At 59.4% G+C, this 110,532-nt stretch carries 110 protein-coding genes, 5 tRNA genes and 1 pseudogene (2 of these 116 cut by a window edge); 53 read left to right on the plus strand and 63 right to left on the minus strand.

Features of this window, described 5'->3' with window-relative positions; translation table 11 throughout:
• Nucleotides 1-785 carry the 3' portion of an RNA polymerase sigma factor RpoS gene (gene rpoS / locus OHJ17_RS05305; protein WP_002915106.1) on the plus strand. It extends 208 nt beyond the left edge of the window, so 785 of the gene's 993 nt are visible here — the last part of the coding sequence; the start codon falls outside the window, past its left edge; its stop codon occupies nt 783-785.
• A 52-nt stretch (nt 786-837) separates the two neighbouring features.
• On the opposite strand, the gene OHJ17_RS05310 is transcribed toward rpoS, so the two are convergent.
• Entirely contained in the window at nt 838-1,215 is a 378-nt protein-coding gene (locus OHJ17_RS05310; RefSeq protein ID WP_004900191.1) for a hypothetical protein, read from the minus strand.
• The gene (locus OHJ17_RS05315; protein ID WP_015958887.1) at nt 1,212-2,414 is read right to left on the minus strand and encodes an MFS transporter; all 1,203 of its coding nucleotides are present in this window, start codon (nt 2,412-2,414) and stop codon (nt 1,212-1,214) included. Before OHJ17_RS05315 ends, OHJ17_RS05310 begins: the two co-directional genes overlap by 4 nt.
• A gap of 108 nt (nt 2,415-2,522) precedes the next feature.
• Between OHJ17_RS05315 and OHJ17_RS05320 the strand changes: the two genes are divergently transcribed.
• Nucleotides 2,523-3,410, plus strand: a complete 888-nt coding sequence (locus tag OHJ17_RS05320; protein ID WP_004181081.1) for a LysR family transcriptional regulator — start codon at nt 2,523-2,525, stop codon at nt 3,408-3,410.
• Nucleotides 3,411-3,418: 8 nt separating this feature from the next.
• Here the strand turns inward: OHJ17_RS05320 and OHJ17_RS05325 are convergent, their stop codons facing one another.
• Nucleotides 3,419-3,826, minus strand: coding sequence for a MarR family winged helix-turn-helix transcriptional regulator (locus tag OHJ17_RS05325; protein WP_002915102.1), 408 nt, complete (start codon nt 3,824-3,826; stop codon nt 3,419-3,421).
• Between the two features lie 173 nt (nt 3,827-3,999).
• Between OHJ17_RS05325 and OHJ17_RS05330 the strand changes: the two genes are divergently transcribed.
• The 4 genes from OHJ17_RS05330 (at nt 4,000) to OHJ17_RS05345 (ending at nt 6,758) form a co-directional block, all read left to right on the plus strand.
• Complete coding sequence (locus tag OHJ17_RS05330) at nt 4,000-4,593, plus strand: non-oxidative hydroxyarylic acid decarboxylases subunit B (RefSeq protein WP_002915099.1); 594 nt, start codon at nt 4,000-4,002, stop codon at nt 4,591-4,593.
• Complete coding sequence (locus OHJ17_RS05335) at nt 4,593-6,020, plus strand: non-oxidative hydroxyarylic acid decarboxylases subunit C (protein ID WP_004151060.1); 1,428 nt, start codon at nt 4,593-4,595, stop codon at nt 6,018-6,020. Before OHJ17_RS05330 ends, OHJ17_RS05335 begins: the two co-directional genes overlap by 1 nt.
• Nucleotides 6,021-6,030: 10 nt before the next feature.
• A complete protein-coding gene (locus OHJ17_RS05340) occupies nt 6,031-6,267 on the plus strand; it encodes a non-oxidative hydroxyarylic acid decarboxylases subunit D (RefSeq protein WP_002915098.1) in 237 nt (78 codons plus the stop codon).
• Nucleotides 6,268-6,605: 338 nt separating this feature from the next.
• Nucleotides 6,606-6,758 (plus strand): Hok/Gef family protein, encoded by a 153-nt coding sequence (locus OHJ17_RS05345; RefSeq protein ID WP_002915097.1) that lies wholly within the window; start codon nt 6,606-6,608, stop codon nt 6,756-6,758.
• 119 nt (nt 6,759-6,877) lie between these two features.
• Here the strand turns inward: OHJ17_RS05345 and mutS are convergent, their stop codons facing one another.
• From mutS to OHJ17_RS05390, 9 genes are all read right to left on the minus strand, one after another.
• Complete coding sequence (gene mutS, locus OHJ17_RS05350; protein WP_004151059.1) at nt 6,878-9,439, minus strand: DNA mismatch repair protein MutS; 2,562 nt, start codon at nt 9,437-9,439, stop codon at nt 6,878-6,880.
• 268 nt (nt 9,440-9,707) lie between these two features.
• On the minus strand, nt 9,708-10,055 hold the full coding sequence (locus OHJ17_RS05355) for a DUF1493 family protein (protein WP_008806210.1): 348 nt from the start codon (nt 10,053-10,055) through the stop codon (nt 9,708-9,710).
• Entirely contained in the window at nt 10,040-10,489 is a 450-nt protein-coding gene (locus OHJ17_RS05360) for an STM2901 family protein (RefSeq protein WP_004188736.1), read from the minus strand. Before OHJ17_RS05360 ends, OHJ17_RS05355 begins: the two co-directional genes overlap by 16 nt.
• Nucleotides 10,490-10,500: 11 nt before the next feature.
• On the minus strand, nt 10,501-10,983 hold the full coding sequence (locus tag OHJ17_RS05365; RefSeq protein WP_015958886.1) for an Hcp family type VI secretion system effector: 483 nt from the start codon (nt 10,981-10,983) through the stop codon (nt 10,501-10,503).
• 278 nt (nt 10,984-11,261) lie between these two features.
• Complete coding sequence (locus tag OHJ17_RS05370) at nt 11,262-12,041, minus strand: heme ABC transporter ATP-binding protein (protein WP_004149516.1); 780 nt, start codon at nt 12,039-12,041, stop codon at nt 11,262-11,264.
• Nucleotides 12,034-13,029, minus strand: coding sequence for a FecCD family ABC transporter permease (locus OHJ17_RS05375; protein ID WP_004174663.1), 996 nt, complete (start codon nt 13,027-13,029; stop codon nt 12,034-12,036). Before OHJ17_RS05375 ends, OHJ17_RS05370 begins: the two co-directional genes overlap by 8 nt.
• Nucleotides 13,029-13,847, minus strand: coding sequence for a heme/hemin ABC transporter substrate-binding protein (locus tag OHJ17_RS05380; protein ID WP_004900130.1), 819 nt, complete (start codon nt 13,845-13,847; stop codon nt 13,029-13,031). Before OHJ17_RS05380 ends, OHJ17_RS05375 begins: the two co-directional genes overlap by 1 nt.
• The gene (locus tag OHJ17_RS05385; RefSeq protein ID WP_004185408.1) at nt 13,844-14,875 is read right to left on the minus strand and encodes a hemin-degrading factor; all 1,032 of its coding nucleotides are present in this window, start codon (nt 14,873-14,875) and stop codon (nt 13,844-13,846) included. The genes OHJ17_RS05380 and OHJ17_RS05385 overlap by 4 nt, the downstream gene beginning before the upstream one ends.
• Before the next feature lie 71 nt (nt 14,876-14,946).
• Nucleotides 14,947-17,310: a TonB-dependent receptor domain-containing protein gene (locus OHJ17_RS05390; RefSeq protein ID WP_004174666.1), complete on the minus strand. Its 2,364-nt coding sequence runs from the start codon at nt 17,308-17,310 to the stop codon at nt 14,947-14,949.
• 215 nt (nt 17,311-17,525) lie between these two features.
• Here OHJ17_RS05390 and OHJ17_RS05395 point away from each other — a divergent pair, with 215 nt between their 5' ends.
• Nucleotides 17,526-17,819, plus strand: coding sequence for an Rdx family protein (locus tag OHJ17_RS05395; RefSeq protein ID WP_004174667.1), 294 nt, complete (start codon nt 17,526-17,528; stop codon nt 17,817-17,819).
• Between the two features lie 39 nt (nt 17,820-17,858).
• On the opposite strand, the gene OHJ17_RS05400 is transcribed toward OHJ17_RS05395, so the two are convergent.
• Nucleotides 17,859-19,568 (minus strand): thiamine pyrophosphate-requiring protein, encoded by a 1,710-nt coding sequence (locus OHJ17_RS05400; protein ID WP_004900126.1) that lies wholly within the window; start codon nt 19,566-19,568, stop codon nt 17,859-17,861.
• A gap of 35 nt (nt 19,569-19,603) precedes the next feature.
• Nucleotides 19,604-20,545 carry an AEC family transporter gene (locus tag OHJ17_RS05405; RefSeq protein ID WP_004900123.1) on the minus strand — a complete coding sequence of 314 codons (942 nt, stop codon included), beginning with the start codon at nt 20,543-20,545 and terminating at the stop codon, nt 19,604-19,606.
• Between the two features lie 184 nt (nt 20,546-20,729).
• On the opposite strand from OHJ17_RS05405, the gene OHJ17_RS05410 reads away from it, so the two are divergent.
• Together OHJ17_RS05410 and OHJ17_RS05415 are read left to right on the plus strand one after the other, a co-directional pair.
• Nucleotides 20,730-21,617, plus strand: a complete 888-nt coding sequence (locus OHJ17_RS05410) for a LysR family transcriptional regulator (protein WP_004181063.1) — start codon at nt 20,730-20,732, stop codon at nt 21,615-21,617.
• A gap of 66 nt (nt 21,618-21,683) precedes the next feature.
• Complete coding sequence (locus OHJ17_RS05415; protein ID WP_114505166.1) at nt 21,684-22,025, plus strand: nitrous oxide-stimulated promoter family protein; 342 nt, start codon at nt 21,684-21,686, stop codon at nt 22,023-22,025.
• A gap of 66 nt (nt 22,026-22,091) precedes the next feature.
• Here the strand turns inward: OHJ17_RS05415 and OHJ17_RS05420 are convergent, their stop codons facing one another.
• The 9 genes from OHJ17_RS05420 to OHJ17_RS05460 all read right to left on the minus strand — a co-directional run bounded on the left by OHJ17_RS05420 (nt 22,092) and on the right by OHJ17_RS05460 (nt 29,667).
• Nucleotides 22,092-22,946 (minus strand): metal ABC transporter permease, encoded by an 855-nt coding sequence (locus OHJ17_RS05420; protein WP_002915035.1) that lies wholly within the window; start codon nt 22,944-22,946, stop codon nt 22,092-22,094.
• On the minus strand, nt 22,940-23,788 hold the full coding sequence (gene sitC, locus OHJ17_RS05425) for an iron/manganese ABC transporter permease subunit SitC (protein WP_004151054.1): 849 nt from the start codon (nt 23,786-23,788) through the stop codon (nt 22,940-22,942). Before sitC ends, OHJ17_RS05420 begins: the two co-directional genes overlap by 7 nt.
• Nucleotides 23,785-24,606, minus strand: a complete 822-nt coding sequence (locus OHJ17_RS05430; RefSeq protein ID WP_002915033.1) for a manganese/iron ABC transporter ATP-binding protein — start codon at nt 24,604-24,606, stop codon at nt 23,785-23,787. The genes sitC and OHJ17_RS05430 overlap by 4 nt, the downstream gene beginning before the upstream one ends.
• Entirely contained in the window at nt 24,603-25,520 is a 918-nt protein-coding gene (locus OHJ17_RS05435) for a metal ABC transporter substrate-binding protein (RefSeq protein WP_002915032.1), read from the minus strand. The genes OHJ17_RS05430 and OHJ17_RS05435 overlap by 4 nt, the downstream gene beginning before the upstream one ends.
• Before the next feature lie 178 nt (nt 25,521-25,698).
• Complete coding sequence (locus OHJ17_RS05440) at nt 25,699-26,661, minus strand: LacI family DNA-binding transcriptional regulator (protein ID WP_002915031.1); 963 nt, start codon at nt 26,659-26,661, stop codon at nt 25,699-25,701.
• A gap of 56 nt (nt 26,662-26,717) precedes the next feature.
• Nucleotides 26,718-27,632: an ROK family protein gene (locus OHJ17_RS05445; protein WP_032433482.1), complete on the minus strand. Its 915-nt coding sequence runs from the start codon at nt 27,630-27,632 to the stop codon at nt 26,718-26,720.
• Nucleotides 27,633-27,682: 50 nt separating this feature from the next.
• Nucleotides 27,683-27,997, minus strand: a complete 315-nt coding sequence (locus OHJ17_RS05450) for a PTS lactose/cellobiose transporter subunit IIA (RefSeq protein WP_002914983.1) — start codon at nt 27,995-27,997, stop codon at nt 27,683-27,685.
• A 23-nt stretch (nt 27,998-28,020) separates the two neighbouring features.
• Entirely contained in the window at nt 28,021-29,343 is a 1,323-nt protein-coding gene (locus OHJ17_RS05455; RefSeq protein WP_004145789.1) for a PTS cellobiose transporter subunit IIC, read from the minus strand.
• Nucleotides 29,344-29,352: 9 nt separating this feature from the next.
• A complete protein-coding gene (locus tag OHJ17_RS05460) occupies nt 29,353-29,667 on the minus strand; it encodes a PTS sugar transporter subunit IIB (RefSeq protein WP_002914979.1) in 315 nt (104 codons plus the stop codon).
• A 177-nt stretch (nt 29,668-29,844) separates the two neighbouring features.
• On the opposite strand from OHJ17_RS05460, the gene OHJ17_RS05465 reads away from it, so the two are divergent.
• The 4 genes from OHJ17_RS05465 to OHJ17_RS05480 all read left to right on the plus strand — a co-directional run bounded on the left by OHJ17_RS05465 (nt 29,845) and on the right by OHJ17_RS05480 (nt 36,372).
• Entirely contained in the window at nt 29,845-31,116 is a 1,272-nt protein-coding gene (locus tag OHJ17_RS05465; protein ID WP_004151052.1) for a PTS sugar transporter subunit IIC, read from the plus strand.
• Nucleotides 31,117-31,378: 262 nt separating this feature from the next.
• Nucleotides 31,379-32,716: a maltoporin gene (locus tag OHJ17_RS05470; protein WP_002914972.1), complete on the plus strand. Its 1,338-nt coding sequence runs from the start codon at nt 31,379-31,381 to the stop codon at nt 32,714-32,716.
• 12 nt (nt 32,717-32,728) lie between these two features.
• Nucleotides 32,729-34,921, plus strand: coding sequence for a CBM35 domain-containing protein (locus tag OHJ17_RS05475; protein WP_032433480.1), 2,193 nt, complete (start codon nt 32,729-32,731; stop codon nt 34,919-34,921).
• A 50-nt stretch (nt 34,922-34,971) separates the two neighbouring features.
• Complete coding sequence (locus OHJ17_RS05480; RefSeq protein ID WP_032425199.1) at nt 34,972-36,372, plus strand: glycoside hydrolase family 1 protein; 1,401 nt, start codon at nt 34,972-34,974, stop codon at nt 36,370-36,372.
• A gap of 53 nt (nt 36,373-36,425) precedes the next feature.
• Here OHJ17_RS05480 and flhA read toward each other — a convergent pair whose 3' ends face one another.
• From flhA to hypA, 6 genes are all read right to left on the minus strand, one after another.
• Nucleotides 36,426-38,498, minus strand: coding sequence for a formate hydrogenlyase transcriptional activator FlhA (gene flhA / locus OHJ17_RS05485; protein ID WP_004185384.1), 2,073 nt, complete (start codon nt 38,496-38,498; stop codon nt 36,426-36,428).
• Between the two features lie 236 nt (nt 38,499-38,734).
• A complete protein-coding gene (hypE, locus tag OHJ17_RS05490) occupies nt 38,735-39,745 on the minus strand; it encodes a hydrogenase expression/formation protein HypE (protein ID WP_029602215.1) in 1,011 nt (336 codons plus the stop codon).
• Nucleotides 39,742-40,863 carry a hydrogenase formation protein HypD gene (hypD, locus tag OHJ17_RS05495; protein WP_004151048.1) on the minus strand — a complete coding sequence of 374 codons (1,122 nt, stop codon included), beginning with the start codon at nt 40,861-40,863 and terminating at the stop codon, nt 39,742-39,744. The genes hypE and hypD overlap by 4 nt, the downstream gene beginning before the upstream one ends.
• On the minus strand, nt 40,863-41,135 hold the full coding sequence (locus OHJ17_RS05500) for a HypC/HybG/HupF family hydrogenase formation chaperone (protein WP_002914934.1): 273 nt from the start codon (nt 41,133-41,135) through the stop codon (nt 40,863-40,865). Before OHJ17_RS05500 ends, hypD begins: the two co-directional genes overlap by 1 nt.
• Complete coding sequence (gene hypB, locus OHJ17_RS05505) at nt 41,126-41,998, minus strand: hydrogenase nickel incorporation protein HypB (RefSeq protein ID WP_004181043.1); 873 nt, start codon at nt 41,996-41,998, stop codon at nt 41,126-41,128. Before hypB ends, OHJ17_RS05500 begins: the two co-directional genes overlap by 10 nt.
• A 3-nt stretch (nt 41,999-42,001) precedes the next feature.
• Nucleotides 42,002-42,346 carry a hydrogenase maturation nickel metallochaperone HypA gene (gene hypA / locus OHJ17_RS05510; RefSeq protein WP_004145778.1) on the minus strand — a complete coding sequence of 115 codons (345 nt, stop codon included), beginning with the start codon at nt 42,344-42,346 and terminating at the stop codon, nt 42,002-42,004.
• 209 nt (nt 42,347-42,555) lie between these two features.
• Between hypA and hycA the strand changes: the two genes are divergently transcribed.
• The 9 genes from hycA (at nt 42,556) to hycI (ending at nt 50,360) form a co-directional block, all read left to right on the plus strand.
• Nucleotides 42,556-43,005 (plus strand): formate hydrogenlyase regulator HycA, encoded by a 450-nt coding sequence (gene hycA / locus OHJ17_RS05515; protein ID WP_002914925.1) that lies wholly within the window; start codon nt 42,556-42,558, stop codon nt 43,003-43,005.
• Nucleotides 43,006-43,087: 82 nt separating this feature from the next.
• Nucleotides 43,088-43,696 (plus strand): 4Fe-4S dicluster domain-containing protein, encoded by a 609-nt coding sequence (locus OHJ17_RS05520; protein ID WP_004151047.1) that lies wholly within the window; start codon nt 43,088-43,090, stop codon nt 43,694-43,696.
• Complete coding sequence (gene hycC / locus OHJ17_RS05525; protein ID WP_021312393.1) at nt 43,693-45,519, plus strand: formate hydrogenlyase subunit 3; 1,827 nt, start codon at nt 43,693-43,695, stop codon at nt 45,517-45,519. Before OHJ17_RS05520 ends, hycC begins: the two co-directional genes overlap by 4 nt.
• A gap of 2 nt (nt 45,520-45,521) precedes the next feature.
• Nucleotides 45,522-46,445 carry a respiratory chain complex I subunit 1 family protein gene (locus OHJ17_RS05530; RefSeq protein ID WP_004149485.1) on the plus strand — a complete coding sequence of 308 codons (924 nt, stop codon included), beginning with the start codon at nt 45,522-45,524 and terminating at the stop codon, nt 46,443-46,445.
• 16 nt (nt 46,446-46,461) lie between these two features.
• The gene (hycE, locus tag OHJ17_RS05535) at nt 46,462-48,171 is read left to right on the plus strand and encodes a formate hydrogenlyase subunit HycE (RefSeq protein WP_004151044.1); all 1,710 of its coding nucleotides are present in this window, start codon (nt 46,462-46,464) and stop codon (nt 48,169-48,171) included.
• Nucleotides 48,172-48,180: 9 nt separating this feature from the next.
• Nucleotides 48,181-48,723, plus strand: a complete 543-nt coding sequence (locus OHJ17_RS05540) for a formate hydrogenlyase complex iron-sulfur subunit (protein WP_032421753.1) — start codon at nt 48,181-48,183, stop codon at nt 48,721-48,723.
• Nucleotides 48,723-49,490, plus strand: a complete 768-nt coding sequence (locus OHJ17_RS05545; RefSeq protein WP_002914891.1) for an NADH-quinone oxidoreductase subunit B family protein — start codon at nt 48,723-48,725, stop codon at nt 49,488-49,490. The genes OHJ17_RS05540 and OHJ17_RS05545 overlap by 1 nt, the downstream gene beginning before the upstream one ends.
• Complete coding sequence (locus OHJ17_RS05550) at nt 49,487-49,897, plus strand: formate hydrogenlyase maturation HycH family protein (RefSeq protein WP_002914887.1); 411 nt, start codon at nt 49,487-49,489, stop codon at nt 49,895-49,897. The genes OHJ17_RS05545 and OHJ17_RS05550 overlap by 4 nt, the downstream gene beginning before the upstream one ends.
• Nucleotides 49,890-50,360, plus strand: coding sequence for a hydrogenase maturation peptidase HycI (hycI, locus tag OHJ17_RS05555; RefSeq protein WP_004174683.1), 471 nt, complete (start codon nt 49,890-49,892; stop codon nt 50,358-50,360). Before OHJ17_RS05550 ends, hycI begins: the two co-directional genes overlap by 8 nt.
• Here the strand turns inward: hycI and OHJ17_RS05560 are convergent.
• The 3 genes from OHJ17_RS05560 to ascF all read right to left on the minus strand — a co-directional run bounded on the left by OHJ17_RS05560 (nt 50,357) and on the right by ascF (nt 53,740).
• Nucleotides 50,357-50,665: a SymE family type I addiction module toxin gene (locus OHJ17_RS05560; protein ID WP_002914883.1), complete on the minus strand. Its 309-nt coding sequence runs from the start codon at nt 50,663-50,665 to the stop codon at nt 50,357-50,359. The two genes, hycI and OHJ17_RS05560, sit on opposite strands and share 4 nt — an antisense overlap.
• A 181-nt stretch (nt 50,666-50,846) precedes the next feature.
• Complete coding sequence (locus OHJ17_RS05565) at nt 50,847-52,271, minus strand: 6-phospho-beta-glucosidase (RefSeq protein WP_004181034.1); 1,425 nt, start codon at nt 52,269-52,271, stop codon at nt 50,847-50,849.
• Nucleotides 52,272-52,297: 26 nt separating this feature from the next.
• On the minus strand, nt 52,298-53,740 hold the full coding sequence (gene ascF, locus OHJ17_RS05570) for a PTS cellobiose/arbutin/salicin transporter subunit IIBC (protein WP_002914879.1): 1,443 nt from the start codon (nt 53,738-53,740) through the stop codon (nt 52,298-52,300).
• Between the two features lie 267 nt (nt 53,741-54,007).
• On the opposite strand from ascF, the gene OHJ17_RS05575 reads away from it, so the two are divergent.
• From OHJ17_RS05575 to OHJ17_RS05590, 4 genes are all read left to right on the plus strand, one after another.
• Nucleotides 54,008-55,021: a LacI family DNA-binding transcriptional regulator gene (locus tag OHJ17_RS05575; protein WP_004174685.1), complete on the plus strand. Its 1,014-nt coding sequence runs from the start codon at nt 54,008-54,010 to the stop codon at nt 55,019-55,021.
• Between the two features lie 136 nt (nt 55,022-55,157).
• The gene (gene hydN / locus OHJ17_RS05580) at nt 55,158-55,685 is read left to right on the plus strand and encodes an electron transport protein HydN (protein WP_002914875.1); all 528 of its coding nucleotides are present in this window, start codon (nt 55,158-55,160) and stop codon (nt 55,683-55,685) included.
• 8 nt (nt 55,686-55,693) lie between these two features.
• The gene (gene hypF, locus OHJ17_RS05585; protein WP_032433475.1) at nt 55,694-57,928 is read left to right on the plus strand and encodes a carbamoyltransferase HypF; all 2,235 of its coding nucleotides are present in this window, start codon (nt 55,694-55,696) and stop codon (nt 57,926-57,928) included.
• Nucleotides 57,925-58,938, plus strand: a complete 1,014-nt coding sequence (locus tag OHJ17_RS05590) for a HoxN/HupN/NixA family nickel/cobalt transporter (protein ID WP_004181028.1) — start codon at nt 57,925-57,927, stop codon at nt 58,936-58,938. The genes hypF and OHJ17_RS05590 overlap by 4 nt, the downstream gene beginning before the upstream one ends.
• Before the next feature lie 96 nt (nt 58,939-59,034).
• On the opposite strand, the gene norW is transcribed toward OHJ17_RS05590, so the two are convergent.
• Nucleotides 59,035-60,168 carry an NADH:flavorubredoxin reductase NorW gene (gene norW / locus OHJ17_RS05595; protein WP_002914823.1) on the minus strand — a complete coding sequence of 378 codons (1,134 nt, stop codon included), beginning with the start codon at nt 60,166-60,168 and terminating at the stop codon, nt 59,035-59,037.
• Complete coding sequence (gene norV, locus OHJ17_RS05600; protein ID WP_004145759.1) at nt 60,165-61,613, minus strand: anaerobic nitric oxide reductase flavorubredoxin; 1,449 nt, start codon at nt 61,611-61,613, stop codon at nt 60,165-60,167. The genes norW and norV overlap by 4 nt, the downstream gene beginning before the upstream one ends.
• 187 nt (nt 61,614-61,800) lie before the next feature.
• On the opposite strand from norV, the gene norR reads away from it, so the two are divergent.
• Nucleotides 61,801-63,351 (plus strand): nitric oxide reductase transcriptional regulator NorR, encoded by a 1,551-nt coding sequence (norR, locus tag OHJ17_RS05605; RefSeq protein ID WP_025862085.1) that lies wholly within the window; start codon nt 61,801-61,803, stop codon nt 63,349-63,351.
• On the opposite strand, the gene gutQ is transcribed toward norR, so the two are convergent.
• The 7 genes from gutQ to OHJ17_RS05640 form a co-directional block, all read right to left on the minus strand.
• Nucleotides 63,314-64,285 (minus strand): arabinose-5-phosphate isomerase GutQ, encoded by a 972-nt coding sequence (gene gutQ, locus OHJ17_RS05610; RefSeq protein ID WP_032433474.1) that lies wholly within the window; start codon nt 64,283-64,285, stop codon nt 63,314-63,316. The two genes, norR and gutQ, sit on opposite strands and share 38 nt — an antisense overlap.
• Nucleotides 64,278-65,051 (minus strand): glucitol operon DNA-binding transcriptional repressor SrlR, encoded by a 774-nt coding sequence (gene srlR, locus OHJ17_RS05615; protein WP_002914817.1) that lies wholly within the window; start codon nt 65,049-65,051, stop codon nt 64,278-64,280. The genes gutQ and srlR overlap by 8 nt, the downstream gene beginning before the upstream one ends.
• 66 nt (nt 65,052-65,117) lie before the next feature.
• Entirely contained in the window at nt 65,118-65,477 is a 360-nt protein-coding gene (gutM, locus tag OHJ17_RS05620; RefSeq protein WP_004145754.1) for a transcriptional regulator GutM, read from the minus strand.
• Between the two features lie 157 nt (nt 65,478-65,634).
• Nucleotides 65,635-66,414 carry a sorbitol-6-phosphate dehydrogenase gene (gene srlD, locus OHJ17_RS05625; RefSeq protein ID WP_002914815.1) on the minus strand — a complete coding sequence of 260 codons (780 nt, stop codon included), beginning with the start codon at nt 66,412-66,414 and terminating at the stop codon, nt 65,635-65,637.
• Between the two features lie 12 nt (nt 66,415-66,426).
• A complete protein-coding gene (gene srlB / locus OHJ17_RS05630; RefSeq protein WP_004174693.1) occupies nt 66,427-66,789 on the minus strand; it encodes a PTS glucitol/sorbitol transporter subunit IIA in 363 nt (120 codons plus the stop codon).
• A gap of 13 nt (nt 66,790-66,802) precedes the next feature.
• Nucleotides 66,803-67,783, minus strand: a complete 981-nt coding sequence (locus tag OHJ17_RS05635) for a PTS glucitol/sorbitol transporter subunit IIB (protein WP_004149462.1) — start codon at nt 67,781-67,783, stop codon at nt 66,803-66,805.
• Nucleotides 67,780-68,343 (minus strand): PTS glucitol/sorbitol transporter subunit IIC, encoded by a 564-nt coding sequence (locus tag OHJ17_RS05640; protein WP_002914812.1) that lies wholly within the window; start codon nt 68,341-68,343, stop codon nt 67,780-67,782. The genes OHJ17_RS05635 and OHJ17_RS05640 overlap by 4 nt, the downstream gene beginning before the upstream one ends.
• 276 nt (nt 68,344-68,619) lie before the next feature.
• Here OHJ17_RS05640 and mltB point away from each other — a divergent pair, with 276 nt between their 5' ends.
• Entirely contained in the window at nt 68,620-69,699 is a 1,080-nt protein-coding gene (gene mltB, locus OHJ17_RS05645; RefSeq protein WP_004174694.1) for a lytic murein transglycosylase B, read from the plus strand.
• Nucleotides 69,700-69,831: 132 nt separating this feature from the next.
• Here mltB and OHJ17_RS26425 read toward each other — a convergent pair.
• Nucleotides 69,832-69,912, minus strand: a pseudogene (locus OHJ17_RS26425) (hypothetical protein); the annotation flags it as partial.
• 277 nt (nt 69,913-70,189) lie between these two features.
• Here OHJ17_RS26425 and OHJ17_RS05650 point away from each other — a divergent pair.
• From OHJ17_RS05650 to OHJ17_RS05740, 19 genes are all read left to right on the plus strand, one after another.
• Nucleotides 70,190-70,900, plus strand: a complete 711-nt coding sequence (locus tag OHJ17_RS05650; protein WP_015958867.1) for a metal ABC transporter ATP-binding protein — start codon at nt 70,190-70,192, stop codon at nt 70,898-70,900.
• Nucleotides 70,897-71,760: a metal ABC transporter permease gene (locus OHJ17_RS05655; protein ID WP_004149458.1), complete on the plus strand. Its 864-nt coding sequence runs from the start codon at nt 70,897-70,899 to the stop codon at nt 71,758-71,760. The genes OHJ17_RS05650 and OHJ17_RS05655 overlap by 4 nt, the downstream gene beginning before the upstream one ends.
• 7 nt (nt 71,761-71,767) lie before the next feature.
• Nucleotides 71,768-72,646 (plus strand): metal ABC transporter substrate-binding protein, encoded by an 879-nt coding sequence (locus OHJ17_RS05660; RefSeq protein WP_023286807.1) that lies wholly within the window; start codon nt 71,768-71,770, stop codon nt 72,644-72,646.
• 139 nt (nt 72,647-72,785) lie between these two features.
• Nucleotides 72,786-73,283, plus strand: a complete 498-nt coding sequence (gene pncC, locus OHJ17_RS05665; RefSeq protein ID WP_002914771.1) for a nicotinamide-nucleotide amidase — start codon at nt 72,786-72,788, stop codon at nt 73,281-73,283.
• A 90-nt stretch (nt 73,284-73,373) separates the two neighbouring features.
• Nucleotides 73,374-74,432, plus strand: a complete 1,059-nt coding sequence (recA, locus tag OHJ17_RS05670; protein ID WP_002914769.1) for a recombinase RecA — start codon at nt 73,374-73,376, stop codon at nt 74,430-74,432.
• Between the two features lie 67 nt (nt 74,433-74,499).
• Nucleotides 74,500-75,000: a recombination regulator RecX gene (gene recX, locus OHJ17_RS05675; RefSeq protein ID WP_002914767.1), complete on the plus strand. Its 501-nt coding sequence runs from the start codon at nt 74,500-74,502 to the stop codon at nt 74,998-75,000.
• A 250-nt stretch (nt 75,001-75,250) separates the two neighbouring features.
• Entirely contained in the window at nt 75,251-77,878 is a 2,628-nt protein-coding gene (alaS, locus tag OHJ17_RS05680) for an alanine--tRNA ligase (RefSeq protein ID WP_004174700.1), read from the plus strand.
• Between the two features lie 363 nt (nt 77,879-78,241).
• Nucleotides 78,242-78,427, plus strand: coding sequence for a carbon storage regulator CsrA (gene csrA, locus OHJ17_RS05685; RefSeq protein ID WP_000906486.1), 186 nt, complete (start codon nt 78,242-78,244; stop codon nt 78,425-78,427).
• Between the two features lie 322 nt (nt 78,428-78,749).
• Nucleotides 78,750-78,842 (plus strand) — tRNA-Ser (locus tag OHJ17_RS05690).
• Between the two features lie 4 nt (nt 78,843-78,846).
• Nucleotides 78,847-78,923 (plus strand) — tRNA-Arg (locus OHJ17_RS05695).
• Between the two features lie 150 nt (nt 78,924-79,073).
• Nucleotides 79,074-79,150: transfer RNA gene (locus tag OHJ17_RS05700), tRNA-Arg, on the plus strand.
• A 61-nt stretch (nt 79,151-79,211) separates the two neighbouring features.
• Nucleotides 79,212-79,288: transfer RNA gene (locus OHJ17_RS05705), tRNA-Arg, on the plus strand.
• Between the two features lie 228 nt (nt 79,289-79,516).
• Nucleotides 79,517-79,593: transfer RNA gene (locus OHJ17_RS05710), tRNA-Arg, on the plus strand.
• A 354-nt stretch (nt 79,594-79,947) separates the two neighbouring features.
• Nucleotides 79,948-80,262: a BON domain-containing protein gene (locus OHJ17_RS05715; protein WP_002914359.1), complete on the plus strand. Its 315-nt coding sequence runs from the start codon at nt 79,948-79,950 to the stop codon at nt 80,260-80,262.
• A gap of 125 nt (nt 80,263-80,387) precedes the next feature.
• Nucleotides 80,388-80,954: a fructose-1-phosphate/6-phosphogluconate phosphatase gene (yqaB, locus tag OHJ17_RS05720; RefSeq protein ID WP_004174701.1), complete on the plus strand. Its 567-nt coding sequence runs from the start codon at nt 80,388-80,390 to the stop codon at nt 80,952-80,954.
• A complete protein-coding gene (locus OHJ17_RS05725; protein WP_002914355.1) occupies nt 80,951-81,379 on the plus strand; it encodes a YqaA family protein in 429 nt (142 codons plus the stop codon). The genes yqaB and OHJ17_RS05725 overlap by 4 nt, the downstream gene beginning before the upstream one ends.
• 66 nt (nt 81,380-81,445) lie before the next feature.
• Nucleotides 81,446-83,002, plus strand: a complete 1,557-nt coding sequence (gshA, locus tag OHJ17_RS05730) for a glutamate--cysteine ligase (protein ID WP_002914353.1) — start codon at nt 81,446-81,448, stop codon at nt 83,000-83,002.
• Nucleotides 83,003-83,158: 156 nt separating this feature from the next.
• Nucleotides 83,159-83,674, plus strand: a complete 516-nt coding sequence (gene luxS / locus OHJ17_RS05735; RefSeq protein ID WP_002914351.1) for an S-ribosylhomocysteine lyase — start codon at nt 83,159-83,161, stop codon at nt 83,672-83,674.
• Nucleotides 83,675-83,726: 52 nt separating this feature from the next.
• Nucleotides 83,727-84,494 (plus strand): AraC family transcriptional regulator, encoded by a 768-nt coding sequence (locus tag OHJ17_RS05740; RefSeq protein WP_004149452.1) that lies wholly within the window; start codon nt 83,727-83,729, stop codon nt 84,492-84,494.
• Here the strand turns inward: OHJ17_RS05740 and leuA are convergent.
• From leuA to OHJ17_RS05810, 14 genes are all read right to left on the minus strand, one after another.
• Nucleotides 84,473-86,149 (minus strand): 2-isopropylmalate synthase, encoded by a 1,677-nt coding sequence (leuA, locus tag OHJ17_RS05745; RefSeq protein WP_004185353.1) that lies wholly within the window; start codon nt 86,147-86,149, stop codon nt 84,473-84,475. The genes OHJ17_RS05740 and leuA overlap by 22 nt on opposite strands.
• Nucleotides 86,150-86,285: 136 nt before the next feature.
• Nucleotides 86,286-87,824, minus strand: a complete 1,539-nt coding sequence (gene emrB / locus OHJ17_RS05750; protein WP_002914342.1) for a multidrug efflux MFS transporter permease subunit EmrB — start codon at nt 87,822-87,824, stop codon at nt 86,286-86,288.
• Between the two features lie 15 nt (nt 87,825-87,839).
• Complete coding sequence (gene emrA / locus OHJ17_RS05755; protein ID WP_002914339.1) at nt 87,840-89,012, minus strand: multidrug efflux MFS transporter periplasmic adaptor subunit EmrA; 1,173 nt, start codon at nt 89,010-89,012, stop codon at nt 87,840-87,842.
• Nucleotides 89,013-89,137: 125 nt separating this feature from the next.
• Nucleotides 89,138-89,668, minus strand: coding sequence for a transcriptional repressor MprA (mprA, locus tag OHJ17_RS05760; RefSeq protein WP_002914337.1), 531 nt, complete (start codon nt 89,666-89,668; stop codon nt 89,138-89,140).
• Nucleotides 89,669-89,758: 90 nt separating this feature from the next.
• Nucleotides 89,759-90,094 (minus strand): L-valine transporter subunit YgaH, encoded by a 336-nt coding sequence (ygaH, locus tag OHJ17_RS05765; RefSeq protein ID WP_032433471.1) that lies wholly within the window; start codon nt 90,092-90,094, stop codon nt 89,759-89,761.
• Entirely contained in the window at nt 90,084-90,830 is a 747-nt protein-coding gene (locus OHJ17_RS05770) for an AzlC family ABC transporter permease (protein WP_002914333.1), read from the minus strand. The genes ygaH and OHJ17_RS05770 overlap by 11 nt, the downstream gene beginning before the upstream one ends.
• 178 nt (nt 90,831-91,008) lie before the next feature.
• On the minus strand, nt 91,009-92,007 hold the full coding sequence (proX, locus tag OHJ17_RS05775; RefSeq protein WP_032433470.1) for a glycine betaine/L-proline ABC transporter substrate-binding protein ProX: 999 nt from the start codon (nt 92,005-92,007) through the stop codon (nt 91,009-91,011).
• 78 nt (nt 92,008-92,085) lie between these two features.
• The gene (gene proW, locus OHJ17_RS05780; protein ID WP_004174727.1) at nt 92,086-93,153 is read right to left on the minus strand and encodes a glycine betaine/L-proline ABC transporter permease ProW; all 1,068 of its coding nucleotides are present in this window, start codon (nt 93,151-93,153) and stop codon (nt 92,086-92,088) included.
• Nucleotides 93,146-94,348, minus strand: coding sequence for a glycine betaine/L-proline ABC transporter ATP-binding protein ProV (gene proV / locus OHJ17_RS05785; RefSeq protein WP_002914328.1), 1,203 nt, complete (start codon nt 94,346-94,348; stop codon nt 93,146-93,148). Before proV ends, proW begins: the two co-directional genes overlap by 8 nt.
• A gap of 356 nt (nt 94,349-94,704) precedes the next feature.
• Nucleotides 94,705-95,667: a class 1b ribonucleoside-diphosphate reductase subunit beta gene (gene nrdF / locus OHJ17_RS05790; protein ID WP_002914327.1), complete on the minus strand. Its 963-nt coding sequence runs from the start codon at nt 95,665-95,667 to the stop codon at nt 94,705-94,707.
• A 10-nt stretch (nt 95,668-95,677) separates the two neighbouring features.
• Nucleotides 95,678-97,819, minus strand: a complete 2,142-nt coding sequence (nrdE, locus tag OHJ17_RS05795; protein ID WP_020803760.1) for a class 1b ribonucleoside-diphosphate reductase subunit alpha — start codon at nt 97,817-97,819, stop codon at nt 95,678-95,680.
• The gene (nrdI, locus tag OHJ17_RS05800; protein WP_002914321.1) at nt 97,792-98,202 is read right to left on the minus strand and encodes a class Ib ribonucleoside-diphosphate reductase assembly flavoprotein NrdI; all 411 of its coding nucleotides are present in this window, start codon (nt 98,200-98,202) and stop codon (nt 97,792-97,794) included. The genes nrdE and nrdI overlap by 28 nt, the downstream gene beginning before the upstream one ends.
• Nucleotides 98,199-98,444 (minus strand): glutaredoxin-like protein NrdH, encoded by a 246-nt coding sequence (nrdH, locus tag OHJ17_RS05805; protein WP_002914320.1) that lies wholly within the window; start codon nt 98,442-98,444, stop codon nt 98,199-98,201. Before nrdH ends, nrdI begins: the two co-directional genes overlap by 4 nt.
• A 182-nt stretch (nt 98,445-98,626) precedes the next feature.
• The gene (locus tag OHJ17_RS05810) at nt 98,627-99,058 is read right to left on the minus strand and encodes a carboxymuconolactone decarboxylase family protein (protein ID WP_025367946.1); all 432 of its coding nucleotides are present in this window, start codon (nt 99,056-99,058) and stop codon (nt 98,627-98,629) included.
• 88 nt (nt 99,059-99,146) lie between these two features.
• Between OHJ17_RS05810 and OHJ17_RS05815 the strand changes: the two genes are divergently transcribed.
• Nucleotides 99,147-100,499: a MocR-like pyridoxine biosynthesis transcription factor PdxR gene (locus OHJ17_RS05815; protein ID WP_021469950.1), complete on the plus strand. Its 1,353-nt coding sequence runs from the start codon at nt 99,147-99,149 to the stop codon at nt 100,497-100,499.
• Between the two features lie 143 nt (nt 100,500-100,642).
• Here OHJ17_RS05815 and OHJ17_RS05820 read toward each other — a convergent pair whose 3' ends face one another.
• Nucleotides 100,643-100,990, minus strand: coding sequence for an ElaB/YgaM/YqjD family protein (locus OHJ17_RS05820; RefSeq protein WP_002914293.1), 348 nt, complete (start codon nt 100,988-100,990; stop codon nt 100,643-100,645).
• Between the two features lie 149 nt (nt 100,991-101,139).
• Between OHJ17_RS05820 and OHJ17_RS05825 the strand changes: the two genes are divergently transcribed.
• On the plus strand, nt 101,140-101,502 hold the full coding sequence (locus OHJ17_RS05825; RefSeq protein WP_002914291.1) for a DUF2002 family protein: 363 nt from the start codon (nt 101,140-101,142) through the stop codon (nt 101,500-101,502).
• Between the two features lie 85 nt (nt 101,503-101,587).
• On the opposite strand, the gene alaE is transcribed toward OHJ17_RS05825, so the two are convergent.
• Nucleotides 101,588-102,037 carry an L-alanine exporter AlaE gene (alaE, locus tag OHJ17_RS05830; protein WP_002914289.1) on the minus strand — a complete coding sequence of 150 codons (450 nt, stop codon included), beginning with the start codon at nt 102,035-102,037 and terminating at the stop codon, nt 101,588-101,590.
• A 728-nt stretch (nt 102,038-102,765) separates the two neighbouring features.
• On the opposite strand from alaE, the gene stpA reads away from it, so the two are divergent.
• Complete coding sequence (gene stpA / locus OHJ17_RS05835; RefSeq protein ID WP_002914287.1) at nt 102,766-103,167, plus strand: DNA-binding protein StpA; 402 nt, start codon at nt 102,766-102,768, stop codon at nt 103,165-103,167.
• 72 nt (nt 103,168-103,239) lie between these two features.
• Here the strand turns inward: stpA and OHJ17_RS05840 are convergent, their stop codons facing one another.
• Nucleotides 103,240-103,419, minus strand: a complete 180-nt coding sequence (locus tag OHJ17_RS05840) for a hypothetical protein (RefSeq protein WP_002914284.1) — start codon at nt 103,417-103,419, stop codon at nt 103,240-103,242.
• Nucleotides 103,420-103,624: 205 nt separating this feature from the next.
• Between OHJ17_RS05840 and lpxO the strand changes: the two genes are divergently transcribed.
• Nucleotides 103,625-104,527 carry a lipid A hydroxylase LpxO gene (lpxO, locus tag OHJ17_RS05845; protein WP_002914281.1) on the plus strand — a complete coding sequence of 301 codons (903 nt, stop codon included), beginning with the start codon at nt 103,625-103,627 and terminating at the stop codon, nt 104,525-104,527.
• On the opposite strand, the gene OHJ17_RS05850 is transcribed toward lpxO, so the two are convergent.
• From OHJ17_RS05850 to OHJ17_RS05860, 3 genes are all read right to left on the minus strand, one after another.
• Complete coding sequence (locus OHJ17_RS05850; protein ID WP_021312375.1) at nt 104,508-105,053, minus strand: rhodanese family protein; 546 nt, start codon at nt 105,051-105,053, stop codon at nt 104,508-104,510. The two genes, lpxO and OHJ17_RS05850, sit on opposite strands and share 20 nt — an antisense overlap.
• Nucleotides 105,054-105,060: 7 nt before the next feature.
• Nucleotides 105,061-105,360, minus strand: coding sequence for an ArsR/SmtB family transcription factor (locus OHJ17_RS05855; protein ID WP_002914277.1), 300 nt, complete (start codon nt 105,358-105,360; stop codon nt 105,061-105,063).
• A gap of 75 nt (nt 105,361-105,435) precedes the next feature.
• Entirely contained in the window at nt 105,436-106,041 is a 606-nt protein-coding gene (locus OHJ17_RS05860) for an FMN-dependent NADH-azoreductase (protein ID WP_032433468.1), read from the minus strand.
• A gap of 103 nt (nt 106,042-106,144) precedes the next feature.
• Between OHJ17_RS05860 and OHJ17_RS05865 the strand changes: the two genes are divergently transcribed.
• Entirely contained in the window at nt 106,145-107,053 is a 909-nt protein-coding gene (locus OHJ17_RS05865; protein WP_032433466.1) for a LysR family transcriptional regulator, read from the plus strand.
• Nucleotides 107,054-107,135: 82 nt separating this feature from the next.
• On the opposite strand, the gene OHJ17_RS05870 is transcribed toward OHJ17_RS05865, so the two are convergent.
• Nucleotides 107,136-108,923 carry a sigma-54-dependent Fis family transcriptional regulator gene (locus tag OHJ17_RS05870; protein ID WP_032433464.1) on the minus strand — a complete coding sequence of 596 codons (1,788 nt, stop codon included), beginning with the start codon at nt 108,921-108,923 and terminating at the stop codon, nt 107,136-107,138.
• A 264-nt stretch (nt 108,924-109,187) separates the two neighbouring features.
• On the opposite strand from OHJ17_RS05870, the gene OHJ17_RS05875 reads away from it, so the two are divergent.
• Nucleotides 109,188-110,532, plus strand: partial view of an acetaldehyde dehydrogenase ExaC gene (locus OHJ17_RS05875; protein ID WP_023328388.1) — the 5' portion only. Its footprint extends 176 nt past the window's final position; the window shows 1,345 of its 1,521 coding nt (coding positions 1-1,345); it begins with the start codon at nt 109,188-109,190; the stop codon falls past the right edge of the window.

The following is a 110,532-nucleotide window of genomic DNA, read 5'->3' on the forward strand; positions in this document are numbered from 1 at the left end:
TGCTGACCGCGGAAGAGGAAGTCTATTTCGCGCGTCGCGCACTGCGTGGTGATGTCGCTTCACGCCGTCGCATGATTGAAAGTAACTTGCGTCTGGTGGTGAAGATTGCCCGTCGTTACAGCAATCGTGGTCTGGCGCTGCTGGATCTGATTGAAGAAGGTAACCTCGGCCTGATCCGCGCCGTTGAGAAGTTTGACCCGGAACGTGGGTTCCGTTTTTCGACCTACGCGACCTGGTGGATCCGCCAGACTATTGAACGGGCGATCATGAACCAAACCCGTACGATCCGTTTGCCGATCCATATTGTTAAAGAGCTGAACGTTTATCTGCGTACCGCGCGCGAGTTGTCCCATAAGCTGGACCACGAGCCTAGCGCGGAAGAGATCGCCGAACAGCTGGACAAACCGGTCGATGACGTCAGCCGTATGCTGCGTCTGAACGAGCGCATCACCTCCGTGGATACTCCGCTGGGTGGCGATTCAGAAAAAGCGCTGCTGGATATTCTGGCCGATGAGAAAGAGAACGGCCCGGAAGACACCACGCAGGACGATGATATGAAGCAAAGTATCGTCAAATGGCTGTTTGAACTGAACGCCAAGCAGCGTGAAGTTCTGGCACGTCGTTTTGGTCTGCTGGGTTATGAAGCTGCCACGCTGGAGGATGTGGGCCGTGAAATTGGCCTGACCCGCGAACGCGTGCGGCAGATCCAGGTGGAAGGTCTGCGTCGCCTGCGGGAAATTCTGCAGGGACAGGGGCTGAATATCGAAGCGCTCTTCCGCGAATAAGACGTTTTCTGTCAAAAAGGCCCCCTCGAAAGTCGGGGCCTTTTTCTTTGGGCTAGCCGAGGCGGGTTTCCTGCAGATGGCGCCAGACGATTTTCCCTTCCGCTTGCTGAAAAATCGCCGTCGACCAGCGAACGTTCTGGCTGCTATCCGCCAGCGTTTGGCTTTCACGATATAGCACTGCGGCGCCGTCGTGCCACTCGCTGATGATTTCCATCTGATCCACTACGATATCTAACCCCGGACGGCTGCCGCCGGCGTGGTGGAAAAAATGGCTCACCGTTGGGTAGTCCATCTTCTCACCGCTCAAGGGGATCATGGTAAAATCGGCGGCAAAACGCTTCATCAGCGCCTCAGCGCTTCCTTCGCCATGGCTTAACCAGCGTTCGATAAGGACATGGGCATCGAGGACTTCCTGCAGATAAGGATTCATGACTTCTCCAGAGTGGTGTGCAGGCGATGGATAATCGCCCGATTATTCAGCCGCAGGCAAAACAGCAGCGGCAACAGGGTAATGACGGCGGCGCTGATAAATACCCCCTGCCAGGCGTAGGCCGGCGGGAATACCCTCAGCAGCAGGGCGAGCAGGGCGCTGCCGGCAAAGAAGCTGAGCTGGCGGTTAAGATTCCATAGCGCGCTGGCGTCAGGCATCTCTTCGGCAGGCGTATGCAGGAAAGCGCTGCTTTGCGCGGTGCTGCTGCATAAGCTGCCTCCGCCGCCCATCAGCGTAAAGGCCAGAATCAACAGCGCCAGCGGGCTGTCCGCATCGATCTTCAGCAGCAGCATGATCCCCATCGCCTGAAGCAGGCAGCCGATGACAACCAGCGGCCGGGGCCCGAAGCGGTTGAAATATCTGCCGGTAAAGGTGATGGCGGCAAACGAGGCCAGCGACCAGGGCACCATCAGGGCACCGATTGCCCCCGGCGCCATCCCGGTGACGCGTTGCAGGTAGTACATCCCCACCACGTTGACGCCAATAAACATCCCCGGCACGCAGAGGTAAATCAGCATCGCGAAGCGCAGCAGGGGATCGGCCAGCAGCGACAGTGGAAGAAAGCGAGTCGGGCGAACCGGACCGTGGGTGTCGTTCAGCCATCGCACCGCCAGCACAAAGGTTAGCAGAGCGACAGGCAGGCTGGCGTAAAAGACCCAGCGCCAACTGAACGCCTCGACTAACAGGCCGCCGATCGCCGGCGAGCAGGCGGGGGCCAGCAGGCCGACCAGCATCACCGCCGCCGACAGCTTCGCGCGCTCATGCGGCTGAAACAGCGGCCACGTCAGCGCCTGGCCGAGGGGGATTAACAGCCCGCCGCCCATCCCCTGCAGCGTCCGCCATAAAATCAGTTCGCTCAGGCTGTTGGCAAGCCCTGCCGCCAGCGCGCCGAGGCTGAACAGCCCCAGCGAGAGTAAAAACAGCCGTTTCGCCCCCCAGCGCTCGCTGAGCCAGGCGCTGAACGGCACAACGACCGTCAGACCGAGAATATAGGCATTACTGACCCACGCCAGTTGCGAGACGGAAACCGCCAGCGCGCGGCTGATTGCCGGAAAGGCGATGCTGGCGATAAACATATTGATCAAATCGAGAAAAAAACCGAACAGAAAAACGGTGGCAACGCGGTGGCGGTAGGTCATGGTTCACTCCCTCAGACAGGCGGCTACTGTAAACCTGCCGCAGTGAGGGATAAACGGGACTAATCGGGATATACTGTCTGAATATTTTTGACAATCATCCGGACGACGATGCTTAATCTTCAGCGCGTGACCATGTTTATCGCCGTGGTAGATGCCGGCAGTTTCACCCTGGCCGCAGCGGCGCTGGGGCAGACCAAGGCGGTGGTCAGCTTTAACGTACGGCAGCTGGAAAATGAGCTGGGGGTGACGCTGCTGCTGCGTTCGACGCGGCGTTTGCGGCTCACTGACGCCGGGGTGCTGTTCTATCAGCGCGGGGTGGCGCTCCTGAACGCGGCGGAAAATCTCCAGGATGAGGTGCGGGCCAGCCATAGCGGCTTAAGCGGGGAGCTACGGATCACCACCACGCCGGAGTATGGCGCGCAGGTTATCATTCCAGCGCTGGCCGCGTTCGCCCGTCGTCATCCGGCGCTGCGGGTGCGCCACGTCTCCTCCTCCCATCATGCCGACCTCATTTCAGAACGATTTGATGTGGCGATACGCCTCGGTACGCTGGCCGATTCCCGCTATCGGGCGACGCGGATAGCCAGTTTCGCGATCCTGCCCGTCGCCTCTCCGGCCTGGCTGGCAAGCCATCCGGTGCAGACGCTGTCCGATCTGGCGCAAGCTGAGTGGATTATTCACGAGCGCCTGCCGACGCCGCTGCGCTGGCAGCTGCGCACGGATCACCAGACAGAGGTGGATTTCGCGATAGCCAGCGCGCCGCGGTTTTCTGCTGATAGCGCTACGGCGCTGATGAGCTTTGCTCTGGCGGGATGCGGCGTCGCCTTGCTGCCCGCATGGCTGGTAGCCAAAAAGGTGGCGCAGCGGGAGCTGGTGCCGCTCCTGCCGGAATACCATTTCCCACAGCAGGGCGTGTATGCCCTTTATCCCGACTCGCAGCATTTGCCGACCCGGGTGCGGGCATTTATTGACTTCCTGCGCGAGAAGGTCGGCTAAGCGCCCGTTCAGGGCGCCATCATTTTGTGCACCAGCCGGGAGAACTGCTCGCGCTCGTCATCGCTCAGACGGCCGAGAAACTCGTCATCGACCTCATTGCCCTGCGGAATGGAACGGTTAAGCAACGCCTCGCCTTCGTCGGTCAGATAGACAAAACGGCGGCGTTTATCGGCCGGATCGTGCTCCCGGCGCACCAGGCCGCGCGCTTCCATTCGGCTGAGCATCTCCGCCAGCGTCGCCTTGGTGCTGACCGCCGCTTCAATCAGCGCCACCTGTTCGATCCCGGGGTGCTCCGCTACCGAGCGCATCACCGCATACTGAGGTTTAGTCAGGTCCGGCAACGCCTGCTGCCAGCGGGCGGTATGCTGTTGAAAAAGCTGGCGCAGCAGGTGGAATGCTTCGTTTCGTAACTCCATGAATACTCCGTAACAAAACTGTCACCTCTATGATAGCCGTTCGTACGCCTTTTTATACCCTTTCTGCGTTTTGATTAAAAATGCGCACGTATACGAACGATCTTGCCAATAAGAGCTGGAGGGGGTAGTTTAAATATAAAGTTCGTACACGAACAAAAGTAATGAGGTCTGGAATGAAACTGATTATTGGGATGACGGGGGCCACCGGGGCACCGCTTGGGGTGGCATTGCTGCAGGCGCTGCGCGATATGCCGGAGGTGGAAACCCATCTGGTGATGTCGAAATGGGCCAAAACCACCATCGAGCTGGAAACGCCCTGGACGGCGCGCGAAGTGGCCGCGCTGGCGGACTTTTCCCACAGCCCGGCAGACCAGGCCGCCACCATCTCATCCGGTTCATTTCGTACCGACGGCATGATCGTTATTCCCTGCAGTATGAAAACGCTTGCAGGCATTCGCGCGGGTTATGCCGAAGGGCTGGTGGGCCGCGCGGCGGACGTGGTGCTCAAAGAGGGGCGCAAGCTGGTGTTGGTCCCGCGGGAAATGCCGCTCAGCACGATCCATCTGGAGAACATGCTGGCGCTGTCCCGCATGGGCGTGGCGATGGTCCCGCCGATGCCAGCTTACTACAACCACCCGGAGACGGTTGACGATATCACCAATCATATCGTCACCCGGGTGCTGGATCAGTTTGGCCTCGACTATCACAAAGCGCGCCGCTGGAACGGCTTGCGCACGGCAGAACAATTTGCACAGGAGATCGAATAATGGCTTTTGATGATTTGCGCAGCTTTTTGCAGGCGCTGGATGACCAGGGACAACTGCTGAAAATCAGTGAAGAGGTGAACGCTGAGCCCGATCTGGCGGCGGCCGCCAATGCGACCGGACGCATCGGCGACGGTGCCCCGGCGCTGTGGTTCGATAATATTCGCGGCTTTAACGACGCTCGCGTGACGATGAACACCATCGGCTCGTGGCAGAACCATGCCATCTCGCTGGGCCTGCCGCCTAACACGCCGGTGAAAAAGCAGATTGATGAGTTCATTCGCCGCTGGGATAACTTCCCGGTGACGCCAGAGCGCCGCGCCAACCCGGCGTGGGCAGAAAATACTGTTGATGGCGATGATATCAACCTGTTCGATATTCTGCCGCTGTTCCGCCTCAACGATGGTGACGGCGGTTTCTACCTCGATAAAGCCTGTGTCGTTTCGCGCGATCCGCTGGATAAAGATAACTTCGGTAAGCAAAACGTCGGTATCTACCGCATGGAAGTGAAAGGCAAGCGCAAGCTCGGCCTGCAGCCGGTACCGATGCACGATATCGCGCTGCATCTGCACAAAGCGGAAGAGCGTGGGGAAGATCTGCCGATCGCCATTACCCTCGGTAACGACCCGATTATTACCCTGATGGGCGCCACGCCGCTGAAATACGATCAGTCTGAATATGAGATGGCTGGCGCGCTGCGCGAGAGCCCGTATCCCATCGCTACCGCGCCGCTGACCGGTTTTGACGTGCCCTGGGGTTCGGAAGTGATCCTCGAAGGGGTCATTGAAGGGCGTAAGCGTGAGATCGAGGGGCCGTTCGGTGAATTTACCGGTCACTACTCCGGCGGTCGTAACATGACGGTAGTGCGTATCGACAAAGTCTCTTATCGCAGCAAACCGATTTTTGAATCGCTCTACCTCGGTATGCCGTGGACCGAGATTGACTATCTGATGGGCCCGGCGACCTGCGTACCGCTGTATCAGCAGCTGAAGGCCGAATTTCCGGAGGTGCAGGCGGTCAACGCCATGTACACCCATGGTCTGCTGGCGATCATCTCCACCAAAAAACGCTACGGCGGTTTTGCCCGCGCGGTGGGCCTGCGGGCGATGACCACTCCCCACGGCCTCGGCTATGTGAAGATGGTGATCATGGTTGATGAAGACGTCGACCCGTTCAACCTGCCGCAGGTGATGTGGGCGCTCTCCTCGAAGGTTAACCCGGCGGGAGACCTGGTGCAGTTGCCGAACATGTCGGTCCTTGAACTTGACCCAGGCTCCAGCCCGGCAGGCATTACCGACAAACTGATTATCGACGCCACCACCCCGGTTGCGCCGGACCTTCGCGGTCACTACAGCCAGCCGGTGCAGGATCTGCCGGAAACCAAAGCCTGGGCTGAAAAACTGACCGCTATGCTGGCCAACCGTAAATAAGGAGAAGAAGATGATTTGTCCACGTTGCGCCGATGAAAAGATTGAAGTCATGGCGACCTCGCCGGTGAAAGGGGTCTGGACCGTGTATCAGTGCCAGCACTGTCTTTACACCTGGCGAGATACCGAGCCGCTGCGCCGCACCAGCCGCGAACACTATCCGGAAGCGTTCCGCATGACGCAGAAAGATATCGATGAGGCGCCGCAGGTGCCGCACGTACCGCCGCTATTGCCGGAAGATAAGCGTTAATGAAAGGGGCCCGCTAAGTCGGGCCTTTTTTATATTTAGTACAATTATGGAAATTATTTTTTCATTAAATTAAAAAATTACGTGAAGGGTTAATATACCGGGATGACTTTGCGAGCCTGCATCCAGATTATTATAAAATTCGTCTGATTAATTCCTTGCAGATAAATTTCACGCCCTGACGAGTGTAGAATTGCGGCGGGTGCTTGAGGCTGTCTGGCCTTGAGCATTACCAGGACCCCAGACAGACGAAAGCCCCAGGAGATATTTCTATCAACTGAGGCTAGCGAATGAACATAGACAATTCAGATGTTAGTCTCTTCTTTGCAGGGAGGCAAGATATGCTGACAAAATATGCCCTTGTGGCAATCATCGTACTCTGTATTACGGTACTGGGATTTACGCTGTTGGTGCACAGCTCACTATGCGAGCTGAGTATTAAAGAGCGTAATATTGAGTTTAAAGCTGTTCTCGCTTACGAATCGAAGAAGTAGCATCCGCGCGGGGGCAACCCCGCGTATGGGTTGTCAGGACGCATCCTCTAGCACCCATTTTTTTGTTTACTAAAACGGCAGCGCTTCACAGCGCTGCCGTTTTTCACCTTAATGGGTGGCTAGACCAGGCTTTTCAGACGGTAGATCCACTCCAGCGCCTGACGCGGGGTCAGGGAGTCCGGATCAAGATTCTCCAGCGCCTCAACCGCAGGCGAGGTCTCTTCCGGGGCGGCGAGTAGCGACATCTGCGTGCCGTCGACCTGGGTCGCCGCCGCGTTGGGCGAGATACTCTCCAGCTCGCGCAGTTTCTGCCGCGCGCGCTTGATCACCTCTTTCGGCACCCCCGCCAGCGCGGCGACCGCCAGGCCATAGCTCTTGCTGGCCGCGCCGTCCTGCACGCTGTGCATAAAGGCGATGGTATCGCCGTGCTCCAGCGCGTCGAGGTGGACGTTGGCGACGCCTTCCATTTTCTCCGGCAGCTGGGTGAGCTCGAAGTAGTGGGTGGCGAACAGCGTCAGCGCCTTGATTTTGTTGGCCAGATTTTCCGCACAGGCCCACGCCAGCGATAGCCCGTCGTAGGTGGACGTGCCGCGGCCAATCTCATCCATCAGCACCAGGCTATGCTCGGTGGCATTGTGCAGGATATTGGCGGTTTCAGTCATCTCCACCATAAAGGTCGAGCGGCCGCTGGCCAGGTCATCCGCCGCGCCGACGCGGGTGAAGATGCGATCGATGGGCCCGATCTCCACCTTCTGCGCCGGGACGTAGCTGCCGATATAGGCCAGTAGCGCAATTAGCGCGGTCTGGCGCATATAGGTACTTTTACCGCCCATGTTCGGCCCGGTAATGATCAGCATCCGCCGCTGCGGCGCCAGCTGCAGCGGGTTAGCGATAAACGGCTCTTTCAGCACCTGCTCGACCACCGGATGGCGGCCTTCGCTAATGCGAATGCCTGGCTTATCGCTAAAGGTCGGGCAGCAGTAGTTCAGGGTTTCCGCGCGTTCCGCCAGGTTGACCAGCACGTCCAGCTCGGCCAGCGCGCTGGCGCTGGTTTGCAGATCGGCGAGATGCGGCAGCAGCAGGTCGAACAGTTCGTCATAAAGCTGTTTTTCCAGCGCCAGCGCTTTGCCCTTGGAGGTCAGCACCTTATCTTCGTATTCCTTCAGCTCAGGAATAATATAGCGTTCGGCGTTTTTCAGCGTCTGGCGGCGCACGTAGTGGATCGGCGCGAGGTGGCTCTGGCCGCGGCTGATCTGGATGTAGTAGCCGTGGACGGCGTTGTAGCCGACTTTCAGGGTATCGAGGCCCAGCCGCTCGCGCTCGCGGATCTCCAGCTTATCGAGATAATCGGTGGCGCCATCGGCCAGCGCCCGCCACTCGTCCAGCTCTTCGCTATAGCCCGGGGCGATGACCCCGCCGTCGCGGACCAACACCGGCGGGGCGTCGATCACCGCACGCTCCAGCAGTTCGCGCAGTTCGGTGAACTCGCCCATTTTCTCGCGCAATTTTTGCACCGGCTGACTGTCAACGTCGGCCAGCAGCTCACGCAGCAGAGGCAGTTGCTGCAGGGCATGACGCATGCGGGCAAGATCGCGCGGCCGCGCGGTACGCAGCGCCAGACGCGCCAGAATACGCTCCAGATCGCCGACCTGGCGCAGCACCGGCTGCAGCTCGGTATAGCGCTCCTGCAGCGCGCCGATGGTCTGCTGGCGCTCCACCAGCACGGCGGTATCGCGGACCGGCATATGCAGCCAGCGCTTGAGCATCCGGCTACCCATCGGCGTCACCGTACAGTCGAGTACCGAGGCCAGGGTGTTGTCGGTGCCGCCGGCCAGATTCTGGGTGATCTCGAGGTTACGGCGGGTGGCGGCATCCATAATGATGCTGTCCTGCTGGCGTTCCATGGTGATGGAGCGGATGTGCGGCAGCGAGGTACGCTGGGTGTCTTTGACATACTGCAGCAGGCAGCCGGCGGCGCACAGGCCGCGCGGGGCGTTTTCGACGCCGAAGCCGACCAGATCGCGGGTGCCGAACTGCAGGTTTAGCTGCTGGCGCGCGGTGTCGATTTCAAATTCCCACAGCGGGCGACGGCGCAGACCGCGGCGGCCCTCGATCAGCGACGATTCGGCAAAATCTTCCGCATACAGCAGTTCCGCCGGGTTGGTGCGTTGCAGCTCTGCCGCCATGGTTTCGCGGTCGGCCGGTTCGCTCAGACGAAAGCGCCCGGAGCTGATATCCAGCGTCGCGTAGCCGAAGCCTTTGCTGTCCTGCCAGATGGCGGCCAGCAGGTTGTCCTGGCGCTCCTGCAGCAGCGCTTCATCGCTAATGGTGCCCGGGGTGACGATACGCACCACTTTACGCTCGACCGGCCCCTTGGTGGTGGCCGGGTCGCCAATCTGCTCGCAAATGGCCACCGACTCGCCCTGATTGACCAGTTTGGCGAGGTAGTTCTCTACGGCGTGGTGGGGGATGCCGGCCATGGGTATCGGTTCGCCCGCGGAGGCGCCGCGCTTGGTCAGCGAGATATCGAGCAGCTGCGAGGCGCGTTTCGCATCGTCATAAAATAGCTCGTAAAAATCCCCCATCCGGTAAAACAGCAGAATGTCAGGATGTTGCGCCTTTAGCTTGAGATACTGCTGCATCATCGGCGTGTGGGCGTCGAGATTGTCAATTGTGCTCATGGGGTGTTATCCAGATCCCTGATTTGAAATGGCTGCGATTTTGTAGTTGTCGTCGTTATCACATGGATGAGACATAATAACGGAGATGGGCAGGTGAGGGAAACCGACGAAAGCACGCGGCGCGATCCGGATTCCAGTTGCAGAGGGGGCGGGGTACCGTCACAGTAATTGAACCGCCGCCACGCGATCGTCTTCATACATTACGTTCGCCGTCGATGTTGTTCTGCCTTCTGGCCGTAGACCTCGTTACGACAACGGCTTGTGGTTGCTAGTCGTAAAGCCATTTACCTGCTTTTGCTGATTCGGCAAACATTTTGATAGTTAAAGGTTTACGCGTTTTTTCTACATCTTCTCGTTTTACTTTAAACCACCGAGTTAGCATTGGAGTATTCTCCCAAGGGAAATAACACGACCATTTAACACTGGAAAGATCAACATTAAATTTTTGTTCAAATTTATTTAAAGCGTCATGCAGATCGTCGCCGGGAGCATCAAATAAGTCATAATCAAGTTCCAATGGGATTTCTTTCCAATTTTTATCTAAACGGGTTGAGATCTCATCTTTAAACAAGTCTAAAACCTGATCTTGAATGCTTTTCATTAAAAGGATGTCCATTGTATACGGTCTTTGGGGCGAGCTATTAGGTTGTATTTTTCCTGAGTTTTTCTTGAAACTTGATAAATTGAGTTTACAAGTCCTATCCAACCTAACCACGGAACATAACGGGCGATAACAGCAGCAAGACTATTCGTTTTTCTCATTCTTACACCAACGGGTGTAGGAACCCTAATACCAAATGGAGTTTTTGCATTTCTCAGAAGCATCCTTCCATATTTAGAAACAACACTTGTTCCTTTTATTGCCTCTCCTGGCTTTGTTCTGGTTTTTAGCCAAGGTTGCCCGGCGAGGATAGCGGCACCAGATTCAATACCAATGCCAAGTTCGTCACAAAATTGTTCAAGAAAAATGACATCAAAAAGTTCACCAGCCGAAAGATTGGATTGTCCGTGATAGAAATAGGTTCCATTTAGTTCTTCTGTCGTATCCATTTGCTCATCTATTATGCTGTTTGTCTTTCATTCCAGGCATCGGTGAAAATTATATTTCCGTCACAATGTTTCCAGGTGATCTTCTCATATCTAAGTTCGACAGATTCAAGATGGTTGTTGTTCTTGTCTTCTGGGGAAGCCATTGTAGGAGATATTGATACGATTCGGACGCCTTCAAGTAGCATATTGAAGTATTCCACTTCTTGACCAGCATCGCTGATTTTATACCATTTGATTTCAGCAGATTTCAGGTTCTGACCAGTAGCTACTGCTTTGTAGAGGTATGGACTGGAATAGTCGAATTCTTTAACGATGATCATTGGTGAGTGCTGACGAGTGCCGGTAGGCTTGCCAGTGGCATGATCAGTGGGAATGGAGAGATTGTGATGAAACCCTTTAAATTCGATGCTGAACTCCCTGTCTGCAACATCACAACCACCTTTGATTAGTGCCCCACCGTCGTCGTATATCCACATATTACCTGGAATAGCCATGCTTCTTCTTCCCTCTATTATCATTAGTAAGAAAACAGTGTATCGAGTTGATTAAGCGCAGTAAATAATCAATGTGTCGTTTTTGGATTAATACGGGAAATATCTTCTCTGTAATGATGGTTTATATTTAAAAATAGCTGTCGTAAATATTTCATTGGGTTATTACGCCATTGGTATAGATTTTAAATATAAATGACCCTCAATAATATAATGCAGGCAATTATTGCCAGAAAGCGTAAGCGCGGCGCGATCCGGATTCCAGTTGCGCCGCGCGGGGATTATGGCGCCAGATAAACCTGGGGGACCGCGTTGTCCGGGTGCTGGACGAGGCGGACATCCGCCCCGTACCAGCGATGGATAACCGGCTGCTGGATCACCTCCTGCGGCGTGCCCTGGGCGACCAGATGTCCCTGGTGGAGCAGCAGGATGCGGTCGGCCCACAGGGCGGCGAGGTTAAGGTCATGCAGCACCACGCAGACGTGCAGTTGCCCGCCGGCGGTGAGCCGTTTGAGCAAACGCAGCAGGTGCTGCTGATAGTAAAGGTCCAGCGCCGAGGTGGGCTCATCGAGAAACAGCCAGCCCTGCGGCGCGCCGTCGCGCCATAGCTGCGCCAGACAGCGGGCCAGCTGTACCCGCTGCTGCTCGCCGCCGGAGAGGCCGGGATAGCGGCGACCGGCAAGGCCATCGCAGCCGGTGACGGCCATCACCGCCGCCAGCACCGCCGGATCCGCCGTCGCGCCCCACGGTGAGCGTCCCATGGCAATGACCGTTTCCACCGTCCAGTCGGCCTGCAGGGCTGTTCGCTGCAGCATGACCGCCCGCCGGCGCGACAGCGCCTCGGGGGACCAGGCCTCCAACGGCTTGCCTGCAAGATGGCGGGTGCCGCTGTCCGGAGTCAGATAGCCGGTCAACAGGCGCAGCAGAGTGGATTTCCCGGCGCCGTTCGGCCCGATAAGCGCCGTCATCTCGCCGCCGCGCAGCGCGACGGAGACGTTGTCGATAATCTGTCGTTTACCAAGGTGAAGTGACAGCCCCTGGGCGCAGTATTCATTAACCATGTCTGGAGTTCTCCCGACGAAAGACCAGCCACAGAAACCAGGGGGCGCCCAGCAGGCTGGTGAGCAGACCGACCGGTATCTCCGCCGGCGCCGCCACGGTGCGGGCCAGGGTGTCGGCCAGCAGAAGCAGGATCGCGCCGGCCAGCAGCGAGCCGGGGATCAGTCCGCGATGGTCCGGTCCCAGCCACAGGCGCATCAGGTGCGGCACCACCAGGCCGATAAAGCCGATGACTCCGCTGATGGCCACCGCGACGGCCACCAGCACCGCGCTGCACAGCAGCAGCCAGCGCTGCAGCGCCTGCACGTTGACCCCAAGATAGTGCGCCTCTTCATCGCCAAGCTGCAGCAGATTGAGGCGGGACGCCATCCACCACACCGCCAGCGCCGCAGGGATAATCAAGGTCGCGGCCACCAGCAGCGTCGGCCATTCGGCCTGGCCCAGACTGCCCATTCCCCACAGCGACAGCTGGCGCAGCTGGGCGTCATTGCTCAGCCAGGACAGGACGCCGACCAGCGCGCCGCACAGCGCGTTGATGGCGATCCCCACCAGCAGCAGGCGCGACAGCGAACCCTCCTCCGCCCGACTGAGGATGAAAATCACCACCATCACCGCCAGGCTGCCAATAAACGCCGCCAGCATCGGCATATACAGAGCGATCAGCCCCGCAGCGGAGAACGGGAGCACCAGCCAGCTGGCCACCGCCAGCGCGGCGCCGCTGCTGATGCCCAGCAGGCCCGGGTCGGCAAGCGGGTTGCGAAACAGCCCCTGCATCACGCAGCCGGAGAGGGCCAGCGCCGCGCCCACCAGCAGGGCCAGCAGCACCCGCGGCAGACGGATGGTCAGCCAGATATGGCGCAGCATGTCATCCCCGGAAGGCAGCAGGTTGACCAGCGGCAAGCGCATGGCGCCGAGGGTGGTGGCAAACAACGTCAGGGAGACCAGCAGCAGCGTCATCAGCAGCAAACGGCGAGCGAGGGCAGGGCGCATCAGGGCAACTGCTCCGCTTTGTTTCGCAGCGCGATTATCGCCTGCGGTGTGCGCGGCCCGAAGCCCAGCAGGGCCATATCGTCGATCGTCAGCAGCTGTTTATGACGCCCCGCCGGGGTCTGCGCCAGGCCGGGCAGTTTCCACAGCCCGGCTTCGCCGCCCATCCCTTTGAGACCATCGGCGGAGATCACCACCAGATCCGCCTGGCTGGCGGCGACCCCTTCCTGCGACATGGCGCGATAGTGGTCGAAGCCCTGCATCGCGTTCTGCAATCCGGCGGCGCGAATGGCGCCATCGGCCGCGGTATGCTGTCCGGCCACCAGGGTATTCATTCCGCCGTGGCTGAGAATAAACAGCACCCGCTTAGCAACCGGCTGCGTTGGAATGGCGGCGATCTGCTGCTGGAGCTGCTGGCGCAGCGCGTCGCCTGCCGCCGTTTTGCCTAACGCTTCGGCAATGACAGCAACTTTGTTATCGATCGCGGACAGACTTTCGCCGCCCGGCACGTTCACCACCTTCACCCCGCTCGCCTGCACTTTGTGTAAGACCAGCGAGGGCTGCGCCTGGGCGCTCGCTAACACCAGCTGCGGGCGTAACGCGAGGATCCCCTCGGCGTTCAGCTGTCGCAGGTAGCCGACGTCCGGCAACTTTTGCGCCGCCGGGGGCCAGCTGCTGGTGCTGTCCCGCGCCACCAGGCTCTCCTCCGCGTGAAGGGCATAAACGATCTCAGTGACATCTCCGCCGAGGGTGACGAACCGCTCAACGGCGGCGTGGCTCAGCAGCGGGAAAGCGATGAAGAGCAGTAACCAGCGCATCATGCGGGCTGCCCTTCACGGGTCAGGCGGTCTACCTGCTGGCGCCATTGCGTCTGCTCGGGATGCCCCTCGCTGCGCTGGCCGTAGAGCTGGGCAATCTGGGTGCCGTCTTTAGCGAACAGTTCGACGCTGGTGACGTGTCCGTCCGAAGTCGGCTTGCGGGTCACCCACACTTCATCGAGGCTCTCTTCGCGCAGATGCAGGGTAAAAGTAGTATTGAAGATATTCAGCCAGCCGCGCATGGGGGCCAGCTTTTCCAGGGCGCCGGTAAAGATCTGCACGCAGCCGCGATTGCCGACGAAAATCATGATTTCATTGCCCTCCTGGCGCACCGTCTCCAGCAGCGACGGCAGCGCATGGCGAGCCACGCGGCAGGCGAGGTCGTCGCTCACCAGACGGAAGGCCTGCTGGCGGGAAAGCTGATATTTACGCAGCAGACCGAAGAACTGGTGAACGTCGGTCATCGCGCGCCAGTCGTTCTCCAGGGCGGCGCCGTCGGCGGTATCGGCATATTTCACCGGCTCCAGCGGGCGCAGGGTCAGCGGTGCCGGCGCCGCCACCCGATATTCCGCGATCAGGGTCTCCCAGGCCGCCATGTCGGTCTGCGTGGTCGCATAGACTTTCAGCAGGGCGTCGCCGTGGTGGTCGAAAAACTGGATGCTCTGACGGCCATTATCGTTCAGATGGAAGGCGCTGGCCCACTGGCTGAGGAACAGACGCAGGTCGAGCGCACGCGGGTTCAGCACCAGCCCGGCGTGGCCGCTGAGGTGCTGGTGCGTGAACTGGCCCACCTGCTCATGCACGGCATACTCGTTGCGGCAGATGCATTTGGTTTCGCCGACGCGCTCCAGGGCGGCAATCAGCGTCCGGGCGTCATCGCTCAGGCGCACGGCATCATGGCCGAGGCGGGCGGCGGTCAGCTCGGCTTCGCTGATCCCCATTTCCGCGGCGATATCGCGGGCATATTTCGCGGTACTGGCCGCTTTGGTGGCCTGGTAGCGCTGCCACAGGTCAGGGTGTGCATTTGGCATAATCATATCCTTCTCGACGATGAATATCCCCGGCCGGCGGGCCGGGGGCAGGTGCGTTATTATTCGGGCAATCAGAAGTCGACGTTGACGCCCAGCTGCCAGGTGCGGCCCGGCATCACCGCCAGCGCTTTATCGTTGGCGTCCTGGTTGGTGCCGGTCTCGATATTGCGGCTGCTCAGGTAATCCCAGTATTTACGATCGGTGAGGTTGTAGACCCCGCCATTGAGGCGCACGTTTTTCGCCACCTGCCAGTACGCGGTCCAGTCCAGCATGCCGTAGCCCGGCACGCGCATATAGTCGCTGCTGGCATCGGTGATGGCGGATCCGCTGTTGCTGTAGCTTTCGCGGTTGGTGGCGGTCGCCTGTTTCCCTTTGACAAAGGTCGCCGTCAGGGCGGTGCCGTAGCGTTTCGCCGGATCGTCCCACGCCACGCCGACGATGGCTTTCATTGGCGCCACGCTGTCGAGGTCGACGTATTTATCGCCGCTGTAGCTGGATTTCGATTTCCCTTCGCTATAGCCGAGGGCGAGGGTGGCGCTCAGGCCGTCCACCTGCTCAAACCAGGTGCCAAAGTTAAATTTAGTGCTAATCTCACCGCCGTAGATATAGGCTTTATCGCGGTTTTCCGCCTGATAAATGGTGTAGATGTTCGACGGCACATTCGTGAACTGGCCCGGATTGTTGGCGCGGGTATAGCGGGTATAGGCGATAAAGTTCTTATAGCTGTTGTAGAACAGCGCCGTGCGCAGGGTGATGCCTTCGGTAACTTCCCCTTTCAGCCCCCACTCGAGATTATCGCTGGTTTCCGTCTTCAGATCGGTATTGCCGATCAGGGCATACTGCTGGCTGCCGGCGTAGCTGGAGCCGAGGTTCCAGGAGCCATACAGCTGGCTGGCGTTGGGGAACTGCGCCCCGCGCTGGTACTGCAGGTAGGTCATCAGGCGCGGGGTGAGGTCGTACTGGAAGGTCAACGACGGCAGAACCTGGGTATCGCTGTTTTTGCCGTACAGATTCGCCACCGACGATTCGCTCAGCACGCTGCTGTTGGCGGCGAGATCGGACAGATTTTCCGGCTTAGTCGATTGATGCACCACGCGCACGCCGGGAATAACGGCGAAGTTGTGGCTGTCGAGATCGAAGTTGATCTTATCCTGGACAAAGCCGCCGAGGGTGTAGCTGCGGCTGTCTGCCTCCGGCTGCATGATCTCGCTGTAAACGCTGGGGATCGGCGACTGGCTGAACGGCCGCTGGGTTTTGCTGGTGCTGGCGTTGAAACCGGCGCTTAGATCGTGGCGGCCCAGGGTTTTCGCCAGCGCAGTCTGCAGGCCCCAGGTGTCGGTATCGTAGTTAGAGTTCACCGTCTGCATTCTGCGGGTGACGCTGTCCGGCATATAAGTCCAGTCATGGGCTTCGGTATGCTGGTAGTAGATTTTTGTGGAGACGCTGTCGAGGTAGTCGTTCATCGGCGTCCAGTCATCCTTCAGGCTCAGGCCCCAGCGCCGGGTCTGGCTGGTCTGGTTGGCGGTGCCGATGGTGCTGTTGCCGCTGGAGTCCCAGGTATCGTAGTGGGTGTGGTTGGTTTTATGGTAATAGTCGAAGGTGCTGGTTAGCTTGTGCTCATCGTTAGGCTGCCAGATCCCGGAGGCCAGAAAAGCATCGGAGTGCCAGTTCGCCGGGTAGGCGTCGACGGTGCCGCTGTTGTTTTCGGTTTCCTGGCCGTCACGGCGGCTATAGACCAAAATCCCGCGCAGGAACTCATCGCCGCCGGCGACGGTCACCCCGTTGTGCCAGCTGCGATCCGCAGAGTCGTAACCGCTGCGGTAGCCGAAGGCACTGGTCTTGCCCGGACGCAGGTAATCATCCGCCGATTTCGGGCGGAAGGAGACATTCCCCCCGATAGCGCTGTTGGCCGTTTCCGTCGAGGTGGCCCCGGACTGGATATCCACGCTGCCGTACATATACGGGTCGATATAATCGCGGCCGATGCCGAAGGTGTTGAGCCCGGCGCGGCCGACGTAGCCGCGGCCAGTGGCGTTGGGTTGCGCGATACCGTCCACGTCGATACCGACGCGGTTGCTCTCCATACCGCGAATGTTGTAGCCGGTGTAACCTCCGCGGTCGAATCCGCTTTTACCGTTGCCGGAGCCGCCGCTGGCCCCGGTGGCGCTAATGAGCGGCTCATAGCGCATGATCGAGCCAAAATCGTTAGCGCCTTTATTCTCCAGCTCCCGGGCGCTGATGCTGTGTTCGCTACCGGCTTTCTGCACCGGCGCGGGGGCGGTGACGGTCATTTGTTCCGAGGTGTCATCCACCGCCTCGCCGCTAACGGCGGAAGTATCTGCTGCGATGGCAGAAGTCTGATAAATTGCTGCAAACAAAGAGGTCACCAGCAGGCGTTTTTTACACCATGCTGCTGACGGAGTCGATTTGTACATAGTCGCCACGCCTTGATCGTTATTAGTATCGGCTCACGCGTTACTTCCAGAGTTGCAGGTTGCTCCGTCTTTTCCGTTGCGGATAGGGTCTTACTCCATTTGTTGATTGCGAATGGTAATGATAGGTATTATCGTTTGCAACAAAATAATCATGTGTTCTTCATTTAAACTGCACTTTGTTTACAATTTGCCCTTTCAGACTTAGCGAGACGACGATGAACTCAAAAGCGGCCATCACCATCACCTACTGTTCCCAGTGCAACTGGATGCTGCGCGCCAGCTGGATGGCGCAGGAGCTGTTACATACCTTCAGCACCGACATCGCCTCGGTGACGCTGGTGCCGGGGACCGGCGGGATCTTCACGATCAATGTCGACGGTCAGCAGATCTGGGAGCGCAAGCAGGATGGCGGTTTTCCGGATGCGGCCGAGCTGAAACGCCGGGTGCGCGATGTCTGCTTCCCGGAGAAGCCGCTGGGCCATGTGGATAAAGGTGACCAGAAGGGGTGACAACCCCCTCCGGACGACAAGCGCCCGGAGGATAAACCGTTAGCGGGCTAACTGCACGTCAACCAGCACGCTTTGTCGGCGGGTGCGTATGAGGGATACCGCTTCTTCCAGCACGCCGGGGAGATCTTCGGCCCGGGAAACTGACAGGGCCGCCGCGCGGCTGGAGGCGGCGATCGCGGCGAAATCCGGCGAGGTGGTAAAGGCGGTGGCCGGAATGGTTTCCGCGCGGGCCGCGTAGCCGTCCGGGTAGAGCGCTTTGGTGCCGCCCGCGACGGCGCCCCACCCGCCGTTATTTCCGACCACGACGAGGACAGGAAGCTTCATTACCTCTGCAATATGGTGGCAGACCGCAGGGTTGGCGAACAGGTACGACCCGTCGCCGACGGCGGCAATAATCAGCTCTTCCCGGCGCGCAAGCTGCAGCCCCAGCGCGATGGGCAGGGCTTCGCCCAGGCCGCCGGCCAGCGCTTCCTGGTAATAGCTCTCGGCTTGGGTCAGTCCGGCAAACTGCGGCAGCGTGGTCAGTTCAGAAACGATCCGGCCGCGGTGTTGATTAGCCAGATGGCCGAGGCAGTAGCTGAGCCAGGGTTTGGTAATGGCCCCGGTCTGGCTGGCATGGAGAAGCGCGTCGCGCTGGTTTTTCTGTTGCTGGATGCGGTTCTGCGTATATGCCGCCCGCTCCGCCACATGCTGCTGGCGGGCGGCCTGCAGCGGGCGCAGCGCCTCTTCCAGCAGGCTGAAGACTTCATCGGTCTCGCCCGCCAGGTTGATGTCCGCGCGATAGCCGCGCACCGGGTAGCGGGAGAAGAGCGGATCGGGGCCCATCTGGATCACGGTGCAGTCCTGGCGACAGTCGCCCTCGGCGATCATCCATGGTGCCTGCGAGTCGACCACCAGAATCACATCGGCGTCAGCGAGCCAGACGCTGGGATCAGCCCCGGCGAGCAGGGGATTATCGGCGCTCAGGGTAACCTCGGTGCCCCAGTATTCCACCAGAGGGATCGCCCATTCGCGCACCAGACTATCGAGGCGCGCAAAGCCTTCCGCCGTTCGGGCGCCGCGCTGGGCGAAGATGACCGGGTGTCTGGCGCAGGCGATTGCCTCGGCTGCGCGGGCGATATCTTCCCGGACTGGCGCATAGCGGACCGGCTGCTGCGAAGGGCCAGCCTGCAGCGCGGCCTCATCGACGGCAAAGGTTTCGCACAGTGGCTCACGCGGTAAGCTCAGGTAGACCGGCCCTTTCGGCAGGGAGCTAGCGATCGCCCAGGCCCGGTCAACATGCTCGCCGATCTGATCGGCCAGCCGCAGTTCAAAATCCCACTTCACGGATTCACGGATCAGCGCCGCCTGGTCGCGCATCTCCTGGCCGTAGCCAATCGGCGTATTGCGGCAGCCGAAGTGGGAATGTTCGCTTATCGGCGTGCGGCCGCCAAAAATCAGCACCGGAATATTGCTGTTCGCCAGATTGATGACGCCGCAGGCGGCGTTGGCTAGCCCGACGTTGGTGTGAACCATCACCGCCTGCACCTTGCCGGTGCCGAGGTAATAGCCATGGGCCATGCCGATGGCGGCGTTTTCATGCGGGCAGATCACTAACTCCGGTACCTTTTGCCCGGTCGCCCGGGCTTTTGCCCAGGCTTCAATGACTGGAGGATAATCGGTGCCCGAGTTGATAAAAATATACGCCACGTCCAGCGCCTGTAGCCGATGCAGTAACAGTTCAGCAGCCGATAATGTGATAGAGGCCATATTCTCTCCGTATTCACGCGGTGTAATCGCGGTAATTAAAAGGTTAAGAAAATAAATCCGCCCATCGTAATGATGGAGGCAATAATACTCAGCGCCATCGTCGAGGCCATTTCCTGCTCGCCGGTTTTATACTGCATAGCAATAATTATCGCGATGGAGCCTACCGGGATAGCCATCGTCAATACGACTTCCTTTATTTGCTCCATGCTGAAGCCCATTTTTAATAAAATGAGATAGCAGGCGCCGGGGACCAGAATATTGCGGGCGATAACGGTGACAATGGTAGCGGTGGTGATAACAATGCTGCGCGTATAGAGCACGATCCCGGCGGCAAACAGCGCCAGCCCGCCAGAGGCTTTGCCCAGCAGACCCAGCGACATCGAGATAGTCTGCGGAATATGGATATCCGCCAGCACGATGATCAGGGCGATCACCGGCGACCAGACCACGGGTTGTTTAATGGCGTTCACCACCCGTGCGCCAAAGGAAATATGCTGGCTCTTATCGCCGGTGGCGACCGACATCAGTATCATCACCAGCGGCAGCTGGAAGACGTTTTGCGTGATGCTGGACACGGTGATCAGCGACGCGCTGACGGTGCCAAATAAAAAGGCCAGCACTGAGGTGCCGATAAACGGGACTGCCGGCGAGCCGATGGCCAGCGCCTGCAGCGTACTGAGGGCGAGGTCGCGTCGAAACAGATAGCGGGCGACCAGTAAGGGAATGACGAAGCTGAGAATCAGCGCCAGGATGATAGCCACGGCGACCGGGCCCATGGTCATGACGATGTGTCGCGGCGTCATCACCATATTGCTGAAAATACTTAGCGGCAATGCGTAGAGCATCACAATTTTATTGATGTCTCCCGCCTGCTGCCAATTAAAGTCTTTTCGTTTACCGCTAATATAGCCGATGATGACGGTAATGATGACCGGTAATATAGCGCCTGAAATTAATAGAATATTGTTCTGTGTCATGGTGATATATTCTCATTATAAATTATCTTCGGTTCAGAAATGTGTTTTGCCGTGGGTGGTGAGATAAATAAATCCTTTTGAAGTATGCGTTCCGGTGATTTTTGAGCGTATTGATAGCGATATTTATTCGCTAAAAAAGGGCGCAGGGGAAATGCAAAAACCGTTTATTCAATGAGTAAATATCATGCCAATGAAATTTAAGCAGATTCAGGCATTTATTACCGTCGCCCGCGAAGGCAATATGACCCTGGCCGCAGAGAAAATGGGGATCACCCAGTCGGGACTGAGCCGACTGCTATTGAGCCTGGAAGCGGACCTGAGCGCATCCTTATTCGAACGACATAAGCACGGCATGGCGTTGAGCGAATATGGCAGCGCCTTTTTACCCTACGCGCTGACGATGCTGAATACCGAACAAAAGGCGCGCGAGGAAATTGAGCTCATCCGCGGCGCCGGGAAAGGCATTCTGCGGATTGGCTGCGTTTCCAGTCTGCTGACCAGCCATTTCATCGATAAGCTGGCGGCTTTCCATCAGCACCATCCCCAGATCCATCTGCGGATCGTCGACCGCATTGACTCCGAGCTGTATAAGCTGTTGCTGATGCACGACATCGATATCGCCCTCTGCGGTCCCTTACCGCATGATGAGAAAATCGTGGTGCGGGGCAAAATTAACTGGCAGGACCGGATCTGCATCGTCGCCAGGCAGCACCACCCGCTGCATCAGGCGGCGGACGTCACCCTGGAGGCGATGCTGGACTATCCGTGGATCATGCCGCCGCCGTCTAGTACGCCAATGAACATCCTGGCGGATATCTTTCGCGCCCGGCAGTTGCCCTGTCCGCAACCGGTTATTGAGTGCGCCTCATCCTCGGCCATTAAGGCCTTTCTGTGCGAGAGCGATCTGTTAACGTCAATGCCGGCCCCGGTTTACCGACACGAAGAAGCGCTTGGCCTGCTGCGCCCGTTTGAGCTCGAGGGCAGCGTTTTTATTCGGGATTTCTATGCCTACAGCCATTTCGGGGTTCTGTCCGGGGCAGCCCTGCAGTTGATTCAGCATCTGAAGCAGTGAGTCTGGTCGGGTATGGATATTAAGGTGTATGATAAATGCATCTTAAAAAAGACGAAAGGCAGGGAGATGGGGAAGCGTATCGAACGGGAAAAAATGACGATTCAGCGGATGATTGCCTTCTACCAGCGGCGCTGTCCCGAGGCGCAGGCCGATAATGCGCACTATCAGGCGCTGAACGCCTACGCTGACAAGCGCCTTGATAAGTGCGTGTTTGGCGAGAACAAACCGGCCTGCAAGCAGTGTCCGGTGCATTGCTACCAGCCGGCGAAGCGCGAGGAGATGAAGCAGATTATGCGCTGGGCCGGGCCGCGGATGCTCTGGCGCCACCCGATCCTCACTATTCGCCATCTGCTGGACGACAGGCGCCCGGTGCCGCCGCTGCCGGAAAAATATCGACCGAAAAAATAGCGGCTTTCCCTGGTCAGCGCTGCGCAGCCGGGCGACAAGTCGTGCTCTTGTAGCCCCGGCAAGGCGTTAGCCGCCACCGGGGATAATTGCTGAAGTTTTCTGTTTCTGACTATCGCGGATCGTGCTTGCGACAAAGGCGACCACAAACAGCGCGGTAAACAGCACCACGATAGTCGGCGCTGGCGCGCTGTCGAGATAAAACGCCAGCCACACCCCTCCCGCCGAGCAGCCGATGGCCACCGCTACCGCCAGCAGCAGGGCGTGGATAAAGCGTCTCACCAGCAGAAGCGCGATCGCCCCGGGGGCAATCAGCAGCGAAATCGACAGAATAATCCCCACCGACTGCAGCGTCGCGACGATGGTCAGGGCGATCATGCACAGCAGGCCGTAGTGCAGCAGTCCGCCGCGCAGGCCGCTGGCTTTAGCCTGCGTTGGATCGAAGGCGTGCAGCAAAAAATCCCGCCATTTGAGACCGATAATCAACGCAATCACCAGCGCGATCGCCGTCGTTTGCCCAATATCGCGGAGGGATATTCCCAGCATATCGCCGAACAGAATATGGTCGAGATGAACATCGGACTGGATCGCTACGTACAGCACCAGTCCGGCGCCAAACATGCCGGAGAAGACAATCCCCATGATGGTATCGCGCTTGAGTCGGCTGTTATCGTCGAGAAAACCGGTCGTCACGGCGCACAGCAGACCGGCGATAAACGCGCCGATGGCGAAGGGGATGCCGATAATGTAGGCCAGCACCACGCCCGGAAAGACCGCGTGGCTCATGGCGTCGCCCATCAGCGCCCAGCCTTTGAGCACCAGAAACACCGACAGCAGCGCGCAGGGAATGGCGACGACGATCGATATCGCTATCGCATTGACCATAAAAGGAAACTGGAACGGGGCCAGGAACAGGTTCAGCATGCGGCCTCCCTGGCGCGGCGGCGGCTGGCCAGCAGGCCGTGCTTCGGCGCGAAGATAAAGGTGATGAGGAACAGCAGCGTTTGCGCGACCACGATAATGCCGCCGGTGGCGCCGTCGAGATAGTAGCTGAGCCAGGCGCCGAAGAAACTGGTCAGGCTGCCGATAGCCACGGCGATGGCCAGCAGGCGCGGGAAGCGATCGGTTAACAGCCACGCGGTGGCCCCGGGAGTGACCACCAGGCAGATGACCAGAAAGGCGCCGACGGTCTGCAGCGCCGCCACGGTGCAGGCGGCCAGCAGGGTAAAGAACAGCAGCTTCAGGCCGCGGGTGTTCAGGCCAATCGAGCGGGCGTGGTGTTCATCAAAGAAGGTCACCATCAGGTCTTTCCACTTCAGCAGCAGAATCGCCATTGAGATAAAGCCGATCGCCGCCAGCTGGATAATATCCTCCGGGGCGATGGCCAGAATATTGCCGAGGATGATGGTCTGGATATTCACCGACGTCGGATTCAGCGACACCATAAACAGCCCGATCCCGAAGAAGGAGGAGAAGATCAGCCCGATAATGGCATCCTCTTTTAGCCGCGAGCGCTGTTGCAAAAACAGCATGCTGCCCGCCGCCAGGCCGCCGGAGAGAAACGCGCCGAGCGCGAAGGGCAGGCCGAGCATATAGGCCCCGGCGACGCCGGGTACAATCGAGTGGGAGAGGGCGTCGCCAATCAGCGACCAGCCTTTGAGCATCAGGTAGCAGGAGAGAAAGGCGCAGACGCCGCCCACCAGCGCCGACACCCACATCGCATTGAGCATATAGTAATAGCCAAACGGCTCCAGCAGCCAGCTCATCGTGGGCCTCCCGCCGCGCGCCGGCTGATAAACGGCCGCTCGTCATCGGTGATAATTTGCGCTTCCGCGCCGGTCAGCGCGACGTGGCGCAGCACGCCGCTGAAAGCCCGCTCCAGATTCTCGGCAGTGAAGGTGGTTTCTGTCGGGCCGCTGGCCAGCACGGTGCCTTTCACCATCACCGTATAATCACAAAATTCACTCACTGACCCGAGGTTATGGGTGGAGACCAGCATGGTACAGCCCTCATCGCGGAGCTCGCGCAGCAGGCTGATGATCCGCGCTTCGGTCTGCACATCGACGCCGGTGAAAGGTTCATCCAGCAGGATCACCTGACCCTGCTGAGCGATGGCGCGGGCCAGAAAGACGCGCTTTTTCTGCCCGCCGGAGAGCTCGCCAATCTGCCGATGGCGGAACTCGCTCATGCCCACGCGGGCCAGCGCGGCATCGACAATCTCGCGATCGCGCGGCTTTGCCCGCCGCAGCCAGCCCATATGGCCGTAGCGGCCCATCATCACCACATCCTCCACCAGCACCGGGAAGGACCAGTCCACCTCTTCCGACTGCGGGACATAGGCGACCAGGTTTTGGCGCAGTGCGCGGTTGACCGGCTGGCCGAGTATGGCGATCTCGCCGTGACCAACGCGGACAAAGCCCATCAGCGCTTTAAACAGCGTGGATTTACCCGAGCCGTTAACCCCCACCAGCGCGGCAATGGAGCCGCGCGGCACGCTGAACGAGGCGTCGCGCAGGGCAGTGTGGCCGTTGCGCCAGGTGACGGTGAGCTGGTCGACATACAGTCCCGCTTGCGCTGCATTCATGGCTGCTTCCTCATCCCGTCCTGGATACCGTTGACGATGGTTTCGGTGGTGACGCGCAGCAGGTCGAGCCAGGTCGGCACCGGGCCGTCGGCGGCGCTCAGCGAATCGACATACAGCACGCCGCCGTAGTGGGCCCCGGCTTCCCGCGCCACCTGACGCGCCGGTTTATCGGAGATGGTGCTTTCGCTGAAGATGGTCGGGATGCGTTCTTTCTTCATGGTGTCGATAACCTTGCGCACCTGTTGCGGGGTGCCCTGCTGGTCGGCATTGATCGGCCACAGATACAGTTCGCGCAGGCCATAGTCGCGGGCCAGATAGGAGAAGGCTCCCTCGCTGGTGACCAGCCAGCGCTTATCCGCCGGCAGCTGCGCCAGTCTGGCCTGCAGCGGCGCCATCGTCTGACGGATCTTCTCTTTGTAGGCCTCGGCGTTACGGCGATAGGTGTCGGCGTGAGGCGGATCGTACTTCACCAGCGCATCGCGAATGTTATCGACATAGATCAGGGCGTTATCTGCCGACATCCAGGCATGGGGATTGGGCTTCCCGCTATAGGGGCCCGCGCTGATGCCCATCGGCTGGATCCCCTCGCTGACCACCACCTCCGGAACGCCCTGTAAGTGCTGATAAAAACGGGCAAACCACCGTTCGAGATTAAGCCCATTGCTGAGGATCAGCTGCGCCCCCTGCGCGCGTTTGATATCGCCGGGCGTGGGCTGGTAATCATGGATCTCCGCGCCCGGTTTAGTAATGGAGCTGACGACGGCGGCGTCGCCGGCCACGTTCTGCGCCATATCGGCGATAACCGTGAAGGTGGTGATAACCCTGAATTTCTCCTGCGCCGAGGCCGGCGTCGCGGCCAGCAGAGCCAGCGCGCTGGCCAGCAGCAATGATTTCAGCGGTGTCAGGTGTAGCATAGGATCCCTCGCAATGGTGTGGTTAATTTCCCAGCGTTTATAGCCATTGCTATGTTATATAGCACAAGCTATTTATAAATGAAAATAATTCTTATTTACATGCGTGGGTAATAATGAGCCCGGAAACGAAAGCGCGAAAAGGGGAGGTAAGTCTGGCCCGGCGCCAACCGGGCGAAGATCAAGAGATATCGGCGACCGACTGGCGCGGGATCAGGCGGCCAGCCAGCGAGCGGCCCTCGGCGGTGAAGGTTGGCCGGTCGTCAATCAGGCTGCGAATACGCTGAATACAGTTATCCAGCAGCGCCTCCAGTGGCCAGGAGATGCAGGTCAGCGGCGGGTAGAGCAGCGAGGCGAGCGGGGAATCCTCAAGGCTCAGCAGGGAGACCTCCTGCGGGACGGCGATGGTGAATTCGCGCAGCAGACGCATCGCCTCAGCCGCGTAGCGGTCGCGTTTAACGATAATGACTGAGTATTTACTGAAGCTGTTAATTAAGGTCAGCAGCGCCTGCTCGACGTCATCGTTGGCCGTCAGCACCAGCTGACGGTTAAAAGGAATGGAGTAGTTCTGCAGGACGTTGCGGTAGCCTTCCAGCATCTGACGGCTGGCATCGTCGCTATCGCTGTCCACCAGCAGGGCGATGTTGCGGTGTCCCTTGCCAATCACATAGCGGCAGGCGCTTTCGGTGGCAAAGGCGAAGTCATAGCCCTGGCTGTTGCTCCCGGCGACGCCGAAGCGGTCAAAGGCGATAACGTTGCGCGGCGCGTCGGCGGCAACGGCGCCCAGCACCACCACCGCCACGCACTGGCGCTGCAGATCGTCGATTACCGCCGCCTGCTCTACCGGGTCGCTGACGTACTGGACCAGCAGGCTTTTATTCAGCCCTTTCAGCGCCTGAGAGAGCAGCGGCAGCAGACGTGCGCCGTGGCTTTCGTCCTGCGCGGAAATCACCAGACCAACGTGGCTGGATGTCTGACTGGCGAGGTTTTGCGCGGCAAAGCTCGGGCGATAGTTGAGTTCTTCAACGGCCCGCAGCACAGCTTCCCGGCTCTCTTCGCGCACGCCCCGGGTGCCGGTCAGCACGCGGGATACCGTCGCTCTTGAGACATTCGCTAATCTTGAAACATCATCAATCGTTGGCATGGCTTTTTCTGTCTGAACATTTTCGCCTAGCTTAACATACCTGCTGAAAAAAGTGTCTACCGCGGCCCTTGCGCGGCGCCGGGAAGCCGGGGCAGCCAGGCCGCGCCGCGCACGCCGCTGGCGTCGCCGAAACGGGCCGGTTTGATCTGCGTGCGGCAGGTGTCGGAGAAGATCCACGGCACGATGGCGGCAGGCAGATCGCGATAGATCTGGCTGACGTTGGACAGACCGCCGCCCAGCACAATCACCTGCGGGTCGAGAATATTGATCACCGACGCCAGGCTGCGGGCAAAGGCATCGATAAAGTGTCGCCAGTGGGCCAGCGCGCGCGGATCGCCGTTTTGCGCCGCGGCGACAATGGCTTCCGCACGGGCTTGTTCCCCATAGCGGCGGGCGAAGCCGGTACCGGAGAGAAAGCTTTCGTTGCAGTTCGTTTTGCCGCAGTAGCAGGGCTGCGGCGGGCCATCGCGCTCAGGAGTATAGCCCGGCAGCGGATTATGCCCCCACTCCCCGGCGATAGCGTTGGGGCCGCTGAGCAGCTGTTGATGAACGGCGATCCCGCCGCCGCAGCCGGTACCGATAATCACCCCGAAGACGGTGGTAGCTCCGGCGCCGGCGCCATCCACCGCCTCCGAAAGGGTGAAGCAGTCGGCATCGTTTGCCATCCACACCGGCTGGCCAAGCTGCTGCATGATATCCCGGCGCAGATCGTGACCGTTGAGCACCAGGCAGTTGCAGTTTTTAATGCGTCCGCTTTGCGGATCGATAGCCCCGGGCAGGCCGATCCCCAGGGTGAACGGCTGCGGGCTGACCGCGCGAATATCGGCAATCAGGGTCAGCAGCTGACGCATAAAGGCGTCATAGCTCTCTTTGTGGGTCGGCCGGCGCAGGCGCTGGACGCATTCGCCCGCCGGGTCCAGCAGTACGGCTTCCATTTTGGTGCCGCCAATATCTATTCCAAGATGTAACATAGTGACCTCGGGGAATCAGGCCCGGCCAGCGCGTCTGGCCGGGCAAGGCGCTAGGCGTGAAGCGGCTGCGCGCGGTAAATCGCAATCAGTTCGGCAATCAGCTCTTTCGCCAGAATGGATGTCATCAGGTGATCCTGAGCATGGACCATTACCAGCGTCATTTTGGTTTTTCCCTCGCCTTCGTCAGCTTCGATAAGCTGGGTCTGTACAAGGTGAGCTTCGCGGGAATAGTGCGCCGCTTCCTGCATTTTGGCGTCGGCGGTGGCGAAATCACCCGCTTTAGCGGCGTGCAGCGCTTCGTAGCACAGGCTACGTGACTGGCCGGCATTGATGATGATCCCCATCACCTGTTCTTCTAATTCCATGATTATCCTCTGAATCGTTAGCGTTAAGCGGTTTGCGCCGCGTTGTCAGCCTGGCCGACGGCGTTTTCACGCTCCTGGGCCAGCAGCTGTTTTTCGTAAGCTTTGAGAAATGGCAGGTACATCACCATGGCGGTGGCCATACAAATGAGGCACAGGATCACCGGGCTAAAGCTCCAGTTCGCCGCCCACGAGGCGCCGATAGGCGCCGGCGTTGTCCATGGCGTCATCGACACTACGCGGCTGACCAGGTCCAGCTTCAGCGCGAAGTACGCCAGGGTCGCGTTCACCATCGGCACCAGCACGAACGGCAGGAAAAACAGCGGGTTCATGATGATCGGCGCGCCGAAGAGGATCGGTTCGTTAATATTGAATACCCCAGGCACGACCCCCATCCGGCCGATCGTCCGCAGATGCACGGCCTTGCTGCGCAGCAACATCAGCGCCAGCGGCAGGGTGGAGCCGACGCCGCCGATCAGCAGATAGTGATCCCAGAAGCCCTGGACATAGATGTGCGGGATAGCGGTGCCAGCGGCCATGGCCGCCTGATTGACCGACAGGTTGGCCATCCAGAACGGGTTCATGATCCCGGTGACGATCAGCGCGCCGTGGATCCCGGCGAACCACAGCACCTGACAGACCAGCACCGACAGCAGGATCGCCGGCAGCGTATCGGAAGCCGCGACCAGCGGCTTCACCAGCGACATGATCGCTTCCGGAATGATCATCCCCAGCTGGGCTTCGATAAACAGGTTCAGCGGATGCAGCGTCAGAATGATCGCCAGCACCGGGATCAGGATTTCAAACGAGCGCGCCACCCCGGCAGGCACTTCCGGCGGCAGGCGAATGGTGATGTTATGCCGTTTGAGGAAGGCGTACAGCTCGGTGGAATAGATGGCCACCAGAATGGCGGTAAAGATCCCCTGACCGGAGAAGTAGGCAGTAGAGATCTGGCCATCTTTCAGCGGCGCGGCTACCAGCAGAAACGACATCAGCGACAGCATCCCGGCGGTCAGCGAGTCCAGATGATGGTGTTTGGCGAGGCTGGCGGCGATCCCGACGGCGATAAACAGGGTCATCACCCCCATGCTGAAGTTGAACGGCAGCATCAGCGCATCGCGATGATCGAGCGAAAATTGCAGCCAGGCGCGGGCGAATCCCCAGGTGGTGTCGGGTGAGAAGGGGGGAAAGATAAACACCAGCAGGAACGAGCCGACGATCATAAAGGGCAGGGCAGTGATAAAGCCATCGCGGATCGAGGTGACATATTTTTGCTGGCCGATCGCGCCGGCCAGCGGCGTGATCTGCCGTTCGATCACGTCGATCAGTTTAGCGTACAGAGAGCTCATGATCTTTCCTTAGTTCTTGTTTTCGATAAGGGAAAGGGCGAAATCAAGGACCGCGGCGCCTTTTTGCATGCCGTAGTCCATCATATTGATGGGTTCGACGCGGATACCGTATTTATCCGCCTGTTTTTGCAGATCCTGCTGCATGTATTTCACCTGCGGCCCCAACAGCACCACCTGATAATGGCCGACCTGTTCGGCGAACTCCGCTACGCCATAGGCGTTGATCTCTACCGGCAGGCCCCGCTGTTCGGCTTCCGCAATCATTTTTTTCATCAGCAGGCTGGTGGACATGCCTGCTGAACAACACAACATAATTTTTTTCATAATTACCGCTCCTGATGAGGTTGGATGAGCGGACTATAGTCAAAATGGATGCATTACGGAAAGCGCTTTCCGTTTGTGGATTTATTAATTGTGACCATGATCACCTATGGCAGGCTTTCACTTTCCGGTGTTGTGGGCGATCATCCCGGCGAGACAACCATTCGCAAAGGTAGGAGTATGAACATTCAGTTAATGAATGTGGCCGTGGACATCATCGAGCAGCGGCTGGCGCCGCTGGCGAACGTTCTGACGCGCAACAACCACATTACGGCGATGCGCGATAGCTTTGCGCTGGCTATGCCCTTTGTGATCGTTGGCAGCCTGTTAGTTCCCATTTTGTTTCCGCCCGTTTCCATCGACGGCGCCTCGCGTTTCGGCCAGGTCTATTTGCTGCTGCGGCCTATCCTGCTGCCGACCTTTCAGCTAACTATTGGCCTGGTGGCGCTGATTGTCGCCTTCGGCGCCAGCGCCAGTCTCGCCAAGCAGTACCGTCTGCCGGAACGGCTCTGCGGTTTAACCGGGTGTCTGGCTTTTCTGCTGTTTATCGGCTTTCGCGAGACTGCGGTGAGCAATGTTTATCTCGGCGGTATGGGGATATTTACCGCCCTGATATCCAGCACCTATTCCATTGAGATAATTCGCTTTTTCTACAAAAAAGGCTGGTGCATTCGCTTGCCTGATGAAGTGCCGCTGATGACCCGCAATGGCTTTCAACTGCTGATCCCGCTGCTGGTGGTGATGCTGTCGATAAGCGTGATGAATGCCATACTGCTGCAGACCACCGGACGCATCGTACCGGAGTTGATCAGCGAAGCGGTGCGGCCGCTGGTGCTGGCGTCCGACACGCTGATGGCGGTACTTATCTCTTTATTTATCTGTAACTTACTCTGGTTTATCGGTATCCACGGCGCGCTGATCATCACCGGGATCATGAACCCCTTCTGGATGACCTATCTGTTTGAAAATCAGCAGGCGCTGGCGGCGGGTTCGCCAACGCTGCCGCATATTTATCTGCAGGGGTTCTGGGATTTTTACCTGCTGATCGGCGGTATTGGCTCCACTTTGCCGCTGGTGCTGATGGCGATGCGCAGCCGCTCGCGGCAGCTGAAAAGCGTGGCCAAGATTGGCCTGCTGCCGTCGCTGTTTAATATCAACGAGCCGATACTGTTTGGTTTTCCGGTGATCATGAACCCGGTTTTTTTACTGCCGTTTCTCTTTGTTCCGCTGATAAATGCCTGTATCGCATGGTATTTAACTCAGCTGGGTATCCTCGACCGCGCGGTGGCGATGCTGCCATGGTCGATGCCTTCCCCGCTGGGGGCAGCATGGTCGGCGAACGGCAGCTGGAAAAATTTGTGCATGAGCCTGTTCGCGATGTTTAACGCCTGGATGCTCTATCGCCCCTTCTTCAAAGTGTACGAACGTCAGCTCGCGGAAACCGAACGCTGATCCTCTCGCCGTCGGCGGCTTATCCTCCGGCGGCACCTGCTCATCTCCTCCTCCTTCCGCTCCACTGCCGGCGCCCGGCGGCATTCTTGTAATTTTATGTGATCAGTCTCACGAATATATTCGCCGCAGAGCTAATTTTGTGAACCAGATAGGCAATTATGGAAAGCGCTTTCCGTAAGTGGATGTACATTTCCGTTTTTGATCCGTAAATTTCCCCTCCGTTATCGGTTCGTGTTAACAAACATAACGTGGGAAAAAAATAATGATAAAGCTGAAACACTCAATACCTCTGGCTCTCCTCTCGCTGGCAGGGGCCAGCAGCCCGGCCTGCGCCGATCCGAAGTATGATTTTGCGCTGCATGGCTATATCCGCTCCGGGATCCTGGCGAACTCCGATGGCAACCGCGCGGACTCCGTCGGCCTGATGCCGGACGGTAAGTGGCGACTGGGCAACGAAGAAGACACCAAGATCGAACTGATCCCCACCGTGACGCTGACGGCGGACAGCGGCGTGGTGGCGAAAGTGCAGGCCAACCTCACTCACCAGTCGAAATGCACCTCCGACTGGAACTGTCAGGATGACGATGGCCATGACGTACAGTTTCGTGAAGGGTTCGCCGAGCTGAGCAATCTGGATTTTGCGCCGGAGATGACCTTCTGGGCCGGTAAGCGCTATAGCAGCTCCAACACCTCCAGCCATCAGTTCGACTGGGAGTACATTCAGTACAACGGCACCGGAGGCGGCTTCGACAACATGGATCTCGGCTTCGCCCGCTTCGACGCCGGGGTGTACGCCTTTTCACCCACCGATGAAACCAAAGCCTACCCGGTGGATAAGGGAGATCAGGGCTACCCGGATGACTATTCTCTCAACCTGTGGCTGAAAAAGATCGCGGGGACAGGCTTCGATCTGGAGCTGATCGGCCACCACATGAACCGTAACGAAAACCATCCGACTTCCGCCGAGAAGGGCTATGGCGTGACCGGTATTTATAACTTTGACGGCTTCTATGGTCTGACCGGAGGCTACTCCCGCCTCGCATTGCAGTACGGGAAAGGGCTGGCGGCGGGTGACTCGCTGGGTAAAAACGGCTGGGGCTGGGCCAATCTGGAAAACACCCAGTCCTGGCGAGTGGTGCTGGATAGCGTGGCCTCGATGGGCGACCTGGAGATCTCGACCTTCGCTTTCTGGCAGAAAGATAAAAACTACCGCTGGTGGACGGAAGATGAAAATGGCTGGGGACGCTCGATGTGGGTCGCTGGTATCCGCCCTTATCATCAGATCACCCGCAACTTTGCCATGCAGTACGAGCTGGGCTACGAATACCTGGATGACAAAAACTACAAAGGAGTAAACGGCAAAGGCAAAGGCGGCCTGACCAAAGTCACCGTTGCGCCAACGCTGACCTTTGACTCCGGTTTCTGGGCGCGTCCGCAGCTGCGCTTCTTCGTCACCTACGCGAAGTGGGATAAAGGTGTCTCCGATGCATTAGACGGTAACTACAACTGGGATACCAATACCATCACCGCCGGCGGGTATTCCCGCAGTGGCTCTACCGACACCGTTAACTTCGGCGTACAGGCCGAGGTCTGGTTCTAAGGAGAGACAACGATGAAGCCGATGAAAAACCTGCTGCTGATGGGGCTGCTGTCCGCGCTGGCGGCCGGCGGGGCGCTGGCCGCCGAGCGCTCGCACTTTACGCACTTTATCACTCGCGACGGCGCCACCCTCAAGGACGGCGACAAGGTGTTTCGTTTCGCCGGGATCCACGCGCCGGAGCTGCACCGCATTGAAGACGACGCCCGCGGCCCCTGCAGGGCAGACCCGCGCGGCTGGGGGCAATACTTTAAATGGCCAACGGCCCAGGAGCAGCAAAACTGGATCCAGGCGATGGTGCAAACCGGGGCGAAAGCCCAGCGCGTCTACGTGCTGTCGGTGCAGCAGGAATTTGATAAGGCCTGCGGGCGCGAGACCCATATTCTGGCGCCGGAAACGGCGGACGGCATGCCGCGGCTGAATGAGAAAGCCATGCGGGTGTATGACAACATGATTGCCGAAGCGGATAAACAGGGATTGCGTCTGATCCTGCCGTTTATCGACCACTGGTGGTGGTGGGGCGGGCGCGAGCAGCTGGCGGCGTTCTATCATGAAAAAGCGGAAGACTTTTATCGGACCGATAGCAAGACCTTCAAAGCCTATCTGGATGTGATCCGCCAGGTTATCATCCGGACAAATACCGTCACCGGCCGCGCCTATTATGATGAAAAGGCGATCATGGCCTGGGAAACCGGTAACGAACTGGAGGATACCAACGCCGATTTCCTGCATCAGACCGCGGCGTGGATTAAAAAGTGGGCCCCTCATCAGCTGGTTGTGGATGGCACCTATAAGAAAATTAATCCGTTTGCGTTGACCGACCCCAATGTGGATATCGTCAGCAATCACTATTACACCAATGCCGATAATAACCATCCCGGGCAGGTGACGCAGGATCTGCGCGCCGTCGGCGGACAAAAAGTCTATCTCGTCGGCGAGTTTGGCCTGCTGCCGGCGGATCAACTGAACGCCATTATGCAGTCGATTGTTCACAGCGAGGTCAACGGGGCGCAAGCCGCCGGCGGGCTTATCTGGGGCTTCCGCGGCCATCGTCACGACGGCGGCTTCTACTGGCATAAGGAGTCGACCGGGCACTACAGCTACCACCTGCCGGGGTTTGCCAAAGAAGGCGAAGCGAACCAGGAGCAGGGGGTGGTCGATCTGGTGCGCACCGCCGCGGCGCAGATGGCCGGGCAGCAGACGATGGCGCCGCTGCCGAAGCCGGACGCGCCTTTGCTGCGCGAGAGCACCTCGCCCTTCGCGATCAACTGGATGGGCGCTGCGGTAGGTCGCAGCTACGATGTCGAACGCGCCGCCTCACCGACCGGGCCGTGGACGGTGGTGGGCCGGGATATCTCCGATGGCGTTAACGAATGGAATCCGGAAACCATGGTTCTGTTCCGCGACGATTATCGTCAGCTTCAGCTCGGGCACACGTATTACTACCGGGTGACGGCGAAAAACGAGAGTGGTCGTTCGGCCCCTTCCAATGTGATTAGCGTGCAGCATAGCGAGGAGAATCAGCCGCCGGTTGTCACGCTGGAACCGGCCCTAACCACCACGCAGGACCAGGGCGTCGAGCTTACGGCCAGCTGGCAGGACGATGGCCTGCCGTCGCGAGAGGTTAAGGTGGGCTGGCAGCACGCCGGCGATGGCCAGGTGCATTTCTGCCATGCCGATCGGGTTCAAACCCGGGCCTGGTTTACGGCGCCAGGTACCTATGCGCTGACGTTCACGGCGGACGATGGGCTGTTGAAAAGCAGCAAAACCGTGACCGTGACGGTGGGCGAGGCGGCGGGGAAAGCGCCAGCGGATTTCTGTCGTTATCACGGCGAAGTTTATGGCGTGGCTGAGGGGCGGCTGACGGTGATGAAGAGTGATAAAGACGCGCTGACAGTTGGTGAGGACGGCTTCCTCGGCCCATTTGCCAACGAGGGGGATAAGGTCAGCTGGCAGGTGCAGGCGCCGTGGAGCGGTCAGTTCCTGCTCAATGTAACCTTCAACGGCAAATGGGGCGGTAAGCAGAACTCGTTTGTCGTCAACGGGGGCGCTCCGCAGACCGTGGCCTTCCCGCAGACGGATGAGCAGGGCCAGCAGCTGCGGATACCGGTGACGCTTAAAGCCGGGAGCAATCAGATTGACTTCGGCCGCTTCGCCGGCGACTGGGGCTATATGTTCATTAAATCGATCGAAGTGGTCGCTGAGTAGTACGTTCAGGCTGCGCCAGACGGGCGCAGCCTTTTTTCGAAGGAGAGGTTATGCAGCAGTATCAGTTTCCGCAAGGGTTCCTGTGGGGGGCGGCGGCGTCCGGCCCGCAAACGGAAGGGGTCGCCAATAAGCGCCATCGTTCCATCTGGGACAGTTGGTTTGCCGAACAGCCGGAGCGATTTTATCAGCAGGTAGGGCCGCAGACCGTGTGTGATACTTATCATCAGTATCCGCAGGACGTGGCGCTGATGAAACAGACCGGCTTCAACTCATTTCGTACCTCGATACAGTGGTCACGACTGATCGCTGATTTGGAAACCGGCGCGCCGGACCCGGACGCGGTGCGTTTTTATCACGCCTATCTGGATGAGATGATCGCTAACGGCATTGAGCCGATGATCAATCTCTACCACTTTGATATGCCGGAAGCGCTGCAGAAACAGTACGGCGGCTTTGAATCGGCGCACGTAGCCGAGCTGTTTGCCCGCTTTGCCCGCACCGCCTTTAGCCTGTTTGGCCATAAGGTTAAATACTGGATAACCTTCAACGAGCCGATTGTGCCGGTTGAGGGAGGCTACCTGTACGACTTCCACTATCCATGTAAGAAAGATGGCCGGCTGGCGGCGCAGGTGGCGTTTAACATTATGCTGGCGCACGCCAAAGCGGTAACGGCTTATCGTGAACTGGCGCTGGCGGGCGAGATCGGCGTGGTGCTCAACCTGACCCCGAGCTATACCCTCACCGACAGCGACGCGGATAAAAAAGCCGCCGGGTATGCCGACCTGTTTTTTAACCGCAGCTTCCTTGACCCGCTGGTAAAACATGAATTCCCCAAAGCGCTGTGCGAGATCCTTGCCGCCCACGACTGCCTGCCGACGACCAGCAAAGACGACGCGGCGTTGATCCTCAGCGCGGATATCGATTTTCTTGGGGTAAACTATTACGTGCCGCGGCGGGTAAAAGCGCGTGAGAGCGAATATGACCTCGATTATTTCACTCCGGAATACTATTTCGAAAACGCGGTGAACCCGCAGGGCCGCTTTAATCCTTATCGTGATAACAACGAGATCCTGCCGCAGGCGATCTATGACATTGCCGCCAATATTCGCGATAACTACGGCAATATTAAGTGGTATCTCGCGGAAATCGGCATCGCGATGGATCGACAATCAGAGGGCGAGCCCGGGGCGGACGGGGTGATAGACGATACTTTCCGCATCCAGCTGATGGAGGAGCATCTGGTGCAGCTGCATCGGGCGATAGCCGACGGCGCGAACTGCTTTGGCGTGCACCAGTGGACGTTTATCGACAACTGGTCGTGGATCAATGCCTTCAAACGACGCTACGGCTTCTGGCGACTGGATCTGGAGACCGGCGAGCGACAGATAAAACGCAATGCGCTGTGGTTTGCCGAACTGGCGACCAGCAACGGTTTTACCAGCGATAAATAGCGCGCTGCGCCAGCGCTCCCTCTCACCGGCGCGGAAAGGGGGAGCGCGCGAGGTTACACCAGTTCGTCTTTATTAATACCCAGCCGCTTCATGCGTGACAGGAGCGTGGTGCGCTTGAGCCCCAGCCGCTGGGCGGCGCCTTTCGGCCCGGCCACCACGCCGTTGCTCTCCTTCAGCACCCGGACGATCAGCTGATATTCATCCTCACCTTCCTCAGGCAGGACCGCCGGCGTCCGCGGGGCTTCCACGATATCCCGCTCCGGCAGGGAGAGCTGCAGTACGTTGCCGCGGGTGAGCAATACCGCCCGTTCGATAACGTTTTCCAGCTCGCGCACGTTGCCCGGCCACTCCATACGCGTCAGAGTGCGCAGGGTTTCCGCCGGAATGCTGTCGATATTGCGCCCCATGCGGCGGGCGATTTTAAAGGTAAACGCCTTCACCAGCAGCGGGATATCGTCGGGACGTTCGCGCAGCGGCGGCAGGTGGATCGGGAACACGTTGAGCCGGTAGTAGAGATCGCTGCGGAATTCCCTGTCGATAACCATCTGCTTGAGATCGCGGTTGGTGGCGGCGATCAATCGAACGTCGGTCTGAATCAGCTTGTTGCTCCCCAGACGTTCGAACTCCTGCTCCTGGAGGACGCGCAGCAGTTTGGGCTGCAGTTCCAGCGGCATATCGCCCACTTCATCGAGGAACAGGGAGCTTTTGTCCGCCAGTTCGAAGCGGCCGATACGCTGGGCGCTGGCCCCGGTGAACGCGCCGCGTTCGTGGCCGAACAGATCGCTCTCCAGCAGCCCGGCGGGCATCGCCGCGCAGTTCATCTTCACCATCCGCCGACCGTTGCGTCCGCTGAGGTTGTGGATAGCGCGGGCGATAAGCTCTTTGCCGGTGCCGGTTTCGCCGAGGATCAGCACGGTGCTGTCGCTCTGCGCCACCATCTCGACCTGCTTGAGCACATTGTTCATCGCCTCGCTGCGGCCGATAATCTCCCCGAATTCGCTCTCGACATTATTGAGCTGCTCGGTGAGCGCGAGGTTCTCATCCACCAGCCGCTCTTTCAGGCGCTGAATTTCGCGGTAGGCGAGGGCGTTATCGATAGCGATCGACACCCGCTCGGCGATCTGCCGCAGCAGCTTGAGATTGGTGGTGGTGAAGACCTGTTCGTCGCACTGCGCCAGCTTAAGCACCCCGAGCAGGGTATTGCCGGACATCAGCGGCAGCAGGCACAGGGTCTGGATCTTATTGCCCCACATCTCGAAGAGCATTTTCTCATACGGCGCGAGAGTGTCATGTTCGTGCAGATTAAGCAGCAGCATCTCTTTGCTTTTGAACACGCGCTCGGTGAGGGTGCCGGCTTCATCCACCTCGCTCTGGTCGTGAACCGGGTGGCTGGCGTCAAGATAATGCGTGGAATAGATGTTGAGCTTCCCCTTGCGGTCGCTGCGCAGCACCACGCTGATGGCGTCGATCCGGAAGTAGCGATGGATCTCTTTCGCCACCTCGCTGACCAGCTCGTCGATATCCAGTCGCGAGAGCACCGCGTTGGTGATCGCCACCAGGATGCGAAAGTTGTCGCGCTCGTGGCACAGCAGATCGTAATCGACGTTATTGCTGACCCGGTTCTGAATCTGTTCGGTGACGACGGCGACGATCTGCGCGAAGGTATGCAGCCGCTGGAACTCTTTCTCGCTCCACGGCCGGTTGTCACGGCGGAGGAATTCGCAGCCGCCGAAGATCCGCCCGTCCGCCGCCAGCGGCAGCAGCGAGTAGTAACCGAACGGACGATACAGTCCGCTGCGGATAAGCTGCGGCCAGGTGTCGGCAAAGGTTTCATGATCGCAATGCAGGGCATCCGGCCGGGAGAGTAAGCGACGCACCGGACCGTGGGCCAGGACGGTTTCATCCTCGTAGCTTACCGGATGGCCGGCCTCATCGCAGGCGTACCTGGCCGCGCGGTGATTACCCGCGTTCCACAGGATGATGGCCGCCTCATCGGCCAGCGCGGACTGTTGCACCAGACGGGTCAGGGTTTCGCTTAGCGCGGCCAGATCGGGCTGCTGTAATAAAAGCCGGGTGATATCGAACAGCCCCTGCTGGCCGAGATCGCTCATCGGTGTATACGACATTGCTTACGTCCAAAACGCGCCGACAACGCGGCGCATAAGAAAATGATGGTACAAATAATAGTATGTTAATAAAGCGGTTATTGCCGCTTTAACCCATCCATGGGCGCCCGCTGGTTTGGGCAAAATAATTACGCTGGCTTTTTCCCGGCTCGCGCTGCGCTTAGCCGGGCTACATGTGCGCGCAGTTTTGTAGCCCGGAAAAGGCGCCAGCCGCTATCCGGGACCCGACGCCGTCGTTAACAAATTCTCGGCAGCGGTTCGGCGTGGGGAAGATCGAGCGTCCGCTTCACGCCGTACAGCCCAACGGAACGTACGCCCGGGCGGGCGACCACTTCGCCGATTATCGCCGCATCGCGTCCTAACGCGTGAGACCGCAAATGCGCCAGCACGTTTTCCGCCTCGTCGCGGGCGACGGCGAGCACCAGCTTGCCTTCATTGGCGAAGTTCAGGGCGTCCAGACCAAGCAGCTCGCAGACGCCGCGCACCGTGTCGTTGACCGGCAGCGTTGCCTCCTGCAGTTCGATGCCGCAGCCGCTGGCGGCGGCGAACTCATGGGCGACCGCGTTAACCCCGCCGCGGGTGGCGTCGCGCAGGGCTTTCACACCGCTCAGCGGGCGCAGGGTCTGGATAAGCGGCGTCAGCACCGCGCAGTCGCTGGACAGCGCGCCGTCCAGCCCCATCTGCTCGCGCAGGTTAAGGATGGTGGCGCCATGATCCCCCAGCGTGCCGCTGACCAGCAGCACATCACCGGCGCTAATCTGCTGCGTCCCCCAGCGAATGTCCGCCGGGATGGCGCCGATGCCGGCGGTGTTAATAAACAGCTTATCCGCCGCGCCGCGCGGCACCACTTTAGTGTCGCCGGTGACGATGGCGATCCCTGCCGCCCGGGCGGTGTCTGCCATGCTGGCGACCACCGCTTCCAGGGTGGCCATCTCCAGCCCCTCTTCGAGAATAAAGCCGCAGGAAAGATAGCGCGGGATGGCGCCGCTGACCGCCACATCGTTGGCGGTACCGCAGACGGCCAGCTTGCCGATATTGCCGCCGGGAAAGAACAGCGGGTCAATCACGTAGCTGTCGGTGGAGAAGGCGAGGCGGTCTCCCTGGGCGGCGAGCGCCGCCAGATCGAGGCGCGCCTGATCCTCCTGCTCCGCCAGCCAGGGGTTGGCGAAGGCCTGCATAAACAGGTCGCCGATCAGCTGCTGCATTGCCTGTCCCCCGCTACCGTGGGCTAACTGGACGCTTTTCATACTTCATTTTCCTGACTGCGATATTGATACCAGGCGGCGCAGGCCCCTTCAGAGGAGACCATTAGCGCGCCAAAGGCGCTTTGCGGATTGCAGGTGCTGGCGAAGAGCGGGCACTGGTGCGGTTTACAGCGGCCGGTCAGCACCTCGCCGCAGCGGGCGCGCGGGTCGTCGCACACGCGCTGCGGCGCCGGGCGAAAATGCGCCTCGGCATCGAAGCGCTGATAGGCTGGCGTAAGCTGCACGCCGGAGTCGCTGATGACCCCCAGGCCGCGCCATTCGCTGTCGCCATCCAGGCGGAAGACGTCGGCCATCGCCGCCTGCGCCAGCGGGTTGCCCTCATCCGGCACCACGCGACGGTACTGATTTTCCACATCGCTGCGCTGCGCTATTGTCTGCTCAACCAGCATCACCGCGCCTTGCAGTAGATCAAGCGGTTCGAAACCGGCGACCACTAAAGGACGGTGATAGTCGCTGGCGATAAAGCCGTAGGCCTCGGTGCCGATCACCATACTGACGTGGCCCGGGGCGAGAAAGGCGTCGATTCCGTTCTCCGGCTGGTCCAGCAGGCTGCGCAGGGTCGGCAGCAGGGTGATGTGCTGGCAGAAAAAGTAGAAGTTATCGACGTTGCGCTCTCGCGCCTGACGCAGGGTCAGGGCGGTAGCGGGCATGGTGGTTTCGAAACCGAGACCAAAAAAGACCACCTCGCGCTGCGGATTTTGCTGCGCCAGCCGCAGAGCGTCCATCGGCGAGTAAACGATGCGGACATCGGCGCCGCGGGCTTTCGCCTGCAGAAGCGAGCCGTTTTTACCCGGCACGCGCATGGCGTCGCCGAAGGTGCAGAAGATCACTCCCGGGCGGCTGGCAATCTCAATGCAGGCGTCGATGCGCCCCATCGGCAGGACGCACACCGGACAGCCGGGACCATGAATAAATTCGATGTTCTCCGGCAACAGTTGGTCGAGCCCGAATTTAAAAATGGCATGGGTATGGCCGCCGCAGACCTCCATGATGCGCAGCGGTCGCGCGGCGGTGTGCGGCAGCAGACGAGCACGCTGCTGAAGATGGGCCACCAGCTGCATCACCTGTTCGGGGGCGCGGTATTCATCTACGTAACGCATTATCGCTCCTCGCCGTACAGCAGCGCGCCGACGTCCGGCTCCACGTCAAACATATTTTGCAGCGCCTCGAGGGTGTCGCGGGCTTCGGCTTCATTAATGACGCTCATGGCGAAGCCGACGTGCACCAGCACCCACTGGCCGAGCCGCGGCTGGCCCTGCTCATCAACGGCGCCGACCAGCGTCAGGTCGACGTCGCGCTGAATACCGCAAACTTCCACCTTCGCCAGCACGCCGTCGATGGCGCAAATTTGTCCCGGAATGCCTATGCACATCGCTGCGTCTCCAGCCAGGTGAGCCATTGCTCCATGCCTTCGCCGCTGGTGGCGGAGACAAGAATAATTTCAATATGCGGATTGACCTCGCGGGCGCAGGCCAGGCACCGCTCAACGTCGAAATTGAGATACGGCAGCAGGTCGACTTTGTTGAGCAGCATCAGGCTGGCGGCGGCGAACATATGCGGATACTTCAGCGGTTTGTCTTCGCCTTCGGTGACCGACAGCACCGCCACCTTATGGCGCTCGCCGAGATCAAAGCTGGCCGGGCAGACCAGGTTGCCGACGTTTTCGATAAACAGAATGCCGCGGTCAGCCAGCGGCAGGCGCGGGGCGGCGTCGGCGATCATCTGGGCGTCGAGATGGCAGCCTTTCCCGGTATTGACCTGAATCGCCGGGGTGCCGGTGGCGCGAATGCGGGCGGCGTCATTGACCGTTTGCTGATCGCCTTCAATCACCGCGCAGTCGGCGCGTCCTTTCAGCCGGGTGAGGGTTTCGGTGAGCAGGGTGGTTTTGCCGGAGCCGGGGCTGGAAACCAGATTCAGCACCAGCTGCTGTTTTGCTGCGAAGCGTGCGCGGTTGCGTGCCGCCAGGCGGTTGTTTTTATCCAGCACGTCGATCTCCACTTCCAGCATCCGCCGCTGGCTCTGCCCCGGGGCGTGGGTACCCGCTTCGCCGTGGCCGTAATGCAGGTCGCCCTCTGGCGTGCGGGTGGGGGCGAAGTGGTCGGTTTTGACACCGGTGATGGTCATCGTCTGGCGTGGGGCGGGCGCGAAGGGGGCGCTGCGGAACGCGGAATGCGGGTTTCGTTCGTCTCCTTCAATATAGAGGTTGCCTTCGCCACAGCCGCATGTTGTACACATAATTTACTCCAATTCTAAACGCTGAATCTGTAAGCCATCATCCGCCACGATCTGCAGCTGGTCGTTATTGCAGTGCGGGCAGCGGCGAACGTGCTGCGAGACAAGATGGACGTACTGCTGACAGCGATCGCACCAGCATTCAGCCTGTTGTTCGGTGATATGCAATTCACACCCCTCCGCCAGCGTGCCGCGGCAGACCAGCTCAAAGCAGAAGGTCAGGGCGCTGGCTTCCACGCAGGAAAATGCGCCGACCTTAAGCCACACGCCGGTAACCCGCCGCGCGCCGGCCTGCTGCGCCTGTTGTTCAATAATTTCCAGCGCCCGCTGGCTGAGGGTGATTTCGTGCATAGTCGCCTCCGTATCGCGATGCGCCTTCTATGCAATAACGATGCCAGAATGAAATCGTCGTGGCAGTCAATGTCGATGTCGACGCCCCGGGGCTGTCATCGACATGTCGCATCGGCAGAGGTCGATAAAAAAACATAGTTAAATCAATTAAATAAAACCTGGCATGAAAAATGCTTGGAGGGTGCATCTCATGCTACGGAGAAACCGATATGACTATTTGGGAAATAAGTGAAAAGGCGGATTACATCGCCGACCGTCACCGGCAGCAGCAGGAGCAGTGGCACATCTACTGTAACTCGCTGGTTCAGGGGATCACCTTGTCGAAGGCCCGCCTGCATCACGCGATGAGCTGCGCGCCGGACAAAGAGCTGTGCTTCGTGCTGTTCGGCCATTTTCAGGTGTTCGTCGCCCTCGCGGAAGGCTTCAACAGCCACACCATCGAGTACTACGTCGAAAACAAAAACGGCGGTGATAAGTATCTGATTGCTCAGGCCACCCTCGCAATGGATGGCACGGTGGACGGCCGCATCAGCAACCGCTCCCGCGACCAGGTGCTGGAGCACTATCTGGCGATTATCGCCACCGTCTATGACCGTCTGTATGACGCCATGGAACAAGACCAACCGGTGGATTTAAGCCATCTGGCGCTGACCCACTGATCGTAAGGTGTCGACACGTGTCGAAAATGACACCTGCGCAACCTGATTTCGTCAAAAATGACTTTCACCCGAGGATGACCCGGTGAACCGTTTTGTAATTGCTGACTCCACTGTCTGTATCGGCTGCCGCACCTGCGAAGCCGCCTGCTCTGAGACGCATCGCCAGCACGGCCTGCAGGCTATGCCGCGGCTGCAGGTGATGCGTAATGAAAAAGAATCGGCACCGCAGATGTGCCACCACTGTGAAGATGCTCCCTGCGCCACCGTCTGCCCGGTTAACGCCATCCAGCGCGTCGATGGCGCGGTCCAGCTCAACGAGAGCCTGTGCGTAAGCTGCAAACTGTGCGGCATTGCCTGCCCGTTCGGCGCCATTGAATTTTCCGGCAGCCGCCCGCTGGATATCCCGGCGAATGCCAATACCCGGCTGGCGCCCCCCGCGCCGCCGGCGCCGGCGCGCGTCAGCTCGCTGCTCGACTGGGTACCGGGCGTGCGCGCTATTGCCGTGAAATGCGACCTCTGCCACTTCGATGACCAGGGCCCGGCCTGCGTGCGGACCTGTCCGACCAACGCGCTGATGCTGGTGGATAGCCGTGATATCGCCCAGGCCAGCAAGCGTAAACGCCAGCTGACCTTTAATACCGACCTTGGCGACTTGTCGCTGTTCCAGGCGCAACAGGGGGAGAGGGAATGAGTGTAATTGGATTAGTGAATCAGGCGGTGGCGTGGTATGCCGCCAGCGCCGTACTGGCCTTTCTGTTTGCCATGCGTAAACCGCTCAGCGGCGCCATTGCCGGGATCGGCGGCGCGGTGGCCAGCGCCATGCTGGTGGTCGCCGGCGGCGCCGCGCTGCTGATGCCGGAGCGGATCCACGGCGGCATGCTGCAGTTTCTCCACCTGACGATACGGGTGGGGGGCGTCAACGCGCTGTGGCTGCTGGCCATCGGCCTGTCGGCGCTGCCGGTGTCATTGTTCAATATTAGCTGGCATCGCCACCCGCAGGTGAAGGCCAACGGCCCGCTGGTCAACCTGCTGCTGGCCGCCGCGACCTGCGCGGTGGTGGTGACCAATATCGGTTCACTGGTGGTGATGGCGGAGATCATGGCGCTCTGCGCGGCGTTTCTCACCGGCTGCGCCGCCTCCGGTAAGCTGTGGTTTGCCCTGGGGCGTCTCGGTACTCTGCTGATGGCCTGGACCTGCTGGCTGGTGTGGTCAACCTACGGCACCCTCGAGCTGGCGCAGATCAACCTTCAGGCGGTGGATATGATGCAGAACCCGCTGCACTGGCTGCCGGGTCTGGTGGGGTTCGCCCTGCTGGCCGGGGCGATCCCGCTGCACGGCTGGGCGCCGCAGGCTCACGCCGGGGCCAGCGCGCCGGCCGCCGCGCTGTTTTCCACGGTGGTAATGAAGGTTGGTCTGTACGGCATGCTGACCGTTTCGCTGGCCGGCGGCGTGCCGCCGCTGTGGTGGGGCGTGATGCTGCTGGCGCTGGGGATGATCACCGCCTTTATCGGCGGACTGTATGCGCTGATGGAGCATAACATTCAGCGCCTGCTGGCCTATCACACCCTGGAGAATATCGGCATTATCCTGCTGGGGCTGGGCGCCTTCGTCACCGGCGTGGCGACCCGCAACAGCACGCTGATGGTGCTGGGCTTTATCGGCGGCATGTATCACCTGATTAACCACAGCCTGTTCAAAACCACGCTGTTCCTCGGTGCCGGAGCGGTGTGGTTCCGCACCGGTCATCGCGATATCGAGAAGCTGGGCGGCATCGGTAAAAAAATGCCGCTGATCTCCCTCGCCATGCTGGTGGGGCTGATGGCAATGGCGGCCCTGCCGCCGCTGAACGGCTTCGCCGGCGAGTGGGTTATCTATCAATCCTTCTTCAAAATGAGCACTGGCGACCTGTTTATCGGCCGTCTGCTGGGGCCGCTACTGGCCGTTGGCCTGGCGATCACTGGCGCACTGGCGGTGATGTGTATGGCGAAAGTCTACGGCGTGACCTTCCTCGGCGCGCCGCGGACGAAAGAGGCGGAAAACGCTACCTGCGCCCCCTGGCTGATGACCCTGAGCGTGGTGCTGGCGGCGGTTTTCTGCCTCGTTGGCGGCATCGCCGCGCCGTGGCTGCTGCCGCTGGTGAGCGGCGCCTTCCCGGTGCAGGCTCAGGTATCGAGCGTGGTGTCGCAGCCGATGATCGCGCTGCTGCTTATTGCCTGCCCGCTGCTGCCGTTCCTGCTGATGATCTTCTTTAAAGGCGATCGCCTGGCGGCGCGCTCGCGCGGCGCGGCGTGGGTCTGCGGTTACGACCACGAGCAGTCGATGGTGGTAACGGCCCACGGCTTTGCCATGCCGGTGAAAGAGGCCTTTGCGCCGTTGCTGAAGCTGCGTCACTGGCTGAACCCGGTGCGTCTGGTGCCGGGCTGGCAATCGGCCTCGGCGCCGGCGCTGCTACGCGGGATCGCGCTGGTTGAGCTGGCGGTGCTGGTGGTGATTGTCATTTCGCGAGGAGCCTGAGAATGAGTCTGTTAATTGCATTGCTACAGGCGCTGGTGCTGTTTGCCGTCGCGCCGCTGTTGTCCGGGATCGTTCGCGTCGCCCGCGCGCGGCTGCATAACCGCCGTGGACCGGGGGTACTGCAGGAGTATCGCGATATCCTGAAACTGCTGGGCCGCCAGAGCGTCGGTCCTGACGCCTCGGGCTGGGTGTTTCGCCTGACGCCGTACGTCATGGTGGGCGTGATGCTGACCATCGCCACCGCGCTGCCGGTGGTGACGGTAGACTCCCCGCTGCCGGTGCTGGGGGATCTCATCACCCTGATCTACCTGTTCGCCATCGCCCGTTTCTTTTTTGCCATTTCCGGTCTGGACACCGGCAGCCCGTTTACCGCGCTGGGCAGCAGTCGCGAAGCGATGCTCGGCGTGCTGGTGGAGCCGATCCTGCTGTTGGGCCTGTGGGTGGCGGCGCAGGTCGCCGGCTCGACCCATATCAGCGCCATCACCGATACCCTTTACCACTGGCCGGCGGCGCGCAGCATTCCACTGATTCTGGCGTTATGCGCCTGCGCCTTCGCCACCTTTATCGAGATGGGCAAACTGCCGTTCGATCTGGCGGAAGCGGAGCAGGAGCTGCAGGAAGGGCCGCTGTCGGAATACAGCGGCAGCGGCTTTGGCATCCTGAAGTGGGGCATCAGCCTCAAACAGCTGGTGGTGCTGCAGATGTTTGTCGGGGTCTTCTTCCCGTGGGGCCAGATGACCAGCTTCAGCGTCGGCGGCCTGCTGCTGGCGCTGGTGGTCGCCATCGTTAAGCTGGTGGTTGGGGTGCTAATTATCGCGCTGTTTGAAAACAGCATGGCGCGTCTGCGTTTTTGTGCCACCTCCCGCGTCACCTGGGCCGGGTTTGGTTTCGCCTTTTTAGCTTTCGTCTCCTTGCTGGTGGCGTGATTAAGAGAGTTTGAGCATGTCTGAAGAAAAAATCGGTCAACACTACCTTGCGGCGCTGCACCAGGCCTTTCCCGGCGTGGTGCTGGACGAAGCCTGGCAGACCAAAGACCAGTTAACCATCACCGTGAAGGTCAACTACCTGCCGGAAGTGGTGGAGTTTCTCTACTACCAGCAGGGCGGCTGGCTGTCGGTGCTGTTCGGCAACGATGAACGTAAGCTCAACGGCCACTACGCGGTCTATTACGTGCTGTCGATGGAGCAGGGCACCAAATGCTGGATCACCGTGCGCGTGGAAGTGGACGCCAACAAACCGGAATACCCGTCGGTGACGCCGCGCGTCCCGGCGGCGGTATGGGGCGAGCGCGAAGTGCGTGATATGTACGGCCTGGTGCCGGTCGGCCTGCCGGACGAACGCCGGCTGGTGCTGCCGGACGACTGGCCGGACGAACTCTATCCGCTGCGCAAAGACAGCATGGATTATCGCCAGCGTCCGGCGCCGACCACCGACGCCGAAACCTACGAGTTTATTAACGAGCTCGGCAGCAAGAAAAACAACGTGGTGCCGATTGGCCCGCTGCACGTCACCTCTGATGAACCAGGCCACTTCCGCCTGTTCGTTGACGGCGAGAACATTATCGACGCCGACTACCGCCTGTTCTACGTCCATCGCGGGATGGAAAAGCTGGCGGAAACCCGCATGGGTTATAACGAAGTGACCTTCCTGTCGGACCGGGTGTGCGGCATCTGCGGCTTCGCCCACAGCACCGCTTACACCACCTCGGTGGAGAACGCGATGGGCATCGTGGTGCCGGAGCGGGCGCAGATGATCCGCGCCATTCTGCTGGAGGTGGAACGCCTGCACTCGCACCTGCTGAACCTCGGTCTGGCCTGCCACTTTACCGGCTTTGACTCCGGCTTTATGCAGTTCTTCCGCGTGCGCGAAACCTCGATGAAGATGGCAGAGATCCTTACCGGCGCGCGTAAAACCTACGGCCTGAACCTGATCGGCGGGATCCGCCGCGACCTGCTGAAAGAGGACATGATCCAGACCCGTCAGCTGGCGCAGCAGATGCGGCGCGACGTGCAGGAGCTGGTGGATATGCTGCTCAGCACGCCGAATATGGAACAGCGTACCGTCGGTATTGGCCGTCTGGACCCGGAAATCGCCCGCGACTTCAGCAACGTCGGCCCGATGGTGCGCGCCAGCGGCCACGCCCGCGACACCCGCGCCGACCACCCGTTTGTCGGTTACGGCCTGCTGCCGATGGAAGTCCACAGCGAGCAGGGCTGCGACGTGATATCTCGCCTCAAGGTGCGGATCAACGAGGTTTACACCGCGCTGAATATGATTGATTTCGGTCTCGATAACCTGCCGGGCGGCCCGCTGATGGTGGAGGGGTTCACCTATATTCCGCACCGCTTCGCGCTGGGCTTCTCCGAGGCGCCGCGCGGCGACGATATCCACTGGAGCATGACCGGCGACAACCAGAAACTGTACCGCTGGCGCTGCCGGGCGGCGACTTACGCCAACTGGCCGACCCTGCGCTATATGCTGCGCGGCAACACCGTTTCCGATGCGCCGCTGATCATCGGCAGCCTCGACCCGTGCTACTCCTGTACTGACCGCATGACCGTGGTCGATGTACGCAAGAAGAAGAGCAAAGTGGTGCCATACAAAGAGCTGGAGCGCTACAGCATCGAGCGTAAAAACTCGCCGCTGAAATAAGGAATCGCCATGTTTACCTTTATTAAAAAAGTTATTAAGACCGGCACCACGACGCACGCCTACCCGCTGGAGCCGATGCCGGTAGACAAAAACTTTCGCGGCAAGCCGGAGCATACGCCACAGCAGTGTATCGGCTGCGCGGCCTGCGTGAACGCCTGCCCGTCGAACGCCCTGACGGTTGAGATCGATCTGGCCACTAACCAGCTGGCGTGGCAGTTCAACCTCGGGCGCTGTATCTTCTGCGGTCGCTGTGAAGAGGTGTGCCCGACGGCGGCGATTAAGCTGTCGCCGGAGTATGAGCTGGCGGTGTGGAAGAAAGAGGATTTCCTCCAGCAGTCGCGCTTCGCTATCTGCCACTGCCGGGAGTGCCAGCGTCCGTTCGCGGTGCAGAAGGAGATCGACTACGCCATCGCGCTGCTCAAGCATAACGGCGATACCCGCGCCGAGCTGCACCGCGAAAGCTTCGAAACCTGCCCGGAATGCAAGCGCCAGAAATGCCTGGTGCCGTCCGATCGTATTGAACTGACCCGCCATATGAGGGAGGCCAGCTGATGAGTACTTTACTTGGCCCGCGCGATGAAAACGGCATTCCCGTGCCGATGACGGTGGATGAATCCATCGCCAGCATGAAGGCCTCGCTACTGAAGAAGATTAAACGTTCGGCCTACGTCTACCGCGTCGACTGTGGCGGCTGCAACGGCTGCGAAATCGAAATTTTCGCCACCCTTTCGCCGCTGTTCGACGCTGAACGCTTCGGGATTAAGGTGGTGCCTTCGCCGCGCCATGCCGATATTCTGTTGTTTACCGGGGCAGTGACTCGCGCGATGCGCTCCCCGGCGCTGCGCGCCTGGCAGTCGGCGCCGGATCCGAAGATCTGTATCTCCTACGGCGCCTGCGGCAACAGCGGCGGCATCTTCCACGACCTGTACTGCGTCTGGGGCGGTACCGATAAAATCGTACCGGTCGACGTCTATATTCCGGGCTGCCCGCCGACGCCAGCCGCCACGCTGTACGGCTTCGCCATGGCGCTTGGCCTGCTGGAGCAGAAAATTCATGCCCGTCTGCCGGGTGAGCTCGACGAACAGCCGACCGAGCTGCTGCATGCCGATATGGTGCAGCCTCTGCGGGTGCGCATCGATCGCGAAGCGCGGCGTCTGGCGGGCTATCGCTATGGACGGCAGATTGCCGATGACTATATGCGTCTGCTTGGCCAGGGCGACAGCCAGGTGCTGCGCTGGCTGGAGGCGGAGAAAGATCCGCGTCTGACCGAGATCGTCACCCATCTCAACCAGGTGGTCGAGGGGGCGCGTATCCGATGAGCGAGACGGTGGTGTTCAGTCAGCTGAGCCGTAAATTTATTGATGAGAACGACGCCACGCCGGATCAGGCGCAGCAGGTGGTCTATTACAGCCTGGCGATTGGCCACCACCTCGGCGTCATCGACTGTCTGGAGGCGGCGCTGAGCTGCCCATGGGACGCGTATCTGGCATGGATCGCCACCCTTGAGGCCGGAAGCGCCGCGCGGCGCAAAATGGAGGGCGTGCCGAAGTATGGCGAAATCGTCATCGACAGCAGTCATGTGGCGATGCTGGCCAACGCCTTTGATAAAGCGCAGTCCGCGCAGACCCCGCAGCAGCAGGCGTGGAGCAAAACCCTGCTCAGCATGCTGCATGATATTCACCAGGAGAGCGCCATCTACCTGATGGTGAGGAGATTACGTGACTGACGTTTTACTCTGTGTCGGCAACAGCATGATGGGCGACGACGGCGCCGGCCCGCTGCTGGCGGAGATGTGCGCGGCGAACCCGGCCGGCCAGTGGGTGGTCATCGACGGCGGCAGCGCGCCGGAAAACGACATCGTGGCGATCCGCGAATTACGACCCGAACGCCTGCTGATTGTCGATGCCACCGATATGGGCCTAAACCCCGGCGACATTCGCATCATCGATCCCGACGACATCGCCGAGATGTTTATGATGACCACCCATAACATGCCGCTCAACTATCTGGTCGATCAGCTGAAAGAAGACGTCGGCGAGGTGATTTTCCTCGGCATTCAGCCGGATATCGTCGGTTTTTATTATCCGATGACCCAGCCGGTGAAAGAGGCCGTTGCCCGGGTGTATCAGCAGCTGGCAGGCTGGCAGGGCAAGGGCGGCTTTACTCAGCTGGAGGCCGCGGACGACTAGCCCTGTGGCGAACCGGGCTCTCCGCCGGCGCACGACTGGCCGGACGGGAGCCCCGTTCCCGGCGCTGCCAGCTCAAGATTCTCTATCACTAATTTACCGGGCGACACCGAGACTCTGACCTGCGTGCCGACCGGAAACCCCGCCTGCTCCAGCCAGTCGCCGTTTAAGCTTAATGCCGCGTGGCGGGTGTAGCGCCGCGTCTCCCGCGTTTTGCGGTCCTCATGGCGTTTTCTGACATATCCCACGGTTAACTGGCGAATGGCCCTGGCTATCCCTCTGGCTGCGGTAGGGTGCTGTGCGCTCATGATGTGCTCCTTGCTGAAGATACCCCGGTAAAAGTACTGGATAAAATACCAGTTATTGTAAACAGGTGGCAAACCAGAAACTGGAATCAGGCTCGAGAAAAAAGCATGTAATGGATGCAACAGATAGCCGACGTCCGTCCCCCGGTTAGCGCGGGGAACGGGCGCTCGTGGGCGAGGGTGCTTAGTCGAGATCGGCGCCGTTACTGGCTATCACCTTCTGGTACCAGAAGAATGACTTTTTACGCTTACGCGCCAGGGTGCCGTTGCCGGCATCGTCGCGATCGACATAGACAAAGCCGTAGCGCTTGCTCATCTCGCCGGTGGACGCCGAGACCAGATCGATGCAGCCCCAGCTGGTGTAACCCATCACCGGAATGCCGTCGCCGATAGCATCGCGCATTGCCCTGATGTGCTCGCGCAGGTAGCTGATGCGATAGTCGTCATTGATGTCCCCATTGGCATCGATCTCATCGCGGGCGCCAAGCCCGTTTTCCACCAGGAACAGCGGTTTCTGATAGCGGTCGTACATCATGTTCATGGTGATGCGCAGGCCCAGCGGGTCGATGCCCCAGCCCCATTCGCTGGCCGGAATGTGCGGGTTCTTCAGCGACTTGACGATGTTGGCGGCATTGGTGTTGCTGGCGTTCATCTCCGCCGAGGCGCAGCGCGACGCGTAGTAGCTAAAGGAGACGAAATCGACGGTGTTTTTGAGGATCTCGTCATCGCCCGGCTGTTTCGCAATCGTGACCCCTTTTTCCCGGAACACCCGCGCGGCCCACACCGGATAGGCGCCGCGGGCCTGGACATCGATAAAGAACAGGTTTTCGCGGTCCTTCTCCAGCGCCATCCATACATCTTCCGGCTTGCAGGAGTAAGGGTAGAAATTACCGCCGGCCAGCATACAGCCGACCTGATTTTGCGGGTTAATCTCATGGGCGATTTTCGTCGCCAGCGCGCTGGCCACCAGCTCGTGATGCGCGGCCTGATACTTCACCTGCTCCTGGTTTTCACCCTCTTCAAACACCAGACCGGCGCCGGAGTAGGGGCTGTGCAGCATGATGTTGATTTCATTGAAGGTGAGCCAGTATTTCACCAGGCCGTCAAAAGCTTCAAAGCAGGTGCGGGCGTAGTGGCTGAAAAAATCCACCATTTTGCGGTTGCGCCAGGAGCCGTACTCCATCACCAGATGCATCGGCACGTCAAAATGACACAGGGTGACCAGCGGCTCGATACCGTGCTTTTTGCACTCCTCGAACAGTGAGCGATAGAAGGCGATGCCCTGCGGATTCGGCTGCTGTTCGTCGCCGCGTGGGAACAGGCGGCTCCAGGCGATGGAGGTGCGAAAGACGCTGAACCCCATCTCGGCCATCAGGGCGATATCTTCTTTATAGCGATGGTAAAAATCGATCGCCTGGTGGCTGGGGTAAAATTCGTCTTCACGCAGCGTAAAGCGCTTCTCCAGGCCTAATTTTACCGGCAGGCGATGGGCGCCGTGGGGAAGGGTATCCACGGTGGTCAGCCCCTTACCGCCTTCAAGATAAGCGCCTTCAGACTGGTTGGCGGCCAGTGCGCCGCCCCATAAAAATCCCTGTGGGAAACTCGCCATGCATTACCTCATTATCAATAGTGTATTCAGGCGTGGGATGCCTGGGCCCGGGCCTGGCGCGCTCTGGCGTCGGCAGCGGCCTGCTCAACGGGAATGTCCTCAAAGCCAAGGATCAGCGTCAGGGCAAACGACAGCACCACCGACAGCGCCATCACGCCAAACACCCAGACGATGGTCATTGGATTGGCCGGATCGAAAAACTGCACGCTGGTAAACAGCCCCGGCGCCGCCATCGAATGGCTGGCCAGTCCGGCAATGCCTGCCACCGCGCCGCAGATAAAGCCGCTGATTAAACTGGCGATCAGCGGGCGCTTCAGGCGCACCGCCACGCCGTACAGCGCCGGTTCGGAAATCCCGGCCAGAATCGCCGATGCCGCGGCGGCCAGCGCCGTCTGGCGCAGCTCCGGGTTTTTGGTTTTCCACGCCACCGCCAGCGAAGAGCCGCCGAGCGACAGGTTGGCGCCGATCTCCGACGGCATCACCATACCCTCTTTGCCGGTTTCGGCGATGGTCTGAATGATGGTCGGCGTAAAGACGCGGTGCATACCGGTCATCACCAACAGCGGCCACAGCCCGCCCATGATCGCCACCGACAACCAGCCCAGATAGCTGTGGATCGTATACACCAGCGCGGAAATGGCGCTGCCGATCCAGATGCCCAGCGGGCCAATCAGCAGGATCGCCAGCGGGGCGGCGATTAGCACGATCAGCATCGGCTTCAGAAAGTTTTTCGTCACCGCCGGGGTAATGCGATCCACCCAGCGCTCGATATACGACAGGCACCAGGTCATCACCAGCGCCGGGATCACCGTGTAGGTGTATTTCACCGCGGTAACCGGAATAAAGGCGAATTCAACGTGTTCTCCCTGGGCGGCTTTGGCCATCAATTCGATAAACCCAGGATGCACCAGCACCCCGGCGATGGCGATAGCCAGCGACATATTAGTTTTGAATTTCACCGCCGCGGAGGCGGCCACCATCAGCGGCAGGAAGAAAAATGCGCCGTCGCCGATAAGCGCCAGCAGGGTCAGCGTCGGCGAGCCTTTCGGCAACGCGCCGCTCATCTCGAGGATCATCGCCAGCAGCTTGACCATCGATCCGCCGATAATCGCCGGGATCAGCGGAGACATGGTGCCGATCAGCGCGTCGAGGATCCCGGCGCCGATGCGTTTCAGGGTCAGCGGCGCTTTGCCCTGCGGCTCAGCCGGGCGCAGGTCGCCTGGCAGCAGATTCACCACCTCGCGGTAGGCCTGGGAGACAGTGTTGCCGATGATCACCTGGCACTGGTTATCGCTGCGCACGACGCCGAGCACCCCGGCCAGGCCTTTCAGGGTAGAGCTATCGACCTGTTCGTCGTCTTTAACCACGAAGCGCAGACGGGTCATACAGTGGGTAACGGCGGCGACGTTGTCGACCCCGCCGATTGCCGCGACTATCTGTTGCGCCAGGGCTGCATAATTTTTCGACATCGGATTTTATCCTGTTTATCAATAGGGTACTGATCTGCCACCGCCCCGCATCGCCGGGCGATACCATGTTTTTATAGGAAACCGGTTCCACAAAATCATGGTGAGTTTCATTTAATTGCACAAGAAATAAAAAAATATGATCTCAATTTTGTGATTTTGATCGCTAAGCGTCGCCGTGAGCAGGATCGCGGTGATGAACAGGGGAGTGCTGTAAAAGCGGGAAACGTGCAGTACACTGCCTGCAACTTTTGCAACAGGAAGAATCACATGGCAACGATGCTGGAGGTCGCAAAGCGCGCGGGGGTATCGAAGGCGACCGTTTCGCGGGTGCTGTCGGGCAACGGCTATGTCAGCCAGGAGACCAAAGACCGGGTGTTTAAGGCGGTGGCGGAGAGCGGCTACCGGCCTAATCTGCTGGCGCGCAACCTGGCGACCAAAACCACGCAAACCCTCGGCCTGGTGGTGACCAATACCCTGTACCACGGCGTCTATTTTAGCGAACTGCTGTATCACGTGGCGCGGATGACGGAGGATAAAGGGCGGCAGCTGATCCTGGCTGACGGCAAGCACAGCGCGCAAGAGGAGCGGGAGGCGATCCAGTACCTGCTGGATCTGCGCTGCGATGCGATCATCATCTACCCGCGCTTTCTCACCGTTGATGAGATGGACGAGATCGTTGAGAACCACTCGCAGCCGATCATGGTGCTTAATCGCCGCCTGCGCCGCCACGCCAGCCACTGCGTCTGGTCCGATCAAAAAGCCTCGGCGATGCGGGTAGTGGAGCGGCTGATTGCGCTTGGCCATCGCGATATCGCCTTTATTACCGGCTCCCTTGACTCGCCCACCGGCGTCGAACGCCTCGCCGGCTACAAAGACGCGCTGGCTGGCCACGGCATCGCCCTGAACGAGGCGCTTATCGCCGAAGGGCGCTGGACGCCGGAAACCGGGGCGGCGGGGGTGGAGAGCCTGCGTCAGCGCGGGGTTACCTACAGCGCGCTGGTGGCGAGCAATGACGATATGGCCATCGGGGCGATGAAGCAGCTTCACCAGCTGGGCGTTAAGGTGCCGGAACAGGTCTCGGTGGTGGGGTTTGACGATATTGCTCTTGCGCCGTATATGGTGCCGTCGCTCGCCAGCGTCCGGGTGCCGGTGACGGAGATGATTAAAGAGAGCATCAATCGGCTGATCTTTATGCTGGATGGCGGGGAATTCAACTTTCAGCAAAGCTTTCCCGGAGCGCTGATTGAACGCGAGTCGCTGGTGGCGGGCCCCTGTGCCTGACGTCGTCAGCTGTCATCGTCACTACTGACGATGACAGCAAACCGCAGCTATAATAGTCTTTATAATCAATATATTAAAAAATTGGAACGTATTATGCATACTCCGGCGCGTAACCTTCTTACTGCTGGAGAAATGGATGAACCGTTTCATTATCGCCGATGCGAGCAAATGTATCGGCTGTCGCACTTGCGAAGTGGCCTGCGTGGTATCCCATCAGGAACATCAGGACTGCGCCTCCCTGACGCCTCACACCTTTCAGCCGCGTATTCACGTGATCAAAGGGGTCAATGTTTCCACGGCGACCGCCTGCCGTCAGTGTGAAGACGCCCCCTGCGCCAATGTCTGCCCGAACGGCGCCATCAGCCGCGATAAAGGCTTTGTCCATGTGATGCAGGAGCGTTGCATCGGCTGCAAAACCTGCGTCGTCGCCTGCCCGTACGGGGCGATGGAGGTGGTGGTGCGCCCGGTGATCCGCCATAGCGGCGCCGGACTGAACGTCGTGGCGGAAAAAGCCGAAGCCAACAAGTGCGATCTCTGCTTCCACCGCGAGAGCGGCCCGGCCTGCATGGAAGTGTGCCCGACGCATGCCCTGGTGTGCGTTGACCGCAACAAACTTGAGCAGATGAATATCGAGAAACGTCGCCGTACGGCGCTGGCCTGGTAAGTCAAGGCATGAACGGGGTGCAAATCCGCATTCGCGGTAAAGTGCAGGGGGTCGGTTTCCGCCCCTTTGTCTGGCAGCTGGCCCGGGCGCAGGCCCGCTGCGGCGATGTCTGTAACGACGGCGACGGCGTACTGGTGCGGCTGGTCGGGGGCGACGACGGTTTTACTGCCGCTCTGGCTGACCACTGCCCGCCGCTGGCGCGGATCGACAGTACCGCCTGCACCCCCTATCGCTGGGCGGCTCTGCCGCAGGATTTCACCATTCGCGAGAGCGGGACGGGACGGATGCGCACTCAGATCGTGCCCGATGCCGCGACCTGCCCGGCGTGCCTCGCGGAGATGAACGATCCCCGGGCGCGCCGCTACCGCTATCCTTTTATCAACTGCACCCACTGCGGGCCGCGGCTGACCATTATTCGCGCCATGCCCTACGACCGGCCCTTCACCGCAATGGCGCCGTTCCCGCTCTGTTCCCCTTGTGAGGCGGAATTCCGCGATCCTGCCGATCGCCGTTTTCACGCCCAGCCGGTGGCCTGTCCCGACTGCGGGCCGCGACTGGAATGGCGGGCAGAGGGGGAAACGCTGGACGGCGAGGCGGCGCTGCAGGCGGCTATCGCCCGGCTGGCGGCGGGCGACATCGTGGCGATAAAAGGCATCGGCGGCTTTCATCTGGCCTGCGACGCCGGTAATTCCGCAGCCGTTGCCACGCTGCGGGCGCGAAAACACCGTCCGGCGAAACCGCTGGCGGTGATGTTGCCGTCAGCGGCGGGCTTACCCGCCGACGCCGCGGCGCTGATGGGCTCCTCTGCGGCCCCCATCGTGCTGATTGCCAAAGCGCAGGTCTCCGGCCTGTGCGACGAGATTGCGCCAGGGCTTGCGGAAGTTGGGGTGATGCTGCCGTCTAATCCGCTGCAGCATTTGCTTCTGCAGGGCCTGGCGCGCCCCATCGTAATGACCTCCGGCAACCTTAGCGGCCGTCCGCCGACGTTAAGCAATGCTCAGGCGCTCAATGAGTTAGCCGACATTGCCGACGGCTTTCTCTTGCATAATCGCGACATCGTACAGCGGATGGATGATTCACTGGTGCGCTCAAGCGGTGAAATGCTGCGCCGCGCCCGGGGCTACGTCCCGGACGCGCTGCCGCTGCCGCCGGGGCTAGGAGACATCCCGCCGCTGCTGGCTCTCGGCGCGGATATGAAAAATACCTTCTGCCTGGCGCGCGGCAGCGAAGCGGTGCTGAGCCAGCACTTTGGCGATCTTGGCGAGGAAGGTGTTGAACAGCAGTGGCGCAGCGCCCTGCAGCTGATGCAGAGCATTTACGCGTTTGTGCCGCAGCGGGTGGTGGTTGATGCCCATCCCGGCTATCGCTCAACGCAGTGGGCGGCCTCCCTGCCCCTGCCGCTGGAGACAGTGCTGCATCACCATGCCCACGCCGCGGCATGCCTGGCGGAGCACCGCTGGCCGCTTGACGGCGGGGACGTTATCGCCCTGACACTCGACGGTATTGGTATGGGGGAGAACGGCGCGCTGTGGGGCGGGGAGTGCCTGCGGGTCAACTATCGCGAATGCGAACATCTTGGCGGGCTGCCGGCCGTCGCGCTGCCAGGGGGGGACCTGGCGGCACGCCAGCCGTGGCGAAATTTGCTGGCCCACTGTCTGGCCTTTGTCCCTGACTGGCAGGATTATCCGCAGGCCGCCACCCTGCGCCAGCGCAACTGGCCGCTGCTGGCGCAGGCCATCGAGCGCGGGATTAACGCGCCGCGCGCCTCATCCTGCGGACGGCTGTTTGATGCCGTTGCCTGCGCCCTGGATTGCGCGCCGGAGAGTCTGAGCTATGAAGGCGAAGCGGCCTGTCGGCTGGAGGCGCTGGCCGCCAGCTGCCCCGGCGTCAGCCACCCGGTTACGCTGCCGTGGCGCGACGACGCGCTGGATTTAGCGACCTTCTGGCGGCAATGGCTGAGCTGGCAGGCGACTCCGGCGCAGAAAGCCTGGGCCTTCCATGACGCCCTGGCCTGTGGACTGGCGGCGATGGCCCGCGACTGCGCCACCGTCCGCGGCATCGACACGATGGTCTGCAGCGGCGGGGTGCTGCATAACCGCCTGCTGGCGGCGCGATTGACCTTTTATCTGGCGGATTTTACTCTGCTGTTTGCACAGCAGTTGCCGGCCGGCGACGGCGCAATCGCCTATGGTCAGGCGGTGATCGCCGCCGCCCGCGGGCAGGCTCAAGGAATACAACCATGATAATGACAGTTTTACGCCAGCAGCCGCGCGCCGCGGGTCTGGTGCTGGGGTTGATCGCGGCGAATTTTCTGGCCTGGTGCTGGGCGCTGCAGGCCTTTGGCGACAGCGGCGCGCTGATGGCCGCCAGCCTGCTGGCCTGGGGTTACGGCCTGCGCCACGCGGTGGACGCCGACCATATTGCGGCGATTGATAACGTGACCCGCAAGATGATGCAGCAGGGGCGGCGGCCTTTCGCCGTCGGGGCGTGGTTTTCGCTGGGCCACTCATCGATTGTGGTGCTGGCCTCGGCGGCGATTGCCGCGACCGCCACCGCCTTCAGCACGCAGATGAGCTGGCTGCATGATACCGGTAGCGTTATCGGCACCGCCGTGTCGGCCCTGTTTTTACTGGCGATGGCCTTTATCAACCTGGTGATTTTACGCAGCGTGTGGCGCAGCTTTCGGGCATGGAAGCGCGGAGAGCCGGTGAGCGACGAAATCGTCAGCGGCGGCGGGGTGATGAGCTGGCTGTTTGGCAAGACCTTCCGTCTGATAAGCCGCAGCTGGCAGATGTACCTGGTCGGTTTCCTGTTTGGTCTCGGTTTTGATACCGCCACCGAAATCGGCGTACTGGGTATCTCCGCCGCCGGTGCGTCGAGCGGGATTTCCGTCTGGTCGATTATGGTCTTCCCGGCGCTGTTCGCCAGTGGTATGGCGCTGGTGGATACCCTCGATAACGTGCTGATGGTCGGCGCCTACGGCTGGGCGTTCAGCAAACCGCAGCGCAAGCTCTATTACAATATGACCATCACCGGCACCTCGGTGGTGGTGGCGCTGTTTATCGGCGGCCTGGAAGCGCTGGGTTTGCTGATGGATAAGTTTGCGCTCAGCGGCGGAATATGGCGCTGGGTAGGGGCGTTAAACGACAACCTCGGCGACGCCGGATTTGTGGTGGTCGGGTTGTTTGTCGCCTGTTGGGCGCTATCGGTGCTTAACTATCGCTGGCGCGGCTACGACAATCTGGCGCGCTAGGCTGGATATGTTCCCGGCTTGCGCTGCGCTTAGCCGGGCTACCAGGACAATACCGTAGCCCGGCTAAGGCGTTTACGCCGCAAGCCGGGAAAACCATCAACTTACCAGTTGTTTGAGCAGCGCAAAGGCTTCCTTCATTTTGTCTTCGCTGACCACAAAGGCGCGCAGCTGGTTTTCGGCATCCACGCCTTTCGCCACCAGCCCCTCTTTGGCGGCTACGATGTTCCACGTCAGATCGTCGCGGCGGGTGTCGCCGGCCAGATGCAGCGGCAGATCCGGGGTTTTCACCTTCACCAGCATTGGCGGCAGCTTGAGTTCTCCCGCCTGCGCCAGCAGATTTTTACTCAGGCACATGGCGCTGAGTAAAATCGGCTGCAGGAACGGCAGTACCACGCCGTTGATTTCCGCACAGTCGCCGAGCGCATAAATCGCCGGGTCGCTGGTTTGCAGCTGGCTATTGACCACAATACCGCGGTTAATCTGCAGTCCGGCGTGGCGCGCCAGCGACGTTTCCGGGCGCAGGCCGGCGGCGGCCACCACCGCATCGACGGTTATCGCGCGCTGGCGATCGAGACTGACGCGAATGCCGTCGGCGGTTTGCTCCAGCCCCTCCAGCTGCGTTTTCAGCATCAGATGTACGCCCATCTCGGTGAGCCGATGCTGCAGGCGGCTGCTGGCCTCCGGCGGCATCAGCGCCGCCAGCACGCTGGCGGAGTTATCGACTACCGTTACCGCTTTACCGGCGCGGCAGAAATCCATCGCCAGTTCGCAGCCAATCAGGCCGCCGCCGACGATCAGCACGCGCTTCGCGTCGTGCAGCCGGCTCTGCGCCGCGCCATATTCGCGCTGGCTATTGAGCGTTAGCATCAGCTCGCGCCCCGGCACCGACGGGATAAACGGCGTCGCGCCGGTGGCCAGCACCAGTTTGTCGTAGCGCCACTGGTTATCGTGGCTCTTCACTAACCGGTTTTCGGCGTCGATATCGCTTACCCAGGTATGGGGAAACAGACGCAGAGTGTACTGCTCGGCGAACTCGCCGGCACTTTGCAGGGTCAGATCGTCGGCCTTCTGTCCGCGGCTGATGACATGGCTGAGGTCCGGTTTGTTGTATTCATCCATGCTATCGGCGGCGATGAGGGTCAGCGGGATTTGCGCATCCTGCTTACGAATATTTTTCACCAGCTGGCGGGCCGCGAAGCCCGAGCCGATGATGACGATGCCATCACTCATTTTGCCTCCGTCGCCAGTACGTCAAAGACATCTTTGCCAAGAGAACACTCAGGGCAGAGGAAATTGTCCGGCACTTCGCTCCACGGCGTACCCGGCTGTACATCCTGATTAGGTTCGCCTTTCGCCGGGTCATAGACCCACTGGCACACGCTGCACTGCATCATGGGACCGAGATCGGCGGCCGCGGCCGCGGCACAGGCGCAGTCCTGTGGTTCCGGCGTTGTCGCTGCTTCAGCAACCGGCAGCGGCGAGAGGGCCCATTGGCGGGCGATGTCGCGACCGTGTTGGCGGCACAGCTCCAGCGCGTCGATATCCGGGCGCCATTTGGCTTTCAGGCTCAGCGACATCTCAAAGCCGGCATCCTGCAGGCGGGTGGACAGGCGGTCTACCGCGCCGCCGCTCCAGCCGTGCGAGCCAAAGGCGCTGGCGCGTTTATTGCGAAAACGCAGCCCGGTCATCTCTTCCACCAGCCCGGCGATTTTCGGCATCATCACGTTGTTCATGGTGGACGTGCCGACAAGTACGCCTTTCGAGCGGAAAACATTGGTGAGGATGTCGTTTTTGTCGCTGCGGGCGACGTTAAAGATTTTCACCGCTACCCGTGGGTCAACCTCGGTGATCCCCTGGGCAATGGCGTCCGCCATCATGCGGGTATTATTGGACATGGTGTCGTAGAAGATGGTGATGCGATCTTCCTGATAATCCGCCGCCCACTCGAGGTATTTCTCGACGATTTGCGTCGGGTTATCGCGCCAGACCACGCCGTGGGAGGTGGCAATCATCTCCACCGGCAGGTTGAAACCGAGGATTTCAGTAATTTTCGGCGTCACCAGGCGGCTGAAGGGCGTCAGGATGTTGGCGTAGTAGCGCTGGCACTGTTCGTACAGTTCAGTCTGGTCCACTTCATCGTTGAACAGATGTTCGTCGCAATAGTGCTGGCCGAAGGCGTCGTTGCTGAACAGCACCGCGTCGCCGGTCAGGTAGGTCATCATGCTGTCCGGCCAGTGCAGCATCGGCGTTTCCACGAAGATCAGCTGTTTACCGTTACCGATGTCGAGAGTATCGCCGGTTTTCACCACGTGGAAGTTCCACTCCGGATGATGATGGTGGCCGTTGATCGAGTCGATGGCGTTGGCAGTGCAGTAGATCGGCGTATCCGGGATCTGCATCATCAGTTCGGTCAGCGCGCCGGCATGGTCCTCTTCGGCGTGGTTAATGACGATATAGTCGAGGTCGGCGAGGTCGATTTCGCGGCGCAGGTTCTGTACGAACTCGCGGCTGAATTTATGATCGACGGTATCGATCAGCACGTTTTTCTCTTCGCGGATGAGATAGCTGTTGTAGCTGCTGCCGCGCAGCGTTTTATATTCGGTGCCGTGGAAATCACGCACTTCCCAGTCACGTTGGCCAACCCAAAGAATGTTATTTTTCACCACAATAGACATAGCAACCTCAATCAATACAGTGTGTTTAAACTCAGTTGACTGGCTTATATCAAGTTGCGTGCCAACTTTTTAATTCATTGATAATTATCTTTTTTTAATTTTTTCTGATTTTGGTTGTTGTCAAAATGACAATGGTTAAAATAGTCGATATGACAATGCGTATTGTCAAAATGACAATGGAGCGGCAATGAGTTTTTCCGTCGACGAGCTGGCGAGAATCGCCATAGATTTACAAAGTGATATTGGTCACACCGACCGCTTTTCGCGCCTGATTACTACCCTGCGGCAAATTCTTGGCTGCGATGCCTCGGCGCTGCTGCGCTATGAGGCGCATCAGTTTGTGCCGCTGGCGATCGATGGCCTGGCGCAGGATGTGCTCGGTCGGCGCTTTGCCCTGGAAGGACACCCGCGGCTGGAGGCGATTGCGCGCGCCGGGGATGTGGTGCGCTTCCCGGCGGATAGCGACCTGCCCGACCCCTATGACGGGCTGATCCCCGGTCATGAGAGCCTCAAAGTCCATGCCTGCGTGGGACTGCCGCTGTTTGCCGGGCAGACGCTGATTGGCGCGCTGACCCTGGACGGCATGGATGCCGATCGTTTCGATAGCTTCAGCGATGAAGAGCTGCGGCTGATTGCCGCGCTGGTGGCCGGGGCGCTGAATAATGCGCTGCTTATCGCCCGCCTTGAAGCGCAAAACGTCCTGCCGGCGCAGGCGGTGAATTACCCGCTGCCGGAGCGCCAGGAGATCATCGGCCTGTCGGGGCCCATGCTGCAGCTGAAAAAAGAGATCGATATCGTCGCCGCCTCGGATTTAAACGTGCTGATCAGCGGCGAAACCGGCACCGGCAAAGAGCTGGTGGCGAAGGCGGTGCATCAGGGGTCGCTGCGAGCCGCCAACCCTCTGGTGTACCTCAACTGCGCGGCGCTGCCGGAAAGCGTAGCGGAGAGCGAGCTGTTCGGCCATGTGAAAGGGGCATTTACCGGGGCTATCAGCAACCGCAGCGGTAAATTTGAGATGGCGGATAACGGCACCCTGTTTCTTGACGAAATCGGCGAACTGTCGCTGGCGCTGCAGGCCAAACTGCTGCGCGTGCTGCAGTATGGCGATATTCAGCGCGTCGGCGATGACCGCAGCCTGCGGGTCGATGTGCGGGTGCTGGCGGCGACGAACCGCGATCTGCGCCAGGAGGTGGTGGAAGGGCGCTTTCGCGCCGATCTGTACCATCGGCTGAGCGTCTTCCCGCTGTCGGTTCCGCCGCTACGCGAGCGGGAAAGTGACGTGGTGCTGCTGGCGGGCTATTTCTGCGAGCAGTGCCGCCTGCGGATGGGGCTGGCGCGGGTCATTTTGGCTGAGGCGGCGCGAAACCGGCTGCAGCAGTGGTCCTGGCCGGGCAACGTGCGCGAACTGGAGCATGCTATCCATCGGGCGGTGGTGCTGGCGCGGGCCACCCAGGCCGGTGATGAAGTGGTCCTGGAGCCGCAGCATTTCCAGTTTGCGGTGGCGGCGCCGATGTTGCCGACTGAGACGGCGGCAGCGGCGCCCGCGACGGGAAACATCAATCTGCGCGAGGCGACCGACTCTTTTCAGCGAGAAGCCATTAGCCGCGCGCTGGAGGCGAACCAGGGCAACTGGGCGGCGACCGCCCGAGCGCTGGAACTGGACGTCGCCAACCTGCATCGGCTGGCGAAACGTCTGGGGCTTAAAGGATCCCCGCCTGGTAAAAGTTCTGCAGGTTAATGGCGCCGACCAGTTGGCCGTTCTCATCCACTACCGGCGCGGCGCTGATTTTGTGTTTCATCAGCCGCTCTTTGGCTTCCACCGCGCGGCTATCCGCCTGCAGCGTTACGCCGTTGCGGGTCATCGCCCGAGTGACGCCATCGTTGAGCGTACCGCCAGCAACCAGCCAGCGGCGCAGGTCGCCGTCGGTGAAAACGCCCTGCACGCGGTTGGCTTCATCGCAGACCGCCACCAGGCCGAGTCCGGTTCGGCTTAGTTCGAGCATGGCGTCCATGACGTTGGCCTCGGTATTGACCCGCGGCACTTCTTCATCACGACGCATCAGGTGATGCACTTTGTTCAGCAGCCGCGCGCCGAGGGCGCCCGCCGGGTGGGAACGGGCGAAATCCTCTTCATTGAAACCGCGCGCCTGCATCACCGCCATCGCCAACGCGTCGCCCAGCATCAGCGTATTGACGGTGCTGGAGGTTGGCGCCAGATGCATCGGGCAGGCCTCGCGCTCCACGGCGATATCCAGCACCGCTTTCGCCGCCAGCGCCAGCGCCAGCGGCGAGGTGGATTTGCCGGTCATCGCCAGCAGCGGAATGCCTTTTTCTTCCAGCCGCGGCACGATGAGATCCAGCTCTTTCGCGCTACCGGAGTAGGAGATAAACAGCATCACGTCGCGGCTATCGAGCATGCCGAGATCGCCGTGCAGGGCTTCCGCCGGATGGACGAAAAAGGCCGGGGTGCCGGTGCTGGCGAAGGTTGCCGCCAGCTTTTTACCGATGTGGCCGGATTTACCGATACCGGAGACAATCAGTTTGCCCTCGCAGTGGATAATGGTTTCCGCCGCGCGGATGAAGTCGTCGCCCAGGCGCTCCGGCAGGCGGCTCGCCTCCTGCAGCTCAAGCATCAGGGTCTGGCGTCCGGCCTCTAACAAAAAGTTACTCATGATGTTCTCCAGTAATAATGACTTCAATACCTTTGGCTTCCAGCGCCCGCTGGAATTCCGGGTCAATATCGGCATCGGTAATCAATTTATCCACGCGTTCAAGGCCGCAGACAATATTGGGGCTTTTACGACCAAACTTGGATGAGTCGGCCATCAGGATCACTTCGCGGGCGGCGTTGCACATCGCTTTGCTGACGGTATAGACCTCATTAAAGGTAGTGACTCCGGCGTTCAGATCGATACCGTCGGTGCCCATAAACAGCTTGTCGAAGCTGAACTGTTCGAAGGCGTTTTCCGCCAGCTGGCCGTGAAAAGAGGCCGATTTTTTACGGAAGGTGCCGCCCGGCATCAGGATGGTCTGCTCGTTATCGAACTCTGATAGCGCGTTGACGATATGCAGGCTGTTGGTCATCACCGTGATGTTATTAAAGTGACTCAGCAATGGCACCATCTGCAGCACGGTGCTGCCGGCGTCGAGGATAATTGAATCGCCATCGTGGATGTATCGCACGGCGGCCTCGGCAATCTGCGCTTTTTTATGGGTGTTGATCAGCGTTTTATGGTCAATCGGCGGATCGGCTTCATCCTTGTTGAGTACCACGCCACCGTAGGTGCGAATGACGGTGCCGGCGTTTTCCAGCGTGACCAGATCCTTGCGGATGGTGGTGCCAGTGGTATCGAAGTGTTGCGCCAGCTCTTCGACCGAGCACTTTCCCTGCGACTGCAGGAACTCGAGAATGGCTGCCTGGCGCTGACGTGGTTTCATAGGCGTCTATCCTGCGTTTAAGTTTCGAAGTGATAATTTCGCAAGATATTTACTTTTACAACGAAATTATCCATGTTTCGGATTAAGCGCTAATGATAGTGCATTCTGACAGCGCGGATCATGGGGAAAGATCACATCAGGCTGCAATTCCGCAATATGTTTGCCTGCCAGAGCCGGGATCTTTTGCGGACTGGCGAAAATGGTGAAGCCTTTCATCAGCAGCGTGTCGCTAATGCGGTCGTTATCATCGACGGCGATGGCGACGATGGCGCGCGGTTGAAAGCGCCCGGCGGAGCGGCCGACGCCCACCCGCCCCTGCTGGCACAGGCTATCAAAGGCGCGATTGAAGCGGCGGATCTGCCAGCCGCCAAAGGCCAGCTGGGTAAGCCAGGCGATGGCGGCGACGATGATTAATGCAGTAACCATAGGTCTCTCCTTAAGGGGGGCGGGAACAGCCCTGGTCACGGCGCGAGCGCCTAACCCGAGCGACCCGCGGTGCCGTTTTTTTGTCGGGTGGCGGCTAACGCCTTACCCGACCTACAGTTTTGTAGCCCGGATAAGCGCAGCGCCATCCGGGAACCTGTTAAAACATCACCTGGCCGCCGGTGACGTTGATCGACTGCCCGGTGCAGTACGACGCCTGTGGGCTAGCGTAAAACATCAATACGTTCAGCACATCCTGATATTCGCAGCCGCGCTTCAGCGGCACCTTGTCGATGTAGTACTGCTCGACTTCGCTCTCATCGATACCGAGCTTGGTGGCATACTGCGGCAGCAGCGACTGGAACATCGGCGACTTCAGCAGATTGCCGAGCATCAGCGAATGCACGGTAATGCCATATTCCGCCAGATCCAGCGCCAGCGACTGGGTCAGCCCGACGCCGCCGAACTTCGCCGCGCTGTAGCCGGAGTTGTGCTTACTGCCGACTTTGCCGGATTTCGAGTTGATCTGAATGATCCGCCCCTTAATGCCGTCGCGGATCATCAACCGCGAGAACTCGCGGGCGCAGAGAAAATAGCCCACCAGATTGACCTGCAGCGAGCGGTCGAAATCCCCCAGCGCGAAGTCGCTAATAAACGCCGCCTTGGCGATCCCGGCGCTGTATACCAGCAGGTCGACGCGCGAAAAAATCTCATCCACCCCGTGGGCCAGGGCGGTGACGCTGGCCTCGCTGGTGGCGTCGGCGCCGAAGCCGTACGCCATACCTTCGCCATATTCAGCGTTAATCTCCTGGGCGACGCGGCTGGCTTTTTCACTTTGAATATCGACCACCGCCACGCGGTAGCCCTCGGCGGCCAGCCCGCGGCACAGAAACTCTCCTAAGGTTTGTCCACCGCCAATGACAACAGCAACCTGATTCATCTCTCTCTCCTTTTAAGCAACAAACTTCAGTACGCAGCCGGGCGCGATGGCGTCCGGCACCGGGCCCGCCACATGGACGGTACCTGGGAACTCCGCTTCACGATGGCCGTCAAAGCGCAGGGTGATGTGGCCCAGCTCGCGCAGGTTTTGTTCAGCGACCTCGCCGACGGCGGTCACCGGGTAGCGCTGTTCGCCAAGCTGCAGCTCTGCCCCCGGCTGCAGCGTGCCAGCAAGCTCGCCGTGGTTGTGAATAAAGCAGTACTCTTCGATATCCGCCGGGGCGCCCTCGCGGAAGGTGATCAGCATTTGCTCTTCCAGCGCCATCGTCGCGCAGGCGCCGATGTGCGTAATGGTGGTCTGGTAAATCACAGTCATCTGCAGGAACCTCTTACTGGTAAATAAATCCGGAAACGAACCACGCGATCAGCACCGTTGGTGCGCCGGTCAGAAAGCGGCTGACCAGCACCGACGGCACGCCGACGCGCACGGTATCCTGGCGGGCTTCGGCTAGCGACAGGCCTACCGGAATAAAATCGCAGGCGGCCTGGGCGTTAATGGCGAATAGGGCGGGCAGGGCGAGGTGCGGCGGAATGTTGCCGAGGCCGATTTGAACGCCGATCAGCACGCCGATCACCTGAGCTATCACCGCGCCGGGGCCGAGAAACGGCGACAGTAGCGGGAAGGAGCAGATCAGCGCCAGGGTCACCAGCCCCAGCGGATGGCTGGCAAGCGGCGCCAGGCCGTGGGCAATCCAGTCGCCGATGCCGGAGGCCATGATGATGCCGATCAGCGCCGAGACGAAGGCCATAAACGGCAGAATGGTTTTCAGCACCGTATCAATGGTGTCGCGCCCGGCCTGGAACAGCACCGCCACCACCGAACCCATGCCCATCCCGACCTTCGCCAGCAGGCCATCGCTCTGTTCAGTAATCTTCTTGCTGGTGTCGTAATCGCGACCCGCGCTCTTGTTTTCCGCCGGCGGCTCGGAAACCCCTGCGCTGTCGGGAGCGATGCACTGGATGTTGTCCTCTTTGACGCCGGAGACATAAATATCTTCCGTGATGTACTGGGCCAGCGGCCCTGATTTGCCGGTGGCATGGATATTCACCGTCGGGATGCGGCGCTTAGGATAGAGCCCGCAGCGCAGGGTGCCCCCGCAGTCGATAATTGCCACGCCTATGTCGCTTTCCGCTGGTTCCCCCTCTTTAAACCCGTCCACCGGCTGCCAGCCGGTCAGGCTGGCGATGCGGTCAACAATCGCCGGGCGGGTGCCGGCGGTGATATAGACGATCTTTTTGCCTTCGACGGCGTCGAGCTCAAGCGGGCCGCCCCAGCCGCCGGTGCCTTTCTCTATACGAATACGGGTCATGATGTCGCTCCTGACAGATGCACTTTCTGGGAAAGCTGAATCGCCATTTTTCTCTCGAAAATCGAGGTGGTCAGGTCGGTGACCCAGCCGCGGAAGAAGTTAGTCACCAGGCCAACCAGCAGGTAGCTCACCGCCAGCGGACCGAGCGGTAGGCCGAGGGTAGTGAGGCCGTTGGCGATGCCGAGATAGACGAACAGCTCGCCGGGGTTGATATGTGGAAACAGCCCGTTCATTGAGTGGCAGCTATACGACGCCGCCGCGTAATAGCTGGGCTTGTACTTCTCTGGCATAAACCGGCCGAGGCTTAACGTCATTGGGTTACAAAACACGAAGGTGCCGATGCAGGGTAGCAGCAGGTAGCGGGAGATTGGGTTTCCGGCGCAGCGCTGCGCCAGCTTCTCGATCCGCTGCTGGCCGATAAAGTTGATCAGCGCGTTCATGATCACCAGCAGGCTGATCAGCAAGGGGAGGATCCCGGTCACCATGCCGGTAAATACCTCGCCGCCTTTCTGAAACAGGCCGATAAACCACTCCGCGCCGTGGGTCACGACGTCAATCATTGTTCTCTCCTTCAGCATGTTATTTTTCTTGCTAATCGCAGGCTGATTTTAATCATTTTGAAAGGTTTAAAAGTGTTAAATGGATCGCAAAATGAAAGATAAATATTTTATTTTGAAAGATGATGCGGGCGAGATGAAATGTTGCAGGGCATAAAAGCACGCAGGGGAGGAGCCGTTGAAGGACTATTTTGTCTACAAACAGATTGTCGCTTTCTTGTTGGTCGTCGCATGCTTTACCATAATTATCCCTTGCTGAATTTGTTAAACGGAATTCCCATGTTGAAGCGTCGCTATCTGGCTTTACTTCCCCTTTGTGTGCTCCTCGCTGCCTGCAGCAGCAAACCCAAGACCCCCGCGGAAACGGAGATGGCGAGTGGAACCGGCGGCTTTTTGCTGGAACCGCAGCATAACGTGATGCAGATGGGCGGCGACTTCGCCAACAACCCGGCGGCGGCGCAGTTTATCGATAAGATGGTGGCGAAGCACGGCTTCGACAGGCAGCAGCTGCAGGAGATCCTGTCGCAGGCAAAGCGCCTGGATTACGTCCTGCGGCTGATGGATCGTCAGGCGCCGACCGGCCTGCCGCCAACCGGGCCGACCGGCGCCTGGCTGCGCTATAAGAAACAGTTCATTACCCCGGATAATGTGCAGAACGGCGTGGTGTTCTGGAATCAGTATCAGGACGCGCTCAACCGCGCTTATCAGGTTTACGGCGTGCCGCCGGAAATCATCGTCGGCATTATCGGCGTGGAGACTCGCTGGGGCCGGGTGATGGGCAAAACCCGGATCCTCGACGCGCTGGCGACGCTGTCGTTTAGCTACCCGCGCCGCGCCGAATACTTCTCGTCGGAGCTGGAAACTTTCCTGCTAATGGCGCGCAGCGAAAGCGACGACCCGCTGGATCTGAAAGGCTCTTTCGCCGGGGCGATGGGCTACGGCCAGTTTATGCCGTCCTCCTATAAGCAGTATGCGGTCGATTTTAACGGTGACGGACATATCAACCTGTGGGACCCGGTGGATGCTATCGGCAGCGTGGCCAACTACTTCAAACAGCATGGCTGGGTGAGCGGCGATCTGGTGGCGGTGCAGGCGCTGGGGCAGGCCCCGGGGCTGGAGAATGGTTTCAAGACTAAATACAGCGTTTCGCAGCTGGCGGCCGCAGGGCTGACCCCGACCCAGCCGCTGGGTAACCATCAGCAGGCCAGCCTGCTGCGGCTGGACGTCGGCACCGGCTATGAGTACTGGTACGGGCTGCCGAACTTCTACACCATCACCCGCTACAACCACAGCACCCACTACGCGATGGCCGTCTGGCAGCTGGGCCTGGCGGTTGCGCAGGCCCGCGGCGGTTATTAATCCTTTCATCCGGCTGACAATTTCCCCAGCCTCCCCGGATAGCGGCGCGTAGCGCCTTATCCGGGCTACGGTCTGGTATCCGGTTGCTAGCCCCGGTAAGCGCAGCGCGACCGGGGGAGAGTTCAATGACAGCTTGTCGCCCATCGGCAACACTGCGGCTACGTTACGCGCCGTCATCCGCACGTTGGCGGCGGAGTTCGCCAGCGCTTTATCCGGGTTACGGTCTGGTATCCGGTTGCTAGCCACGGTAAGCGCAGCGCGACCGGGGGATGACGCCGGGGAGGCCGCGCTTATCCCCCCGTTTTTCCCGTCTCCATGCCTCTTGTTGACCTTTGTTACATTTCCGCTGACTGACGCTGATTTACATTCTTTCTTCGCTTCGTTATTGTTATGTTATAACATTAAATTGAGGCGGGGATATGTTCACATCGATTTTTATGGCATCCGGCGCGGCGCGCGCGGCTATCGCAGGCGTGCTGCTGGCGGCGCTATGGTTAGCAACTTGGTGGGCGGTGACGCTGCCATGATTGAACTGGAGCAGCTGGTCGCCGGCTATGACGGGGTAGCGATCACCCCTCCGCTGAGCGGGATGATATGCCCCGGCAGCCTGACGGCGATTGTTGGCCTCAATGGCTGCGGAAAATCAACGCTGCTGAAAACCCTCGCCGGGTTTCTTCCGCCGGTCAGTGGCCGCCTGCGCTGGCAGGGAAAACGGCCGGTGATCGGCTGGCTGGCGCAGCGCCATGCCCTCGAGTCGCAGTTTCCTCTCAACGTGCAGGATGTGGTAAGCCAGGGCGCATGGCCCGGCGTGTCGCTGCTGCGCGGTCTGGGGGGCGGCACCCGGCGACGCATCGGCGCGGTGCTGGAGCGGGTCGGGCTGGCGGGCCTGGCGAAAACGCCGATCGAAGCGCTCTCCGGCGGCCAGTTTCAGCGCATGCTATTTGCCCGGGTGATGGTGCAGCAGGCGCCGCTGGTGATGCTCGACGAGCCCTTCACCGGTATCGACGAAGCGACCAGTCGCGAACTAATGGATTTGATCCTCGAGATGCACCGGCAGGGACAGACCATCCTGGCGGTGCTGCATGATAACCAGCGGGTGGCCGACTTTTTCCCCGAGACGCTGCTGCTGACTCCCCAGCGCGCCTGCTGGGGCGCTACCCGGGCGGTGCTCCCGGCCTTCAGTCATGTGAGGTCGGCATGATCTGGCACACCTTCTTTCAGCCTTTCATTGAATTCGGCTTTATGCGTCGGGCACTCGTGGTGTGTCTGGCGCTGTCGCTGAGCACCACCATGCTGGGCGTCTTCCTGCTGCTGCGGCGCATGAGCCTGATGGGCGATGCGCTGTCGCACGCCATTCTCCCCGGCGTGGCGGTGGGGTATCTGCTGAGCGGCATGTCGCTGCTGGCCATGACCCTCGGCGGCTTCATCGCCGGCATCGTGGTTGCCCTGGTGGCCGGGTGGGTGAGCCGGCGGACACCGTTAAAAGAGGACGCCAGTTTTGCCGGATTTTATCTGGGCTCGCTGGCCCTGGGCGTCACCCTGGTGTCGCTGCGCGGCTCCAGCGTGGACCTCCTGCATCTGCTGTTTGGCTCCATTCTGGCGGTCGACCGCGATGCGGCGCTGTTTGTCAGCGGCGTCGCCAGCCTGACGCTATTGTGCATTGCGCTGTGCTACCGCGGTCTGGTCAGCGAGGCGTTCGACAGCGCCTGGCTGCAGGTGAATCACCGGCGGCTGCCTGCGCTGCTGCATGGGCTTTTTCTGGCGCTGCTGGTGCTTAATCTGGTGGCCGGGTTTCAGGTGCTCGGCACGCTGATGGCGGTAGGGGTAATGATGCTCCCGGCGGTCGCCGCGCGCTGCTGGGCGCGCACGCTGCCGGGCATTCTGCTGCTGGCGGCGGGAATGGGCGCGCTCTGCGCCTGGCTGGGATTAAGCCTCTCCTGGGCGATTAGTCTTCCCGCCGGGCCCGCTATTGTGCTGACCGCCAGCGCACTGTTTTTTGTTTCGCTATTTTTTGGCACGCGCAGCCGGCTGCTGGTCGGTTGGCGCACATTGATGGGGTAAGGAAATGATGAAACGTAGTGCAATAGTGGTCGCGCTGGCCCTCGGCCTGATGGCGCAGGGGGCCATGGCGAAAACGCTGAATGTGGTAAGCAGTTTTTCGGTGTTGGGTGATATAGCGCAGCAGGTCGGCGGGGAGCATGTCCATGTGGATACCCTGGTCGGCCCGGACGGCGATCCGCACACCTTCGAACCGTCTCCGAAGGATAGCGCGCTGCTCAGCAAGGCCGACGTGGTGGTGGTTAACGGCCTGGGGCTGGAAGGGTGGCTGGATCGCCTGATTAAGGCCTCTGGTTTTAAGGGCGAGCTGGTGGTGGCATCGAAAGGCGTCAAGACCCATGCCCTTGATGAAGAGGGTAAAACGGTGACCGATCCCCACGCCTGGAACAGCGCAGCGAACGGCGCATTGTATGCGCAGAATATCCTCGATGGTCTGGTGAAAGCCGACCCGGAAGATAAAGCGGCGTTGACCAGCAGCGGCAAGCGCTATATCGACCAGCTGACGTCTCTCGACGGCTGGGCGAAAGCGCAATTCAGCGCCATTCCGCTGGCCAAGCGCAAGGTCCTGACCAGCCATGACGCTTTCGGCTATTTTGGCCGGGCTTATCACGTGACCTTCCTCGCGCCACAGGGGCTCTCTTCAGAGAGCGAGGCCAGCGCGGCGCAGGTGGCGGCGCTGATTAAGCAAATCAAAGCGGATGGCGTCCATACCTGGTTTATGGAGAACCAGCTTGACCCGCGGCTGGTGAAGCAGATTGCCAGCGCCACCGGCGCGCAGCCGGGGGGCGAACTCTATCCGGAAGCGCTATCTAAGCCGGGCGGCGTCGCCGATAGTTACGTCAAAATGATGCGTCACAACGTTGAGCTTATCGCTAACAGCATGAAGTAACAGGTTGTCTGGTCGTCCTGGTTATCACAGGACGACCCATTTCTGGATCCCCCCTCGTAAAATCGCCGCTTCATCCCCATATCTCTGTCGAAAGTGCTATCTTTGATGGCCTCTTTATCCAGAGCAAAGCGGGGCGATAATGACCGATTCAGAATTAATGCAGCTAAGCGAGAAGATTGGCCGGGCGCTGAAGGCGCGTGGGGCGACGGTGACCACGGCGGAATCCTGTACCGGCGGCTGGATTGCGAAAGCGATCACCGATATTGCCGGCAGCTCGGCGTGGTTTGAACGCGGCTTTGTCACCTACAGCAACGAAGCTAAATCGCAAATGATCGGCGTCAGCGAAGCGACGCTGCGCGACAACGGCGCGGTAAGCGAACCGGTGGTGGTGGAGATGGCGATTGGCGCGCTGCGCGCGGCGCGTGCGGATTATGCCATCTCCGTTAGCGGCGTCGCCGGGCCGGATGGCGGCAGCGTCGAAAAGCCGGTCGGCACGGTATGGTTCGGCGTCGCCAGCGTGAGCGGGCAAGGGGTGACGCGGCGGGAATGCTTTGCCGGAGACCGCGAAGCGGTGCGTCGTCAGGCGACGGCCTATGCGCTAAATCTGCTCTGGCAACAATTTCTACAAAACACTTGATACTGTATGACCATACAGTATAATTGCCTCAACTGAACAAATATTAACGGCGAAGCGAACACGCTTTACCCTGCATGATTAGGAGTAACAATGGCGATCGACGAAAACAAACAGAAAGCGTTGGCGGCTGCACTGGGCCAGATCGAAAAGCAATTCGGTAAAGGCTCCATCATGCGCCTGGGTGAAGACCGCACCATGGATGTGGAAACCATCTCCACCGGCTCGCTTTCTCTGGATATCGCGCTGGGCGCCGGCGGTCTGCCAATGGGCCGTATCGTCGAGATCTACGGTCCGGAATCCTCCGGTAAAACCACCCTGACGCTACAGGTTATCGCCGCAGCGCAGCGTGAAGGTAAAACCTGTGCGTTCATCGATGCTGAACATGCGCTGGATCCTGTCTATGCACGCAAACTGGGCGTCGATATCGACAACCTGCTGTGTTCTCAGCCGGACACCGGCGAGCAGGCGCTGGAGATCTGTGACGCGCTGGCGCGCTCTGGTGCGGTTGATGTTATCGTCGTCGACTCCGTCGCGGCGTTGACGCCGAAAGCGGAAATCGAAGGCGAAATCGGCGACTCTCACATGGGCCTTGCGGCGCGTATGATGAGCCAGGCGATGCGTAAGCTGGCGGGTAACCTGAAGCAGTCCAACACGCTGCTGATCTTTATCAACCAGATCCGTATGAAAATTGGCGTGATGTTCGGTAACCCGGAAACCACTACCGGTGGTAACGCGCTGAAGTTCTACGCCTCTGTGCGTCTGGACATTCGCCGCATCGGCGCGGTGAAAGAGGGCGACAACGTCGTCGGCAGCGAAACCCGCGTCAAAGTGGTGAAAAACAAGATCGCCGCGCCGTTTAAACAGGCCGAATTCCAGATCCTCTACGGCGAAGGCATCAACTTCTACGGCGAGCTGGTAGACCTCGGCGTGAAAGAGAAGCTGATTGAGAAAGCGGGTGCCTGGTATAGCTACAACGGCGACAAAATCGGTCAGGGTAAAGCGAACGCGATCACCTGGCTGAAAGAGAACCCGGCGGCGGCGAAAGAGATTGAGAAGAAAGTGCGCGAACTGCTGCTCAACAATCAGGATGCGAAGCCAGACTTCGTTGTTGACGGCAACGACGCAGAAGAAACCGAACAGGATTTCTGATATCGTCTGCAAGACTGACAGGGCTGCTTAGGCAGCCCTTTTGCTTTGTGAGATTATCGAGGTGCCTGTGACTGAACCTTCATCACGCCGCTCCGGCTACGCCCGCCTGCTGGACCGTGCTATCCGCATTCTGGCGATGCGCGACCACAGCGAGCAGGAGCTGCGACGCAAGCTGGTCGCTCCGGTGATGAGCAAAAACGGTCCTGAGGCGCTGGACGCCACCCCCGACGAGCTGGAGCAGGTTGTCGCCTGGTGTATCGAAAACCGCTACCTTGACGACAACCGCTTCGTCGGCCAGTTCATCGCCAGCCGGAGCCGCAAAGGCTATGGTCCGGCGCGCATTCGCCAGGAGCTCAGCCAGAAAGGCATTGCGCGCCAGGTCGTTGACCAGGCGATGCGCGAATGCGATATCGACTGGGTGAGCCTTGCCAGGGAGCAGGCACAGCGTAAATACGGCGAACCGTTACCTTCCGCCTTTACTGAAAAAGTGAAAGTTCAGCGATTCCTGCTTTACCGCGGCTACCTGATGGAAGATATCCAGGAAATCTGGCGAAATTTTGCAGATTGACCCATCCGGGATTTTACTTCGCCGTAAAGAAAACTTATCTTATTCCCACTTTATTCCGTCGGGCCGCTGGTTGTGACTGTGCAGGCAGCGGCCTGGGCGATTATTCCTTTACACAAAATCATTCAAGCTGCATCAGGGCGGCAAGAGAGACTCTCTTTCGCAACGTACGTCAGTTCGGTGCCGGAAGAGCAAGCGCAGCCAGGACAGAGGCGACTTGAAGGATGACGTGTAGCTTGATTTCAGGATAATTATGAGCAAGAGCACCGCTGAGATCCGTCAGGCGTTTCTCGACTTTTTCCATAGCAAGGGACATCAGGTAGTTGCCAGCAGCTCCCTGGTGCCGCACAACGATCCGACCCTGCTGTTTACCAATGCAGGGATGAACCAGTTCAAGGATGTCTTCCTTGGTCTCGACAAACGTAATTATTCGCGTGCGACCACCGCACAGCGTTGCGTGCGTGCGGGTGGTAAACACAACGATCTGGAAAACGTCGGTTACACCGCGCGTCACCACACCTTCTTTGAAATGCTGGGCAACTTCAGCTTTGGCGATTACTTCAAGCAGGATGCCATCAAATACGCGTGGGAACTGCTGACCGGTGAGAACTGGTTCGCGCTGCCGAAAGAAAAACTGTGGGTTACCGTTTACGAGACCGATGACGAAGCTTTCGACATCTGGGCCAATGAAGTAGGCGTTCCGCGCGAGCGTATTATCCGCATCGGCGACAACAAAGGCGCGCCGTTTGCTTCTGACAACTTCTGGCAGATGGGCGACACCGGTCCGTGCGGCCCGTGCACCGAAATCTTCTTTGACCACGGCGATCACATCTGGGGCGGCCCTCCGGGAAGCCCGGAAGAAGATGGCGACCGTTACATTGAGATTTGGAACATCGTCTTCATGCAGTTCAACCGTCAGGCTGACGGTACCATGGAGCCGCTGCCGAAGCCGTCCGTCGACACCGGTATGGGTCTGGAGCGTATTGCCGCGGTGCTGCAGCACGTTAACTCCAACTATGACATCGACCTGTTCCGCGATCTGATCGCCAGCGTGGCGAAAGTCACCGGCGCGACCGATCTGACGAACAAGTCGCTGCGCGTTATCGCCGACCACATTCGCTCCTGCGCCTTCCTGGTTGCCGACGGCGTGATCCCGTCGAATGAAAACCGCGGCTACGTGCTGCGTCGTATCATTCGCCGCGCGATCCGTCACGGCAACATGCTGGGCGCGAAGGACACCTTCTTCTGGAAACTGGTTGCCCCGCTGATCGATGTGATGGGCTCCGCCGGCGACGAGCTGAAGCAGCAGCAGGCTCAGGTTGAGCAGGTGCTGAAAACCGAAGAAGAGCAGTTTGCCCGCACCCTCGAGCGCGGCCTGGCGCTGCTGGATGAGGAGCTGTCGAAGCTGAAAGGCGACACCCTGGACGGCGAAACCGCCTTCCGTCTGTACGACACCTACGGCTTCCCGGTCGACCTGACCGCCGATGTGTGCCGCGAGCGCAACATCAAGGTTGACGAAGCTGGTTTTGAAGCCGCGATGGAAGAGCAGCGCCGCCGCGCGCGCGAGTCCAGCGGTTTCGGCGCCGACTATAATGCGATGATCCGCGTTGACGGCGCCTCTGAATTTAAAGGCTACGATCATCTGGAGCTGAACGGCAAGGTTACCGCCCTGTTTATCGACGGCAAAGCGGTGGATAGCGTTAGCGCTGGCCAGGAAGCGGTGGTGATCCTTGACCAGACCCCGTTCTATGCGGAGTCCGGCGGCCAGGTGGGCGATAAAGGCGAATTAAAAGGCGCGGGCTTCTCCTTCGCAGTCAGCGACACGCAGAAGTACGGTCAGGCTATTGGTCATATCGGTAAAGTCGCCAGCGGCTCACTGAAAGTGGGTGACGCGGTGCAGGCCGACGTAGATGAGGCTCGCCGTCAGCGTATCCGTCTCAACCACTCCGCGACGCACCTGATGCACGCGGCGCTGCGCCAGGTGCTCGGCACCCATGTGGCGCAGAAAGGTTCGCTGGTCAATGATAAAGCGCTGCGCTTTGACTTCTCGCATTTTGAAGCGATGAAGCCGGAAGAAATTCGTGCGGTGGAAGACCTGGTCAACGCGCAGATCCGTCGTAACCTGGCTATCGAAACCAACATTATGGATATCGATGCCGCGCGCGCATCCGGCGCCATGGCGCTGTTTGGCGAGAAATACGACGATCGCGTGCGCGTTCTGCGGATGGGCGACTTCTCCACGGAGCTGTGCGGCGGGACTCACGCGGCGCGTACCGGCGATATCGGCCTGTTCCGCATCACGTCAGAGTCCGGCACCGCTGCTGGCGTGCGCCGTATCGAAGCGGTGACTGGCGAAGGCGCGATGGCCATCCTGCATGCGCAGAGCGATCAGCTCAATGATATCGCTCAGCTGCTGAAGGGTGACAGCCACAATCTCGGCGAGAAGGTTCGCGCCGCGCTGGAGCGTACCCGTCAGCTGGAAAAAGAGCTGCAGCAGCTGAAAGAGCAGGCTGCGGCGCAGGAGAGCGCAAACCTCTCCAGCAAAGCGGAAGAGATTAACGGCGTTAAGCTGCTGGTCAGCGAACTGACCGGCGTTGAGCCGAAAATGCTGCGTACCATGGTTGACGATCTGAAGAACCAGCTCGGTTCGACGATCGTTGTATTAGCTACGGTAGCGGATGGTAAGGTTTCTCTGATTGCAGGTGTGTCTAAGGATGTGACAGACCGCGTGAAAGCAGGGGAGCTGGTTGGTATGGTCGCTCAGCAGGTGGGCGGTAAAGGGGGCGGTCGTCCGGATATGGCGCAGGCCGGTGGTACCGATGCGTCTGCTCTCCCTGCAGCGTTAGCCAGTGTGAAAGGCTGGGTCAGCGCAAAACTGTAATAACTATAAACGCATTTACCCTAAATAATTCGAGTTGCAGGAAGGCGGCGACGCAGCGAATCCCCAGGAGCTTACTCAAGTAAGTGACTGGGGTGAGCGAGGAAAGCCAACACACATGCAACTTGAAGTATGACGGGTATAGGTGCCATAACCAGAGGGTTGCGGCACCTTGCGTCAGAAACACTGATAACGATAAAGTCGGGTTGAAATTGTGTATATCGGCTAAACTTAGGTTTAACAGAATGTGATGCCATGACTGCTTATACCCTAAGGTATTTGTCATCGCTTACTTTTTGGCGTTATATGATGGATAATGCCGGGATACGAGAGACCCGACTCTTTTAATCTTTCAAGGAGCAAAGAATGCTGATTCTGACTCGTCGAGTTGGTGAGACCCTCATGATTGGAGATGAGGTCACTGTGACAGTTTTAGGGGTGAAGGGTAACCAGGTTCGTATTGGCGTAAACGCCCCTAAAGAAGTGTCTGTTCACCGTGAAGAGATCTACCAGCGTATTCAGGCTGAAAAATCCCAGCAGTCCAGTTACTAAGGTTTCCGCGCCTCGCTGTGCAGTGAGGCGCATCACTTACCGCCGCTTTTTCCCTTTTTCTGTTTTTTCCCCCTGCGCCATACCGCTTTTCATTACCCTTTGCCGCTTTGGTCGTTTGGCGTTATGCCAGCGTCAGGGCTGATTTCCTGTTGATAAATTGCCCTTTTTGCCGTTTTTGCACGCGAATTGCGTGCGAAGTGTGCAAACGAAAAAAGGTCTCGAAAAAGTGTTTGACTTATAAGTACCAGAAAGTAATATGTGCGCCATCGCAGCGACGAAGAGCAGAAACAAGTTCTTCGAAGCACTCGAAAGAGGCGTGTGTGGTGAGGTGGCCGAGAGGCTGAAGGCGCTCCCCTGCTAAGGGAGTATGCGGTCAAAAGCTGCATCCGGGGTTCGAATCCCCGCCTCACCGCCATTTTGCATCCGTAGCTCAGCTGGATAGAGTACTCGGCTACGAACCGAGCGGTCGGAGGTTCGAATCCTCCCGGATGCACCATCTTCTTTCTGAATTAAGAGAGAAGAGCGCTGTGAAAGCAGCGGCCCGCAGTGCGAGGCATAATCGAGTCACTCTACCGATTAGGCCATCATACTCAGTGTGGCATGTGTTAGTTGTGACACTGACGCGTAGTAAAGCAAGTTTCCCGATGCATCCGTAGCTCAGCTGGATAGAGTACTCGGCTACGAACCGAGCGGTCGGAGGTTCGAATCCTCCCGGATGCACCATTCTTTAATAAGAATGGCAAATCGCGAAATTTGATATCAGAATTACAGCAGTAATCCCGATGCATCCGTAGCTCAGCTGGATAGAGTACTCGGCTACGAACCGAGCGGTCGGAGGTTCGAATCCTCCCGGATGCACCATATTCTCCTTGATAACAGCGACGATGTTGTTTTATGGTCTGCGAAATTATCGCCAGCACCAGGGAGGATAACGTTGCGTAAGCAACGGCCCGTAGGGCGAGGCGCAGCCGAGTAATCCTCCCGGATGCACCATATTCTCCTTAGTAACAGCAACATTGTTGTTATCTGGTTTGCGAAACCATCGTAAGTGCCAGGAGAGTAACCCCGCAGTAAAATAGCTTTCCCGATGCATCCGTAGCTCAGCTGGATAGAGTACTCGGCTACGAACCGAGCGGTCGGAGGTTCGAATCCTCCCGGATGCACCATATTCTCCTTAATAACAGCGACGACGTTGTTTTATGGTCTGCGAAATCATCGCCAGCACCAGGGGGATAACGTTGCGTAAGCAACGGCCCGAAGGGCGAGGCGTAGCCGAGTCATCCTCCCGGATGCACCATATTCTCCTCAGTAACAACGACGATGTTGTTGCATAGGCTGCGAAATTATCGCAGCACCCGTTCTGAATGCATAATCTTCACTCTTCTCTCACCATCCCGATTACCTCGTTTTCCATCACTGGCTTCATCCTGACTTTTTTATTGGCAAGACGCGCTTTCCACTATAATTTATCCTTGTATATCAGCGTTATCAGGCTGAGATAAATGCAAGGAGAGAAATCCATGAAATGGTTCAAAGCAATACCTGCTTTTTGCGCGACGCTGCTGGTAACGACGGCCCTCGCTGGCTGTGCGGGATCGGCTACAAAGGAGAGTACGGGCGGCTATATTGACGATACCGTGGTGACCACCAAGGTGAAAACGGCGCTCTTTAACGATAAAGACATTAAGTCCTCAGAAATTAGCGTCCAGACCTTTAAAGGCCGCGTCCAGCTGAGCGGATTTGTCTCCTCCGCGGAGAGCGCTAAACGAGCCGTAGAAGTCACACGCCGAGTGCAGGGCGTGCGAATGGTCGAGAACGATCTGCGTATTAAATAAGGCTGGTTATCCGGCCTAATGTTTGGGGGCGCCTGAGGGCGCCTTTGTCGTCTGCGCCGCTGGCCGCGACAACGGCGGGCTTTTGCGTTACAGTAATCATTCCCAAACCGGTTGGTGAGAAGACAATGTACGAAGGTTACGCAGGACTGATCTTTGATATGGATGGCACCATTCTCGATACCGAGCCGACCCATCGGCAGGCATGGAACGAGGTGTTGGGCCGCTACGGTATGCGTTTCGACGAACAGGCGATGGTCGCGCTCAATGGCTCACCAACCTGGCGAATCGCCCAGGCGATTATCGAACTCAACCAGGCCGATCTCGATCCACATCGCCTGGCGCAGGAAAAAACCCAGGCCGTCAAAGCGATGCTGCTGGACAGCGTACGCCCGTTGCCGCTGATTGAGGTGGTTAAGGCATGGCACGGCCGTCGCCCGATGTCGGTGGGAACCGGCAGCGAGAGCGCCGTCGCCGAAGCGCTGCTGGCGCACCTGGGGCTGCGTCATTACTTCTCCGCGGTGGTGGCGGCCGATCATGTGGTCAACCATAAACCCGCGCCCGATACCTTCCTGCTGTGCGCCGAGCGCATGGGCGTCGCGCCGGAAAAATGCGTCGTCTTCGAAGATGCCGACTTTGGTCTGCAGGCGGCGAAGCGCGCGGGAATGGACGCAGTTGACGTGCGTTTGCTGTGAGCGACGCGCTGTCACTCACCTCGCTGTTTGCCAGTAGCTTTTTAAGTGCCACGCTGCTCCCCGGCAATTCGGAGGTTGTGCTGGTGGCTATGCTACTTGCGGGGGTCAGTCATCCGTGGTGGTTAGTATTAATAGCAACAATCGGCAATAGCCTTGGAGGGGTAACTAACGTTATTCTGGGGCGCTTGTTTCCGCTGCGCAAAACCTCGCGCTGGCAGGAGCGGGCGGCCGGCTGGCTTAAGCGCTACGGCGCGGTCACGCTCTTACTGAGCTGGGCGCCGGTTGTCGGCGATTTACTGTGTTTGCTGGCGGGATGGATGCGCATTTCCTGGGGACCGGTACTCTTTTTCTTATGCCTTGGTAAGGCGCTGCGCTATATCGCTATTGCGGCAGCGACGCTTCAGGGCATGACGTGGTGGCACTAATTGGACTGACAGTTCATCCATTACAATTATGCTTATTCAAACGATTTCGACAGGCGGGAGGTCAAATTGATCCCGGACGTATCACAGGCGCTGGCCTGGCTGGAAAAACATCCGCAGGCTCTGCAGGGTATTCAACGTGGTCTGGAGCGGGAAACGCTGCGCGTGAACGCAGACGGCACCCTTGCAACGACCGGTCACCCTCCGGCGTTAGGCTCAGCGCTGACGCATAAATGGATTACCACCGATTTTGCCGAAGCTTTACTTGAGTTCATTACGCCAGTAGATGGCGATATTGAGCATATGCTGACCTTTATGCGCGATGTCCATCGCTATACCGCGCGTCAGCTTGGCGACGAGCGGATGTGGCCGCTGAGTATGCCATGCTATATCGCCCCCGGTCAGGATATTGAGCTGGCGCAGTACGGCACCTCTAACGTGGGGCGCCTGAAAACGCTATATCGCGAGGGGCTGAAGAACCGCTATGGCGCGCTGATGCAGACTATCTCCGGCGTGCACTATAACTTCTCCCTACCGATGGCCTTCTGGCAGGCAAAATGTGGTGTGGAGGATGCCGAGAGTGGTAAAGAGGCCATTTCGGCGGGCTATTTCCGCTCAATTCGTAACTACTATCGCTTTGGCTGGGTGATCCCCTATCTGTTTGGCGCCTCGCCGGCGATTTGCTCCTCATTCCTGCAAGGCAAACCGACAACGCTGCCCTTTGAGGAAACGGGCAACGGCATGTATTACCTGCCGTATGCCACCTCGCTGCGCCTCAGCGACCTTGGTTATACCAATAAGTCGCAAAGCAATCTCGGAATTACGTTTAACGATCTGCACGAGTATGTGGCAGGATTGAAGCGGGCGATTAAAACGCCGTCGGAAGAGTACGCCAAAATCGGGCTGCAGAAAGACGGCAAGTATCTGCAGATCAACAGCAACATTCTGCAGATTGAAAATGAACTTTATGCGCCGATCCGCCCGAAACGCGTCACCCGTCGGGGCGAAACCCCGTCCGATGCGCTGTTGCGCGGTGGTATTGAGTATATCGAAGTGCGTTCGCTGGATATCAATCCGTTCTCGCCGATCGGCGTTGACGCCCAGCAGGTGCGTTTCCTCGACCTGTTTATGGTCTGGTGCGCGCTGGCCGACGCGCCGGAGATGAGCAGCGATGAGCTGCTGTGCACCCGCACCAACTGGAATCGGGTGATTCTGGAAGGGCGTAAGCCGGGCTTAACGCTGGGGATTGGCTGCGAAAGCGCGCAGTTCCCGCTGGCTCAGGTGGGCAAAGATCTGTTCCGCGATTTACGCCGCGTGGCGCAGACCCTGGACAGTATCCACGGTGGCCAGGCATATCAGCAGGTCTGCGACGAGCTGCTGGCCTGCTTTGACGATCCGGAATTAACCTTCTCAGCCCGCATTCTGCGTTCTATGATTGAAGAAGGCATTGGCGGTACCGGCCGTGCGCTTGCCGATCGTTACCGGACGCAGCTGCGCGAAGAGCCGCTGGAGATCCTGAGCGAAGACGATTTTATCGCCGAGCGCGACGCGTCGGTGGCGCGACAGAAGAAAGTGGAAGCTGAAGACAGCGAGCCGTTTGAGGCGCTGCTGGCGCGGCACGCGTAGCGCTGGAAAAGAAAAAGGCCACATCACTGTGGCCAAACTTTCATCTCTGATTCAGGGATGATGATGATAATAAATGCGCGTCTTTCATATACTGAGACTCGCGGCTGAACAAAGAGTTCATTTTATTTTAAAAAAATTCACTCCCGGAGGTGACGAATGCCGTTGTTAGATAGTTTCACAGTCGACCATACCCGAATGGAAGCCCCAGCGGTGCGTGTCGCGAAGAAAATGAACACGCCGCATGGCGATGAAATCACCGTTTTCGATCTGCGCTTCTGCGTACCGAACCAGGAAGTGATGCCGGAACGCGGTATCCACACCCTGGAGCATCTGTTCGCGGGCTTTATGCGCGATCATCTGAACGGGAATGGCGTGGAAATTATCGACATTTCGCCAATGGGCTGCCGCACCGGCTTCTATATGAGCCTGATTGGTACGCCGGACGAGCAGCGCGTCGCTGACGCCTGGAAAGCGGCGATGGCCGATGTGCTGAAGGTGAAAGATCAGAACCAGATCCCGGAGCTCAACGTCTACCAGTGCGGGACTTACACCATGCACTCGCTGGAAGAGGCCCAGGACATCGCTCGCCATATCATTGAGCGCGATGTGCGCATCAACAGCAACGACGAACTGGCGTTGCCGAAAGAAAAACTGCAGGAACTGCACATCTAGTGCTTCCGCCACGGCCCGACGCCTGTCGCCGGGCCGCTCTTCTGACGCCGCGATGACGACGACGCTTTCCTTCTCCTTTCAGCACCGCCCACTGGTGCCCTTTGCCCATGATTATGCCCATGGTGACCAGGAAGACTGGCATCAGCATGACTGCGCCCAGCTGCTGCATATACTAAGCGGCGTGGTGCGGGTCGCGACGCCGGTAGGCTACTGGGTGGTGCCGCCCGGGCGCGGCGTCTGGCTGCCGGCGGGAACGCCGCACGCGCTGCGCATGACCGGCAACGTGGCGGCGCGCACCCTGTTTATCGATCCGCTGGCGCGCGCCGATCTTCCGGCGGGCTGCCAGATCGTACAGATCACGCCGCTGCTGCGGGAACTGATCGTGTCATCCCTGGCGCTGGCGGAACGCTATGCCCCCGCCAGCCGCGACGAAAGAATTTATGAACTGATCCTCGATGAGATCCGCGGGATGGCGATCCTGCCGTTTGGCCTGCCGGAGCCGCAAAGCGAAACGCTGCGTCGGCTGTGCCAGCAGGTACGCGAGGCGCCGGGGGAGGCCTGGAGCAGCGGCCAGGCGGCGAAGGCGTGCAGCATGAGCGAGCGAACCCTAAACCGCCATTTTCAGCAGCAGACTAGCCTGACGTGGAGCGAGTGGGTGCGCCGGGCGAAGCTAATGGAAGCGCTGGTGCGCCTGGCGCAGGGCCACTCCGTGCTGCGGGTGGCGCTGGAGCTGGGCTACGGTAGCCACAGCGCCTTCAGCGCCATGTTTCGTCGGGTGATGGGCGTCGCCCCCAGCGACTATTTTCGTCCCCCGGCCTGATCGGCGGCGCTGAGCGCATTGCACAGCGCCTGCAGCGAGGCGCGCGCCACGTCATTATCGATACCCACGCCCCAGTAGCTTTCTCCTTGCGGAAAAACGCAGCGGATATAGGCCACCGACCGGCTGTCGCTGCGCGCGCCGAGCGTATGCTCATGATAGTCCTTGATCATAAACGGCTGCCGAAACAGCGCGCTGAGCCCGCTGGCTGCGGCGGAGAGCAGGCCGTTGCCCTGGCCCTGCAGGCGTCGGGTTTCGCCGTGGTGACGCAGCGTTGCCTGCAGGGAAAGCTGGCCATCCTGCTGGCTGGCGCTCTGATAATCGAGCAGCGTCAGCGCCGGCTGCGCCTGCAGCCCGTAGCGCGTGCGGAACAGTTGCCACAGCGCATGGTGGGTCATCTCTTTGCCGTCGCTATCGGTGGCCTGCTGAACGTGCTGGCTGAAGTCCTGCTGCAGCCCGCGGGGCAGTTTCAGACCATGATTTTGTTCGATAAGCCAGGCGCTGCCGCTCTTCCCCGACTGGCTGTTGACGCGGATCACCGCCTCATAGCTGCAGCCAATATCCTGCGGGTCAATGGGCAGGTAGGGCATCTGCCACGGATCGCCAGGCTGACGGGCATCAAACCCTTTTTTGATCGCATCCTGATGGGAGCCGGAGAAGGCGGTGTAAGCCAGGCTTCCCGCCCACGGGTGGCGCGGGTGAACGGGGATCTGGTTGCAGTTTTCCACCACCTCCACCACCCGGTTCATCTGCTCGAAGCGAAGCTCAGGGTCGATGCCCTGGCTGTAGAGGTTCATCGCCAAAGTCACCAGACAGACGTTGCCGGTGCGTTCGCCGTTGCCAAACAGGCAGCCTTCTACCCGATCGGCGCCGGCCATCACCGCCAGCTCGGCGCTGGCGACGCCGGTGCCGCGATCGTTATGCGGGTGCACGCTGATGCAGACCTCGCCGCGGCGGGAGAAGTGGCGGCAAAAATACTCGATCTGATCGGCATAGACGTTGGGGGTGTTGACTTCCACCGTCGCCGGCAGATTGACGATCATCGGTCGCTCGGCGCAGGGCTGCCAGACATCCGCCACCGCTTCGCAAATCTCAAGCGCAAACTCGGGCTCGGTGAAGCAGAAGGTTTCAGGCGAATATTCATATTGCCAGCGGGTCTCCGGCTGCTGTTCGCACTGCTGACGGATAAGCCGGGTGGCGCGGGTCGCGAGGGCGATCACCTCGGCCTTGTCCATGCCGAAAACCAGCTCGCGGAACAGCGGCGCGGTGGCATTGTAGAGGTGGACGGTAGCCCGGCGGGCGCCGCGCAGCGCCTCAAAGGTGCGCAGGATCAGCGGGTCTCGCGCCTGGGTCAGCACCTGGATGGTGACATCCTCCGGGATGCGCTGTTCGTCAATCAGCTGGCGGACAAAGTTGAAATCGGTTTGTGAGGCGGAAGGGAAGGCGACTTCAATCTCTTTAAAGCCGCACTCCAGCAGCAGATCCCAGAACTGCAGTTTGCGGGCGCTGTCCATGGGCTCCGCCAGCGCCTGGTTGCCGTCGCGCAGGTCAGTCGAGAGCCAGCGCGGGGCGTGACTGATTTGCCGGTCTGGCCAGCGGCGGTCAGGCAGGGCGATCGGCGGATAGGGACGGTACTTTTCAGCAGGATGGCTCAGCATAGTGTTCTCCTTAATGGTCAGCCTTTATCCTGCCCGAGCGCAGGGTGACGGGCTTTCGCAAACGAGACAGAAACTAGCGAGAACTGGACAACCTGACGCCGTAAAAAAGGGACCCGGAGGTCCCTTTATGTGAGGCTTAGTGCGCGCCGCCGCCGCCTCCGCCGGCGCTGAACGGTGGTCTGGCGAACCACACCAGCCCCAACAGCAGGATGAAAATAGCCGCAGAAATCCAGAAGATTTCGTTGGCGGAGATAATCAGCCCCTGGTTGGTTATCTGCTGCGCTATCCAGCCGGACGCCTGCTGCTGCGTCATTCCCATGCCCTGCAGCTGATCGTATATCTGCTGCGCGTTGGGGTTAAAGGGGGTCACCGATTCGGTGAGCTGCGCATGATGCAGCGCCTCGCGGTTGGTCCACAGGGTGGTGGTGATCGAGGTCCCGATTGAGCCGGCAAGGGTACGGGTGAAGTTCGACAGGCTCGACGCCGCCGCCAGCCGCTCCGGCGGCAGGCCGGAGAGGGTGATGGTGGTCAACGGCATGAAGAAGCAGGCCACCGCGAAGCCCTGGATAAACTGTGGCCACGCCGAGGCGCCAAAGTCCATCCCCGGTTCGAAGGTCCAGGCGCGCCAGTAGAAGCAGACCGCGTACATAATAAAGCTGAAGGTGACCAGCCGCCGCATGTCGAGCTTATGCGCGAAGCGGCCGATAATCGGCGACAGAATGACCGGGATCACCCCCACCGGCGCCGACGCCAGGCCGGCCCAGGTCGCGGTGTAGCCGTAGACCTCCTGCAACAGCTGCGGCAGCAGCACGATGGCGCCGAAGTAGAGCATATAGGCCAGACTGATACAGAGGCAGCCGATGGTGAAGTTGCGCGACTTAAATAGCGATAGATCGACAATCGGGTTATCGTCGGTTAGCTCCCAGACGATCAGGAAGCTTATCGCCACCACCGCCACGATGGTCAGAATGATAATCTCATTGGAGGAGAACCAGTCCAGCTCTTTACCCCGGTCCAGCATCACCTGCAGGCTACCGATACCAATGATCAGCAGCGCCAGACCGACGCCGTCGATCCGCCGCTGTTCGGTTTTGGTTTCCCGGTTGCGCAGGGTCTGCAGGGTCATCAGCACCACCGCCACGCCAATGGGCACGTTGATAAAGAAGATCCAGCCCCAGTGATAATTATCGCTGATATAGCCGCCGAGGATCGGACCGCAGATGGGCGCGACAATCACCGTCATTGACCACAGCGCCAGAGCGATAGAGCGCTTCGCCGGGGGATAGTTGCTGAGCAGCAGACTTTGCGACAGCGGGATCAGCGGCCCGGCGACGATCCCCTGAATGACGCGGAAGAAAATCAGCATCGTCAGGCTGTTGGAGACGCCGCAGGCCCAGGAGGCAATGGCGAAGGCGGTGGTTGACCACAGGAACAGCTTCACCTCGCCGACGCGCTTGGCCAGCCAGCCGGTGATCGGGATGGAGATGGCGTTAGCGACCCCGAACGAGGTGATGACCCAGGTCCCCTGGCTCAGCGACGAGCCAAGGTTGCCGGCAATGGTCGGGATCGCCACGTTGGCGATAGTGGAATCCAGCACCTGCATGAACGTCGCGAGCGACAGCGCAATGGTCATAATGACCAGTTGCGCGCCTTCCAGCGGTTTTTGCTGTTGCATTACACTCACCCCGAATTATCCGGCGTTGGCCTGAATGATCTCGTCTATCAGCTTATTAACCGGATCGAGAGCGATTTCGCGGGCATTGCTCTCGTAAACCGGGGAGCTCCGCACCTGGCTGGCCAGCATTTCACCATCGCGATCGGTGGTGTTGACTTCCACCAGCGTCGAGAGACCGATACGCAGCGGGTGTTCCGCTAGTTGTTTTTCATCCAGCTCGATACGAACCGGCAGGCGTTGTACCACTTTGATCCAGTTGCCGGTGGCATTCTGCGCCGGCAGCAGAGAGAAGGCGCTGCCGGTGCCCATATCCAGACCGACCACTTTACCGGTGTATTTCACGTCATCGCCATAGATATCGCTGATCACGGTGGCCGGCTGGCCGATACGCATATGCGCCAGCTGAGTCTCTTTAAAGTTAGCATCGATCCACAGGTTGGTCGCCGGGACCACCGCCATCAGCGGCGTGGTGGTGCCAATCTGCGCGCCAGGCTGTACCGAGCGACGGGAAACGTAGCCGCTAATCGGGCTGACGATCTGCGTACGCTGCAGGGCCAGCCAGGCGTTACGCACTTCAGTGGCCGCCTGGAGCACCGCCGGCTGCTGTTCCAGCCTGGTGCCCAGCACGATCGCCTGGTTGGCGTTGTACTGCTGGATTGCCACGTCGAGTTCGGCCTGTGCGCTGGCGACGGTATCGCGGGCGTGCTGCAGCTCTTCGCGGCCAATGAGGTTCGCGGCGCCCAGCGGGATGCGGCGGTTCAGGTCAGCCTGCGCCTGGGCAAGGGCGGTTTTTTTGACGTCGATATTTGCCTGCAGCTGCTTGCTGTTGATCATCTGCTGGCGGGTCTGACGGACGCTGGCGGCCAGTTGGGTCTTAGCCTTTTCAAACGCCTGTTGGGCATCGGTCCGATCGAGCGTGACCAGCGGATCGCCTTTCTGCACGTAGTCCGTGTTGTCAGCCCAGACTTTGGTCACGCTGCCCGCGACCTGAGCCATAATTTGTACCTGATTCCCTGCTACGTAGGCATCGTCGGTCTCTTCGTAGTGACGCAGTACCAGAAACCAGTAAATCCCATATGCCACGGCAATAATAATGAAGAGCAATGTCAGCAACAGAAGGGCGCCTTTACGCTTTCCTTTTTTGCTGCCTGGTTGCTGCGGGGTTTGGCTCTCCGCATTTGCACTCATGTTATTCTCCACGATCTTATTATTTCACATCGGCTGAGCCGACCTGTTTATCAGAAAGGCCAGCAGAGATCTGCTGGCCTGGCTGTTTTCCTTGCAACGTAAAAATGGGCTGAGCGACGCCGCCCTTAGCGTAGAGAGTCCGCTAGCACGCCTTCTTCTTCCATCTGATCAAGGCGGCTCAGGAGTTTGCGGGTGATGTGTTCGAGCTGATCTTTTTCGCTGGTGCTAAGTGAAGACCACAGCTGATGCAGGCAGTTATGCTGCGGCGGCAGGACTTCACGCAAAAACTGATGGCCCTTTTCGGTCAGTTGCAGATGCAAACAGCGACGATCGTTATCGCTCTCGCGGCGCTCAATCCAGCCGCGTTTTTCCAGTTCATCAGCGATACGGGTGGCGTTGGTACGTGACGAGCCCAGCGCACAGCTCAGCTCGGACGGCTGGATGCTGTGGTTTTCCTGTGACTCCAGCGTAATCAGCGCCATAAATAATGTCTCGTTAATTCCCTGCGCTTTGAGCATTTTATTGCGATTTTCCAGCAGCTTACCTTGCATATGCATGCAAAGACGAGTTAACAGGATCTCCTGAAACGGGAAATCTTCATGGCGGCTGGCGCGAAACTTGAGCATTTGCTCAATGGGAGTAAACGAACTATCCATTTGGGTATGACCTCATTAATTACAGCCGATATAATAACTATTGTGACAAATAAATCAAATGAATTATTGACCAAAATTGATACGTAAAGCTTAGAGCCCGTTGGTGATTTTCCATGCCAGACCATAGGCAAACGCCGACAGCAGGGTCGGGATAATGATGCTGCGGGTTTTCCAGAAGGCGGCCCCCAGCACCAGGAAGCCGGTCAGCGTCGGCGCCAGGCGATGGGCATCGGCGAGGATCTCCGGCACGCTGGAGACCACCAGCAGCGCGCAAATCGAGGCGATGCCAATGGTATCCAGCAGCACGCTGACCGGGCCGCGGCGGGCAGGACGGGCGTGGCCGACGCGCAAACGCAGAGGAAGATAGCGAAAGAGATAGTTGACGCCGCCGACTATCACCCCGAGCAGAAGGACTTCACTGTTCATCCGGCATCCCCTTGAGCATGGCCTGAAGCAGCGCCGTCAGACACCCGCAGACAATTCCGGCGAGGATCGCCGCCGGAATGGAAAATAACAAAATGCCGCCCAGCGCGCCCGCCAGCGCCGCCGTGACGCAGAGTGACTGCTGACGCTGGAAAGAGGCCAGCAGGAAGCTCATAAACAGCGCCGGCAGCATAAAGCCGAGGGCGGCTTCCACCGCCGGATAATCCACCAACAGGCCGTTGCCGGACCAGGCGCCGGCCAGCGTGCCGCACACCCACGATGCCCACGAGGTAAAAGCGAGACCGAGCATCCAGTTTTCGCTCCAGCGGCGGTTATCGCGAACCAGCCTGGCGGTAGCGGCGGCGAAAACCTCATCGGTCAGGCCGAAGGCCCAGAGGGCGGTTTTCTTTTTATCCAGCGCTGAGCGAATGCGGCTGCGCAATGAGGGGCCATACAGCACGTGGCGGACATCCATCGCCATCACCGTCAGGGCGGCGACCCACAGCGAACTGCCGGCGGCCAACATGGCGGTGATCACAAACTGGCTGGCGCCGGCGTAAATAATGCAGGAGAAGAACAGGCTTTCCAGCGGGGTGAAGCCCAGCCGGGTGGCATTGAGTCCGAAGGCGAATGCCACCGGAAGGTAGCTGATGACGATGGGGAGACTGTCTTTGACGCCTTCGCCGACGGTGGCGACGCGTTCAGGTAAGGCACAGGTTAAGGGCGCGGGGTTTTCCATATGAATAACTTATCGCTGGATCCATGTGAAGATGGCAATTTGACCGATGTCTCCACCTTAACAGAGCGCGATGCGCCTTAACACTATGGAAATTCCTGGAATCGCGTTTCTATGACCTGGCCACGAGAAAGGGGGCAAGGGGGCCGGATAAGGCGCTGGGCCTTATCCGTGAGCGGGTTTACTGCTGCGCGGCGAGGGCGGTTTTCACCCAGCTGTCGAACAGCGGCTGGTGGGCTTTGATCCAGCCATCAACGTGGCCGTTAATGTCGGCTTCGGAAGCATGGCCTTCATGCATCATTGCATTCTCGGCGTTGATGTCGGCGATCGGCAGCTTCATGACGCTAAACAGAGTGGCGGCGGCCGGATTTTTCTCCGCCCAGGCTTTGTTGGCGACGATGTGCATGGTGTTCACCGGGAAGCCATAGTTGGCGCCGTTGGCCAGTTTGGTGTCGATGTTTTTCTGCTCGCCCGGTAGGGAGGAGAACGGCACCTGCAGCCAGACGACGTCCTTGCCAGGCTTCAGCACGTCGCTAACCCAGTACGGCGTCCAGGTGTAGTAGAGCACCGGTTTACCCTCTTTATACCGGGCAATGGTGTCGGCCATCATCGCCGCGTAGTTGCCCTGGTTATGGGTGACGGTTTTGCTCAGGCCATAGGCGTCAATCTGATGGTTAATCACTGCTTCGCAGCCCCATCCTGGGGTACAGCCGGTGAGATCCGCTTTACCGTCATTGTTGGTATCAAACAGTTTGGCGATCTGCGGATCTTTGAGCTGATCGATGGAGGTGATGTGGTACTGCTCAGCGGTTTTTTTGTCGATCAAATAGCCCTGGGCGGCGCCTGAGACGTACACTCCTTTGCGATAGAATTTGTTATAACCGCCCGCCGCGGCGTACATGTCATCGTGCAGCGGTTGCCAGTTGGTGGCGATAAAGGTGGTATCTCCGGCGGCAATCGACGTATAGGCAACGTTATAGTCCACTTCGCTGGGTTTCTCGACGGTGTAGCCCAGCTTCTCCAGCGCGCGACTGACCAGCAGGGTCTGGAAGCTCTCTTCGGAGATAGTGCTCTGAGCGGGCTTCACCGTAATCCCTTTACCCGGCAGGTCGGCGGCGAAGGCGCTGGTGGCGAGCAGGGTGGCAAAGGCGGCGGTGGCCAACATCGTACTATGTCGCATGGTGGTTCCTCTTATTGTTTAACGGGAAGGGCCGCTCCCGGGCATCGGCTGGTGTCGGGGAGCGGCGCTGTTATCGACTTATCGACAGAAAGGGCGAGTGATAAGCCCCAGCGGGCCGGTGGTGTACCAGCGGCGGTTGCCGCGACTGCGGGCGTCGCGACCGACGGCCTGGGTGAGGCGGTCAAGAATAATCGCCAGGATCACGATCCCCACCCCGCCGACGGTCGCCAGGCCCATATCCAGGCGGCCGATACCGCGCAGCACCATCTGGCCGAGGCCGCCGACGGCGATCATCGAGGCGATCACTACCATCGACAGGGCCAGCATCAGGGTCTGGTTAACCCCGGCCATAATGGTGGGCATGGCCAGCGGCAGCTGCACCTTAAACAGCAGCTGGCGCGGGCTGGCGCCAAATGAGCGCGACGCTTCGATCAGATCCGCAGGCACCTGGTTTATCCCGAGGATGGTCAGACGGACGATCGGCGGCAGGGCGAAGATAATCGTCACCACCACGCCCGGTACGTTGCCGATGCCGAACAGCATCACGATCGGCACCAGATAGACGAACGCCGGCGTGGTCTGCATGGCATCCAACAGCGGGCGGATGATTTTCGCCGCCCGCGGGCTGCGCGCTAGCCAGATCCCCAGCGGCAAGCCGATAACCATGCAGAACAGCAGGGCGGTGAGGACCAGCGCCAGAGTGACCATGGCTTGCGACCACGCGCCGATGGCGCCGATGGCAATCAGCGATACCAGAGTGGCGACCCCCATGCCGAGGCTGGAGATCTGCCAGGCGATTAGCGCGAAGACGATAATCGCCACCGGCGCCGGCATCCCCAACAGCAGCTGCTGGAAGGCGCTGAGGATGTAGTCGATCGGCACGCGGATCCCCTGGAACAGCGGACGGAAGTGCAGCACGATCCAGTCGATGGCGTGGGTCACCCAGCTGTCGAGCGGGATCAGGGTCTTATGGAACGGATCCATGATATTGAACTGTTCCGGCTGCGGCGCCGGGGCGCTGTGCAGCCAGTCGGCGCCGCCGCCATTAGCCGGCGCGGCAGTAGAGGCGCCACCCCAGGCGTCGGCAGCCTGCGCGGCGCTGTCGGTTGACGGGGCGCTGCCCCACGGGTTGGTCTGATCAGCCATGATTCACCCCCTCGCGATCTAAAGCCTGGAGCAACATCCGTTTGGAAATGATGCCAATATATTGTTGTTCTTCATCCACTACCGGCACGGCGCACGGAGCGTGGCCGACGTGGGAGAGCAGATCGCTGAGCGGGGTTTGCGCTTCCACCGCCAGCGGGGCGTCAATCAGCGCCGCCTCGATCCCCTGCCCGGCGCTGAGGGCTGTTTTCAGAGAATCAATCGAGACAATCCCGACAAAGCGATTACCGCGCTCTATGACATAGCCATATTCCCGGTCTTCATCCTGTAATAATTTCAGCGCCGAACGGGGGCCAAAACCAGGCGTTTTACGAATCAGGCCAACCGGGCTGCGGCGGGCAATATCTTTCGCGCTGAATACCTGGCTAATATCCACGCCGCGGAAGAAGGTGCGCACATAATCATTGGCCGGATTATTTAATATTTCATCCGGAGTGCCGACCTGGACCACTTCGCCATTTTGCATAATGGCGATACGATCGCCAATTCGCATGGCTTCATCAAGGTCATGGGAAATAAAGACGATAGTGCGTTGATGCTTCGCCTGTAATTTGATGAGCTCATCCTGCATTTCGGTACGAATGAGCGGATCGAGCGCAGAGAAGGCTTCATCCATTAACAGAATATCGGGATTAATCGCCAGGGCGCGAGCTAAACCGACGCGCTGGCGCATGCCGCCGGAGAGTTCATCCGGCCAGGCGTGGGCATAATTCTCCAGCCCCACCTGACGCAGCGCCTCCCGGGCTTTTTGCTCTCGTTCGGCGGCGGGAACGCCGGCAAGCGCCATGCCAAACGCCGTGTTGTCGAGCACGCTCATGTGCGGCATCAGCGCAAAGGACTGAAAAACCATCGCAATTTTCTTGCGACGCACCTCGCGCAGCTCGGCATCCGACATTTTGGCGATATCGACCCCGTCAATCAGCACCTGGCCGCGGGTGGGTTCAATCAGGCGATTGAGAAGGCGAACCATGGTGGATTTCCCCGAGCCGGAGAGCCCCATGATGACGAATATCTCGCCTTCTTCAATGGCCAGACTGGCGTCTTTGACGCCAAGCGACAGCCCCGTTTTTTCCAGTATTTGCGCTTTGTTGAGTCCTTTCTCAATATATTTGAAAGCACGGTGTGGATGCTCGCCAAATATCTTATAAAGATTTTTGATTTCTAATTTAATTGCCATGCAATAGAGAAGTTCCTGTTATTTGTTTATTGCGATATGATACCCGATGGTGATTATGATCTTTTTACACCCTAACATACTCAGATTCTGTGACAACCCTCAATGGCAAACTCTCGGCAAAATCAGATGGGGACAACTGTGGCTAAGCCCCCGTGATATAAGGGCTGGGCGGTAATTTGTTGTTGGTAATATTTTTTGATTATCTTTGGATAATTCGACTGAAATGGACCGGTTTTCTGCTAAATATGACGAAGTGATGACGGTTAGGTCATGGAGAGAATATTTGGTGGATTAAACGCTATTTTGTGAAATTAATCACCAGGAATCCGCCTGCGATATTCCTGGTGAAAGTACGGTTAAAAGTCCCAATCGTCGTCGGCGGTCTCTTCCATTTTTCCTATCACGTAGGAGGAGCCGGAACCGGAGAAAAAGTCATGGTTTTCGTCGGCGTTGGGCGACAGCGCTGCGAGGATTGCCGGATTGACCGCCGCCATCTCCGCCGGGAACAGCGCCTCGTAGCCGAGGTTCATCAGCGCTTTGTTGGCGTTGTAGCACAGGAAAGCGCTGACGTCGTCGAACCAGCCGCTCTCGCCGTACAGCTCCCGGCTGTAGGCCAGTTCGTTGTCGTAAAGATCCATCAGCAGATCGAGGGCGAAATTTTTCAATTCTTCGCGCTTGCCGGGGCTGACGATCTCCAGTCCTTTCTGGTACTTGTAGCCGATGTAATAGCCATGCACCGCTTCATCGCGAATGATCAGGCGGATCAGATCCGCAGTGTTGGTCAGCTTTCCCCGGCTGGAGAAGTACATCGGCAGCCAGAAGCCGGAGTAGAAGAGAAAGGATTCGAGGAACACGCTGGCGATTTTTTTCTTCAGCGGCTCGTCGGCCTGATAGTAACCCAGCATCAGCTGCGCCTTGCGCTGCAGGGGATCGCAGCTTTCGCTCCAGGCGAAGGCGGCATCCACTTCCTTGCTGTGGCACAGCGTGGAAAAGATGGAGCTGTAAGAGCGGGCATGAACCGCCTCCATAAAGCTGATGTTCGACAGCACCGCCTCCTCATGCGGGGTTAAGGCGTCCGCCATTAGCGCCGGGGCGCCGACGGTGTTCTGAATGGTGTCAAGCAGGGTCAATCCGGTAAAGACGCGAATGGTCAACTGCTGCTCCGCCGCGCTGAGGGTTTGCCAGGCGGGAATGTCGTTCGACAGCGGCACTTTCTCCGGCAGCCAGAAGTTGCTGGTGAGACGGTTCCAGACCTCAAGATCTTTATCGTCATCAATGCGGTTCCAGTTGATTGCGCTGACGCGCGTTAAATGGGTCATCCTGTTCTCCTTACAGCGCGCAGGACACGCAGCCTTCAATTTCAGTGCCTTCCAGCGCCAGCTGGCGCAGACGGATGTAGTAGAGCGTCTTGATGCCTTTCTTCCAGGCGTAAATTTGCGCCTTGTTGATATCGCGGGTGGTGGCGGTATCGGGGAAGAACAGGGTCAGCGACAGCCCCTGGTCGACGTGGCGCGTCGCCTCGGCGTAAGTGTCAATGATCTTCTCCGGCCCTATCTCATACGCATCCTGGTAGAGGGCCAGATTGTCGTTATTCATAAATGGCGCGGGGTAGTACACCCGCCCGGTTTTCCCCTCTTTGCGGATCTCAATCTTCGAGACGATCGGGTGAATGCTGGAGGTGGCATGGTTGATGTACGAGATCGAGCCGGTGGGCGGCACCGCCTGCAGATAGCGATTGTAGATGCCATAGCGCATGACATCGTCGCGCAGCTGGCGCCAGCTTTCCCGGTCGGGCAGAGAGATGCCGGCGCGGGCGAACAGCGTGCGCACCCGTTCGGTTTTCGGCTGCCACTCCTCCTGCAGATATTTGTCGAAGTACGCCCCGCTGGCGTAGCGCGACTGCTCGAAGCCGGCGAAGCGCTGGCCGCGCTCGCGGGCCAGCTGCATCGAGGTGTGCAGCGCGTGCCAGGTCACGGTGTAGAAGTAGATATTGGTGAAGTCCAGCCCCTCCGGGCTGCCGTAGGCAATGCCCTCCCGCGCCAGGTAACCGTGCAGATTCATCTGCCCCAGGCCGATGGCGTGGGAGGCCGCGTTGCCGGCCGCCACCGAGGGAACCGACTGAATGTCGCTCATGTCGGACACGGCGGTCAGGGCGCGCACCGCGGTGGCGATTGTGCGGCCGAAATCCGGCGAGTCCATGGTATGGGCGATGTTCAGCGAGCCGAGGTTGCAGGAGATATCTTCCCCGATATGCGCATAGCTGAGGTCTTCATTATAGGCGGACGGCGTACTGACCTGCAGGATCTCCGAACACAGATTGCTCATGGTGACCCGCCCGGCCACCGGACTGGCGCGGTTCACGGTGTCTTCAAACATGATGTACGGGTAGCCGGATTCAAACTGGATCTCCGCCAAGCGCTGGAACAGGTCGCGGGCGCGGATCCAGCGCTTGCGGACCCGCTCGTCGGCCACCAGCTGCGGATAGAGGTCGCCGATGGCGCAATCGGCGAAAGGTTTGCCGTACAGCCGTTCGACGTCATAAGGCGAGAACAGGGCCATCTGCGCATCTTCTTTCGCCAGCTGGAAGGTGATATCAGGGATCACCACCCCCAGCGACAAGGTTTTGATGCGGATTTTCTCATCGGCATTTTCACGCCGGGTATCAAGAAAGCGTAAAATATCGGGATGGTGAACATGCAGCCAGACCGCACCCGCCCCCTGGCGGGCGCCGAGCTGATTGGCATAGGAGAAGGCGTCCTCCAGCATCTTCATCACCGGCACCACCCCAGAAGACTGGTTTTCGATGCGCTTGATCGGCGCCCCGGCCTCGCGCAGGTTGGAGAGTAAAAAGGCCACCCCGCCGCCGCGCTTCGACAGCTGTAGCGCCGAGTTCACCGCCCGGCCGATGGACTCCATATTATCCTCAATACGCAGCAGGAAGCAGGAGATCAGCTCCCCGCGCTGCTGTTTGCCAGCGTTAAGGAAGGTCGGTGTGGCGGGCTGAAAGCGGCCGCTGAGTATCTCCTCCGTCAGCTGCCGCGCCTGCTGTTCATCGCCCCGGGCCAGCGTCAGGGCCACCATCACGCTGCGTTCGGCGAAATCCTCGAGGTAGTGCTTGCCGTCAAAGGTTTTCAGCGCATAGCTGGTATAGAACTTCCAGGCGCCGAGGAAGGTCTGAAAGCGAAACGGAGCGCGCCGGGCATGGGCGAACAACGCCAGCACAAACCCGCGGTCATAGCCGGCCAGCACCTGCGGATCGTAATAGCCCTCGCTGACGAGCCAGCTGAGCTTATCCTCCGGGCTGGGGAAGGTGAGGGCGTTGGGCTGAACCTGGGTCGCCATAAAGGCCTCAACCGCCTGGCGATCTTTCTCAAACGGGATGCGGCCCTCGCTGTCGTACAAATTCAGCATCGCGTTGAGGGCGTGAAAATCCACGGCGGCGGTTATACGTTCTGCGGTTGTCGTTGCCAAAATTCGCTGACTCCTTTACGCACGGTGTTGATATCGTCGGGGGTTCCCATCAGCTCGAAGCGGTAGAGATAGGGCACGGCGCATTTTTGCGCGATGACATCTCCGGCACGCCCCCAGCCGTCGCCAAAGTTGCGATTGCCCGCGGCAATCACTCCGCGGATCAGCTGGCGGTTATGCACGTCGTTTAAAAAGCGGATCGCCTGACGCGGTACCGCGCCGGCGGTGCCGCCGCCGCCATAGCTGGGAACGATGAGAATATAGGGCTCGTCTACCCGCAGATGTTCACGCTCGTTCAGCGGGATGCGCACCGCCGGCAGCCCCAGGCGCTGCACAAAGCGATGGGTATTCTCCGAACGGCTGGAGAAGTAGACGATGAGGCTCATGCGCTGGCCGCCGTAAAGGAGGGGCGCAGGCGATTGATCATATCCGGGCGGAAGCCGCTCCAGCGCAGCTCACCGGCGATCACCACCGGCAGCTGGCGAAATCCCTGCTCGCGCAGGGTGTCGGCGGCATCCGGCTGCTGGTCGACGTTGACCATTTCAAAGGCCAGTCCCCGGCTCTCCATGGCTCGCCGGGTGGCATGGCACTGCACGCAGTCATTTCGAGTGTAAATAATAATGCGCATGATTCGTATTTCCATTTAAGATAACAGCACGGCGCTAAACATAGCGTCGAACGTAGTGGGCCATTCGATAAGGAAATACTAGATGTAGTTATTTAAAACTTCAACCACTCAATATATAGCGTTTTTGGCAAGCGAGTCCCCCGCCGGGATAGATCGACGGAGGAGGGAGAGGCTGTGCGGAACTACAGGCGCATGGCCACGGCGAGGCGGTTAAAGGCGTTCATCAGACTGACGGCGAAGGTCAGATCGCTTATCTGACGCGGGGTAAAATGTTCGCGCAGCGGCAGGTAAACCTCATCTTCCGCATGGCTGGTGGCAATGTCGGTGACCGACTCGGCCCATGCCAGCGCCGCGCGTTCGGTCGGAGTAAAGTGGGCGCTTACCCGCCAGCCCGCAAGGGCATCCAGTTTGCTTTGCGCCATGCCGCCTTTGCGCAGCGCCTGGCTATGTTTCTCAAGACAGAAGGCGCAGCCGTTGATCTGCGAGACGCGTAAATAAACCAGCTCTACCAGGGCGTTGCCCAGCTCGCTTTTCTCAAGCGCGATGCTGGCCTGTACCAGCCCTTTATAGACTTCCGGGCTCAGTTCACTGAATGGCTGACGTAATTGGTTCATGGTGTTCTCCTCTCTAAGACGGCAGCCAAAATAGCACTATAATGGACTGCAAAAGATAGCCATATTCTGATGAAAAAAGCAGACCATAATGGAAGCGATTAACCTCCCGCTTTATCAGCGTATCGCCCGCCAGTTGAAATCGGCGATTGAACGTGGCGAACTGACCCCGGGCAGCCGTTTGCCCGCCAGCCGGGTGTACGCTCAGGAGCAGGGCGTTTCCCGGGCGACCATCGAAAACGCCTGGGGAGAGCTGGTCGCCCAGGGATGGCTCGAACGGCGTGGGCAGGCGGGGACCTTTGTCAGCGAGCGGCTCAGCCCGCGCCAGCTGGCGCCGGTACCGCCAGTGCAACCGGCCGCGCCGACGGAGCCGCTGCCGTTTCAGATGGGGCTGCCGGCGCTGGATCTCTTTCCGCGCGGGCAGTGGGCGCGGGTGATGGGGCGTCGGCTGCGGACGCAGTCGCGGTTCGATCTTGCACCCGGCGATCCCGGCGGCGATCCGCTTCTGCGCCAGGCTATCGTCGATTATCTACGCCTGTCGCGCAGTATCGACTGTCAGCCGGATCAGGTGTTGATCACCGGCAGCTATGCCGCCTCCATGAACCTTATCCTGCGTACTCTGGCGCAGCCGGGACAGCATATGTGGATGGAAGATCCGGGGTATCCCTTTATCCGGCCGGTCGTCGAGGCTGGGCAGCTGGCGGTGGATGCGATTCCGGTGGACGACGAAGGGATGGACGTCGGCTGGGGCCAGCGTCATCACCCGCAGGCGCGATTTGCCCTGCTCACACCAGCCCATCAGAGTCCGCTGGGGGTCGCGCTGTCGCTTCCCCGACGCCGCCAGCTGCTGGCGTGGGCCGCGGAGCGCGACGCGTGGATCATTGAGGACGATTACGATAGCGAGTTTCGCTATCACGGCAAACCGCTGCCGCCGCTGAAAAGCCTTGATGCGCCGCAGAGGGTCATCTACGCGGGCACCTTCAGTAAGTCGATGTTCCCGGCGCTGCGCACCGCCTGGCTGGTGGTGCCGACCCCGCTGGTGGCGCGTTTTCACCAGACCGCGGAGCGCCAGTCCTGCACCGTTCCCACCCTGTGGCAGCAGACGCTGGCGGATTTTATCCAGCAGGGACATTTTTGGCGTCATTTGAAGAAAATGCGTGCCAGCTATAGCCAGCGTAGACAGTGGCTGGAGTCGGCTCTGCAGGCGCAGGGCTTTCAGGTCACGCCGCAGCTGGGGGGAATTCAACTGGTTATATCGGTCAGCGGCGACGATCGGCTGCTCGCGCGGCGGGCGGTTGTGGCCGGGCTGGCGGTGCAGGCGCTGAGCGACTGGCGGATTCGCCACGCGGGCGAGGGGGGATTATTGATGAGTTTTACCAATATACGTTCGCCGGCGATGGCTGACGGACTTGCCCGACGGCTGAGAGAGGCGATCGCGATTTGATGGCGCTTAAGTCGGGGAAGCAGAAAAACCCCTGCGGCCAGAGGCGCGCAGGGGCTGACGCGTATTTGTTATCTTCATTGCCTTCCGTAAAGCTCGCGGGCTACCGCGCGCCAATCGCGCGGCGGCAGCCGACGCTTAAGCTATTATCGACGTAAATTGAGCAATACGCCAATAAATACCCCGACGGCGGCGGCGGCGCCCACACTGTGCCACGGTTTATTGCGCACGTAGGTATCGGCACAGCCCAGCGCATCGCACGCTGCCTGGCGCGCATCCAGCGCCGCCTGCTGCACCCGGTTGTGGCCATTAAGGCGGGCACGAGTCTCTTTTAACAGCGACTGCGCTTTGACACGCGCCGCTTCCGCTTCCTCTTTGGCGTCACTGCCCCATGATTTCAGCACCTCTTCCAGCGTATCCGCTAATTGGCTGACATCGTTATGAATATCTTCGGCGTTCTCGTCAAAATTGTTGCGGTTCACATGGTTAGCCATCGTTATCTCCCTTAATTCCATCGAGTGAGTAAGTGTAGGACAAGATTTTGAATTATGCTTACTGTTGTGGTTTCTGGAATTTTCCGAAAGCACTGTCCTTAATGAATAAGGTAAGGTCAATGTGCGGTAAAAGATAACGAGGAATCAGTATGTATTTAAGACCCGATGAGGTGGCGCGTGTTCTTGAAAAAGCCGGCTTCACCATGGATGTTGTGACGCAAAAAGCGTACGGCTATCGCCGCGGCGATAATTATGTTTATGTGAACCGCGAAGCGCGCATGGGGCGAACAGCGTTAGTTATTCATCCGGCGTTAAAAGAGCGCAGCAATATGCTGGCCGAACCGGCTTCAGATATCAAAACCTGTGATCATTATGAACAGTTTCCGCTGTATTTAGCCGGGGATGCGCAACAACATTATGGTATTCCGCATGGATTTAGCTCACGCATGGCGCTTGAGCGTTTTCTGAATGGGCTATTTGGCGAAGCCCAGCCGGCAATGTCGACGAATTAATACGGCGATAGGCATTTAAGGATCCAGGCGAGGCGGGCTGGCGGGAAGAGGCGACTGGCAGAGCCAGTCGCTGCTAACGCGTTGGTCAGGCCTTCGCCTGCTGATAGGGCGCCACGCGGAACAGGCGGCGGCAATAGTCGAGGAAGTAGCCGTAGGCGGCGCCCATCATCATCGATACCGCCAGGTTCGAGCTCACCGCGGCGACAATCTGGTGCCAGTCAGCACCCACGCTCCACAGAATAGCGACATACACCGGCGACTGAAAGGTGACGTAGGCCAGCACGTCGGCCATATTTTTCATCCACCTGGCCGGGCTGATGCGCCGGGCCTGACGCATGGCGAAATCGCGATAAATCCCATAGGGTACGGCAATAATAATGTTGACCGGGATCGCCACCAGACGCGACGATAACGACTGCTCAAACGTCATACCAGAGAGAAAAATTTCGATCATCATGTTGACGACGGTGCAGTAAACCACCATCGCAAAGGTGTCTGCAACCGCATGCCGCAAGCGGGAGTGCGCAGAGAACATCGGAGTGCTCCTCGAAAATGAAGTCATTAACGCCGAAAAATGCGCGTTGGTATAGCGTTTTTGGGCTGCCTGTTTTGATGTGCGTAGAGTATATCTCTGCATTAAAAGTGGCAACTAGCTATAAATTTTTATTTATCGCCTTTTTGTCGATAAAATACTCTGCGCTGGTTTGTTTTTTGTTCGTTACGCTACTTTTATTCCTGTTTTTGCAAATATCAATATTTATCAATGTGTTACTCTTGATTGCGAAATCGAGACTGGCCGAGGGAACGGCGCCTGATAGCCAACCATGGCGCAACATCATGCGAGTGTGTGATTCCGCTCTCTTTTAGGATTTTTTATGCCGTAAGTCGCGTTTTTATGGTGAAAAATTCTGAATTGCGAATTGTTGTTTTATTCCCATTTTCTGATTAACTATTCACTGTGGCCAAAGGTATGTATCAGTGCGGCCACGTATGAACAGCAGGTAACCCGCTGACCATAAAGCTAATATTCCTGGCGAGAACGGTGGTTTTTCCCGTCATTCTGCCTTTTTTATTTATTCACTCTCTTTTTTGCCTGTGCTTATGAAAAAGGCTCAGGTATTTGCCAATATAGTTCCAGGGGATAACCGCTAATATCCACCTTATATATTTATCTGGACAACCGAAGGCTGGAAATAAATAAACGTTTCTATTACACTTGCCGCGTTGTATCTTTTAATTTGCTATTTGGAATTTTTTAATTTTATGTCTTCAATGTTACACAAACTGAATAATATCCGTTCACTGCGTGCCCTGTCCCGTGAATTCTCCATTGACGTGCTTGAAGAGATGCTGGAAAAGCTCAGGATCGTCACTGAAGAAAAACGTACGCAACAGCAGCAGGCAGCTCAGCAGCAGGCTGAATATCAGGAGAAAGTGAATACCTGGCTTGAGCTGATGCGCGCCGACGGTATTTCTCCTGACGAGCTGGTGGCCGATATTCAGCCGCCAAAGGCGGGAGGCAAAAAGCGTCAACCGCGCCCGGCGAAATATCGTTATACCGATCATACTGGCGCAGAGAAAACCTGGACCGGACAGGGAAGAATGCCGAAGCCGATTGCCGAGGCTGTCGCCCAGGGTAAATCGCTGGATAGCTTTTTAATTTAACGCCTTCGGGCCAGCGCCAGCCCGGTGGTGAGAGACCCACCGGCCTGGCCTTACGACTTTAAGCGAGGGGCTTTAGCAGACGCCGAAGTCTCCCTCTTCCTGATACGGCGTGACCTCGTCCGATTTCAGCGAATAGCGCTCTCCCTGCTCCTGTGCGGCCTGAACCACCACCAGTTGCTCCCCTTGCACTTCCACCACTTTCAGTTTTGGTCCGCCCGCTCGGGGTTGTACCAGATCGCCGACAGCAAACATAATTCACTCCTCACTGTTAACACCATGGATAAACCTAAACCATAGCTCAACGCCCGCTCACTGAACACCGGGCGTGCTGTTTTTTGTTAAAACAATTTGGAGTTATATGTATTAACATTGTTAATGTTTTGCTGGCGCCATACCGCTGCTGAGAAAGGGGGACGGCGAGGGTAGGGTTACCACCAATCAGGTCAGGAAAGACACCATGAAGTATATCATTCTGTTGATCATTGTTATTGCTGTACTGTATGTCCATTACCGCGGACGGGTGCGCTATCGTTTCTGGCGGCAGCTCTCCGACCATTCCACATTTACCGCGCCGCTGAATGGATTTATGTATTTATTTTCCCGCGTGCCGAATACGCCTTATCTGCGGCCGGAGATGTTTCCCGAGCTGGCGATATTGCAGCAAAACTGGCAGGTTATTCGCGACGAAGGTCTCCACCTTCAGCAGCTGGAGCAGATTAAAGCGGCCGATAAATATAACGATGCCGGGTTTAACTCATTTTTCAAAACCGGCTGGAAACGCTTTTATCTGAAATGGTATGAGGATGCCCATCCTTCCGCCAGCCAGCTCTGTCCGCAAACTACCGCGCTGCTGCGCGATATCCCGTCGGTGAAAGCGGCCATGTTTGCCACTCTGCCGGACGGTAGCCGTCTGCCGCGCCATCGTGACCCCTACGCCGGCTCGCTACGCTTTCATCTGGGCCTGGCAACGCCGAACGATGACCGCTGCTTTATCGAGGTGGATGGCCAGCGTTACAGTTGGCGCGATGGAGAAGGCGTGCTGTTTGACGAGACCTATATCCACTATGCGGAAAATACCAGTGGTGAGAATCGCCTGATTCTGTTCTGCGATATTGAACGGCCGATGCGCTACCGCTGGGCGCAGAAAGTTAACCACTGGCTGGGACGCCATCTGATGAGCGCCGCTTCGGCGCCCAACGATATCGGCGATCGCACCGGCGGGATTAACCGGGCGTTTCGCTATATTTACCAGATCCGTATTGTTGGTAAGCGGTTGAAAAAATGGAATAAGACGGTCTATTACATCGTCAAATGGCTGCTCTTCGGCGGCATTGCCTGGCTTATCTGGAGCGCGTTTTAACCCCCTGGCGCCGGTTCCACGGCATGGTCGCCAGCAGACGCGCCATGCCGCAAAAGCCGGTTACGCCGGCGAAGGTGAGCCCGGCGCCGACCGCGCCGCTGAGCAGGAAAAAGCCGCCGTTAACGGTATAGCCCAGCAGCACCCCCAGTAAAACCAGGACGCCAGCGGCAATTTGCACCTGGCGCATCAGCGGCAGCGGCTGTGATGAATCTTCCACTACCGGCAACCCCGCGGCTTTCCACGCCTGAATTCCTCCTGCCAGCAGGCAGGCCTGCGCCGGCGCGGCGGCCGCGGCCAGACGAATCGCATTATTCTGCGTCCGGGAACCCGCCTGGCAGTGAAAGATGACCGTCTCTCCGGCCCGGGCATTGAGGGGCGCACCGCTGGTCAGAGTGGCGAGCGGCACCAGCTCGGCATCGGGGATATGTTCGCGCGCATATTCATCCGCATCGCGGATATCAATCAGTCTGGCGCCCTGGGCAATCTGCGCCTGGGCCTCGGCGGGAGTTAAGGTGGCGATGGTCATAGGATCCTCACGGGCAATAGAGCGTTTTCAGCGTATTGATCACCTGCTGTACCGCAGGGTGGGTGATGAAATAGTGGATACGCTGGGCGTCGCGCTCGCTGTCGATCAGCCCCTCGTCACGCATCCGCGCGAGGTGTTGCGAGGTGGCGGAGGGGCTCAGCCCTGTAGCCCGGGCGAGTTCGCCGGCGCTGGCCCTGGGCGCATCGCACAGCATGCACAGGATCAGCAATCGGTGAGGATTGCTCATCGCTTTCATCAGCGCGGCGGCTTCTCCGGCGCGGGCCTGCAGGTCTTCAGGTGTGGTCATTTATTTTAGCTTTGTCTAAATTTAGATAACTCTAAAATAAAAAGGCCGCCAGCGCCAGCACAATTTCTTCACGACTCAGGCCGGAACGGCGAGCCGGGCAATCTGCGCCCGGGCGCTGGCGATCCCGGCGTCGCGACCATGCGGGCGATTGTCCAGCCCTTCGGCATAGATAAATTCCACCTCCTGGATCCCCATCAGCCCCAGTACCGCGCGCAGATAGGGCGTGACGGCATCGGTAGTTTCTCCCTGGTGAATACCGCCGCGGCTGCTGACGACCACCGCCCGGACGCCCTCCACCAGCCCCTGCGGCCAGCTCTCGGTGTAGCGAAAGGTTTCCCGTGCCCGCGCCACGAGGTCGAACCATTTTTTTAGATCGGTCGGGACGTTGAGGTTATACATCGGCGCGCCGATCACCAGCAGGTCGCTGGCCTTTAACTCGGCGATAAGCTGGTCGGAGAGGGCGACCGCCTTGCGGATAGCAGGCTGCGGATCCACTGCCCCGCGCAGGGCGGCGAACAGGGGGCGATCCAGCGTTGGCAGCGCCATGGCGCTGAGATCGTGTTCGATGAGCCGATCGCCGTGTCCCGCCGCCTGGCGCGCCGCGAGAAATTCGTTAATCAACTGATTGGTCAGGGATGTTTCGCCATTAATGCTGGATTTTAAAACCAGAACGTTAGCCATGATGAGTGCCTCAAATGAAAGATAGAAGCAAAGACTAACACTGTCTTTTTTGTCTCAGGAGTGACATTATTTTTCCCTATTGTATCCCGTAAGGAACCAATCTGTGCGCGACGATCTGAATGCGATCCCGGTATTTGTCACCGTGGTCGAGAGCGGCAACTTTGCCAGCGCGGCGGCGATCCTCCATGTGACGCGTTCGGCGGTGGGAAAAACCATTGCCCGGCTGGAAGCGCGTCTCGGCGTGGCGTTATTCCAGCGTACCACCCGACGGCAACTGCTGACGGAAGAGGGGGAGCAATTCTATCTCCAGTGCCGGGAAGCGCTGGAGCGCATCCGCGAGGCCGAAGAGACGCTGCAGCGCGGCAAAGATGAGGTGCAGGGGCGGCTGCGGGTGTCGCTGCCGGTGCTGTTTGGCCAGCGCTGCGTGGCACCGCTGCTGTTCCGCCTCAGCCAGCGCTATCCGTTACTGAAGCTCGAGCTCCACTACAGCGACCGGCAGGTCAATCTGCTGGAGGAGGGGTTTGATCTTGCGGTGCGTATCGGGAGCCTGGCCAATACCGGGTCGCTGCGGGCCCGTGCGCTGGGAGAGCACGGCATGGTGCTGTGCGCGGCGGCGGAGTACCTGCGCCAGCAGCCAGCGCCGCAGACTATTGCCGGGTTGAACGAGCACCGTACCCTCGGCTATCTGCACAACGGCCAGCTGCAAAAATGGCAACTGTATGACCCGCAGCAGGGCGACGTGCGCTTCAGTCCGCAGACGTGGCTGATACAGGATGATTTTGCCGCCATCGCGGCGGCAGTGCAGCAGGGGATGGGCATCGCCTGGCTGCCGGACTGGCTGGTGGCGCAGGCGCTTGCCGATGGGACATTGCAGCAGGTGTTGGCGCCCAGCGCTCAGGTGCGTTTCGCCATCCACGCGGTATGGCCGGAGGGGCCGTGGCTGCCGCAAAAAACGCGGGCGGCGATCGATGCCCTGCGGGAAGGGCTACCTCTTACCGCAACACCTGGTTAGCGCAGAGAGAAATAACCGCCATCTATGGCGGCGGAGGTTTTCCGACAGCGTGCAAGCTACCGGCGCGCTTTACGCCATAGCCTCAGCGACGAGGCCGTCCGGCACGGGCGGCACGGCGGTACAACGTGCTGCGGGCGATACCCAGTATCTGCGCCGCCCGGCTGACGTTGCCGTTGACCCTGGCCAGGGTATCGACAATCAACTGCTCATCATGGGCCTGCAATCCCCCGCGCGGCAACGGCGCAGGCGCGGCGCGATACGCCTCCGGCAGCGCGTCGGTCGTCAGCGTGTCGCCCTCATCGGCGAGAGCCAGCATTACCTTCAGGACGCTCTGCAGCTGGCGTACGTTTCCCGGCCACGGCAGCTGGCTGAGGTGAACCAGCAGCGCGTTTGAAAGCGTCACCCGGCGTGAAGCACCGCCCAGGTCGTGCCACAGGGTGGCGATAAAGGTTTCCAGCGCCGGCCACTCGCGCAGCGGAGGCAGCGCCAGGGCGTATTCCCGCAGGCGCCACAGCAGATCTTCACGGAATTCTCCGGCGCTGACCCGCTGGGTCAGGTTGCGGTGGGTGGCGCAGATCAAGGCGAAATTCACCGGCACGCTGCGGCTGGCGCCCAGCGGAGCGACCTCTTTCTCCTGCAGGACGCGCAGGAGGCGGGTCTGCAGCGCCAGCGGCATATCGCCGATCTCATCAAGAAACAGCACCCCGCCGTCAGCCTCGCGGATTTTACCGATATAGCCATTTTTGCTGGCGCCGGTAAACGCCCCCGGCTGGTAGCCGAAGAGCTCGGATTCGATCAGCGATTCCGGAATGGCGGCGCAGTTAATGGCGACAAATTTACCGCTGCGCCAGCGGCTGTGCCGGTGCAACGTGCGGCTGACATACTCTTTACCGCTGCCGGTTTCTCCTTCAATGCACAGGGCGATGCCGGCGTTGAGCAGCCGCAGCAGCTTTTCGCCTTCGCGCGGACTGGTAAAGGGGAGATGCATGGCCGGCGGGGCGCTTACCGCCACCCGGCGGCGGGTGGGCTCCCGCAGGCGATAATGGTAGCGGCCCTGCGGCGTGGTCAGCGGCAGCGGGACGCTGACCGCCGTTTGCGTCAGTGTCGGAAAAAGCGAGGCAAAGGTGAGCTGGCCAAACTGCGCCGCGCTCAGGCCGAACTCGCGCATCGCCAGCCGGTTGCCGGCGGTGAGGACGTTGTCGGAAAAGACCAGCAGCAGCTCCTCGACGCTGTCGAGTTTGTCCACCTGCCGGTGCAGGCTCATCAGCCACTGCTCAGGATGCAGACTCTGTTTCACCCACAGATATTCAATTTGCTTTGCCGCCGCTTTTACCCAGCCAAAGGTGTGCTGGTGGGGAAAATTCGCCGGACCGGAGATATCCAGCACCCCGGCGATGCTTCCGTCCGGTCGCTGGAGCGGCATCGCCGCGCAGTACAGATTCTGGTTGCGGGTAAGAAAGTGCTGACGGCCATCGATCTCGCAGCCATCGTCAATCGCCAGCGCGGTGCCGATGGCGTTGGTCCCGCGCCCGCTTTCACTCCACAGATTGCCGGGAGCCAGCGCCACGCGCTGGGCCTTTTGCAGCGCCTGGGTATCGCCGAGAGTATGCAGCACCAGGCCGTCGGGGTCGGAAAGGATCACCACCGACTGCAGGTCTGCGACCTGGCGCGACAGGGCTTCCACCACCGGCTGCGCCAGCTGCTGCAGGCCGCGGTGGCTGGCGAGCCGGTCCGCCAGCTCGCCGGCGCCGAGGCGGGGAAAATCCTCGGTGGCGGGATCCAGCCCGTAGCGCTGGCAGCGAGACCACGAATCGCTCAGCAGGGGATTCGCATTAACCTCTGGTGCGAGAAGAAAGGGATTGCCTGCCACAGGGCACCTCTGGGTCGATGTTGCTGTGTTGCAATATTGTAGCCATTTGGTTTATTTGGTGTTGCGATTTGCAACACATAAGTGGAAACCCGTGCGACAGATGGCTGACCATCTGCTCGGTTAGTGAAGGCAACGTATTAATAAATAAAAATATTTAAAGAAAATAAAAAACTGGCATAACCCCTGCACAGTGAGAAGCGTTCGGCGGCAAATTTAAAAAATCAATATGCCGCTGCGTCTCAACCCTACAGAAGGAGATTTGCGATGCGTTATGCACATCCTGGCCAGCCCGGCGCCGTGGTTTCATTTAAATCGGCTTACGGCAACTTTATTGACGGTAGATTTGTCGAGCCGCTGAGCGGTGAATTCTTTATGAATACTTCGCCGGTCGACGGCAGCAACATTGCGCAGTTTCCCCGCTCGGATGCCAGAGACATTGACTTAGCCCTCGACGCCGCCCATCGCGCGGCGCCGGCGTGGGGTAAAACCTCAGTGCAACAGCGCTCCAGGCTGCTGCTGCAGGTCGCCGATCGTATTGAACAGCATCTGGAATATCTGGCGGTGGCGGAGAGCTGGGACAATGGGAAACCGATCCGCGAAACGCTGAACGCCGACCTGCCGCTGGCGGTGGACCATTTTCGCTACTTCGCCGGCTGCCTGCGCGCCCAGGAGGGTAGTACCGCCGAAATTGACGAAACCACGGTGGCCTATCATTTCCATGAACCGCTGGGGGTGGTCGGGCAGATTATCCCGTGGAACTTCCCGCTGCTGATGGCCGCGTGGAAGCTGGCCCCGGCCCTGGCGGCGGGGAACTGCGTGGTGCTCAAACCGGCGGAACAGACGCCGCTAAGCATTACCCTGCTGCTGGAGCTGATCGGCGATCTGTTCCCGGCCGGGGTGCTTAACGTGGTGCAGGGTTTCGGCAAAGAGGCGGGCGAGGCGCTGGCCACCAGCAAGCGTATCGCCAAGCTGGCGTTTACCGGCTCCACGCCGGTCGGGCGGCATATTCTCGCCTGCGCGGCGGAAAATATTATCCCCTGCACCGTCGAGCTGGGGGGGAAATCGCCCAACATCTACTTCGCCGACGTGATGGACGGAGAAGAGGAATTTATTGAGAAGGCGGTGGAGGGGCTGGTGCTCGGCTTCTTCAACCAGGGTGAGGTCTGTACCTGCCCGTCGCGGGCGCTGATCCATGAATCCATCTATGAGCCCTTTATGGCACGGGTCATGGAGAAGGTGGCGCAGATCCGCCGCGGCGATCCGTTAGATACCGACACCATGATCGGCGCTCAGGCTTCCCGCCAGCAGTTCGACAAGATCCTCTCCTATATTCAGATTGCCCGGGAAGAGGGTGGGCAAATTCTGACCGGCGGCGAGCGGGCGGCTATCGCGCCGGCGCTGGATAATGGCTTTTATATTCAGCCTACGCTGATTAAAGGTCGCAACGATATGCGCTCCTTCCAGGAGGAGATCTTTGGGCCGGTGATCGGGGTGACCACCTTTAAGGACGAAGCGGAAGCGCTGGCTATCGCCAATGAGACCCAGTTTGGTCTCGGCGCCGGGGTGTGGACGCGGGATACCAACCTCGCCTATCGCATGGGTCGCGGCA

The organism is Klebsiella sp. KP20-425-1, assembly GCF_025813515.1.
Lineage (GTDB): Bacteria > Pseudomonadota > Gammaproteobacteria > Enterobacterales > Enterobacteriaceae > Klebsiella > Klebsiella pneumoniae.

What these genes read in the sequence shown, in the direction of transcription:
- OHJ17_RS05310 (WP_004900191.1), bottom strand. Translation starts at nt 1,215, where the DNA reads ATGAATCCTTATCTGCAGGAAGTCCTCGATGCCCATGTCCTTATCGAA.
- OHJ17_RS05315 (WP_015958887.1), bottom strand. Translation starts at nt 2,414, where the DNA reads ATGACCTACCGCCACCGCGTTGCCACCGTTTTTCTGTTCGGTTTTTTT.
- OHJ17_RS05320 (WP_004181081.1), top strand. Translation starts at nt 2,523, where the DNA reads ATGCTTAATCTTCAGCGCGTGACCATGTTTATCGCCGTGGTAGATGCC.
- OHJ17_RS05325 (WP_002915102.1), bottom strand. Translation starts at nt 3,826, where the DNA reads ATGGAGTTACGAAACGAAGCATTCCACCTGCTGCGCCAGCTTTTTCAA.
- OHJ17_RS05330 (WP_002915099.1), top strand. Translation starts at nt 4,000, where the DNA reads ATGAAACTGATTATTGGGATGACGGGGGCCACCGGGGCACCGCTTGGG.
- OHJ17_RS05335 (WP_004151060.1), top strand. Translation starts at nt 4,593, where the DNA reads ATGGCTTTTGATGATTTGCGCAGCTTTTTGCAGGCGCTGGATGACCAG.
- OHJ17_RS05340 (WP_002915098.1), top strand. Translation starts at nt 6,031, where the DNA reads ATGATTTGTCCACGTTGCGCCGATGAAAAGATTGAAGTCATGGCGACC.
- OHJ17_RS05345 (WP_002915097.1), top strand. Translation starts at nt 6,606, where the DNA reads ATGCTGACAAAATATGCCCTTGTGGCAATCATCGTACTCTGTATTACG.
- mutS (WP_004151059.1), bottom strand. Translation starts at nt 9,439, where the DNA reads ATGAGCACAATTGACAATCTCGACGCCCACACGCCGATGATGCAGCAG.
- OHJ17_RS05355 (WP_008806210.1), bottom strand. Translation starts at nt 10,055, where the DNA reads ATGGACATCCTTTTAATGAAAAGCATTCAAGATCAGGTTTTAGACTTG.
- OHJ17_RS05360 (WP_004188736.1), bottom strand. Translation starts at nt 10,489, where the DNA reads ATGGATACGACAGAAGAACTAAATGGAACCTATTTCTATCACGGACAA.
- OHJ17_RS05365 (WP_015958886.1), bottom strand. Translation starts at nt 10,983, where the DNA reads ATGGCTATTCCAGGTAATATGTGGATATACGACGACGGTGGGGCACTA.
- OHJ17_RS05370 (WP_004149516.1), bottom strand. Translation starts at nt 12,041, where the DNA reads ATGGTTAATGAATACTGCGCCCAGGGGCTGTCACTTCACCTTGGTAAA.
- OHJ17_RS05375 (WP_004174663.1), bottom strand. Translation starts at nt 13,029, where the DNA reads ATGCGCCCTGCCCTCGCTCGCCGTTTGCTGCTGATGACGCTGCTGCTG.
- OHJ17_RS05380 (WP_004900130.1), bottom strand. Translation starts at nt 13,847, where the DNA reads ATGATGCGCTGGTTACTGCTCTTCATCGCTTTCCCGCTGCTGAGCCAC.
- OHJ17_RS05385 (WP_004185408.1), bottom strand. Translation starts at nt 14,875, where the DNA reads ATGCCAAATGCACACCCTGACCTGTGGCAGCGCTACCAGGCCACCAAA.
- OHJ17_RS05390 (WP_004174666.1), bottom strand. Translation starts at nt 17,310, where the DNA reads ATGTACAAATCGACTCCGTCAGCAGCATGGTGTAAAAAACGCCTGCTG.
- OHJ17_RS05395 (WP_004174667.1), top strand. Translation starts at nt 17,526, where the DNA reads ATGAACTCAAAAGCGGCCATCACCATCACCTACTGTTCCCAGTGCAAC.
- OHJ17_RS05400 (WP_004900126.1), bottom strand. Translation starts at nt 19,568, where the DNA reads ATGGCCTCTATCACATTATCGGCTGCTGAACTGTTACTGCATCGGCTA.
- OHJ17_RS05405 (WP_004900123.1), bottom strand. Translation starts at nt 20,545, where the DNA reads ATGACACAGAACAATATTCTATTAATTTCAGGCGCTATATTACCGGTC.
- OHJ17_RS05410 (WP_004181063.1), top strand. Translation starts at nt 20,730, where the DNA reads ATGCCAATGAAATTTAAGCAGATTCAGGCATTTATTACCGTCGCCCGC.
- OHJ17_RS05415 (WP_114505166.1), top strand. Translation starts at nt 21,684, where the DNA reads ATGGGGAAGCGTATCGAACGGGAAAAAATGACGATTCAGCGGATGATT.
- OHJ17_RS05420 (WP_002915035.1), bottom strand. Translation starts at nt 22,946, where the DNA reads ATGCTGAACCTGTTCCTGGCCCCGTTCCAGTTTCCTTTTATGGTCAAT.
- sitC (WP_004151054.1), bottom strand. Translation starts at nt 23,788, where the DNA reads ATGAGCTGGCTGCTGGAGCCGTTTGGCTATTACTATATGCTCAATGCG.
- OHJ17_RS05430 (WP_002915033.1), bottom strand. Translation starts at nt 24,606, where the DNA reads ATGAATGCAGCGCAAGCGGGACTGTATGTCGACCAGCTCACCGTCACC.
- OHJ17_RS05435 (WP_002915032.1), bottom strand. Translation starts at nt 25,520, where the DNA reads ATGCTACACCTGACACCGCTGAAATCATTGCTGCTGGCCAGCGCGCTG.
- OHJ17_RS05440 (WP_002915031.1), bottom strand. Translation starts at nt 26,661, where the DNA reads ATGCCAACGATTGATGATGTTTCAAGATTAGCGAATGTCTCAAGAGCG.
- OHJ17_RS05445 (WP_032433482.1), bottom strand. Translation starts at nt 27,632, where the DNA reads ATGTTACATCTTGGAATAGATATTGGCGGCACCAAAATGGAAGCCGTA.
- OHJ17_RS05450 (WP_002914983.1), bottom strand. Translation starts at nt 27,997, where the DNA reads ATGGAATTAGAAGAACAGGTGATGGGGATCATCATCAATGCCGGCCAG.
- OHJ17_RS05455 (WP_004145789.1), bottom strand. Translation starts at nt 29,343, where the DNA reads ATGAGCTCTCTGTACGCTAAACTGATCGACGTGATCGAACGGCAGATC.
- OHJ17_RS05460 (WP_002914979.1), bottom strand. Translation starts at nt 29,667, where the DNA reads ATGAAAAAAATTATGTTGTGTTGTTCAGCAGGCATGTCCACCAGCCTG.
- OHJ17_RS05465 (WP_004151052.1), top strand. Translation starts at nt 29,845, where the DNA reads ATGAACATTCAGTTAATGAATGTGGCCGTGGACATCATCGAGCAGCGG.
- OHJ17_RS05470 (WP_002914972.1), top strand. Translation starts at nt 31,379, where the DNA reads ATGATAAAGCTGAAACACTCAATACCTCTGGCTCTCCTCTCGCTGGCA.
- OHJ17_RS05475 (WP_032433480.1), top strand. Translation starts at nt 32,729, where the DNA reads ATGAAGCCGATGAAAAACCTGCTGCTGATGGGGCTGCTGTCCGCGCTG.
- OHJ17_RS05480 (WP_032425199.1), top strand. Translation starts at nt 34,972, where the DNA reads ATGCAGCAGTATCAGTTTCCGCAAGGGTTCCTGTGGGGGGCGGCGGCG.
- flhA (WP_004185384.1), bottom strand. Translation starts at nt 38,498, where the DNA reads ATGTCGTATACACCGATGAGCGATCTCGGCCAGCAGGGGCTGTTCGAT.
- hypE (WP_029602215.1), bottom strand. Translation starts at nt 39,745, where the DNA reads ATGAAAAGCGTCCAGTTAGCCCACGGTAGCGGGGGACAGGCAATGCAG.
- hypD (WP_004151048.1), bottom strand. Translation starts at nt 40,863, where the DNA reads ATGCGTTACGTAGATGAATACCGCGCCCCCGAACAGGTGATGCAGCTG.
- OHJ17_RS05500 (WP_002914934.1), bottom strand. Translation starts at nt 41,135, where the DNA reads ATGTGCATAGGCATTCCGGGACAAATTTGCGCCATCGACGGCGTGCTG.
- hypB (WP_004181043.1), bottom strand. Translation starts at nt 41,998, where the DNA reads ATGTGTACAACATGCGGCTGTGGCGAAGGCAACCTCTATATTGAAGGA.
- hypA (WP_004145778.1), bottom strand. Translation starts at nt 42,346, where the DNA reads ATGCACGAAATCACCCTCAGCCAGCGGGCGCTGGAAATTATTGAACAA.
- hycA (WP_002914925.1), top strand. Translation starts at nt 42,556, where the DNA reads ATGACTATTTGGGAAATAAGTGAAAAGGCGGATTACATCGCCGACCGT.
- hycC (WP_021312393.1), top strand. Translation starts at nt 43,693, where the DNA reads ATGAGTGTAATTGGATTAGTGAATCAGGCGGTGGCGTGGTATGCCGCC.
- OHJ17_RS05530 (WP_004149485.1), top strand. Translation starts at nt 45,522, where the DNA reads ATGAGTCTGTTAATTGCATTGCTACAGGCGCTGGTGCTGTTTGCCGTC.
- hycE (WP_004151044.1), top strand. Translation starts at nt 46,462, where the DNA reads ATGTCTGAAGAAAAAATCGGTCAACACTACCTTGCGGCGCTGCACCAG.
- OHJ17_RS05540 (WP_032421753.1), top strand. Translation starts at nt 48,181, where the DNA reads ATGTTTACCTTTATTAAAAAAGTTATTAAGACCGGCACCACGACGCAC.
- OHJ17_RS05545 (WP_002914891.1), top strand. Translation starts at nt 48,723, where the DNA reads ATGAGTACTTTACTTGGCCCGCGCGATGAAAACGGCATTCCCGTGCCG.
- OHJ17_RS05550 (WP_002914887.1), top strand. Translation starts at nt 49,487, where the DNA reads ATGAGCGAGACGGTGGTGTTCAGTCAGCTGAGCCGTAAATTTATTGAT.
- OHJ17_RS05560 (WP_002914883.1), bottom strand. Translation starts at nt 50,665, where the DNA reads ATGAGCGCACAGCACCCTACCGCAGCCAGAGGGATAGCCAGGGCCATT.
- OHJ17_RS05565 (WP_004181034.1), bottom strand. Translation starts at nt 52,271, where the DNA reads ATGGCGAGTTTCCCACAGGGATTTTTATGGGGCGGCGCACTGGCCGCC.
- ascF (WP_002914879.1), bottom strand. Translation starts at nt 53,740, where the DNA reads ATGTCGAAAAATTATGCAGCCCTGGCGCAACAGATAGTCGCGGCAATC.
- OHJ17_RS05575 (WP_004174685.1), top strand. Translation starts at nt 54,008, where the DNA reads ATGGCAACGATGCTGGAGGTCGCAAAGCGCGCGGGGGTATCGAAGGCG.
- hydN (WP_002914875.1), top strand. Translation starts at nt 55,158, where the DNA reads ATGAACCGTTTCATTATCGCCGATGCGAGCAAATGTATCGGCTGTCGC.
- hypF (WP_032433475.1), top strand. Translation starts at nt 55,694, where the DNA reads ATGAACGGGGTGCAAATCCGCATTCGCGGTAAAGTGCAGGGGGTCGGT.
- OHJ17_RS05590 (WP_004181028.1), top strand. Translation starts at nt 57,925, where the DNA reads ATGATAATGACAGTTTTACGCCAGCAGCCGCGCGCCGCGGGTCTGGTG.
- norW (WP_002914823.1), bottom strand. Translation starts at nt 60,168, where the DNA reads ATGAGTGATGGCATCGTCATCATCGGCTCGGGCTTCGCGGCCCGCCAG.
- norV (WP_004145759.1), bottom strand. Translation starts at nt 61,613, where the DNA reads ATGTCTATTGTGGTGAAAAATAACATTCTTTGGGTTGGCCAACGTGAC.
- norR (WP_025862085.1), top strand. Translation starts at nt 61,801, where the DNA reads ATGAGTTTTTCCGTCGACGAGCTGGCGAGAATCGCCATAGATTTACAA.
- gutQ (WP_032433474.1), bottom strand. Translation starts at nt 64,285, where the DNA reads ATGAGTAACTTTTTGTTAGAGGCCGGACGCCAGACCCTGATGCTTGAG.
- srlR (WP_002914817.1), bottom strand. Translation starts at nt 65,051, where the DNA reads ATGAAACCACGTCAGCGCCAGGCAGCCATTCTCGAGTTCCTGCAGTCG.
- gutM (WP_004145754.1), bottom strand. Translation starts at nt 65,477, where the DNA reads ATGGTTACTGCATTAATCATCGTCGCCGCCATCGCCTGGCTTACCCAG.
- srlD (WP_002914815.1), bottom strand. Translation starts at nt 66,414, where the DNA reads ATGAATCAGGTTGCTGTTGTCATTGGCGGTGGACAAACCTTAGGAGAG.
- srlB (WP_004174693.1), bottom strand. Translation starts at nt 66,789, where the DNA reads ATGACTGTGATTTACCAGACCACCATTACGCACATCGGCGCCTGCGCG.
- OHJ17_RS05635 (WP_004149462.1), bottom strand. Translation starts at nt 67,783, where the DNA reads ATGACCCGTATTCGTATAGAGAAAGGCACCGGCGGCTGGGGCGGCCCG.
- OHJ17_RS05640 (WP_002914812.1), bottom strand. Translation starts at nt 68,343, where the DNA reads ATGATTGACGTCGTGACCCACGGCGCGGAGTGGTTTATCGGCCTGTTT.
- mltB (WP_004174694.1), top strand. Translation starts at nt 68,620, where the DNA reads ATGTTGAAGCGTCGCTATCTGGCTTTACTTCCCCTTTGTGTGCTCCTC.
- OHJ17_RS05650 (WP_015958867.1), top strand. Translation starts at nt 70,190, where the DNA reads ATGGTTAGCAACTTGGTGGGCGGTGACGCTGCCATGATTGAACTGGAG.
- OHJ17_RS05655 (WP_004149458.1), top strand. Translation starts at nt 70,897, where the DNA reads ATGATCTGGCACACCTTCTTTCAGCCTTTCATTGAATTCGGCTTTATG.
- OHJ17_RS05660 (WP_023286807.1), top strand. Translation starts at nt 71,768, where the DNA reads ATGAAACGTAGTGCAATAGTGGTCGCGCTGGCCCTCGGCCTGATGGCG.
- pncC (WP_002914771.1), top strand. Translation starts at nt 72,786, where the DNA reads ATGACCGATTCAGAATTAATGCAGCTAAGCGAGAAGATTGGCCGGGCG.
- recA (WP_002914769.1), top strand. Translation starts at nt 73,374, where the DNA reads ATGGCGATCGACGAAAACAAACAGAAAGCGTTGGCGGCTGCACTGGGC.
- alaS (WP_004174700.1), top strand. Translation starts at nt 75,251, where the DNA reads ATGAGCAAGAGCACCGCTGAGATCCGTCAGGCGTTTCTCGACTTTTTC.
- csrA (WP_000906486.1), top strand. Translation starts at nt 78,242, where the DNA reads ATGCTGATTCTGACTCGTCGAGTTGGTGAGACCCTCATGATTGGAGAT.
- OHJ17_RS05715 (WP_002914359.1), top strand. Translation starts at nt 79,948, where the DNA reads ATGAAATGGTTCAAAGCAATACCTGCTTTTTGCGCGACGCTGCTGGTA.
- yqaB (WP_004174701.1), top strand. Translation starts at nt 80,388, where the DNA reads ATGTACGAAGGTTACGCAGGACTGATCTTTGATATGGATGGCACCATT.
- luxS (WP_002914351.1), top strand. Translation starts at nt 83,159, where the DNA reads ATGCCGTTGTTAGATAGTTTCACAGTCGACCATACCCGAATGGAAGCC.
- OHJ17_RS05740 (WP_004149452.1), top strand. Translation starts at nt 83,727, where the DNA reads ATGACGACGACGCTTTCCTTCTCCTTTCAGCACCGCCCACTGGTGCCC.
- leuA (WP_004185353.1), bottom strand. Translation starts at nt 86,149, where the DNA reads ATGCTGAGCCATCCTGCTGAAAAGTACCGTCCCTATCCGCCGATCGCC.
- emrB (WP_002914342.1), bottom strand. Translation starts at nt 87,824, where the DNA reads ATGCAACAGCAAAAACCGCTGGAAGGCGCGCAACTGGTCATTATGACC.
- emrA (WP_002914339.1), bottom strand. Translation starts at nt 89,012, where the DNA reads ATGAGTGCAAATGCGGAGAGCCAAACCCCGCAGCAACCAGGCAGCAAA.
- mprA (WP_002914337.1), bottom strand. Translation starts at nt 89,668, where the DNA reads ATGGATAGTTCGTTTACTCCCATTGAGCAAATGCTCAAGTTTCGCGCC.
- ygaH (WP_032433471.1), bottom strand. Translation starts at nt 90,094, where the DNA reads ATGAACAGTGAAGTCCTTCTGCTCGGGGTGATAGTCGGCGGCGTCAAC.
- OHJ17_RS05770 (WP_002914333.1), bottom strand. Translation starts at nt 90,830, where the DNA reads ATGGAAAACCCCGCGCCCTTAACCTGTGCCTTACCTGAACGCGTCGCC.
- proX (WP_032433470.1), bottom strand. Translation starts at nt 92,007, where the DNA reads ATGCGACATAGTACGATGTTGGCCACCGCCGCCTTTGCCACCCTGCTC.
- proW (WP_004174727.1), bottom strand. Translation starts at nt 93,153, where the DNA reads ATGGCTGATCAGACCAACCCGTGGGGCAGCGCCCCGTCAACCGACAGC.
- proV (WP_002914328.1), bottom strand. Translation starts at nt 94,348, where the DNA reads ATGGCAATTAAATTAGAAATCAAAAATCTTTATAAGATATTTGGCGAG.
- nrdF (WP_002914327.1), bottom strand. Translation starts at nt 95,667, where the DNA reads ATGACCCATTTAACGCGCGTCAGCGCAATCAACTGGAACCGCATTGAT.
- nrdI (WP_002914321.1), bottom strand. Translation starts at nt 98,202, where the DNA reads ATGAGCCTCATCGTCTACTTCTCCAGCCGTTCGGAGAATACCCATCGC.
- nrdH (WP_002914320.1), bottom strand. Translation starts at nt 98,444, where the DNA reads ATGCGCATTATTATTTACACTCGAAATGACTGCGTGCAGTGCCATGCC.
- OHJ17_RS05810 (WP_025367946.1), bottom strand. Translation starts at nt 99,058, where the DNA reads ATGAACCAATTACGTCAGCCATTCAGTGAACTGAGCCCGGAAGTCTAT.
- OHJ17_RS05815 (WP_021469950.1), top strand. Translation starts at nt 99,147, where the DNA reads ATGGAAGCGATTAACCTCCCGCTTTATCAGCGTATCGCCCGCCAGTTG.
- OHJ17_RS05820 (WP_002914293.1), bottom strand. Translation starts at nt 100,990, where the DNA reads ATGGCTAACCATGTGAACCGCAACAATTTTGACGAGAACGCCGAAGAT.
- OHJ17_RS05825 (WP_002914291.1), top strand. Translation starts at nt 101,140, where the DNA reads ATGTATTTAAGACCCGATGAGGTGGCGCGTGTTCTTGAAAAAGCCGGC.
- alaE (WP_002914289.1), bottom strand. Translation starts at nt 102,037, where the DNA reads ATGTTCTCTGCGCACTCCCGCTTGCGGCATGCGGTTGCAGACACCTTT.
- stpA (WP_002914287.1), top strand. Translation starts at nt 102,766, where the DNA reads ATGTCTTCAATGTTACACAAACTGAATAATATCCGTTCACTGCGTGCC.
- OHJ17_RS05840 (WP_002914284.1), bottom strand. Translation starts at nt 103,419, where the DNA reads ATGTTTGCTGTCGGCGATCTGGTACAACCCCGAGCGGGCGGACCAAAA.
- lpxO (WP_002914281.1), top strand. Translation starts at nt 103,625, where the DNA reads ATGAAGTATATCATTCTGTTGATCATTGTTATTGCTGTACTGTATGTC.
- OHJ17_RS05850 (WP_021312375.1), bottom strand. Translation starts at nt 105,053, where the DNA reads ATGACCATCGCCACCTTAACTCCCGCCGAGGCCCAGGCGCAGATTGCC.
- OHJ17_RS05855 (WP_002914277.1), bottom strand. Translation starts at nt 105,360, where the DNA reads ATGACCACACCTGAAGACCTGCAGGCCCGCGCCGGAGAAGCCGCCGCG.
- OHJ17_RS05860 (WP_032433468.1), bottom strand. Translation starts at nt 106,041, where the DNA reads ATGGCTAACGTTCTGGTTTTAAAATCCAGCATTAATGGCGAAACATCC.